The organism is Streptomyces bluensis, from assembly GCF_014650715.1.
GTDB lineage: Bacteria > Actinomycetota > Actinomycetes > Streptomycetales > Streptomycetaceae > Streptomyces > Streptomyces bluensis.
In genome coordinates this window covers 229,019-344,361 of sequence record NZ_BMVM01000007.1, presented here as the reverse complement: position 1 = coordinate 344,361, position 115,343 = coordinate 229,019, and the positions used below count along the sequence as shown (strand labels likewise).

Annotated in this window: 88 protein-coding genes and 1 pseudogene (2 of these 89 running past the window's edge); 42 read left to right on the top strand and 47 right to left on the bottom strand. The window is 70.0% G+C overall.

Annotated features, from left to right (window positions below):
• From IE262_RS20135 to IE262_RS20115, 5 genes are all read left to right on the top strand, one after another.
• Positions 1 to 439: the 3' portion of a hypothetical protein gene (locus IE262_RS20135; RefSeq protein WP_189875316.1), read on the top strand. 200 nt of this gene lie to the left of the window's left edge; only the last 439 of its 639 coding nucleotides appear in the window; the start codon falls outside the window, past its left edge; it ends in the stop codon at positions 437 to 439.
• On the top strand, positions 439 to 1,059 hold the full coding sequence (locus IE262_RS20130) for a hypothetical protein (protein WP_189875314.1): 621 nt from the start codon (positions 439 to 441) through the stop codon (positions 1,057 to 1,059). Before IE262_RS20135 ends, IE262_RS20130 begins: the two co-directional genes overlap by 1 nt.
• A 33-nt stretch (positions 1,060 to 1,092) precedes the next feature.
• On the top strand, positions 1,093 to 1,257 hold the full coding sequence (locus tag IE262_RS20125; protein ID WP_189875312.1) for a hypothetical protein: 165 nt from the start codon (positions 1,093 to 1,095) through the stop codon (positions 1,255 to 1,257).
• A gap of 88 nt (positions 1,258 to 1,345) precedes the next feature.
• Positions 1,346 to 2,518: a YcaO-like family protein gene (locus tag IE262_RS20120; RefSeq protein ID WP_189875310.1), complete on the top strand. Its 1,173-nt coding sequence runs from the start codon at positions 1,346 to 1,348 to the stop codon at positions 2,516 to 2,518.
• Complete coding sequence (locus IE262_RS20115; protein WP_189875308.1) at positions 2,515 to 3,906, top strand: TfuA-like protein; 1,392 nt, start codon at positions 2,515 to 2,517, stop codon at positions 3,904 to 3,906. The genes IE262_RS20120 and IE262_RS20115 overlap by 4 nt, the downstream gene beginning before the upstream one ends.
• Here IE262_RS20115 and IE262_RS20110 read toward each other — a convergent pair.
• Entirely contained in the window at positions 3,813 to 5,063 is a 1,251-nt protein-coding gene (locus IE262_RS20110; protein ID WP_229877346.1) for an MFS transporter, read from the bottom strand. The two genes, IE262_RS20115 and IE262_RS20110, sit on opposite strands and share 94 nt — an antisense overlap.
• A 1,538-nt stretch (positions 5,064 to 6,601) precedes the next feature.
• Between IE262_RS20110 and IE262_RS20105 the strand changes: the two genes are divergently transcribed.
• The 3 genes from IE262_RS20105 to IE262_RS20095 all read left to right on the top strand — a co-directional run bounded on the left by IE262_RS20105 (position 6,602) and on the right by IE262_RS20095 (position 9,941).
• Entirely contained in the window at positions 6,602 to 7,333 is a 732-nt protein-coding gene (locus IE262_RS20105) for a pYEATS domain-containing protein (RefSeq protein ID WP_189875304.1), read from the top strand.
• Positions 7,334 to 7,726: 393 nt separating this feature from the next.
• Positions 7,727 to 8,503, top strand: coding sequence for a hypothetical protein (locus IE262_RS20100; RefSeq protein WP_189875302.1), 777 nt, complete (start codon positions 7,727 to 7,729; stop codon positions 8,501 to 8,503).
• Between the two features lie 730 nt (positions 8,504 to 9,233).
• Positions 9,234 to 9,941 (top strand): hypothetical protein, encoded by a 708-nt coding sequence (locus IE262_RS20095; RefSeq protein WP_189875300.1) that lies wholly within the window; start codon positions 9,234 to 9,236, stop codon positions 9,939 to 9,941.
• Positions 9,942 to 10,177: 236 nt separating this feature from the next.
• Here IE262_RS20095 and IE262_RS20090 read toward each other — a convergent pair whose 3' ends face one another.
• The 5 genes from IE262_RS20090 to IE262_RS20070 all read right to left on the bottom strand — a co-directional run bounded on the left by IE262_RS20090 (position 10,178) and on the right by IE262_RS20070 (position 29,044).
• Positions 10,178 to 12,469, bottom strand: a complete 2,292-nt coding sequence (locus IE262_RS20090) for a UvrD-helicase domain-containing protein (RefSeq protein ID WP_189875297.1) — start codon at positions 12,467 to 12,469, stop codon at positions 10,178 to 10,180.
• Positions 12,466 to 19,188, bottom strand: a complete 6,723-nt coding sequence (locus IE262_RS20085; RefSeq protein ID WP_189875295.1) for a DEAD/DEAH box helicase — start codon at positions 19,186 to 19,188, stop codon at positions 12,466 to 12,468. Before IE262_RS20085 ends, IE262_RS20090 begins: the two co-directional genes overlap by 4 nt.
• Positions 19,185 to 24,599 (bottom strand): hypothetical protein, encoded by a 5,415-nt coding sequence (locus IE262_RS20080; RefSeq protein WP_229877345.1) that lies wholly within the window; start codon positions 24,597 to 24,599, stop codon positions 19,185 to 19,187. Before IE262_RS20080 ends, IE262_RS20085 begins: the two co-directional genes overlap by 4 nt.
• 107 nt (positions 24,600 to 24,706) lie before the next feature.
• Complete coding sequence (locus tag IE262_RS20075) at positions 24,707 to 27,763, bottom strand: SNF2-related protein (RefSeq protein WP_229877344.1); 3,057 nt, start codon at positions 27,761 to 27,763, stop codon at positions 24,707 to 24,709.
• 129 nt (positions 27,764 to 27,892) lie between these two features.
• Positions 27,893 to 29,044, bottom strand: coding sequence for a serine/threonine-protein kinase (locus IE262_RS20070; RefSeq protein ID WP_189875291.1), 1,152 nt, complete (start codon positions 29,042 to 29,044; stop codon positions 27,893 to 27,895).
• A 1,279-nt stretch (positions 29,045 to 30,323) separates the two neighbouring features.
• On the opposite strand from IE262_RS20070, the gene IE262_RS20065 reads away from it, so the two are divergent.
• The 4 genes from IE262_RS20065 (at position 30,324) to IE262_RS20050 (ending at position 34,568) form a co-directional block, all read left to right on the top strand.
• The gene (locus IE262_RS20065; RefSeq protein ID WP_308432771.1) at positions 30,324 to 31,565 is read left to right on the top strand and encodes a site-specific integrase; all 1,242 of its coding nucleotides are present in this window, start codon (positions 30,324 to 30,326) and stop codon (positions 31,563 to 31,565) included.
• Positions 31,566 to 31,748: 183 nt separating this feature from the next.
• Positions 31,749 to 33,047 carry a bifunctional 3-oxoadipate enol-lactonase/4-carboxymuconolactone decarboxylase PcaDC gene (pcaDC, locus tag IE262_RS20060; RefSeq protein WP_189875289.1) on the top strand — a complete coding sequence of 433 codons (1,299 nt, stop codon included), beginning with the start codon at positions 31,749 to 31,751 and terminating at the stop codon, positions 33,045 to 33,047.
• A gap of 54 nt (positions 33,048 to 33,101) precedes the next feature.
• Positions 33,102 to 33,737: an MBL fold metallo-hydrolase gene (locus IE262_RS20055; protein ID WP_134028199.1), complete on the top strand. Its 636-nt coding sequence runs from the start codon at positions 33,102 to 33,104 to the stop codon at positions 33,735 to 33,737.
• Positions 33,738 to 33,788: 51 nt separating this feature from the next.
• Positions 33,789 to 34,568, top strand: coding sequence for an exodeoxyribonuclease III (locus IE262_RS20050; protein WP_189875287.1), 780 nt, complete (start codon positions 33,789 to 33,791; stop codon positions 34,566 to 34,568).
• Positions 34,569 to 34,584: 16 nt separating this feature from the next.
• Here IE262_RS20050 and IE262_RS20045 read toward each other — a convergent pair whose 3' ends face one another.
• A complete protein-coding gene (locus IE262_RS20045; protein WP_189875285.1) occupies positions 34,585 to 36,357 on the bottom strand; it encodes an SGNH/GDSL hydrolase family protein in 1,773 nt (590 codons plus the stop codon).
• A 166-nt stretch (positions 36,358 to 36,523) separates the two neighbouring features.
• On the opposite strand from IE262_RS20045, the gene IE262_RS20040 reads away from it, so the two are divergent.
• On the top strand, positions 36,524 to 36,964 hold the full coding sequence (locus tag IE262_RS20040) for a DUF6278 family protein (RefSeq protein ID WP_134028193.1): 441 nt from the start codon (positions 36,524 to 36,526) through the stop codon (positions 36,962 to 36,964).
• An 829-nt stretch (positions 36,965 to 37,793) separates the two neighbouring features.
• Here IE262_RS20040 and IE262_RS20030 read toward each other — a convergent pair.
• Together IE262_RS20030 and IE262_RS20025 are read right to left on the bottom strand one after the other, a co-directional pair.
• Positions 37,794 to 38,024: pseudogene (locus IE262_RS20030) on the bottom strand (acyl esterase); the annotation flags it as partial.
• Between the two features lie 42 nt (positions 38,025 to 38,066).
• The gene (locus IE262_RS20025; protein ID WP_189875283.1) at positions 38,067 to 38,825 is read right to left on the bottom strand and encodes a hypothetical protein; all 759 of its coding nucleotides are present in this window, start codon (positions 38,823 to 38,825) and stop codon (positions 38,067 to 38,069) included.
• 106 nt (positions 38,826 to 38,931) lie between these two features.
• Between IE262_RS20025 and ggt the strand changes: the two genes are divergently transcribed.
• Positions 38,932 to 40,731, top strand: coding sequence for a gamma-glutamyltransferase (gene ggt, locus IE262_RS20020; protein WP_189875281.1), 1,800 nt, complete (start codon positions 38,932 to 38,934; stop codon positions 40,729 to 40,731).
• Between the two features lie 50 nt (positions 40,732 to 40,781).
• Here ggt and IE262_RS20015 read toward each other — a convergent pair whose 3' ends face one another.
• Positions 40,782 to 43,358, bottom strand: coding sequence for an ATP-dependent Clp protease ATP-binding subunit (locus tag IE262_RS20015; protein ID WP_189875404.1), 2,577 nt, complete (start codon positions 43,356 to 43,358; stop codon positions 40,782 to 40,784).
• A 496-nt stretch (positions 43,359 to 43,854) separates the two neighbouring features.
• On the opposite strand from IE262_RS20015, the gene IE262_RS20010 reads away from it, so the two are divergent.
• The 7 genes from IE262_RS20010 (at position 43,855) to IE262_RS19980 (ending at position 52,807) form a co-directional block, all read left to right on the top strand.
• Positions 43,855 to 44,106 (top strand): helix-turn-helix domain-containing protein, encoded by a 252-nt coding sequence (locus IE262_RS20010; protein ID WP_134028189.1) that lies wholly within the window; start codon positions 43,855 to 43,857, stop codon positions 44,104 to 44,106.
• 376 nt (positions 44,107 to 44,482) lie between these two features.
• A complete protein-coding gene (locus tag IE262_RS20005; protein ID WP_189875279.1) occupies positions 44,483 to 46,123 on the top strand; it encodes a hypothetical protein in 1,641 nt (546 codons plus the stop codon).
• Between the two features lie 164 nt (positions 46,124 to 46,287).
• Positions 46,288 to 47,130 (top strand): nitrilase-related carbon-nitrogen hydrolase, encoded by an 843-nt coding sequence (locus tag IE262_RS20000; protein WP_189875277.1) that lies wholly within the window; start codon positions 46,288 to 46,290, stop codon positions 47,128 to 47,130.
• Positions 47,127 to 48,416, top strand: coding sequence for an aspartate aminotransferase family protein (locus IE262_RS19995; protein ID WP_134028183.1), 1,290 nt, complete (start codon positions 47,127 to 47,129; stop codon positions 48,414 to 48,416). The genes IE262_RS20000 and IE262_RS19995 overlap by 4 nt, the downstream gene beginning before the upstream one ends.
• 196 nt (positions 48,417 to 48,612) lie before the next feature.
• On the top strand, positions 48,613 to 50,016 hold the full coding sequence (gene hydA, locus IE262_RS19990) for a dihydropyrimidinase (RefSeq protein ID WP_189875275.1): 1,404 nt from the start codon (positions 48,613 to 48,615) through the stop codon (positions 50,014 to 50,016).
• Between the two features lie 141 nt (positions 50,017 to 50,157).
• Entirely contained in the window at positions 50,158 to 51,177 is a 1,020-nt protein-coding gene (locus IE262_RS19985; protein ID WP_134028179.1) for a TIGR03842 family LLM class F420-dependent oxidoreductase, read from the top strand.
• 112 nt (positions 51,178 to 51,289) lie between these two features.
• Complete coding sequence (locus IE262_RS19980; RefSeq protein WP_134028177.1) at positions 51,290 to 52,807, top strand: NCS1 family nucleobase:cation symporter-1; 1,518 nt, start codon at positions 51,290 to 51,292, stop codon at positions 52,805 to 52,807.
• 171 nt (positions 52,808 to 52,978) lie between these two features.
• Here the strand turns inward: IE262_RS19980 and IE262_RS19975 are convergent, their stop codons facing one another.
• From IE262_RS19975 to IE262_RS19965, 3 genes are read right to left on the bottom strand one after another with little or no spacing between them, the layout of a single operon-like run.
• A complete protein-coding gene (locus IE262_RS19975; RefSeq protein WP_189875273.1) occupies positions 52,979 to 53,827 on the bottom strand; it encodes a lipocalin-like domain-containing protein in 849 nt (282 codons plus the stop codon).
• Positions 53,824 to 54,207 carry a nuclear transport factor 2 family protein gene (locus IE262_RS19970; RefSeq protein ID WP_189875271.1) on the bottom strand — a complete coding sequence of 128 codons (384 nt, stop codon included), beginning with the start codon at positions 54,205 to 54,207 and terminating at the stop codon, positions 53,824 to 53,826. The genes IE262_RS19975 and IE262_RS19970 overlap by 4 nt, the downstream gene beginning before the upstream one ends.
• Before the next feature lie 25 nt (positions 54,208 to 54,232).
• Positions 54,233 to 55,405: an FAD-dependent monooxygenase gene (locus IE262_RS19965; protein ID WP_189875269.1), complete on the bottom strand. Its 1,173-nt coding sequence runs from the start codon at positions 55,403 to 55,405 to the stop codon at positions 54,233 to 54,235.
• 82 nt (positions 55,406 to 55,487) lie between these two features.
• On the opposite strand from IE262_RS19965, the gene IE262_RS19960 reads away from it, so the two are divergent.
• Positions 55,488 to 56,192, top strand: a complete 705-nt coding sequence (locus IE262_RS19960; RefSeq protein ID WP_189875267.1) for a TetR/AcrR family transcriptional regulator — start codon at positions 55,488 to 55,490, stop codon at positions 56,190 to 56,192.
• A gap of 287 nt (positions 56,193 to 56,479) precedes the next feature.
• Here IE262_RS19960 and IE262_RS19955 read toward each other — a convergent pair whose 3' ends face one another.
• Together IE262_RS19955 and IE262_RS19950 are read right to left on the bottom strand one after the other, a co-directional pair.
• Positions 56,480 to 57,283: an SDR family NAD(P)-dependent oxidoreductase gene (locus IE262_RS19955; protein ID WP_134028165.1), complete on the bottom strand. Its 804-nt coding sequence runs from the start codon at positions 57,281 to 57,283 to the stop codon at positions 56,480 to 56,482.
• Positions 57,284 to 57,476: 193 nt separating this feature from the next.
• Entirely contained in the window at positions 57,477 to 58,331 is an 855-nt protein-coding gene (locus tag IE262_RS19950; protein WP_189875265.1) for an oxidoreductase, read from the bottom strand.
• Between the two features lie 284 nt (positions 58,332 to 58,615).
• On the opposite strand from IE262_RS19950, the gene IE262_RS19945 reads away from it, so the two are divergent.
• On the top strand, positions 58,616 to 59,533 hold the full coding sequence (locus IE262_RS19945) for a helix-turn-helix transcriptional regulator (protein ID WP_134028161.1): 918 nt from the start codon (positions 58,616 to 58,618) through the stop codon (positions 59,531 to 59,533).
• A gap of 258 nt (positions 59,534 to 59,791) precedes the next feature.
• Here the strand turns inward: IE262_RS19945 and IE262_RS19940 are convergent, their stop codons facing one another.
• Entirely contained in the window at positions 59,792 to 60,463 is a 672-nt protein-coding gene (locus IE262_RS19940) for a hypothetical protein (RefSeq protein WP_189875263.1), read from the bottom strand.
• A gap of 171 nt (positions 60,464 to 60,634) precedes the next feature.
• Between IE262_RS19940 and IE262_RS19935 the strand changes: the two genes are divergently transcribed.
• From IE262_RS19935 to IE262_RS19905, 7 genes are all read left to right on the top strand, one after another.
• The gene (locus IE262_RS19935; RefSeq protein ID WP_189875261.1) at positions 60,635 to 61,270 is read left to right on the top strand and encodes a DUF4232 domain-containing protein; all 636 of its coding nucleotides are present in this window, start codon (positions 60,635 to 60,637) and stop codon (positions 61,268 to 61,270) included.
• Positions 61,271 to 61,399: 129 nt separating this feature from the next.
• Complete coding sequence (locus IE262_RS19930; protein WP_134028155.1) at positions 61,400 to 62,233, top strand: class I SAM-dependent methyltransferase; 834 nt, start codon at positions 61,400 to 61,402, stop codon at positions 62,231 to 62,233.
• A gap of 142 nt (positions 62,234 to 62,375) precedes the next feature.
• On the top strand, positions 62,376 to 64,202 hold the full coding sequence (locus tag IE262_RS19925; protein ID WP_189875259.1) for a gamma-glutamyltransferase family protein: 1,827 nt from the start codon (positions 62,376 to 62,378) through the stop codon (positions 64,200 to 64,202).
• 104 nt (positions 64,203 to 64,306) lie between these two features.
• Positions 64,307 to 65,152 carry an inositol monophosphatase family protein gene (locus IE262_RS19920; RefSeq protein ID WP_189875257.1) on the top strand — a complete coding sequence of 282 codons (846 nt, stop codon included), beginning with the start codon at positions 64,307 to 64,309 and terminating at the stop codon, positions 65,150 to 65,152.
• 130 nt (positions 65,153 to 65,282) lie between these two features.
• The gene (locus IE262_RS19915; protein WP_189875254.1) at positions 65,283 to 66,698 is read left to right on the top strand and encodes a phytoene desaturase family protein; all 1,416 of its coding nucleotides are present in this window, start codon (positions 65,283 to 65,285) and stop codon (positions 66,696 to 66,698) included.
• A 77-nt stretch (positions 66,699 to 66,775) separates the two neighbouring features.
• Entirely contained in the window at positions 66,776 to 67,687 is a 912-nt protein-coding gene (locus IE262_RS19910; protein ID WP_189875253.1) for a sugar phosphate isomerase/epimerase family protein, read from the top strand.
• Positions 67,684 to 68,199, top strand: a complete 516-nt coding sequence (locus tag IE262_RS19905; protein WP_134028145.1) for an O-acetyl-ADP-ribose deacetylase — start codon at positions 67,684 to 67,686, stop codon at positions 68,197 to 68,199. Before IE262_RS19910 ends, IE262_RS19905 begins: the two co-directional genes overlap by 4 nt.
• A 63-nt stretch (positions 68,200 to 68,262) precedes the next feature.
• On the opposite strand, the gene katG is transcribed toward IE262_RS19905, so the two are convergent.
• The 4 genes from katG to IE262_RS19885 all read right to left on the bottom strand — a co-directional run bounded on the left by katG (position 68,263) and on the right by IE262_RS19885 (position 72,647).
• Positions 68,263 to 70,479: a catalase/peroxidase HPI gene (gene katG / locus IE262_RS19900; protein ID WP_189875251.1), complete on the bottom strand. Its 2,217-nt coding sequence runs from the start codon at positions 70,477 to 70,479 to the stop codon at positions 68,263 to 68,265.
• Positions 70,480 to 70,511: 32 nt separating this feature from the next.
• Positions 70,512 to 70,949: a Fur family transcriptional regulator gene (locus tag IE262_RS19895; RefSeq protein WP_134028141.1), complete on the bottom strand. Its 438-nt coding sequence runs from the start codon at positions 70,947 to 70,949 to the stop codon at positions 70,512 to 70,514.
• A 173-nt stretch (positions 70,950 to 71,122) separates the two neighbouring features.
• Positions 71,123 to 72,217 (bottom strand): winged helix DNA-binding domain-containing protein, encoded by a 1,095-nt coding sequence (locus tag IE262_RS19890; RefSeq protein WP_189875249.1) that lies wholly within the window; start codon positions 72,215 to 72,217, stop codon positions 71,123 to 71,125.
• Between the two features lie 7 nt (positions 72,218 to 72,224).
• Positions 72,225 to 72,647 (bottom strand): VOC family protein, encoded by a 423-nt coding sequence (locus tag IE262_RS19885; RefSeq protein WP_134028137.1) that lies wholly within the window; start codon positions 72,645 to 72,647, stop codon positions 72,225 to 72,227.
• A 160-nt stretch (positions 72,648 to 72,807) separates the two neighbouring features.
• Between IE262_RS19885 and IE262_RS19880 the strand changes: the two genes are divergently transcribed.
• Positions 72,808 to 73,824, top strand: coding sequence for a helix-turn-helix transcriptional regulator (locus tag IE262_RS19880; RefSeq protein ID WP_189875247.1), 1,017 nt, complete (start codon positions 72,808 to 72,810; stop codon positions 73,822 to 73,824).
• Here IE262_RS19880 and IE262_RS19875 read toward each other — a convergent pair.
• Together IE262_RS19875 and IE262_RS19870 are read right to left on the bottom strand one after the other, a co-directional pair.
• Positions 73,802 to 74,149 (bottom strand): VOC family protein, encoded by a 348-nt coding sequence (locus tag IE262_RS19875; RefSeq protein WP_189875245.1) that lies wholly within the window; start codon positions 74,147 to 74,149, stop codon positions 73,802 to 73,804. The genes IE262_RS19880 and IE262_RS19875 overlap by 23 nt on opposite strands.
• 110 nt (positions 74,150 to 74,259) lie before the next feature.
• A complete protein-coding gene (locus IE262_RS19870) occupies positions 74,260 to 74,628 on the bottom strand; it encodes an ArsR/SmtB family transcription factor (RefSeq protein ID WP_189875243.1) in 369 nt (122 codons plus the stop codon).
• A gap of 68 nt (positions 74,629 to 74,696) precedes the next feature.
• Here IE262_RS19870 and IE262_RS19865 point away from each other — a divergent pair, with 68 nt between their 5' ends.
• The 3 genes from IE262_RS19865 (at position 74,697) to IE262_RS19855 (ending at position 78,777) form a co-directional block, all read left to right on the top strand.
• The gene (locus IE262_RS19865; RefSeq protein ID WP_189875241.1) at positions 74,697 to 76,637 is read left to right on the top strand and encodes a heavy metal translocating P-type ATPase; all 1,941 of its coding nucleotides are present in this window, start codon (positions 74,697 to 74,699) and stop codon (positions 76,635 to 76,637) included.
• A 149-nt stretch (positions 76,638 to 76,786) separates the two neighbouring features.
• Complete coding sequence (locus IE262_RS19860; protein WP_189875402.1) at positions 76,787 to 78,283, top strand: DNA-3-methyladenine glycosylase 2 family protein; 1,497 nt, start codon at positions 76,787 to 76,789, stop codon at positions 78,281 to 78,283.
• Positions 78,284 to 78,294: 11 nt separating this feature from the next.
• The gene (locus IE262_RS19855) at positions 78,295 to 78,777 is read left to right on the top strand and encodes a methylated-DNA--[protein]-cysteine S-methyltransferase (RefSeq protein ID WP_189875239.1); all 483 of its coding nucleotides are present in this window, start codon (positions 78,295 to 78,297) and stop codon (positions 78,775 to 78,777) included.
• A 45-nt stretch (positions 78,778 to 78,822) separates the two neighbouring features.
• Here IE262_RS19855 and IE262_RS19850 read toward each other — a convergent pair whose 3' ends face one another.
• The 3 genes from IE262_RS19850 to IE262_RS19840 all read right to left on the bottom strand — a co-directional run bounded on the left by IE262_RS19850 (position 78,823) and on the right by IE262_RS19840 (position 81,297).
• The gene (locus tag IE262_RS19850; protein WP_134028123.1) at positions 78,823 to 79,557 is read right to left on the bottom strand and encodes an SIR2 family NAD-dependent protein deacylase; all 735 of its coding nucleotides are present in this window, start codon (positions 79,555 to 79,557) and stop codon (positions 78,823 to 78,825) included.
• A 76-nt stretch (positions 79,558 to 79,633) separates the two neighbouring features.
• On the bottom strand, positions 79,634 to 80,125 hold the full coding sequence (locus IE262_RS19845) for an NUDIX domain-containing protein (protein WP_134028121.1): 492 nt from the start codon (positions 80,123 to 80,125) through the stop codon (positions 79,634 to 79,636).
• Positions 80,126 to 80,202: 77 nt separating this feature from the next.
• Entirely contained in the window at positions 80,203 to 81,297 is a 1,095-nt protein-coding gene (locus IE262_RS19840; RefSeq protein WP_189875238.1) for an ADP-ribosylglycohydrolase family protein, read from the bottom strand.
• Positions 81,298 to 81,492: 195 nt separating this feature from the next.
• On the opposite strand from IE262_RS19840, the gene IE262_RS19835 reads away from it, so the two are divergent.
• Together IE262_RS19835 and IE262_RS19830 are read left to right on the top strand one after the other, a co-directional pair.
• Positions 81,493 to 81,723, top strand: coding sequence for a hypothetical protein (locus tag IE262_RS19835; RefSeq protein WP_134028117.1), 231 nt, complete (start codon positions 81,493 to 81,495; stop codon positions 81,721 to 81,723).
• A gap of 171 nt (positions 81,724 to 81,894) precedes the next feature.
• Positions 81,895 to 83,013, top strand: coding sequence for a glycerate kinase (locus IE262_RS19830; protein ID WP_166681525.1), 1,119 nt, complete (start codon positions 81,895 to 81,897; stop codon positions 83,011 to 83,013).
• Positions 83,014 to 83,337: 324 nt separating this feature from the next.
• Here IE262_RS19830 and pssA read toward each other — a convergent pair whose 3' ends face one another.
• The 9 genes from pssA to IE262_RS19780 all read right to left on the bottom strand — a co-directional run bounded on the left by pssA (position 83,338) and on the right by IE262_RS19780 (position 94,399).
• Positions 83,338 to 84,120, bottom strand: coding sequence for a CDP-diacylglycerol--serine O-phosphatidyltransferase (gene pssA, locus IE262_RS19825; RefSeq protein ID WP_373305089.1), 783 nt, complete (start codon positions 84,118 to 84,120; stop codon positions 83,338 to 83,340).
• A 58-nt stretch (positions 84,121 to 84,178) separates the two neighbouring features.
• Positions 84,179 to 84,835, bottom strand: coding sequence for a phosphatidylserine decarboxylase (locus IE262_RS19820; RefSeq protein WP_134028113.1), 657 nt, complete (start codon positions 84,833 to 84,835; stop codon positions 84,179 to 84,181).
• A gap of 169 nt (positions 84,836 to 85,004) precedes the next feature.
• Complete coding sequence (locus tag IE262_RS19815) at positions 85,005 to 86,219, bottom strand: acyl-CoA dehydrogenase family protein (RefSeq protein ID WP_134028111.1); 1,215 nt, start codon at positions 86,217 to 86,219, stop codon at positions 85,005 to 85,007.
• A 2-nt stretch (positions 86,220 to 86,221) separates the two neighbouring features.
• Positions 86,222 to 86,737, bottom strand: a complete 516-nt coding sequence (locus tag IE262_RS19810) for a MaoC family dehydratase (protein ID WP_134028109.1) — start codon at positions 86,735 to 86,737, stop codon at positions 86,222 to 86,224.
• A gap of 3 nt (positions 86,738 to 86,740) precedes the next feature.
• Positions 86,741 to 87,706, bottom strand: a complete 966-nt coding sequence (locus tag IE262_RS19805; RefSeq protein WP_134028107.1) for an HpcH/HpaI aldolase/citrate lyase family protein — start codon at positions 87,704 to 87,706, stop codon at positions 86,741 to 86,743.
• Complete coding sequence (locus tag IE262_RS19800) at positions 87,703 to 89,757, bottom strand: ethylmalonyl-CoA mutase (protein ID WP_189875236.1); 2,055 nt, start codon at positions 89,755 to 89,757, stop codon at positions 87,703 to 87,705. Before IE262_RS19800 ends, IE262_RS19805 begins: the two co-directional genes overlap by 4 nt.
• 9 nt (positions 89,758 to 89,766) lie before the next feature.
• The gene (ccrA, locus tag IE262_RS19795; protein WP_373305086.1) at positions 89,767 to 91,128 is read right to left on the bottom strand and encodes a crotonyl-CoA carboxylase/reductase; all 1,362 of its coding nucleotides are present in this window, start codon (positions 91,126 to 91,128) and stop codon (positions 89,767 to 89,769) included.
• A 554-nt stretch (positions 91,129 to 91,682) separates the two neighbouring features.
• Positions 91,683 to 92,501 (bottom strand): TetR family transcriptional regulator, encoded by an 819-nt coding sequence (locus IE262_RS19785; protein ID WP_229877342.1) that lies wholly within the window; start codon positions 92,499 to 92,501, stop codon positions 91,683 to 91,685.
• A gap of 92 nt (positions 92,502 to 92,593) precedes the next feature.
• On the bottom strand, positions 92,594 to 94,399 hold the full coding sequence (locus tag IE262_RS19780; RefSeq protein WP_189875232.1) for a 3-hydroxyacyl-CoA dehydrogenase family protein: 1,806 nt from the start codon (positions 94,397 to 94,399) through the stop codon (positions 92,594 to 92,596).
• Positions 94,400 to 94,792: 393 nt separating this feature from the next.
• On the opposite strand from IE262_RS19780, the gene IE262_RS19775 reads away from it, so the two are divergent.
• Entirely contained in the window at positions 94,793 to 95,365 is a 573-nt protein-coding gene (locus IE262_RS19775) for an adenylosuccinate lyase (protein WP_189875230.1), read from the top strand.
• A 4-nt stretch (positions 95,366 to 95,369) separates the two neighbouring features.
• Here IE262_RS19775 and IE262_RS19770 read toward each other — a convergent pair whose 3' ends face one another.
• The 3 genes from IE262_RS19770 to IE262_RS19760 all read right to left on the bottom strand — a co-directional run bounded on the left by IE262_RS19770 (position 95,370) and on the right by IE262_RS19760 (position 98,760).
• Complete coding sequence (locus IE262_RS19770; RefSeq protein ID WP_189875228.1) at positions 95,370 to 95,918, bottom strand: GNAT family N-acetyltransferase; 549 nt, start codon at positions 95,916 to 95,918, stop codon at positions 95,370 to 95,372.
• A 33-nt stretch (positions 95,919 to 95,951) separates the two neighbouring features.
• Positions 95,952 to 97,547, bottom strand: a complete 1,596-nt coding sequence (locus tag IE262_RS19765) for an alpha/beta hydrolase (RefSeq protein ID WP_189875226.1) — start codon at positions 97,545 to 97,547, stop codon at positions 95,952 to 95,954.
• A gap of 169 nt (positions 97,548 to 97,716) precedes the next feature.
• Positions 97,717 to 98,760, bottom strand: coding sequence for an Rv2578c family radical SAM protein (locus IE262_RS19760; RefSeq protein WP_189875224.1), 1,044 nt, complete (start codon positions 98,758 to 98,760; stop codon positions 97,717 to 97,719).
• Positions 98,761 to 98,978: 218 nt separating this feature from the next.
• On the opposite strand from IE262_RS19760, the gene IE262_RS19755 reads away from it, so the two are divergent.
• The 5 genes from IE262_RS19755 to IE262_RS19735 all read left to right on the top strand — a co-directional run bounded on the left by IE262_RS19755 (position 98,979) and on the right by IE262_RS19735 (position 106,093).
• Positions 98,979 to 99,422 (top strand): SRPBCC family protein, encoded by a 444-nt coding sequence (locus IE262_RS19755; protein ID WP_134028091.1) that lies wholly within the window; start codon positions 98,979 to 98,981, stop codon positions 99,420 to 99,422.
• Positions 99,423 to 99,627: 205 nt separating this feature from the next.
• Positions 99,628 to 101,982, top strand: coding sequence for an MFS transporter (locus IE262_RS19750; protein WP_189875223.1), 2,355 nt, complete (start codon positions 99,628 to 99,630; stop codon positions 101,980 to 101,982).
• 151 nt (positions 101,983 to 102,133) lie between these two features.
• Positions 102,134 to 104,617 (top strand): ATP-binding SpoIIE family protein phosphatase, encoded by a 2,484-nt coding sequence (locus IE262_RS19745; RefSeq protein ID WP_189875221.1) that lies wholly within the window; start codon positions 102,134 to 102,136, stop codon positions 104,615 to 104,617.
• A gap of 150 nt (positions 104,618 to 104,767) precedes the next feature.
• The gene (locus IE262_RS19740; protein WP_189875219.1) at positions 104,768 to 105,493 is read left to right on the top strand and encodes a class I SAM-dependent methyltransferase; all 726 of its coding nucleotides are present in this window, start codon (positions 104,768 to 104,770) and stop codon (positions 105,491 to 105,493) included.
• A gap of 369 nt (positions 105,494 to 105,862) precedes the next feature.
• Complete coding sequence (locus tag IE262_RS19735) at positions 105,863 to 106,093, top strand: hypothetical protein (protein ID WP_134028083.1); 231 nt, start codon at positions 105,863 to 105,865, stop codon at positions 106,091 to 106,093.
• A gap of 186 nt (positions 106,094 to 106,279) precedes the next feature.
• On the opposite strand, the gene IE262_RS19730 is transcribed toward IE262_RS19735, so the two are convergent.
• The 10 genes from IE262_RS19730 to IE262_RS19685 all read right to left on the bottom strand — a co-directional run.
• Positions 106,280 to 106,627 carry a hypothetical protein gene (locus tag IE262_RS19730; RefSeq protein WP_189875217.1) on the bottom strand — a complete coding sequence of 116 codons (348 nt, stop codon included), beginning with the start codon at positions 106,625 to 106,627 and terminating at the stop codon, positions 106,280 to 106,282.
• 118 nt (positions 106,628 to 106,745) lie between these two features.
• The gene (locus tag IE262_RS19725) at positions 106,746 to 107,708 is read right to left on the bottom strand and encodes a terpene synthase family protein (RefSeq protein WP_189875215.1); all 963 of its coding nucleotides are present in this window, start codon (positions 107,706 to 107,708) and stop codon (positions 106,746 to 106,748) included.
• On the bottom strand, positions 107,705 to 109,066 hold the full coding sequence (locus IE262_RS19720; RefSeq protein ID WP_166681486.1) for a cytochrome P450: 1,362 nt from the start codon (positions 109,064 to 109,066) through the stop codon (positions 107,705 to 107,707). The genes IE262_RS19725 and IE262_RS19720 overlap by 4 nt, the downstream gene beginning before the upstream one ends.
• Positions 109,063 to 110,679 carry a prenyltransferase/squalene oxidase repeat-containing protein gene (locus IE262_RS19715; RefSeq protein WP_189875213.1) on the bottom strand — a complete coding sequence of 539 codons (1,617 nt, stop codon included), beginning with the start codon at positions 110,677 to 110,679 and terminating at the stop codon, positions 109,063 to 109,065. Before IE262_RS19715 ends, IE262_RS19720 begins: the two co-directional genes overlap by 4 nt.
• A gap of 46 nt (positions 110,680 to 110,725) precedes the next feature.
• A complete protein-coding gene (locus tag IE262_RS19710) occupies positions 110,726 to 111,808 on the bottom strand; it encodes a polyprenyl synthetase family protein (protein ID WP_189875211.1) in 1,083 nt (360 codons plus the stop codon).
• 161 nt (positions 111,809 to 111,969) lie between these two features.
• Positions 111,970 to 113,244 (bottom strand): cytochrome P450 family protein, encoded by a 1,275-nt coding sequence (locus IE262_RS19705; RefSeq protein WP_189875210.1) that lies wholly within the window; start codon positions 113,242 to 113,244, stop codon positions 111,970 to 111,972.
• A gap of 17 nt (positions 113,245 to 113,261) precedes the next feature.
• Positions 113,262 to 113,888: a GTP-binding protein gene (locus IE262_RS19700; RefSeq protein ID WP_373305084.1), complete on the bottom strand. Its 627-nt coding sequence runs from the start codon at positions 113,886 to 113,888 to the stop codon at positions 113,262 to 113,264.
• Complete coding sequence (locus IE262_RS19695) at positions 113,860 to 114,240, bottom strand: DUF742 domain-containing protein (protein WP_134028069.1); 381 nt, start codon at positions 114,238 to 114,240, stop codon at positions 113,860 to 113,862. Before IE262_RS19695 ends, IE262_RS19700 begins: the two co-directional genes overlap by 29 nt.
• Positions 114,237 to 114,650, bottom strand: a complete 414-nt coding sequence (locus tag IE262_RS19690) for a roadblock/LC7 domain-containing protein (protein ID WP_134028067.1) — start codon at positions 114,648 to 114,650, stop codon at positions 114,237 to 114,239. Before IE262_RS19690 ends, IE262_RS19695 begins: the two co-directional genes overlap by 4 nt.
• Before the next feature lie 2 nt (positions 114,651 to 114,652).
• Positions 114,653 to 115,343, bottom strand: the final stretch of a protein-coding gene (locus IE262_RS19685) for an ATP-binding protein (RefSeq protein ID WP_134028065.1). Its footprint extends 719 nt past the window's final position; only the last 691 of its 1,410 coding nucleotides appear in the window; its start codon lies beyond the right edge, outside the window — the gene reads right to left on this strand; the stop codon is at positions 114,653 to 114,655.

The following is a 115,343-nucleotide window of genomic DNA, read 5'->3' as shown; positions in this document are numbered from 1 at the left end:
TCACTGCGGTTTCATCCCGCCGGGCCCCGTGCTCGAACAGCTCGCGTACGACAAGGAGCTGTTGAAGGCACTGCGGGAGGCAACCGGGATTCCGCGGTTGATCCCGCGCGGAGGGGCCGTCGTGCTCTACCGGCAGGGCGACTTTCAGGGGCTCCACACCGACTCGTCGAAGAGCACGGTCACGGTCGGTATCGCGCTGACACCGGACCTGCCGCCGATGGGGTGGGCGCCGCACCTGCGCCACCCGGACGGCCGCCAACTTGCGGACGTCGTCGCCGAGTTCGGCATCTTCCCTGAGGGGGAGCCGTTCACGACGCTGGAGCACCCCTACAACGACGGCAGCGTGCGGGCGTTCGCCGGATATCACTTCGCGCACTGGCGGCCCCGGCTCACGGTGGCGGCCGGTCTGCTGGTGACGATGTCGTTCATGGACCTGTGATGAGCGCCGGGACGCTGCGTCAGACGTGGCTTGCGGAGGGCCGCGCGGACGTGCCGGCCGATGCGGTCGAGGCGGGCCTGTGGGAGGAGCTCGCCGAGGAGGCCGAGCGGCTGGAGCCGTTCGCGGTCGTGCGGCACAACCAGCGGCCCGGACTACTGGCGATGCGGGACGGGTCGATCACGTCCCCGCAGCGCTGCACAGTCCATCCCGGCGGCGCCGCACTGCGTGCCCTGGCCCAGTCCAAGGCCCTGGCGGACGTGGCGGCCGAGGCGACTGGCGCCCCGACCATGACGGCGATCCGCTTCGGCTTCAAGTACTACCAGCCCACCGACTACATGCACGTTCACCGTGACGACGGGAAGTTCGAGATCACGTTCAGCGCCGCCCTGACGTCCGGCCTGGGCGCGATGGGGTGGCTGCCGAACCTGCGATGGCTGACGACTGCGGAAGTCGTCGGCCGGCTCGCAGAGACGCCGTACCCGGACGGCGACGCCTTCCCCATCCAGTACCGGGCCCTGACCGGGTTCGACGGGTCCCGGATTCCCCATTGGCGTGCCCCGCTCGACAGTGAGTCGCGCGAGGTACTGGTAACCGTCTGCTTCACCGATCTGTCGGTGTAGCAGCAACCCGCTACGAGTTCCGAGGAGGAACCCATGCGCGAGATCGTCACGACCGCCGCCGTAGAGGCGGTGGACCCGGCCGAGTTCATCTCCGATCTGCACGCCGGCGGCGAGATGCCGCAGAACTCCGGCGGCGACCCGGCCGTGCCCGACTCAGCGTTCCCCGACACCCACACCTACCCCCTGCCGACCGTCTGACCGGTAGCCGGTAGCTGACCGGCCCGGCCGTCGGGCACCTCCCCGTGTCCGGCGGCCGGGCCTCGTCGTCCCCGAAAGGAGAGGCGTCATGCGAAAAGCGTTCTTCGACGGCACCCACCGCACCCGCCACCCCGGCGAGACGTGGGCCGCGATCCGGCCGGTGCTGAGCACGTACGGCGTCACCCGCGTTGCCGACGTGACCGGGCTGGACGACATCGGTATCCCCGTCACGATGGCCGTACGGCCCCTGGCTCGCACACTCAGCGCCGCGCAGGGCAAGGGCGCGACGCTGGACGCCGCCCGCGTGTCCGGTGCGCTGGAGGCCGTCGAGGCGTGGCACGGCGAGCGGGCCGTACCCGCGACCATCGAGCGGGCCCCGGCCGAGGCCCTGCGCCTGCCGTATCCGGTGACCGCGCTGGAAGCACACCCCGGCTCGATGCTGACCTCCCGCACGGTGCTGGACTGGATCACCGCCCGCTCGGCGGTCGACGGTACCCCCGTGCCGGTGCCGTCCGCGTGTGTGCGGCTCGGCCGGGAGGTTCACGGCCGGTGGCGGCTGCACCTGCCGAGCGCGTCGACGAACGGACTCGCCTCGGGCAACACGACGGCCGAGGCCGTCACTCACGCCCTGTACGAGGTGATCGAGCGGGACGCGGTCAGCGACCTGACCAGCCCCGCACCCGAGGGCCGCCCCGTGCGTATCGACCCGGGCACCGTGACCGATCCGCACTGCGCCGCCCTGATCGAGCGCGTCCACGCCGCCCGCGCGTGGCTGGAGTTGTGGCACCTGCCGAGCCGCTTCGGGGTTCCGGTGATGGCCGCGTATCTGTGGCGCGAGGACCAGCCCGCCCTGTTGGTCTCCGGGGCCGGCGCCCACCTCGATGCGCACGTTGCCCTGTCGCGGGCGATCACCGAGGCCGCACAGTCCCGGCTCACCGCGATGACCGGCAGCCGCGAGGACATCCACCCGGCCACCTACCAGGAGGCAGGGCACCGCGGCCCCGGCACGGCGGGCGACCCGGGCGCCGACTGGGCACGGCTCACCGCCGGGTACACCCTCGGCTTCACCACCGACGAGCGCGAGGCCGGGCACCTGGCCGCCCGTATCGCGGGCGTGACCGGCGCCGCCCCCCTGGTCGTCGACCTGACACACGGCCCGAACGAGACCGGGGTGTTCTCGGTGGTCAAGGTGGTTGCCCCGCATCTGCGGTACGACTCCCGGCACGTCATCCCCCGCCCGCGTCAGGAGGCCGCCGCGTGAACGCTCGTACCGTGCACGTCTTTTCCGGCCCGACCGTCCCGGCATCCCGCGTCCGCGAGCTTCTGCCCGGTGCCGTGTGCCATCCGCCGGTCAGGCACGGTGACCTGGTACGGCTCGACGCCGCGCCCGGTGACGCCGTCGTGATCATTGACGGGCTGTGGCACCAGAGCGCACCCGTCCGGCACAAAGAGATCCTGTCGTTGCTGGCTGACGGCGTGCGGGTGGTCGGCGCGGCCAGCATGGGCGCACTGCGGGCCGCCGAGCTCGCGCCGTACGGCATGACCGGCGTCGGCGCCATCTTCGAGGACCTGGCGGCCGGAGTGCTGGACGCTGACGACGAGGTCACCGTTCTGCACACCCCCGAGGGACAGCCACTGTCCGAGGCCCTGGTGAACATCCGGGCCGCCCTGGTCCGGTGCGCCGAGGCCGGGCAGATCAGCACAGCCGACGCCGACACGCTCGACGGTCTCGCCCGCGCGCTGCCCTACACCCGCCGCACGTGGGCCGCGCTCGCCCGCCGGGCCCGCGAGGAGGGTGTGGCGGGCGCCTTCGCCGAAGTCGACGCCTGGCGCCGCCGGAACCCGTACGACGTGAAGGCCGAGGACGCGGAACGCGCGCTCGTCCTGGTCGCCGAGGGCGGCCCGCCGGCACGCGAGGCCGGGGCGTGGGAGGGGGAGCCGTGGCGGACGTCGTTCGTGCGGTACTGGGCAGCGGCTCACCGGCCCGGCCCCGGAGGCGTGCCGTTCCTCGCGGTGCTGCAACACCAGCAGCTCTACGACGACCAGTTCCCTGCCCGGTGGCGGGCCCGCGTCCTGTCCGCCATCGCGGGAGGGGGCACCGGTCCGGACGGCGCCGAGGCCGCCGCACTGTGTACCGCCGCGGCCGAGGGGGTCGACGTGGCCGCCATGTCCCGGCAGCAACTCGCGTACTGGCTCGCCCCGGCCGAGCTGCGGGCCCTCCCCCCGGGCGAGGCACTGCTCAGGATCATGGTCCGCTCGGCCCGGCTGGATGGTGCATGGTCGGTATGGCCGTCCAGCCTCGCCGAGGCCGGAGACCTGGTCGACGCCCCCCGGCGGACGGCCGAGACCGTCGCCGCCGCGTACGCCGTGAATGCGGCCGTCGAGGCGGCCGACCACCGCCACACCACCGCCCGACTGTCCCCCGACCGCATCGGCCGGCATCTCATCACCCGGTGGAACCTCCCGGTGTGCGCGGGGCGGCCGACGCTGGACGCGGCAGCCCGCGACCGCGCATTCCGCGACTTCGCCGGGGCCGTCGAGGTGGCCCGAGCGTTCTACCTTGGCGCCCGCGCCGTGGCCCCGGCCGTATCCGTCGGCACCGGCCCGTGTGCGGGCTGCCCCGCCGCCATGGCCAGGGCCCGGACCTGACGGACCAACAGCGGCAGCACCGCGGCGAGCACGATCACCAGGGCACCGGCCGCGAGGGTGGCGCGGACTCCGACGGCGCGGGAGACCGGGCCCGCGATCAGGTACGCGACCGGCACGGGAGCGAGCTGTCCGAGCGTCGAGTACGACAGGGCGCGGCTCAGCCGGTCCGCGGGGATGCGCTCCTGCACCAGGCCAGACCACACGGTCATGCTCACCGCGAGCCCCGTTCCGGCCGCCGCCGTCGCCGCGAGGAGTACGAGCAGCGGAGCGGCGCAGGCCATCGCGGCGAGCGGCAGGGCCAGGGACCCGGTTCCCGCGCACACCACCCGGCCGACCAGCCGGGGCCGCCACATCAGCGCCACGGCGGCCCCGGCCACCAGCCCGCCCGTGAAGGCGGACACGACCAGCCCCCACAGCCCAGCGCCGCCGAGATACCGCGCGCCGTAGACCGGCCCGAGAAGCTGGTACCCGACCAGCCACACCGGCACGACGAGAGCGCCTTGCACGACCATCACCCACAGCCAGCGGCGGGACCGGAAGTCGGCCCAACCCTCCCGCAGCTCGGCCAGGAACCCCGTCTTCACCTTCACCGGCCCCGGCTTGAGATCGATCCGGGCAAACAGCACGGCGGCGACCGCGAACGTGACCGCGTCCCATCCGATGGCCCAGGCCGACCCGAACGCGGCGACGAGGACACCGCCGAGGGCCGGACCACCGACCTTCACGAGGTTCTGCCCGATCTTCAGGAGCGCGTTCGCCGCGTGCCGCAGCTCGGCCGGAACGACGTCCTTCACGATGCCGCCCGCGGCCGGCGTGAAGAACGCCCCCGCCGCCCCGCAGATCCCGGACATGAGCACCAGGTGCCACACCCGGGCGTCACCGGACCGCAGCAGCATCACGGCCAGGGCCTCGGCGACGGCACACACGATGTTGGACCGCACCATCACCCGGGCCCGCGACAGCCGGTCAGCTACGACACCTCCCACCAGGAGCAGCAAGACCTGAGGAACAACGCTCGCCGCCAGGACCAGGCCGAGCGCGCCCGTACCCCCGCCGATGTCCAGCACGGCGAACGCCAAGGCGATCGGAGAGACGGCCGAGCCGGTCCACGACAGCAGACGGGCAGTGAAGTGCAGCCGATACGCGCGGATCGCCAACGGCGCACCTGCTTCCCGGACGCGAGCCGCCCACCCAATCCGGGGGGCAGCCCCCAGAGCCTCACGGTTCAGCAGCCGCGCTTTCGGCAAGATCCAACTCCGCCCATAGAACACGAAATCCCGGCAGCGAGACGCCACCGGGAAACTCGCCCCGACTCTAGGACAACCGAAAGATCATCTGCCGCAGACGCAACAACCCGCACCCACAGAACCTCAGTTCAGTACTCAGGTGGGAGGCGTCACGGCCATACCGCGCTTGCCCAGCCCGACCGTCTCCGCTGGACTGGTCGAAGGTTCGCAGCGACTTGGCCGAGCCACCCGCAACCCTTCGTGAGGCCACCAGTACGCACGGGTCACCACAGATGTGGAGCCGTCGAGGTCCACCGCCACCTGATACGCAGTCCGGCCATCCGGCCAGTCCCGACGCGCCCGCACCTGCGTCCACCGCCAAGTGCCGCAGGACCATACCCACAGCGCGGGCCGGTCAGCTCGGGGCCAGGTCCACACGACCGGCTCCGGGCCGTCGACCGGCCGCCAGGGACGCGCCTCGATAGGCTCTGCACGATCCTCGATCACGTGTTTGATTTTAGGGTTTGGTGTGACGGTGTGTACTTGTGACTGAGCTGTCCTCTGCCATCGAACTTTGATCGTTGCCACCGCACCTTGATGGTCCGCGGGTCCGTGCCACCGATGTTTGATCAGTGCCGGAGTTGGCGTGCTTCCTCCAGTCGCTGAGCAGGCATGACGGGCGCAGTACTTGGGTGCCCGGCCAGCTCAGGGACCCGCTTCGGCATGCTGAAGACTGCGACGTCTCCCCGGTGCGTCTTCGTGTGGTCGCCGCGGTCTAGGGCCTCCATCGCTACCCGGCAGCGCTCCTCAAAGGCGGCCACTACCTGCCGGGCGTCGACGTTGTGCGCGCTGCGGAGAATCTCGGCTGCCATAAGGAGGTTGGTGCTCTCAGTCTGATGGCCCGCGTGCGCTTCCACTGTCGCGTACAGGTACCGGATGAGGGGTCCACGGGCCTCCGAGCGCACCCAGGTCAGGCGGGCCGCCTTCTCCACCAGATCTGTACTGAACAAGCCGGCACCGTCGTATAGATCATGCGCTTCTGGACAGAGGAGTAGCACGTTGTCCAAGCAATGAAAGCGCCGCTCGGCTATGAGCTGCGGGAACGAGCGACTCAGCTCCTTGATGGCTGGCCAGCTACGCACATGCGCGATCTGGAGTCGCCCTTCAGCCAGTCGGTCGAACCCTTCCGCATGGTCAGTCCTGTGCTTGCTGCGATGCCAGGAGAGAGCCGCAGCTTCAGGATCGTTAACGGGGCGGCCCTCGGTCAGCCCCGGGTCTTGCAGAGCACATCCTGTGCCTCGCATGGCATGGAGCAGTTCCCGTAACGGCCGAGACATGGGTGGACGGTTGCTAGGCATGAGGCATCTGTATCAGCGAGCACTGACAGCGCTGACTTACGTCTGCTTGAGGTGGTCAACCTTGGATGGCAATCGCTCAAGGTTCGCTGTCACGAGACAGCGCGCGTCGGCATGCAGGACTATCAGCCATGGCGTGAAATGACCCCAGGAGGTCGGGGCATGGATGCGTATGTACCGCTGTTGCAGACCCTCGCCTGGGTTCTGCTCATCGCCTGTGTCGTCGTCGCGTTTCGCAAACCGCTCAAAGAGCTCGCGGACGTGATCGTCAAACGAGTGAAGGCAGGTGCTGGCGTCGAAGCTGGCGTCAGCCCCACCGGGCCATACTTCAAGCTGAATGAGTTGCGCGAGAAGCTCCCCCGCTACGAACCGGAGGCGGCCACTGAAGCCGCCGTCGCCCCCGCCGGGGTAGTCGCCCCCGCCGGAGCGGAACCTCTGGCCGGCGATGACCTTCCGGAACCTGTCTCGCCCTCGGCCCGCGAGGTGTGGGAGCGGTACCGCGACCAGCTGAAAGAGAGGTCGCACCGGATCCACCTCGTGCACGTCATCAGTCCGTCGACTAGGCCCGGCCAGCGGTTCGACCTGTTCATCTATCTCAAGGCCGCTATGAAGGGCGACCTGGCCGACGTGAAACAAGCGCAGTTCTTCCTCGGCAGGCACTGGGGGAACAAGGTCTTCGCCTCCTCGAACCAGGATGGGCTGATCGGCTTCTCCACGTCCGCGTGGGGGTCCACGCTGTGCGTGTGCCGGATCGTCTTCAAGGACGGCAGCCATGCCGTCCTGAGTAGGTACCTCGACTTCGAGATGGCACCCGTCTTTGACACGGGCACCCTCGCCGCCCCCTGAGAACCGCCTCCGATGGGCAGTGGCATGCCTGGGTCGACGGCGGCGGATCGATTGCGGTCGCGCGTGTGATCAAACTTCAGTGGCACGCGCTAAACCTTCGATGGCACAGAACATGAGCACGCGAGTTGTGTTCCGTCGCAGCGAACCTTGAGTGTTCTCACCGAAGTGTGGTCGCTGCGCTTCTCTCGCATCGAAGGTTGAGTGGGCTGGTCAGAGCAAGACCGCAGAGCAGGTACAGCGGTCAGCCAGTGCAGCGGGCCCCGGAATCTCATCTCGGCCGAAGGCCAAGATCGCTGCCGGGTCCTTGCGGCATGCCTCCATGTGATTGATTGCGTGCAGGCAGATGGCCCGGAGACTGGCCCCGCAGGTAGGAGGCTGATAGGAACCATTGGCATGGTCAGTCCCAGAGGGCCGAGGAGGCTGCGGCCGCCCGGCGGAGGCGAAGCGATCCCGATTACGTGGGAAGCGGACGTGGCGCCGTCACAGCGAGCCGGTGACCTTGCACGTTACTTCGATGACCTCGACGCTGCAATTGATACCGGCGAAGCATGGGGAATCAAGTTCGCCCGCGCGGCAGCCCAGCAAGACCTCATGGCTGATATCCGGCAACGAGGTTTGGAAGCGGTGGAGGGCGAAGCCCTCGAACTCGGATATGACCGCCGAGACCTTAGGTATCTGGACGACTGGATCCATGGACCATGGGAGCGAATGTGGCCAATGACAGTTGTCGGCCCCGGCAGCTTACTTGAAACTCTCGCCGACGCCCGGGTCCCCAAACTGCTCGGGACGCCCGCGCGGATCAGGCACGTTGAGTACGGCAGTCCCCTTCTGGTCGAGCTCGTAAGCTCCGGTTTCTCCCTCTTCGGAATTGTCAAGATCGCGGAACTTGTCCGTGACTGGAGTAATAAGCGAGCTGCCGACGCCGCGAGTGTCCGTCAAGCCAATGCTGTAGCAAGACAAGAGGAGGCGCGGGCAAGGCAAATAGAAACGCATGCTGACTTGGCTCAATGGGCAGTTGACGAGACCCGGGCCAAACGCTGGCCCACGGCGGCCGGCGATCTCTATTCCGACGTAACCCCTGAACAGCTCCAGGCTCTGACGCGGCTAGCTGAGAGGCTTACGCGCCTGGAGCTACCGCCAGGGAGCGGTCAATCCGCGGACGATCAGTAATGGGCGCTGTGGCTCGACTTCGTGGCCGCTGCTAACCCTCACCTCTAATTCGCTCCAGCTACCGGCCGGTTAGGTGTCCCTTAGTGTCCGACCTGGACTCCGGGGTCCAGCACGAGTTCGTCGCCGACCCCTGCTGTTCCCCGTCTCGCATGGATCAGCGCTCAACCTTCGGTGAGAACGCGCAACCTTGGATGCGACGGGTCAAGTTGGCCCGTCTGGCCAACTGATTCACTCATACCAGCAGCAGTTGCAGGGACGCTCCAGGGGGCAACCGTAAGGGTCTGCGGACCGCCGGTGGATCCGCGGCGCAGAGGCGCAGCCACCAGGGCAGAGGGCCTGTCCATGCCGAGCAGTTCCCCGGCGCCGAAGCCGGCCACTGAGACGCCTGCCTTTCCTTCGGGCTGCACTTTACAGCCGCTGAAGCAACTTGTTGTGGTCCTGACCGGGAGGACGTTTGACCGGCTACGAACTTCGGATCATATTTCTGCGGGCCACTTCAGTAGCCAAATAGGGTGTAATAGGGCGCGAGCCTCAAGGTGGGCGTAAATCAAATTCGATACCATCTGATTGCAGGCGCGCTGACAACAGGAGGGTAGTGTACTCGCCACGTTCAGGATGGGAGGCTTCGGTGGTAATCGGCCTTGGGCTGGCCATCATCTATAATGCTGTTCTCATTCGAGTCCTTAGGACTAGGCAAGGTCGGTCACGCCAGGATATTGCTGGAATTCTTATGGGTGGCAGCTCTCCGCATCGGCAGTCCAGCGAGAAGCTTGCCGGCATGGGATGCCTGGTATCACTGGGTGTTAACTTCAGTACCGCTGTCATTATGTCGGTCTTCGGAGCTGTTTTCTGTCTATTGTTCGCCATCCTCAATCCCGCAGTACAGCTTCATGAGATCAACGAGCCGGAGATCGCGAGACAGTGGCGAGATGGTTCCATTGCGCTGCGTCTGAGTACGCTTATTTTCGCAGCAAGTCTGATCGGCACGCAATTTAAGTATCTGCGGCGGGTGGCTAAGGTCAAGCCTGCTCGACCAGATGAACTTGCCTTGCAGATTCCGGCTCAACTGAGTGATGAAGAGCGACTGTGTCGTGATATTTTTCAGTCAGCCGTATTCGCGCTCGTGTTGACCATTCTATGGGTGCTTAGAGCGCAGGGAGTGACGACACCTGCGACCGTCGTTCTCTCCTGGGCCTTCTTGTGCTTCAGTGACGACTGGAGCATCATTTCGAGTTATTCACGTGCCCTAAAGGGGCGTATTCTGGTTTCTCATCAACGCCGAATGTACGTTGCCAATTTACTCTTGGTGGGTCCTCTGCTCGTGGTCGTCTGGCAAGAGTGGGGAACTTTGGCGGTTTTCGTTCTGGGCGGGATTGCACTTTCGTATATGTGGTATCTCCGCCAGTTCGCCACGAGGGTGGCTTTCCCGGTTGGGTAGATCCAGGTGGCGTCGCCCGGTCAGGTCCACCGCCATGCGCCGGTGCCAGAGCAGAGCTGCCGCCGACGGGCACAGCCGACAGTCGTGACCTCGCGCACCACAGGTTCTGCGGGTGGCACTGCCTGCACGCTCAACGAGCGTGCGGCCCCCGGCCTGGTTGCCTCAGGCACCTCACTGGGAGAAGAGCAGCACTGGTCGCTTCCAGAGGGCAGGTGGCAAGGCCGGGTCCTGTGTTGTCAGACCGGCAGGTACGGGCTGGGTTTGCCGTGCCAGCTGATGTTCAGGGCATCGCGGGCGCGGGTCGTGGCGACGAAGAGCAGGGAGCGCGCCTTGCGCTGCTCGCGCTCGTAGCGCGGCGGGTCGTCCGTGCGGTAACGCTCGATGACGTTGGTGCGCGGGATGATGCCGTCGCTGGCGCCGACGATGGCGAGCTTTTGGTATTCGAGGCCCTTGAAGCGGTGCATGGTGCCGACGTGGACCTCGCCCTCGCCTTTGGGCCCGTCCTTGGTGAGTTCGGCGCAGGTGATGTTCGCCTTGGTGACCAGGTAGTACATGGTCTGGCTGACCATGTCGCGGTCGGCGACGCACACGGCGATTCGGCCGCTGGGGTCACGGTAGGCGCCGTTGCCGCCGGTGGACAGTTCCTCGCGCCAGGTACGCAGTGTGGAGGCGAGTCCGGCGAGTTCGTCGTCCCAGGAGCGGTAGGGGGTGAACGTGGGGGCGGGGCCGTGGAGGACGGAACGGTAGCCGGCGAGGTTGTCGGTGCCGTCGTCGAGGTCGTCGTACGTGACGCGTTTGTCTTCGACGACTCGCAGGGCTTTGGCGAGGATCTCCTTGGTGGTGCGGTAGCTCAGCGTCAGGCGTGAGGCGCGACCGCGGATGTTGATGCCGAGGGCGCCGAGGGCGACCTGGTGGTCGTAGATGCGCTGGTGGGTGTCGCCAGCGATGAACATGTCGTTGGGCAGGTCGGGGTCGGCCATGGCGCGGAGCATTTTCCAGTGCGCCGGGCGCAGGTCCTGGGCCTCGTCGACGACGATGTGCTGGTATCGGTAGTTGAGGTAGCGCATGCCGGAGCTGTCGTCGCGGTGGATGAGGTCCTTGCCGCCGACTTCGGCCTTGTACGCGCGGCGGGCCTGGATCTTCGCGGCGCGTTCGATCTCGTAGCGGGCGGCCCGTTCGGCGGCCTGTCCCCAGGTTTCGACGCCGAGCTTGTCGAGTCGGGCGGTGAACTGTTCGATGAGTTTCCAGATGTGATTGCGTTCGGGGCGGGTGAGGGCGCGGCCCCGGCCGGCGCGGCGGGCCTGGAAATAGGCGGAGCGGTTCGGCACCGACTGGCCGAGGATGACCTGTTCCCATTCTTCGAGCAGGAAATCGGGTTCCCAGCGGCGGTCGTCGAGCTCGGCGAGCAGCTGGCGCATCTCGTTGAGTGCCACGTTGTCGTAGACGCGCTGTTTGCCGCGGCCTGGCGCGGTGGTCTCGCCCAGGACGCGTGAGGCGAGCTGGTCGATGTGGGCGATGTCGACGCGGGCCAGGAGTTCGGGCTCGACGAGGGAGGCTAGGCGTAGCCGCAAGTCGGTGGTGAGGTTCTTGGTGAAGGTGGTCAGCAGGATCGGCTTGTTGTGCCCGGGGGGCAGCTGTTCGGCGAGGTGTTTGACCCGGTGCAGGGCGACGATGGTCTTGCCGGTGCCGGGACCGCCGGAGACGCGGGCGGGTCCGTTGTAGCGGCGGTGGACGATGCGTTCCTGCGTGGGGTGGAGGAAGACCTTCCAGGCGCGGAAGTCGCCTTCCTCGATGACGGCCTGTACTGCGTCGTCGACCGTGGTGACTTTGGTGCGGGTGAGGGCGGCTGCGAAGTCGTCGGGGTCGGGCTCCTGGCGGAGTTCGACCGGCGCGGTGATTTCCTTGCGGACCTCGTCGATGCCCATGCCAGCGGCGAGGCCGTACAGGATGTCCTTGGACAGCAGGGGGGCGCCCTCGACCAGTTGATCGAGCTCCTGGCTGTCGGTGACGGTGAGTGCCAGGTCGATGAGCTGGTCGGCAACGCCCAGCCCGCGCAGGTCGTCGGCGCTGTACCTGGCGAGCAGCGCGCGCGCTGCCTTGGGCTGTGCCGGTTCGACGGGGGGCTTGGGCGTGTGGTCCGGTTCGGCGGGGGTTAGGGTGATGCCGGCGCGGCGCAGGGCGCTGTCCCCGACGACCGCAAGGTCGACGAACTCGATCTCGCCGGTGACACGGTTGACGGCGACCTGGAGCTCTTCGTAGACGTCTCTGCGGTGTCGGACGGCGATGATCAGCCAGTCCTCGGTGCCGTCGGCGTCGATGCCGGTGCGGGTCAGAAGCGCCCGGTAGTGCTGGTTGATCTCGGCGCGGTAGATCCGGGAATCACCCTTGAGCTTCCGCTTGACCAGCCCTGGCTGGTCGGGGTTTTCCCGGAAGGCGTGGCAGAAGTCGTAGAAGTCGGTCTTGATCGAGAGATCGAGCTTGTGGAGCTCCTGTTCGGCCTTGCGGTACAGGCTGAGCCGGGCGGTCATCGGGTGGTGCCTTCCGTGCCGGGGAGCTGGGGGAGCAGTTCGTCGAGGTGGTCGAGCCATTCGGCGGCGGTGCGCGCCGTCCAGCCGGCCTCGGCGTACGCGGCGTCGCGTCGCTGCGCCTCGGGGTCGTCCGTGCCGTGGTGGGCCGTCACCACGGCGATCTTGATGCCGGGGGTGTCCCAGGCGAACTCGGCTTGCCAGCCGCTGTTGCCCAGTTCGTAGCCGAAGACCGGTGCGCGTTTGCCGTGGTCGGCAAGGACTTCGGCGAGGCGCAGGAGTTCGGGTGCCTCGCCGGGATCCTCGCGCAGGATCTCCAGGATGTCCTCGTCCCAGGCCGCATCCCGCAGAGCCGCGGTAGGGCCAGCTGGGGTCTCCGCGGCAGGTTCCGGTTCCAGGACGGCGGGTTGGGCAGTGGCGGGAGCGGTGACGCCGTGGAGCGACTCGAGTTCACCGACCCCGCCGCACACGGCGAGGACTTCGACCTCGAAGGCGGCGGCGTCGCTGGTGGCCAGCTGGACGCCGTCGCCGCCGGCCAGGGACAGGAACTGCGTGAGGTTGGTCCAGTACAGCCAAGACCGCCAGCGCAGCTTGTGTTCTTCCGTCTCCAGGACGGCGTCCGTGTTGTCCAGGACCGTGAGCGCGGACCAGCGGGGGTTCTCGGGGTCGGCGGCGTCCAGGGTGAACAGGATCGGCAGACCGCTGCTGTCCTGGGTGCGGAAGACGTGGACGGGGCCGATCCCCGCAGCGTCCGGCGCGAGGGGAGCATCGTTGCGTTGGCCGTCGGTGAATGTGGCGAGCTGTGTGCGCAGGGCGGTCACCAGTTCGCTGCGCCGCCCGGTCGCCGCGACCTGGGTGGTGCCGGCGGTGGCGACGAGCCCCGTGACCAGGGCCCGGGCACGGCGGGCCCAGCGCGCGGGATCGGGGTCGCGCAGGTAGGCGATCAGCGTGTCGATCGGGTTGGCGAAGACCGCTTCGGCGAAGTGGGCGCGCTGTCCGCCGTACTGCTCGTAGGCGGCCTTGGCCTGTTCCTGTGCGGTGCCCGGGTAGGGCGGCCAGACCGGTGTGGACTTGGTGGGGCGCTGCTCGAACAGGTCGATGTCGGCCCAGGTGACCTGGAAGACCACTTCGCCGCCGGCGCGCAGCCTGGTGCGCTGGGCCGCGTCGGTGGCGATCCGGTTGTGCTCACGGCTGGCGTGGAAACGGAATCCTTCGAGATAGACCTTGACGCTCTGGGCCGGGCCGTCGACACGGGTGAAGGTGAAGTCGGTCCGGGTCCCTTCGAGCTGCTGCTGCGCGGTTAGCCGCCAGTGCATGACGTCCGAGCCGCTGGTGAAGCGCAGGTGCCCACTGGCGTGACCGTCTTCGTCCAGGGCGGCATCGTCGGTTACCTTCACCCAGCCGCGCAGCGCGGCCAGGAACCGGGCCTCCAGGTCGGATTCGACCTGCTTGTCCAGGCCGACCAGTCCGGTGTGCCGGACCTCGGTGGTCTCCCAGCCGTCCTCTCCCTCGCCTGTGAACAGCAGCGACTCCAGCATGACCAGGGCCGCGTTGCGCGAGACGACGTCCTGGAACTGCTCGGGGGCGTAGCGGTGCAGGCAGCGGTGGCAGGCCCGGCGCTGCTCCTCTTGGCATGGGCACTGCTTGAGCAGGTCGTACGCCTTGGCGAGGGTCTCGCGGAAGGCCTCCGGCTTGGTGAGCCGGTCCAGGTAGCCGGTGCCGCCGGGCAGGGAGTCGAACAGGACCAGGAACCAGCGGCGTTCACCGCTATCGGCGTCCGGCATGGACGACACGGTGGTGTCCAGGTGCTGGGGGTCACCACCGAAGTGCAGATCGACCCCGAGTCGTAGCGCGGCCCGGAAGGACTGCACCTTGGCGTCGATGTCCGCGGTGGCGGCCGGGATCAGCACCCGCAGGGCTTCGGTCTTCAACTGGTGAGCGAGCAGTACCGGTTCCTGGGTGACCCCGCCCGGCTTGCCGCGCCGCAGCGGGCACCACGGACGGTGGTGCTTGAGCTGCGGGGTGCGCGCGGCCGAGGAGCTCAGTGCATCGGTGTCATAGTCGAAGACGGGTTTGCCGTCCGCGCTCGCCGCGCCGCACGCCGTACACACATGGAACGGGTTCAGCCGCACATAGTGGCCGGCGAAGTCGTCACGCGCCGGGGCGTCGTAACGGACAGGTCCGACGTTGATCCGTCGGATCATGGCGGTGCGGCAGTAGTCGACGCCGAAGGTCTGCTTCGCATGACGCCACGAGCCCGGTTCGATGTCCTCGATAGGGATGTCGACCGCGTCCACCACCGTGTAGAAACGGCGGTCGCGGTCGTCCTTGTCATCGCGGATCCGGGCGTCGTCCCGCTTGCCCCTGGACGTCACGGTGGTCGGCTCGACGATCTGGAAAAGGCACGAGCCGTCGTCCGCGATATGGCTGGTGGCGCAGCGCGGGCAGGGCGAGCGGTCGGTGGCGGCGTCCTCGGTGCGCACGTATCCGCAGCCCGGGCACACGCGCCAGGTGCGCCACGCCTGCCCGCCGCCTGTGGAGATCTCCAGCCCGGTGATCTCGTGCCGGTAACCGTTGACGTAGAAGGTATTGCCGGGGGCCAGCTCCTGGAGGGCGTAGCGGCGCGGTCGCTCGTAGGCCGTGGTCGTGGAGGTGAACACCACCTTCCCCGTCCTGGGGTCGATTCCCTCTTCCCCGTACAGGGTCGCGGACAAGGTGGTGGTCGAGTCGATCAGCGCATAGTTGGGCAGCAGGCCCAGGTCGCACAGCGCGCTCTGCGCCGGCGTCTCGCCCAGGTCCAGGAGCCGCTTGCCCACGCCGCGTCGCTCGGCGTCCAGCTCGGCTTTCTGCCGGGCCTGTTCGGGATCGGTGTCGTGTAGCTCGCCGTGAGCGTCATCGATCTCTCGAAGGCGCGCTCGCAGTGCCTCTTGGCCGCGGCGCCACTCGCGTTCGGCTTCCTCCACCCTCCCGCGCAAGCCTTGTGTCGCATACGCCTTGAGGTCGGCCTTGGCCTGGTCGCTGATGCCGGTGGGGAACATCTTCAGGAACCTGTCGACGAGGACCTCGCCCTGGGCGATGGCCAGTTCCACCAGGTCGATCAGGTAGCCCGAGGGGCCGAACAGGGCGGGTGCCTTGTTCGGGATCGCGCGCAGCACGATGCCGTCCGCCCGCACGAGCTGTCCCGCTGCGGCGAGGTCCAGCAGGTGCGCCAGGTACTGGCGGCGCAGGATCTCCACCGCGGACAGATAACAGCCTGGCGGCACGATCGTGCCCGCGATCAGGTCCTTGGGACGTTCCAGGAAGTAAAGGTCGCGACGGCGCCGGTCGGGGATGGTCAGCAAGAACGCATTGCCGGTCCGGCGCCCGGCCCGGCCGACCTGCTGGGCGTAGTTGGCCGGCCGGCGCGGGAGCGCGGCCAGCACCACCGCGGACAGGTCGCCGATGTCGATGCCCATCTCCAGCGTGGGGGTGCAGGAGAGCACGTTGGGGTCTTTGAAGCCCCCGCCGCGCTTGAACGCCTCCTCTACTTTCTCCCGCTGCGCCCGGGTAAGCATCCCCGTGTGCTCGGCGACGACCACCTGATATGGCCCCGCCTTCCGGTACAGGCGCCGGTAGTAGTCCCGGGTGTAGTCCCGGTCGCGGTGATGAACCCCGAGGGCCTCAGGCCGGTCACCGGCCACCAACCGGCCCCGACGGCATCGGTAGGAGGGGCACGGCTGGTCATGCCACTGATCCAGCAGCGACGGGTGGACCGTCTGCTCCCAGAAGCACACCGGGCAGCGGACATAGGAGTGCCGCACCTGCTCGTCGTCCAGCAGCAGCGCCTCGATGTTGCCCGGCTTGAGCCCGTAGACGCGCAGTGAGCTGTCGTTCGGGGTGCGCACCGACAACAGCCCGGCCCCGGCCAGCTCCGGCAGCAGACGGCTCCAGAACTCCGGTGCCACCTCTCGCGGCACATCCAGGCAGCGCCCGGCCCACCGCTCGTACCAGGACAGTCGGCCGGTGGCGAAGTCGAACTCGCTGCGGTCTTTGGGCTGGCCCAGCAGGAACACCGGTGCCGCCACACCTCTGGGGAAGGCCCGCATGCCCGGCGGACGATTGCCCCAGATGAAATAGCGGGTGGTGCCCGCCTCATCCACGTACTTGTCCAGCCACTTGTGGGACACCGCACCCCGGGTACGCAGCCGCTCCAGGAAAACCCGCAGGAACGCCAGATACCGGTCGTCGCTCTGCTCCACCAAGGTCAGGTCGGTGCGGTTGCACTCCTCGTGGACGCGCTTGACCAGGGCCACCGCCGCGGCCGGATCCTCGATCCGTACCTGGGCCGCAGCGGTCCGGGTCAATTCCAGCGTGCGGCCGTTGCGAGAGCGGAATCCGAACTCCATCAGCGCTTCGAAGGCCAGCCGCTGGCCGATCAGCCGCCACGTCTTCAGGTCGCCGCCGCGGCCCTGCCCGGACAGCAGACGGTCCACCCCCTTGAAACCGTGCAGATCCGGGGGCACCACGGCGGACAGCGTGTCCTTGTCGGTGGTTGCCTGCACCACGTTTGCGATCAAGTCGTTCAGTGCCGTGGGGGTGTCGTGGCGCAGGTGCCGGGCCAGCAGGGCGCGCAGCGAGAAGGTGTACGAACGGTTGGCGACGAACCCGGCCCGGTGCGCAGCATCCTGCACCGAGTCGTTGAACATCAGCGTCTTGTCCTCGCGCAGCTTCTTGTCGAGCTCCCCGCCCGTGAACAGCCGCGTGATCGACGCCGCCGCCATGGCCGCCGCGCCCGTACCCAGGTAGCGAATCGCGTTGCGCTCACCGCATGCTGGGCACCAGTCTTCCCTGGCCGCGGTATTCGCGGTCGCCCCGAAGTGGACCAGAACGAACGCCGAGTCCCGGGCCGTGAGGCGGGGTTCCTTGGTGTCCTTGTCGTAGTCGTTGAGCGGATCGGGCAGCCGCAGCCGCTTGCGTGCCCCGTCCAGCACCATGAGCATCCCGCCGGCCCCCTGCAGCGCAGGAGAGGCGCCCCTGGCGCTTCGGCCACTGGCCGGCATCGGCGCCGCCCCGGACCCCTCGCGGGCCTCCTGCTCGGAGGCCGCGATCAGATTCCGCACCCGGATCTTGTCCTGCCCGGTCGAAGCGCGACGGATCTTGTAGGTGTCGAACTGGACGTCGTGGTCGTCACTCTCCGGCGAGAACACCGCCCATCCGGACCTCCCGCAGTCCCGGCAGTAGATCGCTGGCAGGAACAGATTCGCGCTTTGCCCGGACGTCGCCGTGGTCACCGGCGCCATGCGGTGACTGTCCGCCGCACCGGCATCCGCCGCCCCCGCCATGTCCCAGCGGAATTCCGCCTTCGGCCACGGCAGCACGCCGCGCAGCAGGCGGGTCACCGAGCGGGCCCACTGATGCACCTCGAGATGCACAAACGGACGCGGCTCCCCGGGCGCGGACTCGGGATCACGGGCGTAGGAGAGCAGGGCCACGAAACGGGCCAGTGCCTCGGCGGCCTGCTCCGGCCTGCTGGCCACCGCCTCGGACCAGCCGGCCGCCCCGGCGCGCCACATGACATCCAGCACCTCGGCGCTGGTCCTGACCTCACCGCCCAGCCCGTGCATGATCGCTCGGGTGAACAGATGACGCTTCAGGTTGTCGCCCAGCACGAACGAGTCCAGATCACGCACCCCGGTCACGGCCTCGATAAGGTCCAACAGGGCCTCATCACCCGTGGTGGGATCGGGCAGCGCCAGCAGCTCGTCCGGCGTCGGCTGCGGCTGCATCTTGATCTCCGTCAGGGGGATGAACTCCTCCACCGACAGCCGGTCTTCCCCGACGATGGATTCGGCGGTGAACTCCGTGCCGAACACCTGCGTCGCGACCTCCAGCAGGCTTGCCATCCCCGCACGGTCGGTCCCCGACGCGAGCGTCGCCGACGTCGCCACCGGGCAGATACGACCAAGAGGCTGGTCGTCCTCAGCCGCGCCTACCGCGGCGGCGAGCCGGCGCAGCAGCATCGCCACATCGGTGCCCTGCGCGCCGTCGTAGGTGTGGAACTCATCCACCACCACATAGCGGATGTCTGCATCCCGCCACAGCGGAGCATCATCCGAACGCTGCAGCAGCAGATCCAGCATCTTGTAATTTGTGATCAGGATGTCCGGCGGCGAGAGCTGCATGTCCGAGCGCCGCGTGTAGACCTTCTCGTACCGAGTCGCCGCCCGGTCCCCGATGTACAGACCCGCCGACAGCTTGCCGAGCTCCGTCTCGTTCCCGGTGAGCAGTTCGTTGATGCGCTGTGCCTGGTCGGTGGCAAGCGCGTTCATCGGATACAGGAAGACCGCCTTGATGCCGGTCTTGCCCGCGGCCTGCTCCCGGCGGCAGTGATCCAGCACCGGGTACAGGAACGATTCCGTCTTGCCCGAGCCCGTGCCCGTGGTCACCAGTGTCGGCTGCGGCGTGTGCCCGTTCGCCGACGTCAACCGCGCGAAGGCCGCAGCCTGGTGGGCGTACGGCGTCCAGCCCTCCCGCTGCCATTCCAGGTGCGAGCGCCACTCCTCACCGGCGACCGTGAAGGGTGTACGGATCCTCAGGAACGGGCCTCGGAACATCCCTGACGTCTCGTCCCCGAGGAACCGGTGCAGCGCCTCACGCGCCCCTTCGTCCGTCAGCGCGTACGTCGTCGACAGGTACTGCAGCAGGCTCTCCTTGAGCCCCCGCGCCTCCAGCGTCGGCCTCACGGCTTCGGTACCTCCTGCTTCTCCGGGTCCCACTCACCGCGGGCGACCGCGGCATCCAGCCGCGCCTGGAACACTGCGTGCGCTTCCCGCATCTCCGACTCGCGATCCGCCTTGTAGAAGGGAGCGGTGTAGCCGTCAGGTACGGGAGCGGTCTTGGGGTCGGCCTTGTCGGCCAGGTAGGTCTGGAGCTGCGTGAAGTGATCCTTCTCCTGGCCATGGCCGTAGGTGTAGCGGTCACCAGCGATCTTGCGCTCGTTGGCATCGAACCAGGTGACCAGGTCGAAGCCCTGCATGATGTCGAAACGGGCCCGATACATGGTGATCAAAGTGTCGGCGTCAATGCCGAGCCAGACAGCGACCAGAGCATCGATCTCCACTAGCGCGGCCCGACGGGCGTATTCCGTACGAAGGGGGGTGTCACGCTGCCAGGTACGGGTTACGGCGTGGAGCTCCGTGTTCATGCCAGCCCAGGTGCGGGCCCATGGCTCATCGGTATTCCAGGTGGAGTCGTAGAGCTCCTCCCAGAGGCTGGCGTAGGCAGTGGTGAGGCAGTTGAGTCGAAGCGTACGGAGGAGCAGCGCGGGGGCGAGAGGGTGGTCGGCGGTTGGAGCCGGGAGACGACGGGCTTGCGCCACGTCGAGGTGCCCCACCCCTGTTGTCTGGAGCAAGTAGTCCGTGGGCAATGCGGCCCAGAGACCAGCCATCAGAGTTGAGCTGCGAACATCACCCAGGGCCGCGGAGCGGACGGAATGGACGTGCGTTGCCCCTGGGGGAATCAACGCAACGTATAGACCACGTTCCGTATCGGCCGCGATCCGCTCGCGCCAGGCCAGCCGATAGAACTCGGCGTACGGCCTAGTCGCCTTCGCGATCAGTCGGCGGTCCACCTCCGCGTCCGACACCTGGCCCGGAGAACGGCCACAGGAGAGCGCGATCTCCGAACGCGCCAGGAACAGCGCTACGGCATCCGTGCGCATTCGAGCGAGCAGTTCGTGATCAAGCCACTTGGCCTGCTCTCCCACGTACGTCGCGTCGTCCGCCACCTGTCGGTACTCCGACTCCGGTACCGCGTCCGACGGGATCTGCAGGTGGTTCAGCCCGCGGACTTCGCCGCCGCCCTGGCTGGGCTGTTTGAAGAGTGGATTGGCGACGCCCAGCTGGGGCCCCTTGAGGATGACCTCGTCCCAGGAGTCGGTCTGGTAATCCTCTCGACCTTCCTGGTTCTTGTTGTAGTCGATGAGCGGCTTGTCCTTACCAGGCCCGTACAAGGACTTCTTGGCTCCACTCTCATGGAAACCGCTGCTGATCTGGGGCTGGGGCTGGAGCGCCCCCAGGCGCAGCGGGTACGCCGCCAGCGCGTCGATTGCCGGGTCCTCCGCCGTACTCACTGGCGTAAGTAGCTGCGTCTGCTCAACGGGCACCTTCCGCTCTCCGGACAGCTTCTGCCACCGTGCAAGGGTGTGGGGCGTCACACGGACGACGCGCTGCCGATGCGGGCGTTCGTCCCAGTCGCCGCCGTACTTCACCCCGGGAGCGTCGCCGCTACCGTCGTGCGTGCTCGACAGGCGTAGTGCATCGACGGAGAACAGCCAGGACAGGTGGTCGAAGTCGATTTCACCGTGCTCGCCATAGATGTGCACGCCGAAGTGGCTGGACCGGCCCACCGGGGGTGGGAAGAAACGGTTGCCAGCGTTCACGAAGTCTCCGTGTACCCGCAGCCGCCGGTAGGCCGCCTCGCGGAGGGCCGCTTCCTTGTCACCGCTGAAGTGGGTGTCCGGATGAACGAGTCCGACGGTTCCGCCCGCAGAGGTGTGGTCCCAGGTCTGGCACATGAAGGCGCGATAGAGGTCGGGTTGGCTTCCCGCGATGAGTGGATACACCTGTGGTGATGCCAGGTAGTCGGCGGTGGTGGCCGTGGCGGTCAACTCGCCGAGAAGGTAGTTGCGTACCTCGGGCTTGACCAGTTCGGCTGAGCGTCGCCGGTTCTTCTCTGCCGTTGAAGGCTTCTCCGTGAGCATGAACCACGGCTCATACTCAGCAAGGACAGAGTTCTCCTTCCACTCCGGCCGCACCCACGGTGGGTTCCCCACCTGGAGGTCGAAGCCGCCGCTCTGGGCGAAGACGAGCGCGAACTCCAGCTCCCAGTGCAGGAACCCCTGGCTCGCGGCGATCTCTCGTACCGTGTGCAGCCACGGGAAGCGCTGTTCGGGGTTGAGGGTGTCCATGCCCATGAAGTCAGGGAGCGTTCGCTCGTACTCCTTGAGCTCGTCGAGCGTTTCGAACTGGTCGATGAGGGTGCCTTCGGGGACTTCCGCCGTGCCCAGCATCGCTTCCAGAAAGTCCAGCCAGTCGTCGAGGTCCTTGAGGGGGATCACCGGCCGACGTGCGGGCTGCTTCAGCTGCCCCAGCTTCTGGGTCTTGGGCGTGATCTCCTTGGTCTCGACGACGACTTCAGTACCGGTTGTGAGTTCAAGGTGCTCCAGGGTCGTCTGCCCCTTTTCCACCTCGAAGAAGCCGATATTCTCCACCACGCGGGGTGTGGCCTGCGGTTCGGGCGCGGGGATGGTCTTGGGGGACTGATCGCGTGGCTGTCCATCGAGCATCGGCACGCCCCCGAGTAGCGTCGCGAGACTGTCGATGGTGCTGACAGCCGCGGGCCTGGTGTAGGTGCTGTCGGTGCCGTCCAGCAGGCTTGCCTTATCTGCCGGCCAGAACCACAGGGCGCACCAGGCGTCCATGACCGTCTTCAGCCGCCAGTACGGGGTGTCGACGGTGTTGAAGAGGTCCTTGAAGACCTTCTCCTTCGGCACCGCCTGGTCGGGGTGCTTCATGAAAGCGAACTCGGGGTCGGACGGATCGGCCTTCCAGACGTCAATCCTGCGCGAGATCTCTTGCTCGGAGATCTGCATGCGCTTGATGACGAGCGACCACAGGAATTCAGTTCGCCGGGCCGCATCGCGCAGGCGCGTGAACTGCGACGACGCTTCGGCCTTCGGCTGCTTGGTCTTCGGGTCGCGCTTGGGGCTGCCGTCCTTGTTGAGGTGCGCGGTGCTGCGCTTGGGGCGCTGGAGGATGCCTTTCTTCCAGGCAGCCAGCTGCTCGATGCTTTCTTTGGCGAGTTCCTTGGCTTCCTTGGAGCCGGTGACCGCAGCCCATCCCGGGCTCGGCAGCAGGAAGTGATGCACCGCATCTTGGGGGAGCGGCTGTGGCTCGCCCTCCTTGAGGAACGGCAACGGAGTCGGTGGCAGGGCGCCCTTGGCCTTAAGCCACGCCTTGTCCGGTGAGGCCACGTCGTCCCCCGCGTACACCGCCCGTCGGCTGCCGATGAGCGAGTTGCCGCGGCGGAGGTGCAGGCCGAACCAGGGGGCTTGCATGCCGGGATGCATGGTGTTGAGCCACAGGGAGACTTCGGCCAGTTCGACGCCGGTGGCGTTGAGGTCCACTCCGTAGGCGTTGTGCAGGGCGATGTACGCCTTGGCCTTCTGCTTCTCCGTGAGGGCATCGGCCGTGGGGATGGTTGTACCCAGCTCGTCTTGGCGGCGGCGCAGATACTCGTCGGCGACTTGGTTGATGGCTTCGTTCAAGAACGCGCCCGAGCCGAGAGCTGGCTCGCAGATTTTGAACTTGAGGAGTTCGGAGGCCCGGGTCTTGATGATGTTCCCGTCAGCGTCGCGCTCCTGGTCAAGGCGGTTCTTGAGGGCAAGTTCGACGGTGACCTCGGTCAGCGATTCCGGGGTGTAGTACGACGCCGACGTCTCGCGGGCGCGGCCGGCGAGCCGGTAGACGAACTCGCCCTTCGCATATTTCTTCACTCCACGCAGGCCCTTGCGGGCGTCGTCCTCGTTGTAGTGGACGAGGGTCTTGTCGGGGTACTGGTCCTGGCGGTGTGAGGGGATGAGCCAGGAGCCCTTCTCCGGGTCGCCGCCCTTGGCGACCTCGCACAGTTCCTCGTCGGAGATGATGCCGGTGTAGGACATCAGGCCCTCGTATACGGCGCCGAGCTGGTTGATGCCGAGGTTGCGGTAGGAGATGAAGCCGCCTCGCTCGCCGCGTTTGCCTTTCTTCATGGTCAGCAGGCGCAGCACTTCGTGGAGCGCGGAGTTGCGCAGGCGCAGATCGAGCCAGCGCGGGCCACTGTCCTCATCGCGGTTTGGGTCGCGGACGCCGCGGCCGATGAGGCGGATGGCGGTGGGTTCGAAGAGCTCGCTGCGCAGGGGCTCGAAGCGCAGGCCGAAACGGTCTTCGCTGCGGCGGTCGGCCTTGGCCTTGCGGGTCGCTTCGTCGTCGCCGGGCTGGTCGTCGTCGGCTTCGGTGCCGTACGGGCGGTGGCCGAAGTTGACCTTGTTGAACAGGACGTCAAGGGACTGGAAGAGGTGGAAGCCGTTCTTGGCTTCCTGGTCGATGAGTTCCTCGTCGGTGGCCACGAGTTCGCGCAGTCGGGCCATGGAGTAGCCGGCCTCGTAGGTGTCGGCGTCGGCGGGGAGGATGCCGAGTTCGGGGCGGGCTTCGGCGTACAGGAGGAAGAGGATGCGGTAGAGGTAGCGCAGGGCTTCGCGAGTGAGTTCCCGGGGGAACGGGATTTTGGGGCTTTCGATGTCGGCCGGGGTGACGTTGTTTTGCGGCTCGGCCATTCGCCGTAGGACTTCGTTGGCGATGATCTCGACCGAGCGCTGCAGGCCATAGCGCAGTTCGCCGGAGACACCGGCGGCGTTGGCGCTGGAGGACTTGAGGAGCACGTCGATGGGGCGGGTCTGGTCGTTCTCGCCGGGCCGGAGCATTTCCAGGCTGAACAGGGCGGCGATGGTGGCGAGCTCGCCTTGCTGACTGCGGTCGTTGCGCTCCAGAGCGGCGTCGAGGTTGACGGCCAGGTAGCGGCCTTCGTTCCAGGCGCTGCGGTCGGCGAGCAGGAGCACCCCACCGTGGAGGAGCAGGACGAACCGCGGGTGCGGACCTCCGGGTTTACCGATCTCGCTCTGGAACAGCCAGGAGGCCAAGGCCGCCCCGGTCTCGTAGGTTTCACTGCTGCTCACGCGTTGAGGCGACAACAGACGTCCAGGCCCGTCGGGGTCGAGGGCGGCGTCGTTGTCGGCGGCCCATCCGCAGTCGATCGCGACGATGCGGTGGCCGTGGTAGGCAACGGGCAGAGTGTGTTCGCGGCCGGCGCGGTGGACGGTGAGTTCGCCGGGGGCGGGCTCGTAGCCTAGGGCCTTGAGGACGTCCTGGTGCCAGGAGGCCAGCCGCTTGGTCCACTCAGGGTTGTCGTAGGTGCGCAGCCGGGATTCGTCGTTCGCGTCGCTCTGGGTGGTTTCGGCGAAGTAGCCGCGGACTTCCGGGGTGTGGTATGCGCTCCGCAGGGTGCGCAGCTGTTCGCGGGGGGTCTTGCGTGGGTCGTTGTCGTCGCCCTCGCGCATGGTCCAGGTGGCGAACAGGCCCTTCTTGAGGTCGGTGCCGAGTTGCTCGGCGAAGTAGTGCGCGGACAGGTACTCGCCGCGGTTGGTGAAGGAGTCGAAGTCGGTGCTCATCGTGCGGTGTCCCCTGCGGTGGCGGCGTGCGGTTCCAGGACGGCCAGCAGGCGCAGCATCGGTTTGCCTGCTGTTTCAAGGGACTTGACCAGGCTCAGGCGGCGGCTGGCGGCCAGGTCGACATCCTGCTTGTCGCGGCGTGTGCCAGCGAAGAGGGCTTCCTGTTTCCAGTGGGTGACGCGCTTGCGGTAAGGAGCGAGCGTCTTATCGATCTGGAGCTTGTAGTCCTCTTCCCTGCTCTTGAGGAAGCGCTCGGCCTCGTCGATGGCGGCAGGCACGAGTTCGGTGAGCCTCGGCAGGTCACGCGGAGTGGCGCGGCCCGGCATATTCGGGCCGACGCCATAGTCCTCCAGCAGCTGCGCGGTGAGCGGCTTGGTATCTGGGGTGTCGGGGAGACCGGTGACGGCCATCCACTCGATGACGGTGGGGCGGCCCACCGCGTTGGAGTAGATGCCCTGGACCAGGAAGACCGGGCGGTCCACGGCGGCTGCGAGCACCGGCGCCTGGTGACGGCCGACCTGCACGAGCACCTTGTCGGTGAGCCAGTCCAGCACCGGGTGTACATCGGTCACGTAGGACACGTTGGGCCACTGCGACTTGGAGGAATCCCGCGCAGCCTTCAGCCGCGCACTGGCGAGCGTCTTGGAGAAGGTGATGCGCATCCGGCCCTTCTCGTTCTTGCGCGGCAGGATCCGCTGCTCGTCCAGGTACGACTTGGGCAGCGACTTCAGCCGGTACAGCAGGTCGCGCGGGGGCTCGAACGCGATCGTGCCGTCCTCGTAGCGCAGCAACGACAACTGATCCTCGGGATTGGGGTGACAGATCTGCCGAAGCGCTTCGTCGAAGTAGTCGGCCGTGGACCGGAAGAGCTTGGGGACCACCGCGCGGGGCACCTCGGGGTGCTCGGAGACGGCACCGACCTGACCGAGGAGGCCCGTCAGGAAGGCAGCACCACTTTGCTGGGACTGCTTGATCGAATCCTCGACGGTTCGGCCGGCGATCAAGTCCTGAGTGAGGCGGTTCTCCTCCTCCTGTGCCCGGTACAGGGAAGTGACGGCCTCAGCCGACCCCTCGATCTTGTGTGCTTGCTCCTCGCGCTTCAGGAGCTTCTCGCCGACCAGACGGTCATCCAGCGTGCGCGGCTGGCCGGTGGCTTCGTCGGTGCGCCACGGGACGTCGCTGGTGAGGATCAGCGCCCGGAACTGGGGCTGGTGTTCCTGTCCGTAGCGGTCGATGCGGCCGTTGCGCTGCTCGATGCGGATCAGGGACCACGGAAGGTCGTAGTGGATCAGCAGGTGGCACTGCTGGTGCAGGTTGACGCCTTCCGAGGCGACGTCACCGGTGAACAGGATGCGCACCGGGTCATCTCGCAGCCCGAACTTCTCGACGATGTCGGTCTGTTCCTCGTCGGTGGTGGCATCGCCGTGCATGACCTGCACCGCTCCGCCGAAGCCCAGCCAGGACTTGCTCTCGTCCGTACTGGCGCTGCGGGGAAAGCCCAGAGCCGTCGGCACCGTCTCAGCCAGCCACTTCAGGGTTGGGATGCGTTCGGAGAACACCACGACCCGGGTGTCGGAACCGGGTCCGACACCCATCGCGCGCAGCTCCTTCAGCAGCGCGGCGAGTTTCGCCGAGTCCTCGTCCTGGATCTGCTCGGCAAGAGCCTGCAGTTCGACCAGAGCGGCTCGCTCCGCCTTGCGGGCCGCTTCTCGGACGGCGGGGTCGACCGGACGCGTCTTGCGCTTGGCGTTGGTGGCCGACTTCTCGGCCGACGGCTTGTCCAGGTTCTTCAGGCGAGTCTTGATGGTTTCCAGCAGGGCCCGGTGCGAGGACAGGAACGACTTCAGCAGCTGGTAGGGGACGAGCGGATAGGTGCTCGCGGGCGGCGCCGCAGGGTCGGCGGGGATCCAGCGCGAGGCCAGCTCCTTGAAGACGGCGAGCTCTTTTTCCCCGGCCGGCACGTGCAGGGGCTGCGAGGGGCCACGGTCCGCCCACGCGCCCTTAAGCCCTTCGCGCACCTCAGGGGTCGTCTTCGTCCGCCGGATGTAAAGGTGCTCGAGGTCCTTCACCTCGTACTTGGACGGATCGGCGATCGCTGCCTCGTCCAGCATCTTGATCAGCTCGGCGAACGAGGCAGCGTCGCCGTTGTGTGGTGTGGCTGAGGCGAGGACGAGGGCGTCGGTCTTCTGCGCCAGCAGCCGGGCCAGCGCATTGTTCTTTGTGCCCCGGTTGACGAGGTTGTGCGATTCGTCGATGACGACCGCATCCCAGTCGGTGTGTTCCAGATGATGGGCGTAGACATCACTCTTCAGCGTGTCCACGGAGATGATCGCGCGCTTGAAATAGGCGAACGGATTGCGTCCCGCCGGGATCTCCTGCTGTACGCGTTGGATGCCGGTCGAATCCAGTCGCACGAGCGGGATCGCGAACCGGGTCCACAGCTCACGTTGGAACTGCTCCAGCACATGCTGCGGGGTGACCACCAGGATCCGCTCACCGCGCCCGCGCCGGATGAGCTCGGCCAGCAGCACGCCGATCTCCAGGGTCTTACCGAGGCCCACCACGTCCGCGATCAGGATCCGTGGTTGCGGGTTCTTCATGGACAGCGCCAGCTCCGCCGGCCGCAACTGGTGGACCTGCTGGTCCATCAGAAAGCCGTCGCAGAGGGCCAGGCCGTGTTCGGTTTGCGGCAGATACGTCTTGCGCATCACCGCTTCGAGGAACAACCGGGCCCGCCGGTGGTTGGGGGAGTCGTCGGCCACGAGCTGTGTCTCGCGGGGATCGAGTACCTGGATGTCGTCCAGCCGGTCGTAGAACACGGCGTCGGTGCCGCGGACGAATGAGGAGACGCCGGTGACTTCGACCATCCACCCGTCATGCCGGGTGTTGGTGACCTTGCGTACCAGCCACAGTTCGTCGCGGATAAGTACCTGAGCCCCTGGTGCGTAGCCGGCCGACGACCGGCCATGTCCGCCCGCTGGTAGCTCGTCGGGCTTCCAGGCGTCCCACACTGCATCGCCCTGGCCGCCCGCGGCCCCAGTCTCGACGCTCAACGTCCGCTCCGTTCCATCACCGGCAGCACCGGCTGCCGCTCATCGTTCAGCAGATACATACGGCGCCGGGCCCGGCGCCGTACACACCTGTCGCATCAGCTTCCCACCGGGCACCGACAGCGCCCGTCGTCAGAGTTCCGTCCCCGCTGCGTAGGCCGCCCGTAGCTCCCCGGCCACCCGCTCGGACGCAGGTGGCCGCCGGGGGCGAGACGGAGGCGCAGGCTCCTTGTGTGCACTCGCGGGCGGTTCGGCCGACGAGCCCTGCTGGTCCTCGTGTTCACCTGCCTCGGCGGCTTCGCCTGCTCCCGGTGGGGCATCGAGCGGGCTGGCTGGCGTCTCGAAAAGCGCAGCCTGCTCGGCGATCACCTTCTCGACCGCCGGGGACAAGGGCTCGACGGACGACCCTGATGCCTGCCCCGTCGTGGAGCGCGCGATCAGGGCGAGCCGCGCGTCCGCCGGCGCCATCCCCGAAGCCGCCATGATCCCGGCGCACGCGTCCGCGACGTGATCGAGTGTCGGTCGGTCCTCCGGCGCGTAGGCGAGCATCGACTTCAGCAGCGGCACCAGTTCAGAGGGAACGCAACTGAGATCCGGAGCGATGCCGACGTTGGCGATCTGAGCAACGATGGCTTCCCACCGCGACCCGTCATACGGGTAGTGCCGGGCAGCCGCGTACAGCAGAACCGTCCCGAGGGCGTACACGTCAGCGGCCGGCGTCACGTGCGGATGGCCGCTCGCCTGCTCCGGTGGCATGCAGCGCACTGTGCCGATGATCATGCCGCTGTGCGACAGGGACTCCTGGGCGGCATCAGCGAAGGCGCTCAGCCCGAAGTCGATGATCATGGGGCCTTCGCTTCCCATGATGACGTTCTTCGGTGTCAGGTCCCGGTGCAGCAACTCGGCGCGGTGCACGGCATCCAGGCCCTCTGCCAGCAAGGCACCAAGGCTGGCCACCAGCGGAAGCGGAAGGGTGCCGTCGCTGTCCACGCAGGCCAGCAGCGTTCGTCCGGCCACGTACTCCATGGCCAGCCAGGGCCGGTCTGCGTACGGGTCGGCTTCAAGGAACCGCGCCACCCGGTTGGTGCCCACCACTGTCCGGGCGATCAGTGCTTCCTTCTCGAAGCGCGCCCGCGTCACCGGGTCCAGCTTGTCGCTGCGGATCACCTTCACCGCTACCGGGGACCCCGCAGGAGAGTACGCAAGGTAGACCTCACCCATGCCGCCCGAGCCGAGCTCCCTTGCCACCGTGTAGCGGCCGATCAGAGTGGGGCTCTTGGTCATGAGCTCAGTCCACGCCCTTCCTCGCACGCACTGCCCGATTCACGTCGCCCTCAGTTTGCCTGTTATCTGAACACCCCTGACAACCAGCCCCGCTCCCGAAGGCAGCCCAGGACATGACCATGATCTGCGGGCCGAAGCGCTGGGACGGACCGAAGGCCGACATTGGCTTGAAAATGGTGATTGAGTGGCGCGGATCACCGGGCATGCGATTTTCGACGCGCAGCACGGTGCCACCTCCTGACCGGCTCCACCACGTGGCCATGGCCGGCGAGTGCCTCCCCGCCGCCGGCCCGTCCGTTTCCCCGGTTGCCCCACCCTGGACAAGAGCGCACCCGTCCCGTCCTGGTGGTTCGAGGCCGTCCGCGCCTGGCTGACCATTCGACAGCCGACCAGCCGCTGACCGTCCTGAGCCCCGAGTCCTGGCAAGGCGAGCGCGCCGACCGCTGGAGGACCAGGTTGGCTGGGGAGACCGCCGCCCGTGCCGCTGTGAACGCGATTCTCTTCTGCCCCCGGTGGCCTGCGCACCTGCTGGCACAAGGGCGCGGGAGCGGACCGCTGGTCTGGTCTGTGTTCGCTGTCAATTGCCCTCGAATGGATGGCAAGGGACATCGGATTCGCCCACGGCAGACGCGAAAGAGCCCCGAAGGACTGGAACCACTCCTGGCAGGCATGCCAACGTACAACCTCCCCGGAAAACACCTAGTCAGAGACGCTTCTAGCGGTACGGAAGCTGTCTCGCGCCATGGTCCCTACCAAGGAGGCCCACCTGCCGAAATCCGCACTTCGCTCTCTCTGTTTCCCCCGCTCCGCTCCTCTTCGCGCTCGGCGCGATGAATGCGTGGACCGCTCAGACGAAGGCGGACTACGCCGCGCTACTCCACGGCCCTGTGCCTCAGCGCCTGCGTTGCCAGACCTTTCGGTGAGGACCTGGTGCACCCGGATATCGCCAAGACCTGATGGTGCTTGCATCGCGGCCCACCCAGGTACTGACACTCGTGGCACCGCCCAAGCCGTCGGTGCCTCCGGGCGCGTTATGACCCGCAACCTCAGCCGATTCACCGAGGCCGGGCTCGTGGCCGTGCTCGAAGACGACGTGCACTCCGCGCTCAGGTCCTACCGACTGGCCTCGTAGCTATCGGATGCCGGGCGGAATATAGGCCACGATCCCCGGTTACCGAAACCGGGGATCGCGCGGACTATTGAGGCTGTTCGTTCTTGGCTGTGCTTGGCGGTGGAGCCATAGCGGATAGTGCCGCCAGTTACCCAACCCTGATCGGTAGTGGCGGCGTTTCAAAGACATGCCCCCTGTTCGAGGAGAGTGATTCTTCTGCCGGATCCCATCAAGAGACTTCCGCCGAACTCGAAGGGGAAGGTTCGATACCAATTTGTTGTGGACGTAGGGATCGACCTCGAAACTGGTAAGCGTAAGCAGTTGAGGCGCACCTTCGACTCGTTGAAGGAAGCCAAGGCTGAGTATGCGAACATAACTAATCGACGGCATGAGGGGTCTCTTGTGCCGCCCAACAAGATCACCGTGAATGAGTGGCTCGACCGATGGCTGGCCATGAAGGCGGAGGACCTGGAAGAAACCACCATCTACAACTACAGGATTACCCTGGACCGAGTTCGGGGGAGGCTCGGCAATATCCGCCTCCAGGACCTAACTGAAGAGCACGTGGAGGAGTGGAGGGACTGGGCGCTGACGCATGGCCGTGTGCGCGGAAAAGGGGCCGGGACGCCACTCAGTGTCACAACTGTGGATATGAGCCTTGCCCGGTTGAAGGAAGCGCTGGGGAGAGCTGTTACCCGGCGACTGGTGTACGTGAATGTCGCAGCGCACGTATCCATTCCTCGAAGGGCGCGCAAGGAAGAGCGGAAGACTAAGGAGGAGGTCCTGCCCTGGAATGTCCAAGAGGTTCAGAAGTTCATCCATGGGATCAGAGGCGATCGCCTATACGCTGCGCTCCTTCTTTCGCTGATGGGGCTTCGTCCGGCCGAGGTCTGCGGCCTCCGGTGGGAGGACGTCGACTTTGAGAACGCCACGATCGTTATTGCCAACACGCGCACGATGATGGGAAATCGGCACGTGGTGGAGAAGGACACCAAGTCCCTTGCGGGTGAGCGGGAGCTGCCGTTGCCGGGTCTCGTGCTGGGTGCCCTCAAAGCGTTCCGGGCTCTCCAAGCTGAGGAGAGGCTAGCGCTGGGGGAGGCGTACACAGTTTCTGGCTACGTGCTGGTGCACGAGGCGGGCGATGCCTTCACGATCAAGCAACTCCGCCGGCGCGCGTACCGGCTCATGGAGCTTCTCGGGCTCCGTCGCGTCAGGCTCTACGATGCGCGCTCGTCGTGCCTCACCTTCCTGGCCAACAACGGTGTCCCGGATCACATCCTCGCGCGATGGGCCGGGCATACAAATATCCAGACGACCAAGCGGTGGTACGTCAAGCCGGACGTAGAGGATCTTCGCGGAGCCGCCACGACTTGGGATGACATGCACGGGTTTGGTGGAGAGGGGTCGTGACGAAGGGGGGAAGACTTGATCGTAGTGACTGAGGGAGGGGTAGGCGCCGCGAGGACCCACTGGCGCCGCGGAGATTATGTACCTTGACTTTCGTCGGCAGGCCCGGCAGCGCCGGAGCGGGACAAGGCCCGCTAACCCACCCCGGCGATGTGACATCTCGTGACAGATGAGAGGCTCAGGCGGGTGAGTGAGACACCATCGAACACCCTGCAATACCGCTTTGACGGGCCAGAAGACGCTCCGGTCCTGATCTTGGGTCCCTCACTGGGTACCACATGGCACATGTGGGACCGCCAGGTGCCGGAGTTGTCCAAGCAATGGCGGATCTTCCGCTTCGACCTGCCGGGGCACGGTGGCGCGCCCGCCTACCCGGCCGGATCCGTCGCCGACCTGTCAGGCCGCCTGCTCGCCACGCTCGACGAACTCGGTGTGCAGCGCTTCGGCTACGCGGGTTGCGCGCTCGGCGGCGCCGTCGGGATCGAGCTCGCGTTGCGCCACCCCGAGCGCATCGCCTCCCTCGCGCTGATCGCGGCCTCGCCCCGCTTCGGCACGGCCGACGAGTTCCGGCAGCGCGGAGTGATAGTCCGTACGAACGGCCTCGACCCCATCGCCCGTACGGCACCCGAGCGCTGGTTCACCGGAGGCTTCGCGGCCGCGCAGCCCGCGATCACCGAGTGGGCCGTGCAGATGGTGCGCACCACCGACCCCGGCTGCTACATCGCGGCCTGCGAGGCGCTCGCCGCGTTCGACGTGCGGGCCGAACTCGGCCGCGTCGGCGTTCCCACGCTCGTCCTCGTCGGCTCCGACGACCAGGTCACCGGGCCCGCCGAGGCCCGCACACTGGTCGCTGGGATCCCGGACGCCCGCCTCGCCGTCGTCCCCGGCGCCTCCCACCTCGTCCCCGTCGAGCAGCCCGCCGCGGTCACGGACCTGCTGGTGCGGCACTTCTCGTCCGCCTGGCAGCCCGCGTACGACTCGACCACCGGCCAGGTCGCGATCCCGGCCGCCCTGGTCAAGCCGGCCCTGGCCGTGCCGCCGCAGTCCGGGCCCGTCGCCGAGATCGCCCCGGCCGCCGCGGCCCAGCCGGAGGCGGCGGGCAGACCCGACCCGTACGACGCGGGCCTCAAGGTCCGCCGCGAGGTGCTCGGTGACGCGCACGTCGACCGGGCGCTGGCCTCGTCGGACGAGTTCTCCGGGGACTTCCAGGAGTTCATCACCCGGTACGCGTGGGGCGAGGTCTGGAACCGGCCGGGCCTCGACCGCCGCTCCCGCAGCTGCGTCACCCTGACCGCCCTTGTCGCGGGCGGCCACCTCGAAGAGCTCGCCTTCCACACCCGCGCGGCCCTGCGCAACGGCCTCACTCCGGTCGAGATCAAGGAGGTCCTCCTCCAGGCGGCGGTGTACTGCGGCGTACCGGCCGCGAACAGCGCGTTCAAGGTGGCCCAGCAGGTCATCCGTGAGGAGACGACGCCCCAGGAGTGAGCCTGGAGCGGGCCGGGAGCAGACCGACCGCCCCCGCCGGGGCAGGATGGGCCCATGAAGCTCACGAAGAAGTCGCACGCTTGCGTCCGTCTGGAGAAGGACGGACGCACGCTCGTCATCGACCCGGGCGGTTTCAGCGAGGAGGACGCCGCGGTCGGTGCGGAAGCGATCCTGGTCACACACGAGCACCCCGACCACTTCGACGAGGCACGGCTCCGGGCGGGCCTGGAGAGCGACCCCGCCACCCGGATCTGGACCCTCAGGTCCGTCGCCGAGAGGATCTCCGCCGCGTTCCCGGGCCGGGTGCACACCGTCGGCCACGGCGACACGTTCACCGCCGCGGGCTTCGACATCCAGGTCCACGGCGAACTCCACGCCGTCATCCACCCCGACATCCCGCGGATCACCAACGTCGGCTACCTCGTCGACGGCGGCCGAGTCTTCCACCCCGGCGACGCCCTCACCGTCCCCGACCAGCAGGTCGAGACGCTGATGCTCCCGGTCATGGCCCCCTGGAACAAGATCTCCGAGGTCATCGACTACGTCAGGGAGGTCAGGCCGCGGCGCGCGTACGACATCCACGACGCCCTGCTCACCGACCTGGCCCGCCCGATCTACGACAACCAGATCGGCGCCCTGGGCGGCGCGGAGCACCTGCGGCTGGCACCCGGAGCGTCGGCGGAACTGTGAGGCCACCGGCCGCGGACCGTGTTGTCGGACCCGCCGGGTAGGTTGTGGAACATGCGCATCGCGACCTGGAACGTGAACTCGATCACCGCCCGCCTGCCCAGGCTCCTGGCCTGGCTGGAGAGCAGCGGCACGGACGTGCTGTGCCTCCAGGAGGCAAAGATCGCCGAGTCGGGCTTCCCGTTCGAGCAACTGCGCGAGCTGGGCTACGAGGCGGCGGTCCACGCGACCGGCCGGTGGAACGGAGTGGCGGTGATCTCCCGCGTCGGCCTCGACGACATCGTCAAGGGCCTGCCCGGAGACCCCGGTTACGAGGGTGTCGAGGAACCCCGCGCCATCTCCGCGACCTGCGGTCCGGTCCGCGTCTGGTCGGTCTACGTGCCGAACGGCCGCGAGGTGGACCACGCCCACTACGCGTACAAGCTCCAGTGGTTCGAGGCCCTCAAGGCGGCCGTCGCGGGCGACGCGGCGGGCAGCCGCCCCTTCGCGGTCCTGGGCGACTACAACGTGGCGCCGACGGACGACGACGTCTACGACGTGGCCGCCTTCGAGGGCTCCACCCACGTCACTCCCGCCGAGCGCGCGGCCCTGGCCTCCCTGCGGGAGTCCGGCCTCTCCGACGTGGTCCCGCGCCCCCTCAAGTACGACCACCCGTTCACGTACTGGGACTACCGCCAGCTGTGCTTCCCCAAGAACCGCGGCATGCGCATCGACCTGGTGTACGCCAACGAGCCGTTCACCAAGGCCGTGAAGGACGCGTACGTGGACCGCGAGGAGCGCAAGGGCAAGGGTGCCTCGGACCACGCGCCGGTGGTCGTGGACCTGGCGGTGTGACCCGGAGGAGCAGCCGCTACAGCAGCTTCAGATCCACCGAGTCCGCCAGGGCCGCCAGCCCCGCGTCGCCGGGGTGCAGATGGTCCCCGCTGTCGTAGGCGGGCAGCATCCGTGAGGGGCGCTCCGGGTCGCGCAGCACCGCGTCGAAGTCGAGCACGCCGTCGAACTCGTCCGCGCCCCGGATCCACGCGTTCACCGCGGAACGCTCCGTGTCCACGGCCGCCGTGCAGCGCGCCTCGCCCTCGCACGGCGCGATCGTCGCGGCCAGCACACGCAGCCCTCGCGCATGCCCACGGGCCGCGATCTCGCGCAGCCCGGCGATGACCTGGTCCGCGGTGGTGCCCCAGCGGACGTCGTTGACGCCCTGGAAGACGACGACGGTACGGGCGGAGGTCTGGGCGAGGACATCGCGGTCGAGGCGGTGCAGGGCGCTGACCCCGCCCGTGTCGGTCGAGACCCCGTCGCCCGGGTAGCGGTCGGTGACCACACGGTTCGCCGAGATGCCGTGGTTGAGGACCCCGTAAGCGGGCACGGCGTTGTGCCGCGGGCCCTGCCGCAGCAGTCGCTGCGCCAGCACGTCGGGCCAGCGGCGGTTGGCGTCGGGCGTGGACTTGTCGCCGTCGGTGATCGAGTCGCCGAGCAGCACCACGGACCCCGGCCCACCGCCCACGTCCACACCGGTGAGCAGCGGCCATGTGGTGATCGTCGAGGTGTAGGCCGCCGCCGAGCCGTCGCTCGCGTGGTCGCCCGGTTCACTGACGTACGAGGTCTGCATGGCCATCCGGTGCACGGGTGCCGCCGTGACCGTCCCCGGCAGGTGGAAGCTGACGAGCAGATTGGCGTTGGCGGGCACCTCGAAGCCGAGCGGATCGCTGAACGCCTGTGCCCCCGCCGGGATCTCGGTCCCCGCGGCGCCCCGGAACGACAGCGGTACGGGCGCGCTCCTCGCGGCAGCCCCCTCGGCCTGCACGGCCACGGTCGCGCTCCCGATCCGCACCGGCGCCGCCGCGAAGGTGTTGTCGAGCCGGATGCGGACCCGGGGTCCGCCCGCGGAGGTGTGCACCACGAGCCGCAGCGTCCGGTCCGTCCACGGCCCGACGGCCGTGTAGCCGGAGGAAGAGGCGGCCCAACTCCCGGTCCAGCCGGAAGCCATGGGCCGCACCGCCAGGGAGAAGACATGGAGGGCGGGGTTACGGGGCAGCGACACCGACGAGACCTCACGCCCGCGCACGATCGGCACCGTCACCACGTACAGCCGTGCCTTCTCGGCGAGCCGGCCGCCCGGCGTGTTGATGTGCGGCAGCGCCACCGCCTTCGTGGCGAGCGGCCCGGTGCGCCAGTCGGAGGCGGTCAGACGGTACGCGGAACGCGTACCGTCCGCGTACCGCACCGCCCCCGTACCAGCCGTCGTGGTGCCGCTCGTGCCCGCGACGAGGAACGCGAGCGCGTCGCCGCGCCCCCGCACCCGTACGGACTGCCCGTCGGCGCGTACGTTGTCCGGCTCGCCCGCCGTTCGGCGCGGCCAGGTCAGGCGGGCGCCCTGCACCGTCAGCGAGCGGCCGGGCGTCCAGCCGGCGGCGGCCAGATCCTGGGCCGACAGCGAGGCACCGGAGCCGTCGAAGTCCGCCTCGCCCGGCCTTGCGTCGTCGCTGACCGCGCTGTTGTCGAAGTGCCGCTCCAGCGGAAGCGGGCCGCCGCCGGCGGTGCCGGCGGCCCGGGCGGACGCGACCGGCGCGAGGGCCGCCAGCAGACCGAGCACGACAGCCGTACCCCACACGCGTCGACGCACTCGCGACCCCTCTCCCTGACCACCGTGGTGACAGTTGCGCCCTGAAGCTAAAGAGGTGTCAGAGACCCGTCAATGAGGCGTGCACGAACTGGGGGCGAACTCCACGGGAACGGACGGCTCCGCGCGCCTGTGGTGCGCCGGGGGGCGTGAATGCGACGCTGGTGATATGAACATCCCTTTCCTGGGCAACTGGCGCAAGAAGCACGGTCCCGCCTTCGGCGTCGCGGTGCTCTCCGGCGGTGACGGTGATCATGAGGGGATCGCGGAGCTCCTCGCCGAGTGCGAGCTGCTGCGCTCACAGGCGGACGATGCGGGGGTCGAACTCGACGACACCGCCGCCGCGCTGGAGGCACTCGACCAGCTCGTGCCTCGCTGGCGCGACGACGAGGAGATGCTGCCGTGGCTGGGGAACGACGCGGGGCTCTACCTCGGCACCGTCATCGTGCGCACGGTCCCCGGAGCGGGCTGGACGTTCCTGCCGAGCGGCCGGCCCGTGGTGCGGCTGGCCACCGGCCGGGAGATCGACGTGGTCGCCACCGGCCACGCATGGGCGGCCCACGGGGCGCCGGAGCTCTCGCAGCTGTATGCCGAGGTGGCAGAGGGATAGCCCCAACCTCCGGACCTGCGGCTCCCGGCCCTTCGGGCCTGGGTCTGCGGCCCCGGCCTTCGGGCCTTCGGGCCTTCGGGCCTCCCGGCCCCGGGCCTCCCGGCCCCGGGCCTCCCGGCCCCGGGCCTCCCGGCCCCGGGCCTCCCGGCCCCGGGCCTCCCGGCCCCGGGCCTCCCGGCCCCGGGCCTCCCGGCCCCGGGTCTGCGGCCCGGCTTTCGAGTCTGCGGCCTCCGGGCCTCCGGGCCTTCGGGCCTCCGGGCCTTCGGGCCTCCCGCCTCCGGGTCTCCGGCCTCCGGGCCTCCCGCCTCCGGGTCTCCGGCCCCCGGGCCTCCCGCCTCCGGGCCTCCGGCCCCCGGGCCTACGGGCCCGGGTCTGCGGCCCGGCTTTCGAGTCTGCGGCCCCCGGGCCTCCGGGCCTTCGGGCCTCCCGGCCTCCGGGCCTCCCGGCCTCCAGGGCCCGGCCTCGGGCCTCCCGGCCCCCGGGCCTGCGCCCCCAGCCCCCCAGCCCCCAAGCCATCCCACCGTGAAAATACGGCTAACTCGTGATCGATGCGTGTCGCATATCAAGTCCGTTCCTGTCCGGATAGTTTGCGGGTTCGGCGACACAAGCGAGGGTGGGCAGGGTGGGACATGCCACTGAGCGGGGGAGCGGACTTCATGACAGGACGCCCGACGACCGATGGCGGTGAGGGCCCCGGTACGGGCGAACACCCCGCCTTCGTCTGTCAGTCGGTCGACTACGATGTGCCGTTCACCCCCGTTCGGGACCCGGGACCGTAGGGGGAGGGCAGCAGCTCACAAGGCCAGACCCGCCCGGTGGCAGCCGGAGATCACTGCTCGCGCAGCGGCACCGACACATAGGAGGAACCGCGCCGCGGTGAGGAGAAGGTCAGCTGCGCGCCGGACGGGTTGTGCTCGATGCGGAGCGGGTCGACCGTGTTGACGACGAGGGCAAGACGGTGACCTGACGGAACGTCGTGGCTGACCAGCCTGACGAGGCCGAGCGGCCCCACGTCGTAGAGGTGTGCGACGAGGGTGCCGCTCTCCTCGGTTCCGGTGACCTTGTCGGGGGAGCCCCCGCCCGTTGTCAGCCCCCTGGACATCTATGAAGCGCGGTGTGAGGGGCGCGGAACCACCGCCGGTATCGGGGTCTGTGCCGCCTTCGTCACATCGGCCACCAGCTCGACCACGTCGGGGCCGTACGCCTGCGAGTTCACCACCTTCAGCAGCAGGACGAAGGTGTTGTTGCCGTGTTTGCGGGCCAGCCGCTCGTGGTTGCGGGACAGATAGCGGGTCGCCGCCTGGGTGGTGACCGCGCGCTGGCCGCAGAACAGGAAGACCGGGCGGGCCGTGTGGCCCTGGTCCGCGGTGAGCCGGGCCAGGAGGACGTACTCGCTGCGGCCGGCCTCCAGCCGGTACTGCTCCTTGCCGATCAGGAAGGCGCCCCGGTCCGGACCGGGTTCGGGGTCGGAGTTCACCTGGACGCCCGGCAGCAGGGACGCCAGATGGGCCGCCATACGGCGGTTCGGGGCCGGGTGGCCCACGCAGAACTCCGTTCGCTCCCCGAAACCCTGCTGGGTCGCGTCGTGCGCGACGATCTGCGCGTGCGCACCGCAGTCCTTGATGAGCGCGGCGAGTTCGAGCAGCGCGGACACATCGTGACGCGTCACTGTCAGATCCGGGCCGCCGGTGGCCTCGCGGTTCACCACCAGCAGTGACTCGGCGTTGTCGGGCAAACCGAAGAAGGCCTGCTTGCGGTTGAGCTTCCGCTTCCACAGATAGGTCCGGGCGGTCCAGCCCAGCGCGGCGGCGACGCCCGCCACGATCACGGTCAGGACGAGGTCGGTCACTTCGGCATTCATGGGCGCGCATGCTAGCGGGCGCTCCCCAACCCTGTCCGGGGTCGCCCTGACGCGCCCATGGCAAGCGAGTTACGCTGCGCGGACGGTCGTCAACTGGAGGTAGCGGATGACTCGCCCTGTCGCACGGAGACTGGCGCTTCTGGCGGTTTCGGCCGCGGTGATGTCGGTGGGGGCCGCGGCGCCGCCCTCCGCCGGACAGGACGGTGCCCGGAAGGAGCCCGTCGCCGTCGGCTACGGCGGCGCCGTGTCGAGCGTCGACCCGGATGCCTCAGCCGCCGGTATCGAGGTGCTGCGCGGCGGCGGCAACGCCGTCGACGCGGCGGTCGCCACGGCCGCCGCCCTGGGCGTCACCGAGCCGTACTCGGCGGGCATCGGCGGAGGCGGCTACTTCGTCTACTACGACGCCGCCTCCCGCACGGTGCACACCGTCGACGGCCGCGAGACCGCGCCCCTGACCGCCGACCAGAACCTGTTCGTGGAGGACGGGAAGGCCGTCCCCTTCGCCGACGCGGTCAGCAGCGGTCTGAGCGTCGGTACGCCCGGCACCCCCGCCACCTGGCAGACAGCGCTGGACAGCTGGGGCAGCAAACGGCTCGGCACCCTGCTGAAGCCCGCGGTACGGCTCGCCCGCGACGGATTCACCGTCGACGAGACCTTCCGCTCGCAGACCGCGTCCAACGAGACCCGGTTCCGGTACTTCCCGGACACGGCCGAGCTCTTCCTGCCGGGCGGCGAACTGCCGGTCGTCGGCTCCACCTTCAAGAACCCCGATCTGGCCCGTACGTACGAGGAACTGGGCCGCAAGGGCGCCGGCGCCCTCTACCGCGGCACACTGGCCCGCGACATCGTCGACACCGTCAACGAGCCGCCGGTGGACCCGGAATCCGGCTACACCGCCCGCCCCGGCGACCTGTCGCTGAAGGACCTGTCCGCGTACCGCACGAAGCTCCAGGCACCCACGAAGACCTCGTACCGCGGCCTCGACGTCTACGCGATGGCGCCCTCCTCGTCGGGCGGCACGACCGTCGGCGAGGCGCTCAACATCCTTGAGCGGACGGACCTGTCGAAGGCCAGTGACGCCCAGTACCTGCACCGCTACATCGAGGCCAGCCGGATCGCGTTCGCCGACCGCGGGCGCTGGGTGGGCGACCCCGCCTTCGAGGACGTACCGACGAAGGAACTGGTGTCGCAGAAATACGCCGACGCGCGGGAGTGCCTGATCAAGGACGACGCGGTGCTCACCAGCCCGGTGGCGCCCGGCGACCCGCGCAACCCGGCGAAGTGCGACACGAGCGGTACGGCGGCCCCGACGACGTACGAGGGCGACAGCACCACCCACCTCACCGTGGCCGACAAGTGGGGGAACGTCGTCTCGTACACGCTCACCATCGAGCAGACCGGTGGCAGCGCCATCACCGTCCCGGACCGCGGTTTCCTCCTCAACAACGAGCTGACGGACTTCTCCTTCACCCCGGCCAGCCCGGCCGTCCACGACCCGAACCTGCCGGGTCCGGGCAAGCGGCCCCGCTCGTCGATGTCGCCGACGATCGTGCTGGACCAGCACGGCAAGCCCGTGGTGGCGCTCGGTTCGCCGGGTGGCGCGACCATCATCACGACGGTCCTGCAGACGCTGACCGGTTTCCTCGACCGCGGTCAGCCGCTGGTCGACGCGATCGCCGCGCCGCGCGCCAGCCAGCGCAACCAGACCACCACCGAACTCGAACCCGGCCTGTGGAGCAGCCCCCTGAAGGCCGAACTGGAAGCCATCGGCCACGGCTTCCGGCAGAACCCGGAGATCGGCGCCGCGACCGGCGTCCAGCGCCTGCCGAACGGCAAGTGGCTGGCCGCCGCCGAGACCGTACGACGCGGCGGCGGCTCGGCGATGGTGGTACGGCCGACGCCGTAGCACCGTAGCCGGGGCCGGGTGCTAAGGCGCCGGGGCAGCCCGTCCCCGGCTCAGCTCCCGGTATCCGGGCCGGAGACCGGGGCGGGCGGCGGCGTGTCGAACGTCAGCCGCCCGTCCTCGGCGCCCACCACCACCCGGCCGCCCGCCGAGAGGCGCCCTTCGAGGAGCAGCCGCGACAGATGGTTGTCGACCTCCCGCTGGATGGTGCGGCGCAGCGGGCGGGCGCCGTACTCCGGCTCGTGGCCGTGGCGGGCCAGCCAGTCCACGGCCCTCTCGGTGAACTCGATCGTGACGCCCTGCGCGTGCAGGCGGCGCCGGGTCTGCTCCAGCAACAGGTCGGTGATGCGCCGCAACTGCTGGTCGGTGAGCTGGTGGAAGACGACGATCTCGTCGACGCGGTTGAGGAACTCCGGGCGGAAGTGCTCGCGCAGCGGACGCAGGATCCGCTCGCGCCGCGCTTCCTCGTCGGCCTCGGCGCCGCCCGCGGCGAAACCCAGACCGGAACCGCGCCGGGCGATCGCCTCGGAGCCCAGGTTGCTGGTCATCACGATGACGGTGTGGGCGAAGTCCACGGTCCGGCCCTGGGCGTCGGTGAGCCGTCCGTCGTCGAGGACCTGAAGCAGGATGTTGAAGACGTCCGGGTGGGCCTTCTCCACCTCGTCCAGCAACAGCAGCGAGTACGGGTGGCGGCGCACGGTCTCGGTGAGCTGGCCGGCCTCCTCGTGACCGACGTAACCGGGCGGCGCGCCGACCAGGCGGCTCACGGTGTGCTGCTCCTGGTACTCGCTCATGTCGAGGCGCACCATCCGCTCCTCGCTGCCGAACAGCACCTCCGCGAGCGCACGGGCCAGCTCCGTCTTGCCGACGCCGGTCGGACCGAGGAAGAGGAAGCTGCCGATCGGCCGGTCGGGGCTGGCCAGACCGGCCCGCGAGCGCAGGATCGCGTCGGACACCGCGCTCACCGCCTCGTCCTGCCCGATGACCCGCTGGTGCAGGTGCTCCTCCAGGCCGAGCAGACGTTCCTTCTCCTCCTGGGTGAGGCTGCTGACGGGGATGCCGGTCTGGCGGGAGACCACCTCGGCGACATCCTCGGCGGTCACCTCCAGGTGCTGCCCGTCGTCGGTCGACCGCACCTCGGTGCCGGCGTCGCCGACCTTCTGCTTCAGCTCGCCGATACGGTCACGCAACTGGGTGGCCTGCTCGTACTGTTCGTTCGCGACCGCCTGGTCCTTGTCCCGGGTCAGCTGCTCGATCTCGCGCTCCAGGGACCGGACGTCGGTGCCCTTCGTGCCGGCGCGCAGCCGTACGCGGGCGCCCGCCTGGTCCATCAGGTCGATGGCCTTGTCCGGGAGCTGCCGGTCGGCGAGGTAGCGGTCGGACAGCTCCACGGCCGCCACCAGCGCCTCGTCGGTGTAGCGGACCTGGTGGTGGGCCTCGTAGCGGTCGCTGAGACCTCGCAGGATCTCCAGGGCGTCCGCGACGGTCGGCTCGGGCACCAGGATCGGCTGGAAGCGGCGGGCGAGGGCCGCGTCCTTCTCGATCCGGCGGAACTCCTCCAGCGTCGTGGCGCCCACGATGTGCAGCTCGCCGCGCGCCAGGGCCGGCTTGAGGATGTTGCCCGCGTCCATCGCGCTGCTCTCCCCGGCGCCGGTGCCGACCACGGTGTGCAGCTCGTCGATGAACACGATCAGCTGCCCCGAGTGCGTCCGGATCTCGTCGACGATGTTCGTCAGCCGCTCCTCGAAGTCACCGCGGAACCGGGTCCCGGCGACCACACCCGCCAGATCCAGGGCGACCACGCGGCGGCCCCCCAGGACGTCGGGCACGTCCCCGTCGGCGATGCGCTGGGCGAGCCCCTCCACGATCGCGGTCTTGCCCACGCCCGCCTCACCGATCAGCACCGGGTTGTTCTTGCCGCGCCGGGACAGCACCTCCACCGTCTGCTCGATCTCCTCGTCCCGGCCGATCACGGGATCGATACGGCCCTGCCGGGCGAGCTCGGTCAGATCGCGGCCGTACTTGTCGAGCGTCGGAGTGGGGCCGCGCTGCTGGCGGTCGGGGCGCGTCTGGACGCCCGCCGGGTAGCCCGCCGCCGACGACTCCGGTGCCTCGGACGGCAGCGAGGGGGGCGTGAGCCGGCGGGCGTTCAGGATGTGCCCGGCCGCCGAGTCCGGGTTGGCGGCCAGGGCGGTGAGGACGTGCTCGGGGCCGATGTAGCCGGTGCCCTTGACCCGGGCCAGCTCGTGGGCGTCCAGGAGGGCCCGTTTGACCGCGGGGGTCAGGGAGAGCGACGAGGGCGACGGACCGTTGCCGGTTTGCTGTCCGCCCGGACCGATCCGCTGGTCGATCTCGGTGGCCAGTGAGTCGGGATCGGCGCCGGCGCCCGCCAGCAGACTTCGGGTGGGTTCGATGGCGACCGCTGCGCGCAGCAGGTGCTGGGTGTCGAGGTCGCTGCTGCCGTGGTCGGCCGCGTATGTGGCCGCGTCGGCGATCAGCTGCCGGGCCTGCCTGCTCATCAGCCGTCCGATGTCGACGCGCTGGGGGTGCGGCCCGCCGAAGAAGCGTGCCAGGAACTCTCCGAAGGGGTCCGGGCCGTAGCCCTGCGGACCGGGGAAGCCGCTGGTCATGGCCATCCGTTCCGGGGCCCGCTGCCGGTCCAGAGCGACCCGGGGAAGCGCAGCCACGTCCCCACGCCGCCCGGCACGCTCCCCCACTGCCTTAAGGGCGTGGGAGGTACCCCCACTCGCCGCACCGGCCGAAGACCCACGTAGCTCCGCTACGAGGGGCCTTCATCCGGCACGCCGAGAGCACGCACCGAACGACGCGGGAACGCCCCCGCGCTTCCCCGGACCCGCTTGGCGTCCCGGCCCCGGGCACCCTCGCCGATCGAGGTGTTCGTTCGGCACGCGAGTGCCCGATCACCCCGGGGTTACACCTGAACGCGCCCGGCCTTGCCACCCCACCGATGAGCTTGGGCCCGATGGCCGGCGAGCCGATGGCATGCGCGATGTCGCCGATGCGGTCGCACCGCGGCGCCGATGTCGGCCGCCGGCGCGCGCTCGGCCGTGCGGGTCTCACTGCCGTAGCAGGTCGGCCGACGGGGGTCGGTATTAAAATGGGGGCATGGTTCGCAACCCCCTGACCCCCGAAGAGCGAGAGCGCGGGGAGCGGCTCGGGCGGTTGCTGCGCGAGGCCCGTGGTGACCGGAGCATGGCCGAGATCGCCGCCGCCGCCGGGATCTCCGCCGAGACCCTCCGCAAGATCGAGACCGGCCGCGCCCCGACCCCGGCCTTCTTCACGGTGGCGGCGCTGGCCCACGTGCTGGGCCTGTCGATGGACACCCTCGCCGGCCAGTGCGTACCCGCCCCCGTCTAGGGCCTGTTGCGAAAGTCCCGTCGTCCGCCCGAAGGGCGGGCCCGGCGGCGTCCGGTGCGTGCTCTCGGCGTGCCGGGCGCAGGCCCTCGTACTGGATGTACTTGGGCCTGTGCCCGGTGCGGCGAGAGGGCGTGCCGGGTGTCGCCGGGCAGGCGGGACTTTCGCAACAGGCCCTAGGCCCTGTCGTCCGGGTCCCGTCGTCGTAGTACTCCCCTCGTTCGCCTTCTGTTGTCCGCCCGCGAAAAGGTCACGCACAGGTATCACCTGACGCCGCAGAGCACACCGCGCTCGTTCGGAAAACTCTTCGTAGCATCCCCGTAACACGACTGGTGTTGTCTACGGCACCGAAGCACTCCAGTCTGGCGGGAGTCGAGCGATGGCTGTGGACCAACTCCCAGGGCAGGTAAGGGAGTTCGCGATCTACCTGAACAAGCTGCTGACCCGGCTCGATCCGGGCGGCGGCTGGTGCGCGGTGTTCTGGCAACGGGACCCCGAGGGCATGCGCGCCTGCCTCGACGGCTGGGAGGTCCCGCCCTGGGACGTGGTCGAGGCGCTCCTTCAGGACCTCGCCACCGCCTACGGTCCCGCGGCCGCCGCCCAGGAGGCCGACCGGGCCCGCGTCCTGCACAGCGCCTCGCTCGCCGCCCACGACGCCCGTCCCGGCGCCCGTGACGCCCTGGCCGACCGCCTCGATGTCATGATCCGCGAACAGCGCTACGCCGCCGAGCGCACCGCCGAGCTGTCCGAGCGGCTCCAGACGGCCGCCACCCCCGAAGAGGCCGAGGCCCTCCGACTCGACCTGGCCTGGGCCCAGGACGACCACGAGCGCGCCACGGCCCGCTGCGCCGAGATCCGGGCCCGCCTCACGAACCTCGCCCGCCGCGCCCCGCACACACCCACGCGGGGCGCGCCGCACTTTCAGGAGGCTGACGCCGGGGCCGTCTTCCGGGTACCGGACCGCGGCCGCACCCACGACCGGTGGGAGGACGGGGACCAGGGCCGGACACACGACGCACGGGCCCCCCACGGCCGTACCGGCGAGGCGCCGGACCACCGCGACCACCCGGGGCGGGCCGAAGCACCGGCCGGCGCCGTACGCGCGGACGAGTCCCGCTCCCGGCCAGGAGTCGGTCCCCGCGCCCCAGGGCCCCTCGACACGGAGGACCGCTTCCGCTTCGACGCGCCGGGCCCGGCCGCCCCCGCCGACCCCGGGGGCACCGCTCCCGCGTCCGAGCCGCGGAGCGAGCCCCCCGCCGCCCCGGCCCCCAAGCAGCGCACCAAGTCCAAACGCCGCCCCCGGGGGAGCGCCCGCTTCGCCGGGATGATGGACGCCGAGGAGACGCCCCCCGCCGCCGTCGTCCCCACGACGGCGGAACCCGCCCCGGCCGCCCCCGCGACCCGTACCCCCCGAGGCGCCCGTTTCGCGGGCGTGGCCGACACGGCCGCGGCCGCCCAGCCCCAGCCGCAGCGCCGGCAGCCGCTCGACGACGAGGCCCGCCGGGAGATCATCGTGACCGTCCAGACGCTGCTCACCCTGCGGCGCGACCAGCGCAGCGGTGAGGCACACGTCCTGCTCGCCGAGGCCGCCCACTGGCCCGCCGCCCGCTACCCGCTGCTCGCCGCCGAACTGCACCGCGTCGGCCTCGGCGCCGACTGGGCCACCCTCCTGTGGGAGGCCGCCTCGCTCCCCGCCGACAAGCTCGTGGCCGCCGCGGACGCGCTGGCCGAGGCGGGGCGCACGGTCGACGGGGAGCAACTGCTGCGGCAGGGCGTGGCCCGCCCGGCCGCCGAGATCGGCGCCTCCGTCCTCGCTCTCGCCGATGAGGGGTGCGAGCGGGAGGTGCGCGCGCTCCTGGACGCGTACGTGCGTATCCGTACGCCCGAAGAAGCCGTCCGCAGCGTGGCCGCCGACCCGCAGCGCCTCGGACCGCTGCTCCTCCAGGCCGCGCGGCGTGTGTCGGAGGAACGCCACTGGGACCTCGTCCACGCCCTCCGGGTCGCCGGTTTCACCGCCTGACCCGGCACGGGCGGTCACCCGGAGGGGTGCGAAACATGATCGACTCGTCCGGTTAACGGCGATGGTCTTGCCCAGGTGGGCGGGGAGGCTTACGTTCGACCATCTACCGCCTGTGTCTACGGGCGTAGAGGCTCTCTGGCGTCCCCGTCGAAGGAGCAGCTGAAATGGCCAACGTCGTACGCGCCGCCCTGGTCCAGGCGACCTGGACCGGCGACACCGGGTCCATGGTCGACAAGCACATCGAGCACGCCCGCGAGGCGGCCCGGCAGGGCGCCAGGGTCATCGGTTTCCAGGAAGTCTTCAACGCACCCTACTTCTGCCAGGTCCAGGAGCCCGAGCACTACTCCTGGGCCGAACCCGTGCCGGACGGACCGACCGTCACCCGTATGCGGGAGCTGGCCCGCGAGACCGGCATGGTGATCGTCGTCCCCGTCTTCGAGGTCGAGCAGTCCGGCTTCTACTACAACACCGCGGCCGTGATCGACGCCGACGGCACCTTCCTCGGCAAGTACCGCAAGCACCACATCCCGCAGGTCAAGGGCTTCTGGGAGAAGTACTACTTCAAACCGGGGAACCTGGGCTGGCCCGTCTTCGACACGGCCGTCGGCAAGGTCGGCGTCTACATCTGCTACGACCGCCACTTCCCGGAGGGCTGGCGGCAGCTCGGCCTGAACGGCGCCCAGCTCGTGTACAACCCGTCCGCCACCTCCCGCGGCCTGTCCGCCCACCTGTGGCAGCTGGAGCAGCCCGCCGCCGCCGTCGCCAACGAGTACTTCGTCGCCGCGATCAACCGTGTGGGCCAGGAGGAGTACGGGGACAACGACTTCTACGGGACGAGCTACTTCGTCGACCCGCGCGGACAGTTCGTGGGCGGGACCGCGAGCGACAAGACCGAGGAACTCGTCGTACGGGACCTCGACTTCGACCTGATCGAGGACGTACGACAGCAGTGGGCCTTCTACCGTGACCGCCGCCCCGACGCCTACGAAGGACTGGTGCAGCCGTGACCAACGAACTGCTCGGGCGGCACAGGGCCGTCATGCCCGACTGGCTCGCCCTCTACTACGCGAACCCCATCGAGATCACCCACGGCGAAGGCCGCCACGTCTGGGACGCCGAGGGCAACAGGTACCTCGACTTCTTCGGCGGCATCCTCACCACGATGACCGCGCACGCGCTGCCCGAGGTCACCAAGGCGGTCAGTGAGCAGGCCGGGCGGATCATCCACTCGTCCACGCTGTACCTCAACCGGCCGATGGTCGAACTCGCCGAGCGTGTCGCGCAGTTGTCCGGCATCCCGGACGCGCGGGTCTTCTTCACCACCTCCGGCACCGAGGCCAACGACACGGCGCTGCTGCTGGCGACCGCGTACCGCCGCAGCAACCAGATCCTGGCGATGCGCAACAGCTACCACGGGCGTTCCTTCAGCGCGGTCGGCATCACCGGCAACAAGGGCTGGTCCCCGACCTCGCTGTCGCCGCTCCAGACGCTGTACGTCCACGGCGGCGTCCGAACCCGCGGCCCGTTCGCCGACCTCAGCGACGCCGACTTCATCGCGGCCTGCGTCGAGGACCTGAAGGACCTCCTCGGTCACACCCGTCCACCCGCCGCCCTCATCGCCGAGCCCATCCAGGGCGTCGGCGGCTTCACCGCGCCGCCCGACGGCCTGTACGCGGCCTTCCGAGAGGTGCTCCACGAGCAGGGCATCCTGTGGATCTCCGACGAGGTGCAGACCGGCTGGGGCCGTACCGGTGACCACTTCTGGGGCTGGCAGGCCCACGGCCACAGCGGGCCGCCGGACATCCTCACCTTCGCCAAGGGCATCGGCAACGGCATGTCCATCGGCGGCGTCGTCGCCCGCGCCGAGATCATGAACTGCCTGGACAGCAACTCGATCTCGACCTTCGGCGGCACCCAGATCACGATGGCCGCGGGCCTGGCGAACCTCACCTACCTGCTGGAGCACGACCTCCAGGGCAACGCCCGGCGCGTCGGCGGGCTGCTCATCGAGCGGCTGCGGGCCGTCGCCGCGCAGGTTCCGGCCGTACGGGAGGTACGCGGCCGGGGGCTCATGATCGGCATCGAGCTGGCGAAGCCCGGCACGGACGAGGCCGACCCGGACGCGGCGTCCGCCGTGCTGGAGGCAGCCCGCGAGCGGGGACTGCTCCTCGGCAAGGGCGGCGGCCACAACACCAGCGCCCTGCGCATCGCCCCGCCGCTGTCGCTGACCGTCGCCGAGGCGGAGGAGGGCGCCGAGATCCTGGAGAGCGCCCTGAGGAGCGTCCAGCCGTGAGGCGTCTGCGGTAAGAGGGCGTGCCCGAGGACCGGCACGCGGACGAGGACGGGCGCCCCGTCAGGGGCGCGGGGCTGTGCCCCTGTACGGCTCCGCCGCGATGGGGGTCCCCCGCGCGAGCGAAGCCGAGAGTGGGGGAGCGACAAGCCACCGACAACCCGCACCTTCCGACCACAACCCAGCGGAGCGTCAACGTATGAGCAGCCGTACCGTCATCCGCGGTGGTCTCGTCATCACCGCGTCCGACGAGATCCACGCCGACGTCCTGATCGAGGACGGCCGTATCGCCGCCCTCGCCGCGAGCGACACCCCGGCCGCCGAGGCCTGGACGGCCGAACGCACCATCGACGCCACCGGGAAGTACGTCATCCCGGGCGGTGTCGACGCGCACACGCACATGGAGCTGCCGTTCGGCGGCACCTCCGCCTCCGACACCTTCGAGACCGGAACCCGAGCCGCCGCCTGGGGCGGCACCACCACCATCATCGACTTCGCCGTGCAGAGCGTCGGCCACTCGCTGCGGGAGGGTCTGGACGCCTGGATGGCGAAGGCCGACGCCCAGTGCGCCATCGACTACGGCTTCCACATGATCGTCTCCGATGTGAACCAGGAGACGCTCAAGGAGATGGACTTGCTGGTGGAGGAGGGCGTCACCTCCTTCAAACAGTTCATGGCGTACCCCGGCGTCTTCTACAGCGACGACGGTCAGATCCTGCGCGCCATGCAGCGCTCCGCCGAGAACGGCGGCCTGATCATGATGCACGCCGAGAACGGCATCGCGATCGACGTGCTCGTCGAGCAGGCGCTGGCCCGCGGCGAAACCGATCCGCGCTACCACGGCGAGGTCCGCAAGGCACTCCTTGAGGCCGAGGCCACCCACCGCGCCATCAAGCTGGCCCAGGTGGCCGGTGCGCCTCTGTACGTCGTGCACGTCTCGGCTACGGAGGCGGTCGCCGAGCTGGCCAGGGCGCGCGACGAGGGGCTCCATGTCTTCGGTGAGACCTGCCCGCAGTACCTGTTCCTGTCCACGGACAACCTGGCGGAGCCGGACTTCGAGGGCGCGAAGTACGTGTGCAGCACGCCACTGCGGCCCAAGGAGCACCAGGCCCAGCTGTGGAAGGGGCTGCGGACGAACGACCTCCAGGTCGTCTCCACCGACCACTGCCCCTTCTGCTTCACCGGCCAGAAGGAGCTCGGCCGCGGCGACTTCTCCAAGATCCCCAACGGTCTCCCGGGTGTCGAGAACCGTATGGACCTGCTCCACCAGGCCGTCGTCGACGGGCACATCTCCCGCCGTCGCTGGATCGAGATCGCCTGCGCGGCCCCGGCCCGCATGTTCGGCCTGTACCCGAAGAAGGGCACCATCGCCCCGGGAGCCGACGCCGACGTCGTCATCTACGACCCGCACGCCGAGCAGGTCATGTCCGCCGAGACCCACCACATGAACGTCGACTACTCGGCGTACGAGGGCAGGCGCACCACCGGCCGGGTCGAGACGGTCCTGTCGCGCGGCGAACTGGTCATCACGGAGAGGGAGTTCACCGGCCGTGCCGGGCACGGGACGTACACGCCGCGGGGGACGTGCCAGTACCTGGACTAGCCGACCGGCCATGGGCGTGGAGTCGGCGGCACGGTTGCTCGCGCCGTCAGCGTGGCGAGGCTCGGTGTGTGTGGACCGTTCAGCGGTTCGCGGGGGACGTGCGGATCGCGTGTTGGGCACTTGAACAGCAAGGGGAACATCATGGACTTCGGACTTGTGCTGCAGACCGACCCGCCGGCCTCCGGGGTCGTGGACCTGATGAAGCGGGCGGAAGCGGCAGGCTTCACGCACGGGTGGACGTTCGACTCGTGCGTGCTGTGGCAGGAGCCGTTCGTCATCTACAGCCGTATCCTCGCGGAGACCGAGCGCCTGATCGTCGGCCCGATGGTGACCAACCCGGGCACCCGGACCTGGGAGGTCACCGCCTCCACCTTCGCGACGCTGAACGACATGTACGGCAACCGGACCGTGTGCGGCATCGGCCGCGGCGACTCGGCGATGCGGGTCGCGGGCCGTACCCCGAACACCCTCGCCCGGGTCAGTGGCGCGATGAAGGTGATCAGGGCCCTGGGGCGGGGCGAGGAAGCCGACCTCGGCGGCACCGTCGTCCGGTTCCCGTGGGTGCGCCCCGGGGCCGAAGTCCCGGTGTGGATGGCCGCGTACGGGCCCAAGGCACTGAAGATGACCGGCGAGGAGGCCGACGGCTTCATCCTTCAGCTCGCCGACCCCTTCCTCACGGAGTGGATGGTCAGGGCGGTACGGGACGCGGCGGTGGCGGCGGGCCGTTCGGCGGACGAGGTGAAGATCTGTGTCGCCGCGCCCGCGTACGTGACCGACGACGACTCGCCCGAGGCCCTCGCCCACGCGCGCGAGCAGTGCCGCTGGTTCGGTGGCATGGTCGGCAACCATGTCGCCGACCTGGTCGCCAGGTACGGCGCCCACTCGGGGATGGTGCCGGACGAGCTGACCGAGTACATCAAGGCGCGTGAGGGCTACGACTACGCGCACCACGGCCGCTCGGGAAACCCGGACACGGCGTTCGTGCCGGACGAGATCGTCAACCGCTTCTGTCTGATCGGCCCGGCCTCCGCGCATGTCGAAAAGCTGCGTGCGCTGCGGGAACTGGGCGTCGACCAGTTCGCCGTGTACGCGATGCACGACGCGAAGGAGAAGGTGATCGAACAGTACGGCCGGGAGGTGATCCCGGCGGTGAACGCATGACCCACGGCTCAGGGTTCTTGCCCCGACAGCGACTCACCACCACAGCACGGCAGTTCACGGCACCCGCACAGTAGCCGTCCCTCGTTCCCCTCCCCAGAACGGACTGCTGCCCATGACCGACACCGCCCCACCCCGCATACCCGACCCGGCCATCGAGCTGGCCGGCGACGCCTACCCGGCCGGCAGCCGCTACGCCAACGACGACCTGCGCCCCGTCCCCCTCGCCGAACGCCGCTGGACCACCTACAACTTCGTGGCCCTGTGGATCGGCATGGCCCACTGCATCCCGTCCTGGACGCTCGCTTCGGGACTGGTGGCCCTGGGCATGGACTGGAAACAGGCCGTCCTCACGATCGCGCTCGCCAACGTGATCGTGCTGCTCCCGATGCTGCTCACCGGCCACGCGGGACCCAAGTACGGCATCCCCTTCCCGGTCCTGGCCCGCGCCTCCTTCGGCATGCGCGGCGCGAACCTGCCCGCGATGGTGCGGGCGGCGGTGGCCTGCTGCTGGTTCGGCATCCAGACGTGGATCGGCGGCCAGGGCATCTTCATCCTCCTGGGCAAGATCTTCGGCGGCTGGACGGACGCCGCGAGGATCGGCGGCTACCCGTGGACCCTGTGGCTCTGCTTCGTGATCTTCTGGGTGCTCGAACTGGCCATCATCTACCGGGGGATGGACACCCTGCGCCGGTTCGAGAACTGGGCGGCGCCGTTCGTCCTCGTCGGCGCGGTGGTGCTCCTGGTCTGGATCGCGAACAAGGCGGGCGGTTTTGGTCCGCTGCTGCACGAGCCGTCGAAGGTCGGCTGGGGCGCGGACTTCTGGAAGGTCTTCTTCCCGGGCCTGATGGGCATGATCGGCTTCTGGTCCACCCTCAGTCTCAACATCCCGGACTTCACCCGTTTCGGAAAGGGCCAGCGGGCACAGGTCTGGGGCCAGACCCTCGGGCTGCCGACCACCATGACCCTCTTCGCGCTGATGTCGGTCCTGGTGACGGCCGGTTCGGAGAAGGTCTACGGGGTGGCGATCTGGGACCCGGTCGAGCTGGCCGGCAGGACCGACAACGTCTTCGGCCTGCTCTTCGCGCTCATCACGGTCCTCGTGGCGACGATCAGCGTGAACATCGCGGCGAACGTGGTCTCACCCGCGTACGATCTCGCGAACCTCGCCCCGAAGGTCATCAACTTCCGTACGGGCGCGGTCATCACGGGCATCGTGGGCGTCCTGGTGATGCCGTGGAAGCTGACCTCCACGCCCGAGCTGTACATCTTCACGTGGCTGGGTGTGGTGGGCGGACTGCTCGGCACGGTGGCGGGCATTCTCATCGCGGACTACTGGATCATCCGGCGGACCGTGCTGCACCTCGCCGACCTGTATCTGGAAGGCGGGCGGTACTGGTACTCGGGCGGCTGGAACTGGCGGGCCGTCGTCGCCTTCGCGGTCGGCGGTGTGCTGGCGGTCGGTGGCTCGTACTCCACGCTGGACGAGAAGGGGAACAAGGCAGGACCGTTCCCGGCCGACGGCATCATCCCCTTCCTCAAGCCGCTCGCCGACTACGGGTGGGCCGTGGGGCTGGGAGCCTCGCTCGCCGTCTACGTCCTCCTGATGGCCGGAGAGCGAAAGCGGACCTGAGGGGCATCTGCTGCGGGGCGACCGGGTTCGCCCCGAAGCAGGCCTTACAGGCGCCGGTGCCGGAGCAGTTCATGACGGCTGCATCGGCCGCCGCACCACAGCCGGCGTCAGGACCGATCATCGGCCGCGCCGAGAGGTCATCACGGTCAGAGCACGCGCCGCTGCACAACCTCAGTGTCCGACGACATCGGCGTAGCCGTGCCCGGTGATCTCGTGGCCGTCGACGGTCCCGGTCACCGAACACACGTGGGAGTTGGCGCCTTGAGTGCCGTCCAGTCTGCGCGGCCTGATCTCCAGTCGTGCGTCGAGTCCGGGGATCGTCAGGATCCAGCGACCGTCGCGCTCGGTTCGCCGAGCGTGGGTGACCAAGTGCGAGCCGTCCTCCTGCAACGCGGTGAGCCAGGACGTGCCGTCTCCCCCGGTGTCCCAGACGCTGAGGTAGCGGCCCGCTCCGAGATCGAGTCCGAGCCATAGGAAGCGAAGCGGTTCGCTGGTCTCGGAAAGCCACTGGCGGTCGCACCATGTGCGTCCGGTGAGCCGATGTGTGACCCCCTCGACGGTGATGGTTCCTGAGGCGATCAGACCGGGCAGTGCGAACTGCCCGGTCGTTCCGCCGAAGAAGGGGAACAACCCGCTGCCACCACTGAAGAGCACCGGTTCTTCCCGCCGAAGCGCCAGCCGGATCGACGCGGTGTCCGTCGTGCCCGAGATCTTGAGTTCGTCCAGGTCGCCGCTCAGGTTCAGGACCGATGTCTGCACGTCGAGGCGGTCCGTCGGCAGCTTCACGTCGTGCAGGGGCTCGACGGTGTGCTTGTTGCTGGTGTGGCCGTCCGCTTCCCGCAGCAGCGCGACCGTGGCGTGACACGCTCCCTCCGCCTCCATCGCGTGGATCTTCGCCCAGAAGACGTTTCCGTCCCCGTCGTGGAGCCTGGAGGCGAACCACCAGGAGTCGTTCTTGCCGGGGGCGGTCGCGGCGAGGTCGTCGGCGGCACTGATCAGTGTGGGGTGGGACGTGGTCATCGTGCTTCCTCCGTCTCGGGACCGAGGACCAGCAGCTCCGTGATCAGCCCGTTCGCGTCCACGGTCACGCGCTCGGTGCCGCCCTGGGACGCGAGTTGGCCGTCGAGGCTACGCCACGCCGCGATGAAACGGACCTTGAGTGTTCCGTCGCCGAGCACCGTGGTGGTCCACACGTGCTTGCTGTCGGCCATGTCGGAGTAGAAGCGCCGGTAGAACTCCGTGATGTCGGCCAGGCCGGTCACCGGTGGGAGGTCGCCGAACCGCACGGTGGCCTCCGGCGCGAACACCGATCCAAGCTCCGCCAGTGCCTGCGGCTCGTGCACCGCACGGTCCACGAGTGTGATGTAGCGGTCGACCACCGTCTCGGTCGTCTGAGTCATCGCGTTTCCTCGTTCTCGTGTGGTGTCAGCCCATCAGGGCTTTGCCGAGCCTGGCGCCGACCGGGGTGGAGGCGGCGCGGATCAGGGTGCTGCGGGCGATGCGGCCGAAGCGGTTGGCGGGCATGAAGAAGTGCTGCATGAGCAGCGCTTCCTTCTGGTAGCGGGTGACGAACGGGCGCAGTTGCTGTTCCCAGCAGCCCAGAGCGGCGGGAAGGTCGCCGTGTTCGGTGAGCAGACGGGCCAGCAGTTCGGCGCCCGCGATGCCCATGCCGGAACCCTGGCCGGAGTGGAGGGTCATGCACCAGGCGGAGTCGCCGAGCAGGACCACCCGGCCCTGGCTCCAGCGGCTGAGGTGAATCTGGCTGACCTGGTCGAACAGGACGGACTCGGAGCGGTCCATCGCCTCCAGCATGGCGGGCACGATGTCCCCGCCGAAGCCGGCGAAGGCCTGGCGCAGGGCGACCGAGGGCTTCTTGCGGATCTCGGCGGCGGGCCAGTCGGTGCGGTAGAGCAGGAAGGCGACCGGGAGGTGGTCGCGATAGCTGTTGATCCAGGCGGAGCGCCCGGGTGCGGTGGCGACCGCGCTGTCGCCGTCGCGCAAGCCGGGCAGCGGGCGGTCCATGACGCAGGCGGCCACGACGTGGTCGAAGTCCTTGCGGTAGAGGTCCTCGGGGCCAAAGGCCAGGGAGCGCACCGTGGAGTGGATGCCGTCGGCCCCGATGAGCAGGTCCGCGCTCTCCACGGACCCGTCGGTGAGGGTCACGGTCACCCGGTCGCGGTCCTGGGCGATGGTCGCGGGGCCGGTGTCGTAGCGGATCTCCACCAGATCCTGGACCGCCTCGTACAGGACGCGCTCCAGGTCGCTGCGCAGCAGCATCCGCAGCGGGGTGTCGTTGACCTGATCGGGAAAGGTCAGGCCAGGTGTGAGGCGACCGCGGGAATCGACTTCGAACATGCGCCCTTGGGGGTCGCGGCGGTCCGGGAGCGACTCCAGGATGCCCAGACGTTCGGCGGCGGTGTAGCCGGGGCCGTTGAAGCGGACGAAGTAGCCGCCGGTGCGGCGTTCGGGCGCCCGCTCGATGATCAGGGGCCGCCAGCCGGCCCGGTGCAGGCTCAGAGCCGCAGCCAGACCGGAGATGCCGGATCCGACGATGAGAGCACGGCGGGCGCCCTGTGGGGGGAGCGTCGAAGAGGTCATGCCTCGACCATACCCTTGAACGATACTGGATGACCAATTTCGAAATTTGGTCATCCAGTGCAGGGGGTGGGATGCTGTGCTCATGACCCTGGACCGCCTGGCCGCTTCCCCACAGGCCGACCGCGAACGCGCCGAGCGCATCCTGGCCGCCGCGCGCGAACTGCTGACGGCCTGGGGCTACAAGCGGGTCACCGTCGACGAGATCGCCCGCCGCGCCCGCATCGGGAAAGGCACCGTCTACCTTCACTGGAAGACGAAGCAGGCGCTGTTCGCCGAACTGCTGCGGCGGGACCTCCACAAGGCGCTCGGTGACGTCGCCGCCGACGTCGGGCAGGACCCGTCTGCCGCCCTGCCCGGCAGGCTGGTCCGGGAGGTGTTCCTGCGGCAGGCCGGTGACCCCGTCATCCGGGCCGTCCACGCCGGTGACAGCGAAATCCTCGGTGCGCTGGCCGTCAGCCCGAACGGCGTTCCGGTCATCCAGGAACTCGGCTTCCACGCCCTCCTCGCCCGCCTTGTCGAGGTGTGGCGGGCGCACGGGCTGGTGGCCGTCACGGCACCGGCGGCCGACCAGATCTACACGATCGACGCGGTCCTGACCGGGTTCATCACGGGGGGCATCGCCGTACCGGGTGAGGGCCTCCGCCCGGACCATCGGGCGGACCTGCTCAGCCACACGATCAAAGCGGCCCTCGAAACCTCCGCCGAGCCGGACGAGGCCTCCCTTCGCGCGGCCGCCCGCGACGTTCTCGCCGCCCTGATCGCCGCTCGGGACGCCCTCGTGGCCTGACAAGTTTTTCGGGACACGGAGAACGTCTTCCGGAGCATTTTCGCCATCGCCCCCGCCGTCCCCGCGGACACCTGACGGCGGCCACCATGGCAACCACACCGACCGACGTCGCCCCGCCGCCTCCGAAGCTGGTCGCGACCGACCTGGACGGGACGCTCCTACGCAGCGACGGCACCTCCCCCCCCCCGCACTCGCGTCTGCGTCATGGCCGCCAACGAGGCTGCCGTATACGCCTTGGCGCTCCGAGCTGCGAACTCCCCTGGTAAACACAGGGCGAGCGTCGGTGCTCAATCCTGAGGGCGGGGTTTGGCCCTGGTGGCGTGGCGCGCGGCCTTGTAGGTCTCGGGCAGGAAGCGATGTTCGACGGCGGTGCGCTTGGTGGCGGCATCGCCGCCGACGATCTCGGCGCGGCCTTTCATCATGGCAATGAAGCCCTGGCGGGCGACCTCCTTGCGGCTGTTCTTCTTCATGCCGGGGCCGAAGGCGGTGTTGTTCATGCCGGCGCGGGCGTGGAAGTCGCTGTCGGTGGCGCCGGGCAGGAGCGTGGTGACGGTGACGCCGTGTTCCTTGAGTTCCTCGCGCAGACCGAGGGCGAACATGCGGGTGAAGGCGCGGGAGGGCCCGTACACCGTCTCGTAGGGGGTGGGCAGGGTCGCGGACAGCGACGAGGTGATGAGGATCTTTCCCGCGTGGTGGGCGGCCATGTGCCGGGCGACGTGCTTGGCGAGGTGGACGACCGAGGTGACGTTCAGGGAGATCAGGGAGAGTTCATCGTCGAGGTCGGTGTCGAGGAAGGCGCCGCCGATGCTGCGTCCGGCGTTGAGGACCGCGGCGTCCAGCGGGCGGCCGGTGGCCTCCACGGCCGTCCACACCCTCTCGACTCCGTTCGCCTCGGCGAGGTCGGCCCTGACGGGGGTGACGTGGGCGCCGTCGCGGGTGAACTGCTCGGCTGCCTCGTCGATCCTCTCGCTGCGGCCGGTGGCGACGAGGTCGAAGCCGTTGGCGGCGCACAGGCGGGCGATCTCGTAGCCGATGCCGCTGGAGGCCCCGGTGACCAGAGCCAGGGGGCGGGTGGAGGGGGTGCTGCTCATGAGAGGTGCTCCGTTTCCGTGTGGGGGCGGTCGTTTCGGTGCTGCCGGTGGCCGACCGCTGCGGGCGGGCAGCTCGGGTCAGGCTGTGCGGCAGTCCGGCGCCGGGCGTGCGGCGTCGGAGCTGCCGGGGCGCCACCGGCCGGTGACAGGCCGTGGTACGGCGTCGTCACCGGCCGACGGGCCTGACGCACCATCAGGCGGTGGAAGCGTCGAAGTCGGCCGACAGGGTCAGCGCCTCGTTTGCGCGGACTTCGGCGAGCATCGACTCCAGCTGCTCGATCGCCATGTCGTACGCCGGGGCGCCCAGCAGCAGGCGCTGGGGGTGGGTGTCGGCGGAGAGCGCGGTGATGATCGCCCGGGCGGCGGCCTGGGGGTCACCGGGCTCCTTGCCGGTGTCCGCGCGGAACGCGGCACGCTGCGCGCCGACCGTGTCGGCGTAGTCGGCGATCTCGCGCTCGGGCAGCGTCTCGTTGGCGGACCGGCCGGCCCAGTCGGTGCGGAAGGGGCCGGGCTCGACGAGCAGCGTGGTGATCCCCAGCGGGGCGACCTCCTGGCGCAGGGCGTCGGTCAGGCCCTCGACGGCGAACTTGGTGGCGGCGTAGTAGCCGACGGCCGGGAAGGCGCGCAGTCCTCCGATGGAGGAGAAGTTCACGATCGTTCCCGAGCGGCGCGCGCGCATGCCCGGCAGGACGGCGCGGATGACGTCGGACAGACCGAAGACGTTGATGTCGAAGATCCGGCGGATCTCGTCGTCGGTGCTCTCCTCCACGGCGGCGAAGTAGCCAATGCCGGCGTTGTTGACCAGCACATCGAGGCCGCCGAAGTGCTTCTCGGCGGCCTCGACGGCCTCCCTGACCTGTGTGGCGTCGGTGACGTCGAGGGGCAGGGCGAGCGCCTGGTCGTTGCCCTCGACGAGATCCTGGACCTGAGCGACGTTGCGGGCGGTGACCACCGCCTTGTGGCCGGCGGCGAGGACCTCCTGGGCCAGAGCGCGGCCGAAGCCGGTCGAGCAGCCGGTGATGAACCAGACCTTCTGCTGAACAGTCACGATGCGGATCTTCCTCGGGATGGGCGCACCCTCCCACAGCGATCACAACGGGTGACGGCGACGGGGTGCGGTGTACGGGGTGAAGCGGCGCCCGCCCCGGCCGGTGCCACGCACCCGGCAGGCGGACTGCGGACCCTTTGCGGGGCACCGCGATGGCCGCCCCACCATTCATGCACGCCGAGAAGCCGCAGGCCAAGCCACTGGCGGGGGCCACTGCTGCCGGGGAAAAACCTTCCCCCCCACGCCAGTGGATCCCCTCCGCAAGCCAGGGAACACTGGAGGCCATGGCGAACAATGCCGAGGAGATCAAGAAGTTCCTGCGCACCCGGCGTGACGCGGTCCGCCCCTCCCAGGTCGGCCTGGCGAACTACCCGGGCCGACGGGTGCCCGGCCTGCGCCGCGAAGAGGTCGCGCAGCTCGCCGGGGTCAGCGTGGACTACTACACCCGCCTGGAGCAGGGACGGCTCACCAGCGCCTCCGAAGGCGTCATCCTCTCCATCGCCGAGGCCCTGCGGCTCACCCAGGCCGAAACCCAGTACCTGCGCGACCTGCTGCGCCCCCAGCCCCGCCGCAGCCCGCAGCAGGCGCCGACCCAACAGGTGCGGCCCGACCTGCTGCGCATGCTGAACGGCCTGCAGGACCAACCCGCCTTCGTCCTCGGCCGCCGCAACGAGGTCCTGGCCTCCAACGACCTCCTCGACGCGCTGTTCACGCCGTTCAACCACCGCCCGGCCGACGAACGCAACCTGCTGCGCTGGATGCTCCTCGACCCCGCCGCCCGCTCCCTGTACCTCGACTGGGCGCAGGTCACCTCCGAGGTCGTCGGCGTGTTGCGCGCCGAGGCCGGCCGCCACCCCCACGACCCGCGGATCGCCGAATTCGTAGCCGAACTGCGCTCGATATCACCCGAGTTCCGCACCTGGTGGGCCGAGCGGACGGTCGTCGAACGCACCTGGGGCACCAAACGGTTCAACCACCCCGTCGTCGGCCGTCTCGACATCACCTACGAAGCCCTCTCCCTGCCCGGCGACCCCGACCAGATCCTCTTCGTCTACGTCGGCAGGACCGACGACGACCTCGAAAAACTGCGCATCCTCGCCAGCTGGTACGCCCAGTCCACCCCTCACCCTGCCACCGCCGGCAAGGACACTGCCCAGCCGCAACGGGACGGGGCGGGCGAACAAGATCCCCGCCACGCGTAGGCCCGCCGCCGCGTCCCGCCCGGCCCGTCGGCCCCGCCGCCGACCTCCCCCAGCTCAGACCTTCGCGGTCGCGCTGCCACAGGCCCATGTCCATTGCGTCCAGGACGAGTTGGGTCTCCTTCGACATCACGCTGGGCCCGGGCACGGCTCGACCAGTGTCTCGTCGGCCATCGTGCGATTCAATCGGTGGCCGCCCGGCTTGGCCGCGGCGCTTTCGACGCCCTCGACGACGCACCAGGCCGTGCTGGAACGATTCCTCTACGGGGCGTCGTCCAGCGCGGCCACCGCCTCCTTCGCGGCCCTGATGGCACCCTTGTTGATCTCGTCCGTGGCCGGCGCCTTCTTGGTCTCGAAGTCGCTGCCGTTGTACGTGACCACGACCAGGGCGTTGGAGGCGCGGGCGATCACCATGCCCTCGCGTGTCTGCTGCTTGTCCTCGGTGGTGAGGTTCACGACGGAGTAGGCCGTGTCACCGAGACCCGGTACCGTCCCTCCGCCGCTCTTCTCCTTCACACGCTGTTCGTAGGCGGTCCGGGCCTTGTCGTCGGAGGCCTTGATCTCGTACGAGACGTCGAGCCAGCGGTAGTCGAACCCCTTGAGCGCGTTCCAGGAGCAGGTGCGGCGCACGGCCTTGTCGGTGGACGTTATCTCCTTCCCTGCCGTCTTGGCGTCCGGGACAAGGGACTTGACGGTCTTCTCCGAGATGCCGGAGCAGGGCGCGGGCGCCTGGGAGTAGGTCTTGGAAGCCGCGGACGCCGAAGGAGCGGACTCGTCGGACCCGGACGCGGCAGCGTCCTTCCGGGCCGGGGCCTGCTCGCCGGCCTCGGTCGCGGCGAACGGACCGGACGACAACGCCCAGCCGGCCGAGGCGAGTACGGCGACCGGCAGCAGCCGAGCGGTGAGAGCGAGCGGCAGTGGAAGTTCACGCACGGTGTGGTCTCGGGGGAGTCGGTGCGGCGTTCCGCACAGGGTGGGGGACGCCAGTGTCACATGCATGGCTGTGGGGCGAAAGTGCCAACTCGCTCCGTGGCTGCTCGATCACTGAGGCTTCACGGGAACCCACGACCCGGGAGATCGTCGAGCGCGTGCGAGGATCGGCGTGTGATCGCGATACGCCGCACCTCGTCCCGGTACGCGCTCCTCGTCGGCGTGCTGGCGTTGTGCGTGAGTGGATGCGGGCTTTCCACCGAGTTGGAGCGTGAGTTCGACCCCGATCCCGAACGGCCGCCGGCCACGACCCGGCCGCCCGCGCCTCCGCCCGCCCCGCCGCCCGCGTCCGTGACTCCCGATGCCTCGCCGTCGGTACCGGTCCAGCCGCGGCAGGGCTGTCCGCCGTCCGGTGTGCGCTTCGGTACCGGTCCGGTCAGCGCCGCCATGGGGCTGCGCGCCATGACCCTCACCGTGACCAACTGCTCTGCCGAGCCGTACGAGTTGAACGGCTACCCTGCCGTCAGCGTGCTCGACGAGGCGGGCGCGCCCCTGGAGGGAGTACGCACCGCCGAGGGCACGGACGAGGTGTCCATGGCCCCGGAGGACCCCGGCCCCGAGCCGCTGACCCTGGCTCCGGGCGAGACCGCCGGCGCCGGCCTGTACTGGCGGATGGCCGCCGGGAAGGGCATCTATCTGCGGGTCGCAGCCCGGAAGGGAGACGGCGCCACGACCGTACGTGCCGAGGACTACCTGGACATCGGCCCGGAGAACGTCCTGGGGACGACGGCGTGGAAGAGGACTCCCTGACAGCGGGTTGCACGGGCCGTACGACCGGGAGCAACGGGTTGCGGCCGCCTCCCTGCACCAACCGGTTGCGGCACGCCGCCCTGCATTAACCGGTTGCGGGGCGCTCTCCGGGATCAGCAGCCTTGACGCATGACTCAGCCACAGCCCGCCACTGAGCCCCCACCGCCCTCCCTGCGCGACGAGATCCTCGCCTACTACGAGCGAGGGGAGGAGGACGCCCGCCTCAAACGGGGCGCCGGACGGCTGGAGTTCTGGCGCACTCAGGAGGTGCTGCGCCGACTCCTGCCGGAGGCGCCCGCGCGCGTGCTCGACGTCGGCGGCGGCAGCGGTGTGCACGCGGAGTGGCTGGCTCGCGACGGGTACGAGGTGGAACTCGTGGACCCCGTGCCCCTGCACCTGGAACAGGCCGCGCGACTGCCGGGCGTCCGTGTCCGTCCCGGAGACGCCCGCGCACTGCCCGCCGAGGACGCGGCGTACGACGTCGTGCTCCTGCTCGGGCCCCTCTACCACCTGCCGGAGCGCGCCGACCGGGTGCGTGCGCTCGCCGAGGCGCATCGCGCCGTCCGTCCGGGCGGGCTGGTCGTCGCGGCCACGATCAACCGCTTCGCGGGGCTCCACGACGGCCTTCAGCTGGGGTACTACTTCACACCGGAGCACCGCGCGCGGACCGACGCCGCCCTGGGCGACGGCCACCACACGCACGCACCCGAGGACCCGCTCTTCACCACCGCCTACTTCGCCGACCCCACCGAAGTCCCCGGCGAGTTCACCGAGGCGGGGCTGGCTCACGAGGGCCAGTACGGCGTGGAGGGCGTCGCCTGGCTGATGGGCGGTGTCGAGGAGTGGCTGGACGACCCGGAGCGACGGGAGGCCGTCCTCGCGGCGACCCGGCGCATCGAGTCCGAACCGTCGCTGCTGGGCGTGAGCGGGCATCTGCTGACGGCGGGCAGGCGCCGTCCGTAGCCCGTGCCGGCCGTGCTGGAGACGGGCCGGGTGACCGTGTGACGAGGCGGGGGAGCCGGGGACGCATGCGCGCTGCTCACGTGGGCAGGTCCTGAGCGATGATCGGAGCGACCGACGCGCGTGACCAACGAGGTGAGAGTGCATGTTCACCACCCGGCCCACCCTTTCGGGCACCTTCGGCATGGTGTCCTCCACCCACTGGCTCGCCTCACAGTCGGCGATGGCGGTCCTGGAGGACGGCGGCAACGCGTACGACGCGGCCGTGGCCGCGGGTTTCGTGCTGCACGTCGTCGAACCCCACCTCAACGGCCCGGCGGGCGAGGTCCCGATCATCCTCGCCCCGGCGGGCGGCGAGGTCAGGGTGCTGTGCGGCCAGGGCGTCGCGCCCGCCGGGGCCACGATCGAGCACTACAAGGGACTCGGTTTGGATCTCGTACCCGGTACGGGCCCGCTCGCGGAGGCCGTCCCCGGTGCGTTCGACGCCTGGATGCTGCTCCTGCGCGACCACGGGACGAAGCCCCTGGCCGACGTCCTGAAGTACGCCATCGGGTACGCACAGGACGGGCACCCGCCCGTGGAGCGCCTCGGCGAGACCGTCGAGACAGTGCGTGCCCTCTTCGAGGAGGAGTGGGTCTCGTCGGCGGAGGTGTACCTGCCCGGTGGGAAGCCCCCGCGCGCGGGCGAGCTGTTCCGCAACCCGGCCCTGGCCGCCACCTGGAAACGGCTGCTCGCCGAGGTGTCCGGCGCGGGGGACCGCGTGGCCGAGATCGAGGCGGCACGTCAGGTGTGGCGGTCCGGCTTCATCGCCGAGGCGCTGCTGCGGCAGTCCGCGCGGCCCACCATGGACACCAGCGGCGAGCGCCACACCGGCACGCTCACGGCGGCCGACCTGGCGTCCTGGTCCGCGTCCTACGAGCCGCCGGTGACATACGACTGGAACGGCTGGACCCTGTGCAAGGCGGGCCCCTGGAGCCAGGGCCCGGTGCTGTTGCAGCAACTCGCGCTCCTCCCGCCGGAACTGCCGCGTTACGGGTCCGCCGAGTACGTGCACCTCCTCGTCGAGGGCTGCAAGCTCGCCATGGCGGACCGGGAGGCCTGGTACGGGGACGCGGCCGACGTGCCGCTCGGCGATCTTCTGTCGGAGGAGTACAACGCCGCACGGCGCGCGCTCGTCGGCGACACGGCGTCGTACGAGCTGCGACCCGGCAGCCCCGGAGGGCGCGTTCCGCGGCTGAGTGCCCACGCGCGCGTGGTGGCCACCGACGAGCCCGGGTTCGACGTGCTGGGAGTCGGCGAGCCGACGGTCGCGAAGAGCCCGCTGTCGCCGGTCCCGGGTGAGCCGGACGTCGCGGCCCACGGGGGCACCCGCGGCGACACCTGCCACCTGGACGTCGTCGACCGCTGGGGCAACATGGTCGCGGCCACACCCAGCGGCGGCTGGCTCCAGTCCAACCCGGTCGTGCCCGAGCTCGGCTTCCCGCTCGGCACCCGGCTGCAGATGACGTGGCTGGACGAGGGCCTGCCGAACTCCCTCACCCCCGGCCGCCGGCCCCGCACCACGCTCACGCCGTCGCTCGCCCTGCGCGACGGCGTGCCGGTCATGGCGTTCGGCACGCCCGGCGGCGACCAGCAGGACCAGTGGCAGCTGCACTTCTTCCTCGCGGTCGCCCTGCGCCCCCACGTCCGTGGCGGTCTCGACCTCCAGGGCGCGATCGACGCGCCGAACTGGCACAACGACGGCTTCCCCGGCTCCTTCTACCCCCGCGGTATGCGCCCCGGCAGCGTCACGGTCGAGTCCCGCATGCCGTCCGGGGTCGTGGCGGAACTACGACGGCGCGGACACGACGTGACGGTCGGCGACGCCTGGAGCGAGGGCCGGCTGTGCGCGGTCGCCCGCGATCCGGAGACCGGCCTGCTGTCCGCGGCGGCGAACCCACGGGGGATGCAGGGGTACGCGGTCGGCCGCTGACGGCCGCTCGGGGAGACACCCCGGGCATGGGTGTTCACGGCGATTCCACCCGGAGTGCACCGGCCGGGCAGGGATTGTCAGAGGCGCGTGCTCTCATGGGGGGCATGATCGAAGACAACGAAACCATCGACGAGTTTCTCGCCCGGCACGTCACCGACGTCGAGGAGGCGGTCCGCAAGGCGGCCGCCGCCGAGATCATGCCGCGCTTCCGCCAACTGGCGGCGCACGAGGTCGACCAGAAGAGCGGCCCGCACGATCTGGTGACGGACGCCGACCGCAAGGCCGAGCTGTATCTGACGGAGGCGCTCGCCACGCTGCTGCCCGGTTCCGTCGTGGTCGGTGAGGAGGCGGTGCACGCCAACCCGGCCACGTACGAGGCGCTTCAGGGCGAGGCGCCGGTGTGGATCGTCGACCCGGTCGACGGCACCCGCCAGTTCGTCCACGGCGACCCCGGCTTCTGCACCCTGGTCGCGCTCGCCCAGTGCGGCGTCCTGCGCGCCTCGTGGACGTATGCTCCCGCCCTCGACCTCATCGCCGTCGCCGTGCGGGGCAGGGGCGCCACCCTCGACGGCGCGCCCCTGCGGGCCGGCTCGCCCGTGCCGGGGGAGGACCTGAGGGTGGCCACGTCCCACCCGGACTACACGACCGACGAACAGAAGCGGGCCCTCCTCGGCCTGTACACCGACGGCGTCGCCGCGCGCCCCTGCGGCTCGGCCGGCCTGGAGTATCTGGCCGTCGCACGCGGCGCGTTGGACAGCACGGCCTTTTCCTGGGAGGCAGCGTGGGATCACGCCGCGGGCATCCTCCTGGTCGAGGAGGCCGGCGGCACGCATCTGACCCGCACGGGCGAGCCGTTCCGCATCACCGGCGGCAACGCCCTGCCGTTCACCACGGCCCGCGACGAGATCACGGCGCGCCGGGTGGTGGGCCTGCTGTCGGACGGGGCCTGAGCTGCGCGGCGGGCGTGTCGCCCGCCGCACTCCCGCCCATGCCCCACCCGTGCCCCGGCCCTGTCAGTGCCCCGTCATATCCTGATCCCGAGTGGCCATCGGCTGACGAAGGAGTCCGAAGGTGCCGTCGATGCTCGATGCGGTCGTGGTGGGTGCGGGGCCGAACGGACTGACGGCTGCCGTGGAGCTGGCACGCCGGGGCTTCTCCGTGGCCGTGTTCGAGGCGCGCGACACCGTCGGCGGGGGCGCCCGCACCGAAGAGCTCACCCTGCCCGGCTTCCGGCACGACCCGTGCTCCGCCGCGCACCCGCTGGGCATCAACTCGCCCGCGTTCAACGCGATGCCGCTGGAGCGGTACGGCCTTCAGTGGCTGCACGCCGAGCGGCCCATGGCGCACCCGTTCCCCGACGGGACGGCCGCGGTGCTGGCCCGGTCGGTGGCCGAGACGGCGGCCTCGTTCGGGCCGCGTGACGCCGGGGCGTACCGCAGGCTGGTCGAGCCGTTCCTGCCCAGATGGGACACCCTGCTCCGCGACTTCATGTCGCTGCCGTCGACCGCCCTGCCCCGCGACCCGGTCACCCTGGCACGCTTCGGCCTGGTCGGCCTGCCGCCCTCCACCTGGCTGACACGCCGCTTCCACGACGAGCGCGCCAAGACCCTGTTCGCCGGGCTGGTCGCCCATGTCATGGCCCCGCTCGGCGGCCTCGCCACCGGCGCCGTCGGCCTGGTCTTCGCACTGGCCGCGCACGCCCGCGGCTGGCCCGTGGCCCGCGGCGGCTCGGGGGCCATCTCGGACGCGCTCACCGCGTACCTGAAGGACCTCGGCGGCACCGTCCACACCGACTACGAGGTCAAGCGCCTCGACGACCTGCCGCCCGCCCGCGCGTACGTCTTCGACACCTCACCCGCCGCCCTGGCCCGGATCGCGGGCTTCGGCCGCTACTACGAGACGTACCGGTACGGGGCGAGCGTCTTCAAGATCGACTACGCGCTGGACGGTCCCGTGCCCTGGACCGCGCCGGAGGCGCGTGGCGCCGGCACCGTCCAGGTGGCGGCCGACGAGTCCGAGATCGGCGCCGCCCTGTACGCGGCCTCCCGCACGGAACGCGCCCCTGACCCGCCCTTCCTGATCACCGTGCAGCCCAGCGTCGCCGACCCGACCCGCGCCCCCGAGGGCAAGCACGTCTTCTGGGCGTACGGCCATGTGCCGAACGGCTGGACCGGGGACCTCACGGACGCCGTCGAGCGTCAACTGGAGCGTTTCGCACCGGGGTTCCGCGACCGCGTCCTGGCCCGTGCGACCGCCGGCCCGCCCGAACTGGCCGCGCGCAACGCCAACTACGTCGGCGGGGACATCGCCTGCGGCGCCGCCTCCGGCCTGCAACTCCTGTTCCGCCCCAAGCTGTCCCTGTTCCCCTACAGCACCCCGCATCCGGCGGTCTTCATCTGCTCGTCGGCGACCCCGCCGGGACCCGGCGTACACGGTATGTCGGGGCACAACGCGGCCAAGGCGGTGTGGCGGCGGCTGCGCGCCGAGCCCACCTGACGTACTGACGGCGTCCTCGCGCTCAAGCGCACGTGATCCTCATCTGCCCCCGACACCTCCGTGCGAGGACGGTTCGTATGCGACATCCCCCGACCCCCCTCAGATTCGGCTACGGCACCAACGGCTTCACGAACCACCGTCTGACCGACATCCTCGCCGTCCTCGCCGACCTCGGCTACGACGGCGTGGCCCTCACCCTCGACCACGCGCACCTCGACCCGTACGCCGACGATCTGAGCCGACGCGTGGCCGTGCTCGCCCGGCACCTGGAGCGGCACGGGCTGGACATCACGATCGAGACCGGTGCGCCCTACCTCCTGAACCCCTGGGGCAAGCACCTGCCCACGCTGATGTCGGACGGCTCCGAACTCAGGATCGACCTGCTGCGGCGCGCCCTGCGCGTCGCCGCCGACCTCGGCTCGCCCACCGTCCACCTGTGCAGCGGCCCCGCGCCGGACCGGCTGCACGAGGAGGACGCGTGGAAGCGCCTCGCGGCCGGCGTCGAGACGGTCCTTCAGACGGCGGAGCGGTACGGGGTGGCGCTCGCCTTCGAACCGGAGCCGTACATGTTCGTCGACACCGTGGAGCGCTGCCTGGACCTCGCCGAACGCGTCGGCGGGCACGAGCTGTTCGGGATCACCCTGGACGTCGGGCACGCGCACTGCGTGGAGGAGCGGTCCGTGCTCGACTGTGTGCGGCTGGCCGCCCCACGGCTGCGGAACACTCAGATCGAGGACATGCGCCGCGGCCTCCACCAGCACCTGGAGTTCGGCGCCGGCGAGATCGACTTCCCTCCGGTGCTGGCCGCTCTGCGCGATCTCGGACACCGTGGCCTCGTCTCGGTCGAGATCCAGGGCGGGACACTCGACGCCCCCGACGTCGCCCGCCGCTCGATCGAGTTCCTGCGCGCGGCGACGGGACAGGAGCCAGGCCCCGACGGAAAACCTCGGCCGCTACCGACGCCCCGGGCTGGTATAGAGGCCCCATGACCGCCATCACACTCATCCAGGGCGACATCACCCAGCAGTCCGCCGACGTCATCGTCAACGCGGCGAACTCCTCCCTCCTCGGTGGCGGAGGCGTCGACGGCGCCATCCATCGCCGGGGTGGTCCCGCCATCCTCGCCGAGTGCCGTGACCTGCGAGCATCCCGGTACGGCAGGGGCCTGCCCACCGGTCAGGCGGTCGCCACCACGGCGGGCGAGCTGGACGCGCGCTGGGTGATCCACACCGTGGGCCCGCGATTCGTCCCGGGCGAGGACCGGTCGCTTCTGCTGGCCTCCTGCTACCGGGAGTCGCTGCGGGTCGCGGACGAACTGGGTGCCCGTACGGTCGCGTTCCCGGCCGTCTCCGCCGGGATCTACGGGTGGCCCATCGCCGACGCCGCCCGGATCGCGGTGGAGACGGTGCGGGCGACGGAGACGGACGTCGAGGAGGTCAGGTTCGTGCTCTTCGACGCGCAGGTGTACGAGGTGTTCGCCGGGCAGGTGGCCCGCACATGAGAACGTCCGGGCCGGCCCGTGGGGGCCGACCCGGACGCCGTGATCACAGCGGACTCATCCGACTCAGACGAGGTCGAACCGGTCGAGGTCCATGACCTTGGCCCACGCCGCGACGAAGTCCTTCACGAACTTCTCCTTCGCGTCATCGCTCGCGTAGACCTCCGCGAGCGCGCGCAGTTCGGAGTTCGAGCCGAAGACAAGGTCGGCACGGGTGCCGGTCCACTTGACCTCGCCCGTGGCCGCGTCGCGGCCCTCGAACGTGTCCTGGGCCTCGGACGTCGACTTCCACTCCGTACCCAGGTCGAGCAGGTTGACGAAGAAGTCGTTGGTCAGCGTGCCCACGCTGTCGGTGAAGACGCCGTGCGCGGACTGGGCGTGGTTGGCGCCCAGGACACGCAGGCCACCGACGAGGACCGTCATCTCCGGGGCGCTCAGGGTGAGCAGGTTCGCCCGGTCGAGCAGCAGGTACTCGGCCGGCAGGCGGTTGCCCTTGCCGCGGTAGTTGCGGAAGCCGTCGGAGGTGGGCTCCAGCGCGGCGAACGACTCGGCGTCGGTGTGCTCGTCCTTCGCGTCCACACGGCCCGGGGTGAAGGGCACCTCGATGGCGTGGCCGGCGTCCTTGGCCGCCTTCTCCACGGCCGCCGAACCGCCGAGCACGATCAGGTCCGCCAGGGACACCTTCTTGGCACCGGAGTTGAACTCCTGCTGGATGCCCTCAAGGGTGCGCAGGACCAGCGCCAGCTGGTCGGGGTCGTTGGCCTCCCAGCTGCGCTGCGGCTCCAGGCGGATGCGGGCGCCGTTGGCGCCGCCGCGCTTGTCGCTGCCGCGGAACGTCGAGGCCGACGCCCAGGCCGTGCTGACCAGCTGCGAGACGGTCAGACCCGAGTCGAGGAGCTTGGCCTTGAGGGCAGCGATGTCGGCGGCGTCGATGGCCTCGCCCTCGGCCTCGGGCAGCGGGTCCTGCCACAGCAGGGTCTCCTCCGGGACCTCCGGGCCGAGGTACAGCGACTTCGGGCCCATGTCGCGGTGGGTCAGCTTGTACCAGGCGCGGGCGAAGGCGTCCGCGAACTCCTCCGGGTTCTCGTAGAACCGGCGGGAGATCGGCTCGTAGATCGGGTCGAAGCGCAGCGACAGGTCGGTGGTGAGCATCATCGGGCGGTGCTTCTTCGACGGGTCGTGCGCGTCCGGGACGATCTCCGGGGCGTCCTTGGCCACCCACTGGTGGGCGCCGGCCGGGCTCTTGGTGAGCTCGTACTCGTACTCGAAGAGGTTCTTGAAGAACCCGTTGCTCCACCGGGTCGGGGTGGTGGTCCAGGTGACCTCCAGGCCGGAGGTGATGGCGTCCGCGCCCTTGCCCGTGCCGAAGGTGCTCTTCCAGCCCAGGCCCTGCTCCTCCATGGAGGCGGCCTCGGGGTCGTTGCCGACGTGGTCGGCGGGGCCCGCGCCGTGGGTCTTGCCGAAGGTGTGGCCGCCGGCGATCAGGGCGACCGTCTCCTCGTCGTTCATCGCCATGCGACGGAACGTCTCACGGATGTCGCGGGCCGCGGCGATCGGGTCCGGGTTGCCGTTCGGGCCCTCCGGGTTGACGTAGATGAGGCCCATCTGGACCGCACCGAGCGGGTTCTCCAGCTCACGGTCGCCGCTGTAGCGCTGGTCGTCGAGCCAGGTGGTCTCGGGACCCCAGTAGACGTCCTCCTCGGCCTCCCACACGTCCGCGCGGCCGCCGCCGAAGCCGAAGGTCTCGAAGCCCATCTGCTCCAGCGCGACGTTGCCCGTGAGGACCATCAGGTCCGCCCAGGACAGGCTCTGGCCGTACTTCTTCTTTACCGGCCACAGCAGACGGCGGGCCTTGTCGAGGTTGCCGTTGTCCGGCCAGCTGTTGAGGGGAGCGAAGCGCTGCTGGCCGGCCCCGGCGCCGCCGCGGCCGTCGCTGATCCGGTAGGTGCCCGCGCTGTGCCAGGCCATGCGGATCATGAGCGGGCCGTAGTTGCCGAAGTCGGCGGGCCACCAGTCCTGGGAGGTCGTGAGGACCTCGGCGATGTCCCGCTTCACGGCCGCGAGGTCGAGGGACTTGAACGCCTCGGCGTAGTCGAACTCCTCACCGAGGGGGTTGGCCACCTCGGGGTTCTTGGCAAGGATCTTCAGGTTGAGGCGCTCCGGCCACCACTGACGGTTGCCGCCGCCCTGCGTCGGGTGCGCGGCGCGCCCGTGCGTGACCGGGCACCCACCCGCGCCCTCGGCCTTGGGGTCGGTGACGATTGCATCAGGGTTCTCAGCCATGGGAAACCTTCCGGACTAGTGGATCACTGTGCTCAGACAGCTTGAGGGGTTGAACAGTCGGGGCACACGCCCCAGTAGATGACCTCGGCCTCGTCGATCGAGAAGCCGCGGTCGTCGGCCGCGGTCAGACAGGGGGTGTGGCCGACCGCGCAGTCGACGTCGGCGACGACACCGCACGACCGGCACACGAGATGGTGGTGGTTGTCCCCGACACGCCCCTCGAACAGGGCCGGGCTCCCGGGGGGCTCGATGCGGCGTACGAGGCTCGCCGTGGTGAGAGCGTGGAGCGCCTCATAGACGGCTTGAAGGGAGATATGGCCCACGCGCTCGCGTACCCCGGCGGCGATCGCCTCGACGTCGAGGTGGTCACCGTCGCGGACGGTTTCGAGCAGCGCGACGCGGGCGGCCGTCACCCGCAGGCCGGCACCGCGCAGCTCCTCTGCGGTGGTCGGGGTCTGGGGTGCAGTCATGCTCCCAACCTACCGGCATAAACACGAATGATTCAAGGGAATGAATAACCCAAGCGTGGCGCGGTCGCTTGGGTGGTGACTTGCTCCAGTTTTGCCCCAGTATGGTACGGGCTGCCGATCCGATGGCGGTCTGGGAGCGCGGTGCGGGGGCCGGGAACTGGGCCCGTGATCCATCAGCTCTCGGTGTCGAGCCGGACGTGCTCGATGTCTTCGTCGAGGAAGGCGGTCAGGTCCTGGGCCTCGGCGCGGACGGCTTCTTGTTCCAGGGCGGTCAGGGGGCGGAGGGGGCTGATGCGGAGGTGGCGGTCGCGTACGGTCCAGGTGGCGGTGACGCGTCCGTCGACGAGGACCATGCGGTGGCCTGCGACGGACAGACCGAGGTGGGGGGCGTCGATGACGCGGCCACGGTCGTGGTAGCCGAGGATGGCGTTGTCGAAGGCCGGCAGGAACCGGACGGGGGCCGGGGTGTCGGGGTGGGGGCGAGGCGCGTCGGGCAGATCGAGCAGTTCGCGGCCGCGTTCGTCGCGGAAGACGACGAGTTCTTCTCGGGCGGCTTTGACAGCGGCGGGAAGTCCGGCGAGGCCGCACCAGGCGCGCAGGTCCGCGCTGGCGGCGGGCCCGTAGGCGGCGAGATAGCGGCGCAGCAGCTGCTGCCCGACGGGATCGCTGTCGCCGGCGGGCAGGGGGTCGATGTCCCGTTCCAGCCAGGTGGCCAACGGCAGGTTGCGTACGCCGGCGGTCTGCTGCCAGAGGCCGCGGGGCGGGAGCTGGGCCATGGGGATGAGGGCTGCGACGAGCAACTCGCCCAGGACCCGGCGCGGTGGGCCCGGCCAGCGGTCTTCGAGAGCCTGTACGAGCTCGCGCATGGTGCGGGGCTGCTGGTCGGCCAGGGCCGCGCGGCCGGCGGCGGCGACCTCGTCCAGGTCGAGGCCGGCCAGTTCGCGCCGGTAGGTGCCCAGCACTCGCTGGCGCAGCATGGTGTCGTGGCGGGCCCGCCAGGCGAGCGCGTCGTCGGAGGTGACGAGGTGGACGGTGCGGCGCATCAGGTGAGTGCGCACCACGGTGCGGCCGGTCAGCGCATCGTCCAGTTGCCCGGGCTTGAAGCCGGCCAGGCGGGACCACAGCCCGATGAACGGTTCCTGGGGCTCTTGCGCCTGCAGGCCGCACAGGTGGGCCACCGCCTCGGGCACGGATGTGCCGCTGCGGGTGAGCAGGTGCTGGCGGGCGAGGGTGGCGCGGTTGAGGGCCCGGTTGTCGAGGACGGTCATCGCTGGTTCAGCCGTTGTACGGGGCGGTGACGTCCAGGACCCAGGTGACGCCGAAGCGGTCGGTGAGCATGCCGTACAGCGGCGCCCACGGCGCGGGCTCCAGCGGACGCACGATGGTCGAGCCCTCGGCGAGCCTGCCCCACAGGGCGTTGACCTCCTCGGCGTCGTCACCGCGTACGGAGACGAAGAACGGGTTCTCGCCCTGGTTCCAGGGCACCTGCGAGGGCACGTCGTAGGCCATGACGTGGAAGCCGTTGTCGCCGGCCACCTCGCCCCACATCACCCAGTCCGCCTCGTTCTCGTTCTGCACGGCACCCGCGTCCCTGTAGGTGACCGCGACAGTACGTCCGCCGAAGACGGACCGGTAGAAGTCCAGCGCCTCACGTGCGGTGCCCCGGAAGTTCAGGTGAGTGGTGGTCGTGACGGACATGACCTGCTCCTTGCCTCGATAGGACGAATACGCCGCCGGCCGTCCAGGCCCAGATGGCGGCTGCCGTGACCCAGGAGCGATGGCTCCCGAACGGCTCGCATGTCACCCTGGCGGAGGTAGAGGACAGGGTGTGTCCTGTACTGCGGTGAGGATGGAACTCATGCGGAAAACATCCTCGCGGCTGCTCACGCTGCTCTCCCTGCTTCAGACGCACCGTGACTGGTCCGGCGAGGATCTCGCCGAGCGCCTCCACATCAGCTCGCGCACCGTGCGCCGTGACATCGACCGGCTGCGCGAACTCGGCTACCGCATCACCACCGTCAAAGGACCGGCCGGCGGCTACCGCCTGGAGGCCGGCACTCATATGCCACCCATGCTGTTCGACGACGACCAGGCCGTCGCCCTGGCGGTCGCGCTGCAGACCGCGGCCACCGGCACCATCGTCGCCGAAAACGCCACCCGGGCCCTGGCCACCCTCCGCCAGGTCATGCCACCCCGCCTGCGCCACCGCATCGACCTGCTGCGTATCACCGCCGTCCCACCGCCCGAAGCCCGCGACACCCCGCAGGTCGACACTCAGGTCCTGGTGGATCTCGGCCGCGCCATCCACGCCCGCGAGGAACTGCGCTTCGACCACACCCCGGGCGCGAGCACCTCGGCCGACAACCCCCGCCGCGTACAACCCCACCACCTGGTCACCTGGCGTCATCGCTGGTACCTCGTGGCCTGGGACCTCGACCGCGAGGACTGGCGCACCTTCCGCGTCGACCGCGTCCGCCCCCGCACACCCACCGGCCCCCGCTTCGCGCCGCGTGAACTCCCCGGCGGCAACGTCTCCACCTTCATCACCAGCCGGTTCCGCGGCAACGACGGCACCACCACCGACTGGGCCTGCCAAGGAGAAGTCGTCCTCCACCTCCCGGCTGCCGAAGTCGCACCCTTCGCCCAGGACGGAATCGTCGAGGAACTCAGCCCCCATCACTGCCGGCTGACCCTCGGCTCCTGGTCATGGACCGGACTCGCCACCACCATCGGCCGCTTCGACACCGACATCGAGGTCATCGGCCCACCCCAACTGGCCACGGCATTCGCAGACCTCGCCGCCCGCTACGCCCGCGCCGCAGGCACCACAGGACCAGGGCGGACAAGGCGTGTCAGCGGTGGCTCAGCACGTTGACCACGCGGCCGCTGGGATCGCGGACGAAGAACCGCCGCACTCCCCACTCCTCGTCCTGCAGCGGGTGAACGATCTCCGCGCCGCTGTCCCGCATGACCGCGTAAGCCGCGTCCACGTCGTCGACTTCGACGCTCATATCGGGGGTGACCGGTGCGGTTTTGTCGCTGGTCATCACGCTGACCTGCGCTGCGGGAGTGGACGGCGAGGCAAGCGTCATGATCCAGCCGAGATCCATGACTTCCTCAAAGCCCAGCAGGCCATAGAACTCCCGGCTCTCCTGCGCGGCCTCTGACTGGATGATGGGCATGACACGGCGAACGGCCATCGACGACTCCGGATGAGAACGGACACGGATCCAGGACTGTCCAGGGGTACTACGGCCCGTCCGCCGCCGCACGCACTTTCACAACACGTCCTAGGCGGCGCCGGGGTCGCTCAGTCCCCTTCAGATGCGTCGCTGATCCCCAGGCGCAGGTGCTCCACGTGGTACACCGCCTGGTCGAGCAGTTCGGCGACGTGGTGGTCGTGCAGCGCGTACACCACCGAACGGCCTTGCCGCTCACCGACCACCAGTCCGAGGTTGCGCAGCAGGCGCAACTGGTGCGAGCACGCGGACTGCTCCATGCCCACCTCGGCCGCCAACTCCGTCGCGGGCAGCGGCCCTTCGCGCAGCCGCGCGAGGATCAGCAGACGGGACGGGGTCGAGAGGGCCTGGAGGGTCGTGGCCACCTTCGCGGCGTTGGCCGCGTCGAGGCGTACGCGAGGGGTGGCGTCCTGCGCGGCGGTGACGGCTCCATGACCCATGGCGTACATCTTACCCATCGCCCTTGAAGGAATGAACGAGTCTTCATGTGTTCCTGTATGGTGGCCGGGTGTCCACGACTCTCGCCCCACCACCGGTCCGCCCGTCCGCGCCCTCGGCGCCCCGCCGCCGTACCCGCGTCCTCGCCCTGCCCGAGGCCCGCTGGGCCCTCGCCGCGACCCTCGCCTTCCTGCTCGCGTTCCCGCTGGACCTGACCGGCGCCCCCGCCTGGCTGTACGGGCCGCTCTACGTGATCGCGTACGCGGCCGGCGGCTGGGAACCCGCCCTCGAAGGGCTGCGCGCCCTGCGCGAGAAGACGCTCGACGTCGACCTGCTGATGATCGTCGCGGCACTCGGCGCTGCCGCGATCGGGCAGGTCCTGGACGGTGCGCTGCTGATCGTCATCTTCGCCACCTCCGGTGCGCTGGAGGCCCTGGCCACCGCCCGCACCGCCGACTCCGTACGAGGCCTGCTCGACCTGGCCCCCGCGACGGCCACCCGGCTGTCGGCGGACGGCGCCGTCGAGGAGACCGTCCCCACGGACCAACTGGCCGTGGGGGACGTCGTCCTGGTCCGCCCCGGCGAGCGCATCGGCGCCGACGGACGCGTACTGGACGGCGAGAGCGAGGCCGACCAGGCCACCATCACCGGCGAACCCCTGCCCGTACCCAAGGCCCCGGGCGACGAGGTCTTCGCGGGCACCCTCAACGGCACCGGCGCCCTGCGCGTCCGTGTGGAACGCGACCCGGCCGACTCCGTCATCGCCCGCATCGTGACCCTCGTCGAGGAGGCGTCGGAGACGAAGGCGCCGACCCAGCTCTTCATCGAGAAGGTCGAACAGCGCTATGCCGTCGGTGTGGTGGCCGCCACGCTCGCCGTCTTCGCCGTCCCGCTCGCCTTCGGCTCCGACCTCACCAGCGCCCTGCTCCGTGCGATGACCTTCATGATCGTCGCCTCGCCGTGCGCCGTCGTCCTGGCCACCATGCCGCCGCTGCTGTCGGCCATCGCCAACGCCGGACGGCACGGTGTGCTGGTCAAGTCGGCCGTGGCGATGGAACGGCTCGGCGAGGTCGACGCGTCGGCGATCGACAAGACCGGCACCCTGACCGAGGGCACGCCGGAGGTCACCGACGTACGGCCCCTGCCCGGCTCCGGGCTCGACGAGGACGCTCTCCTCGCGCTGGCCGCGGCCGCCGAACACCCCAGCGAACACCCGCTGGGCCGCGCCGTCGTGACGGCCGCCCGCGCCCGCGGCCTCAGCCTCGCCCCCGCGGAGGACTTCGCGGCCGTGCCCGGGCAGGGGGTGCGCGCCACGGTCGAGGGGCGCCAGGTGACCGTCGGGCGTGCGGGGGAGTACGCCGACGAGACCGGCGGGACCGGGACTGGAACCGGAACCGTGATCCTCGTCGAACGTGACGCGACCCCCGTCGGCACCCTCACCCTCACCGACCGGCTCCGTCACGACGCCCCCGCCGCCGTCGCCGCGCTCACCGCCGTCACCGGCACGTCCCCCGTCCTGCTCACCGGCGACAACCGGGCCACGGCCGCGCAGGTGGCCGCGGACACCGGTATCACCGACGTACGCGCGGGCCTCCTGCCGGAGGGCAAGGTGGATGCGGTACGAGCCTTCCAGGGTGAGGGGCGCAAGGTGCTGTTCGTCGGCGACGGCGTCAACGACGCGCCGGCTCTCGCTGCCGCGCACTCCGGTGTGGCGATGGGGCGGGCCGGATCCGACCTGGCGCTGGAGACCGCGGACGCGGTCGTGGTGCGTGACGAGCTGACCGCGATCCCGGCGGTCGTACGGCTGTCCCGGACCGCCCGTCGGCTGGTCGCCCAGAACCTGGTCATCGCCGGGACGTGCATCGCCGTGCTGGTCGTGTGGGACCTGGCCGGGAATCTGCCGCTGCCGCTCGGTGTGGCCGGGCACGAGGGGTCGACCGTGCTGGTGGGCCTGAACGGGCTGCGGCTGTTGCGGGAATCCGCCTGGCGGAGGGCGGCGTCGGGCGTCTGACGGGGGAGGGTCCCGCAGGGCGCCGGGAGGGCCGGCCGGCAGCACACGAGACAGGACCAGCTCGGTTCCCAGGTCGCCGCACCTTCATGTCGGATTCCTGCCAGCCACGCACCCTCTTCGTCCCCGATCCTGGATCCATGCGGAACGGAATGCACACCGACGTCGAGCGCTGCGTGCGTGCCGTGCAGTCGAAGGACGCGCGGTTCGACGGGTGGGTCTACACGGCCGTCCTGACCACACGGATCTACTGCCGGCCGAGCTGCCCGGTGGTGCCGCCCAAGCCGGAGAACATGACGTTCTACCCGAGCGCGGCGGCCTGCCAGCAGGCAGGGTTCCGGGCGTGCAAGCGGTGCCGCCCGGACACCAGCCCCGGCTCACCCGAGTGGAACCAGCGCGCCGACCTCGTGGCCCGCGCCATGCGGCTCGTCGCGGACGGGGTCGTGGACCGTGAGGGCGTGCCCGGGCTGGCCCGGCGGCTCGGGTACAGCACCCGCCAGATCGAGCGGCACCTCCTCGCCGAGCTGGGCGCCGGGCCGCTCGCCCTCGCCAGGGCCCAGCGGGCGCAGACGGCGCGGCTGCTCATCGAGACGACCGCGCTGCCGATGGCGGAGATCGCGTTCGCGGCCGGGTTCGCCTCGATCCGTACCTTCAACGACACCGTGCGGGAGGTCTACGCGCTGTCGCCGAGCGACCTGCGCGAGCGGGCGGCCAAGCGGTCGTGCGCCCCGCCGGTGACGGCCGCCGACTCCTCCGGCACCCCGGGGGTGCTGGCCCTCCGCCTCCCCTTCCGGGCCCCGCTCAACCCCGACAACCTCTTCGGCCACCTCGCCGCCACCGCCGTACCCGGCGTCGAGGAGTGGCGCGACGGGGCGTACCGCCGCACCCTGCGTCTCCCGTACGGCCACGGCATCGTCGGACTCACTCCCGCCCCCGACCACATCGCCTGCCGCCTCACCCTCAGTGACCTGCGGGACCTGCCCGTCGCCATCAGCCGCTGCCGTCGCATGCTCGACCTGGACGCGGATCCCGTGGCCGTGGACGACCAGTTGCGCACGGACCCGGTGCTGGCGCCGCTGATCGACAAGGCCCCCGGCCGCCGGGTGCCGCGTACCGTCGACGAGGCCGAGTTCGCCGTACGGGCCGTGCTCGGACAGCAGGTCTCCACGGCCGCCGCCCGCACCCACGCCGCCCGCCTGGTCACCGCGCACGGCGAGCCCGTGAACGACCCCGAGGGCGGCCTCACCCACATCTTCCCGTCCCCGGAGGCACTCGCGGACCTCGACCCCGAGTCCCTCGCGATGCCCCGGACCCGCCGCACGACGTTCACCACGCTCGTCCGCCACCTCGCGGACGGCACCCTCCACCTGGGCGTCGACAGTGACTGGGAGGAGACGCGCGCCCAGCTCCTCGCCCTGCCCGGCTTCGGCCCCTGGACGGTCGACGTCATCGGGATGCGTGCCCTCGGCGACCCCGACGCGTTCCTCCCCACCGACCTCGGCATCCGGCGTGCCGCACAGGAGTTGGAGCTGCCGTCGACTCCGGCCGCGCTCACCGCCCGCGCGGCGGCCTGGCGGCCCTGGCGGGCCTACGCGGTCCAGTACCTGTGGGCGACCGACAGCCACCCGATCAACTTCCTTCCTGTATAGGGATGTTCAGCATGAAGCAGCACACCGTGATCGACAGCCCCTACGGCCCTCTCACCCTCGTCGCGGACGAAGGCGCCCTGTGCGGCCTCTACATGACCCACCAGCGCCACCGCCCGCCGGAGGAGACCTTCGGCCCGCCTGACGACACCCTCTTCGGGGAGGCGGAGGACCAGCTGAAGGCCTATTTCGCCGGTGAGTTGAAGGAGTTCACTCTCGAACTGCGGCTGCACGGCACCCCGTTCCAGCGCAGCGTCTGGGAACAGCTCACACGGATCCCCTACGGCGAGACCCGCTCGTACGGAGACCTCGCCGATGCCCTCGGCAACCCCAGGGCGTCACGGGCGGTCGGCCTGGCCAACGGCAGGAACCCCGTCGGCATCATCGTCCCCTGCCACCGTGTGGTCGGCTCCGACGGCAGCCTCACCGGATACGGCGGCGGCCTGGAGCGCAAGCAGCGCCTGCTGGACTTCGAACGGGGAACGGCCCTCTTCTGAGGGACCGCGCGATCCGCATCCGCATCCGCAGCCGTGAAGGGCCGCTCACGCGCTCGCGGCGCCGAACCGGCGCAGCACCTCCGGCAGGGCGGTCCCGATCGGCTCCCGTACGACCTCGTCCGCGCGGTCGTCGTACGGCGTCGGCTCGGCGTTGACGATGATCAGCCGTGCCCCGTGGTCGGCGGCGACACCGGCGAGCCCGGCGGCGGGCTGCACCTGGAGGCTGGTGCCGACGGCGATGAACACCTCGCACGCCTTGGTGATCGCGACCGCCTCGCCCAGCACCACGGGATCCAGCCGCTCGCCGAACATCACCGTCGCCGTCTTCAGGATCCCCCCGCACTCCAGGCACGGGGGATCGGCCTCACCGGCCTCGACCCGAGCGAGCGCGTCCTGAGTGGGCACCCTGGTGTGACACTTCGTGCACACGACGGATCGTGCGGTGCCGTGCAGTTCGAGGACCTTGCGGGCGGGCATCCCGGCGAGCTGGTGCAGCCCGTCCACGTTCTGCGTGATCACCCGCACCGGCACCCCGGACCGCTCCAGCTCGGCCACGGCCCGGTGCGCGGCGTTCGGCTCGGCCCGCAGCACCTGGTTCTTCCGCCGCATCTGCCACGACCGCCGCCGGATCTCCGGATCGCCCATGTAGTACGCGTACGTCACCAGCTTCTCCGCCTCCGGATCCCGCCGCCACAGCCCACTGGGGCCGCGGTAGTCGGGGATCCCGGAGTCGGTGGAGATGCCTGCGCCACTGAGGAGGGCGACGAGGGGCTTCTTCATGCGCCCGAGGGTAGGGCGCCCGCCCACGCGGAGCGAACGGTTAACGCGGCTGAGGTGCCCGTTGGCCGCCCCGGCCTCAGCCCACCCGCTTCCCGTTCTCCAGCTCGGCCGTCCCCGAGTCCCGGGCCAGGACCTCCAGCGCGGCGAGCACACGGAGGCCCAGGGTTCCGGGGAGGTGGGTGGCCAGCTCGTCCGGCTCCACCAGGCGCCAGGACAGCAGCTCCTCCTCCTGCAACCGGATCGCCTTGAGGTCGTCCTCGCCGAGGACCCCGCCGTCGTACACGTACGCCACCAGCGGCGGCCGGGCCGTCCCCTGGACCCAGTCCACGGCGAGCAGGCGCCCCAGCTCCACGTCCAGCCCGATCTCCTCGGCGGTCTCGCGCCGGGCGCCCTGTCGTGGGGTCTCGCCGATGTCCGACTCGATCGTGCCCCCGGGAAGCGCCCACCCGTCCCGGTAGTTGGGCTCCACGAGCAGCACCCGTCCCTCGGTGTCCCGGAAGAGCGCGGCGGCCCCGGCGAGAACGCGGGGCAGGCCGGCGATGTACGCGGCGAAGTCTGGAGTCGTCATTCGGGAAGGGTAACGAGCACCGGCGACTCCACCGGGGCGCGAGAGGGGGGCGAAAGGAATCGTCCGGGGCGCGCGGCTCAGCGCGCCGTTTCCGCGAACGCTGCTCGGTCCGCCGTCCGAGCCAACCGCACCGTGCGCTCCGCCAGTTCACTGATCCGTACCCCGTCGAACCCGAACACCGCGCTGCGGACCGTGTCCTCCAGGGGGTCCTTCCACTGCGGGGGGATCGCCCCGGCGCCGCACAGGACGCCGGCCACCGAGCCCGCGGTGGCACCGTTCGAGTCGGTGTCGAGGCCGCCGCGGACGGTGAGGGCGATCGTCCGGGTGAAGTCGCCGTCGCCGTACAGGAGTCCCGCGGTGAGGACGGCGACGTTGGGGATCGTGTGGATCCAGCCGAGGCCGGAGGTCTCCTCGGACAGGGTGACCAGGGTGTCCTCCCAGCCCAGCCCCGTCTCGTGCAGTGAGAGGACCCGGCGCACCGTACGGGCCAGGCGGCTGCCCGCCGGGATCACCGTGAGCGCGGTGTCGAGCGCCGAGCGCACGGTCGGCGCGGTGAACGCGGCCGCGATGAGCGCCGCCGCCCACATCGCGCCGTACACGCCGTTGCCGGTGTGCGACAGGACCGCGTCACGCCGGGCCAGCGCGGCCGCCTGGCGGGGCAGACCGGGGCAGGTCCAGCCGTAGACATCGGCACGGATCAGAGCGCCGATCCACTCCTGGTAGGGGTTGTCGTACGTGGCGGTGAGCGGTGGTTCGAGGCCGTTCGCGAGATTGCGGTAGGCGGCCCGCTCGGCGGTGAACGTCTGCAGATACGGCAGCCGCAGCAGCCACAGTTCGCCGACCTGGCCGGTGGTGAAACCGAAGCCGTACGTCTCCAGCAGGTCGAGGCCGAGGATCGCGTAGTCCACGTCGTCGTCGCGGCAGCTGCCGTGGACGCGGCCGCGTACGCACTGGCGCCACTCCGGGCGCAGTGCGAGGCGGTCGCCGTCGTCGGCGGGCTCGGGGAGGTAGTCGGTCAGTGGCAGGGCTCCGGCCTGCCGCAGGTAGCGGTCGATACGGGCCCGCGTCCAGTGGTCGCCCTGCTCGACCGGCTTGCCGAGCATGTTGCCCGCGACCCGGCCGAGCCAGCCCCCGAGGACGCGGTCGGCGAGGTCGGTGCCCAGAGGGGTCATACGTCCGGTTTACCGAATCCGGCGCGGTTCCGCCCGGCCGGCCTCCCCGTTCGCCGCGTCAATCTCCGTACCGGACTCACGTCAACCTTCGTCCAGGGACACGGCGACACGGGATGTCCGCCTGGTTTACTTCCCGGCGTCCGTTTGGTTCCGGACGGCAATCGTCCGCCTTGCGCCAGGAGTGTCATGACCTTGATGAGCCGTACGATCACGCTCGCGGCCCTGTCCCTCGCCGCCCTGTTCGCCGCGGTCCCGGCCCACGCGGCGCCCGCGGAGCCCCTCGTCCAGTCCGGCGACATCCACGTCCTCACCGGGGACTACGACGTCCTGGAGGACGTGATGGAGCACATCAGCATGCCCAGCGGAGACGGCAACGCCATGATGCACCAGTTCTACGACCACAGCGGTGCCTCCGTCCCGGAGTGAGCGCCGCCAGGCAGACGGGAGTTTGATGACAGGACCCAGGGGGCCCCGAGACCCGGGCGTCCACCCTGGGCAGTGGCCTCTGTCACCGGTTAGGGTCCTTGCGGCGCGGCTGCCTTGACATGTGCAAGGCCCGAAGAGTGAGGGGAAAACCAGGTGACGGGAACTGCGCGGGTGCTGATCGCCGCGGACAAGTTCAAGGGCTCACTGACGGCCGTGCAGGTCGCGGATCGGGTGACGGCGGGTCTGCGGAGGGTCGTGCCGGAGGCCGAGGTCGAGGCGCTGCCCGTGGCCGACGGCGGCGACGGGACGGTGGACGCGGCGGTCGCGGCCGGGTTCGAACGCCGGGAGGTACGGGTCACCGGCCCTCTCGGCGAGCCCGTCACGGCGGCGTACGCGCTGCGCGGTGACACCGCCGTCGTCGAGATGGCCGAGGCCAGCGGGTTGCAGCGACTGCCCGCCGGGGTGTTCGCGCCGCTGACCGCCACGACGTACGGGTCAGGTGAACTGTTGGCGGCCGCGCTGGACGCGGGCGCGCGGACGATCGTGTTCGGTGTGGGCGGGAGCGCCACCACGGACGGCGGCTCGGGCATGCTGGCCGCGCTCGGGGCCCGCTTCCTCGACGCCGACGGAGAACCCGTCGGACCCGGGGGCGGAGCACTGAGCGCCCTGGCCACCGCCGACCTCTCGGGCCTCGACCCCCGGCTCACCGAGATCGAGTTCGTGCTGGCCAGCGACGTGGACAACCCGCTGACCGGACCCAAGGGCGCGCCCGCCGTGTACGGGCCGCAGAAGGGGGCGACCCCGGACGACGTGGCGGTGCTGGACGCGGCGCTGGGTCACTTCGCGAAGGTTCTGGAAGAGGCGATCGGCGCACGGGCGGCCGAGTACGCCACCTCGCCGGGTGCGGGTGCGGCGGGCGGCATCGGGTACGGCGCCCTCATCGTGGGCGCCGGTTTCCGTCCGGGCATCGAGGTCATGCTGGATGTCCTGGGCTTCGCGCCCGCGCTGGAGCGGGCCACGCTGGTGATCACCGGTGAGGGCTCCCTGGACGAACAGACACTCCACGGCAAGGCTCCCGCGGGTGTCGCCGCGGCCGCCCGCGCAGCGGGCAAGGAGGTCGTCGCGGTCTGCGGCCGGCTCGCACTGTCACCGGAGACCCTTGGCCGGGCGGGTATCGCCCGTGCCTACCCGCTGACCGAGGTGGAGCCCGACGTGCAGCGGTGCATCGCGGATGCGGGCCCGATCCTGGAGTCCGTGGCGGAACGGCTCGCGAGGGACTTCTTGACCTGACGACGGGGACCGCCAGGGGTGTTTCGCCCCCGCCGCCCCTACTCGTCCCATCCCAGGGGCGCTGCCCCCTCGACCCCGCCAAGGGGGGCTACGCCCCCTGGACCCCCGGGGCTTCGCTGAACGTCAGCCCGTCCGGCGTTTGAGGACGAGGCCGTTCAGGCCGACAAGCGGGGGTCTGGGGGCGGCAGCCCCCAGGGATGGGACGGGTAGGGGCGGCGGGGGCGAAATCCGCCTGCCGGTCGGACGCGCGGCGAGGCCCGACACGAAGGAGGGCCCGAACCGGAGTGGTTCGGGCCCTCGTCACACACAACGTCCACCGGACGCCTACGGCAGCTGCGCCGCCCGCGCCTCACGCCGGTTGCCGCGGAAGTTGTTCACCCGGCGGGCCGTGGCGAACAGCGGGATCACCGCACCCATGACCAGCTGCAGCGCACAGCCCGTCTGGAGCAGCAGCTGTCCGCTGGGGGCGTCGAAGGCCCATGCGGCCAGGAGCCCCATGCTCAGCACGATCCAGGAGAGCATCGCCACCGCGAGGCGCCCCCGCGGCTTCGGGTACTCGACCCGGCTCACCATCAGCCACGCCGTACCCAGGATCGCCAGCAGCGTCGCCACGAAGGGCAGCTCCAGCAGGATGATCGAGACGACCGTGAGCGCGCCGAACGGTGACGGCATGCCCTGGAACGTGCCGTCCTTCACCGTCACGCACGAGAAACGGGCGAGTCTCAGCACCACCGCGAGCAGCACCACGACGGCTCCCACCGTCGCCACCCGCTGGTAGGCGTCGTCGGCGACCATGCCGTAGACGAGGACGAAGTACGCCGGCGCCAGACCGAAGCTGATCAGGTCGGAGAGGTTGTCCAGCTCCGCGCCCATCGGCGAGGACCGCAGCTTGCGCGCCACGAGGCCGTCGAACAGGTCGAAGACCGCCGCGCACAGCATGAGGATGACCGCCGTGGCCGCGCTGTTGCGGGCCATGCCGGACTCCTGGCTGCCGGTGAGGTGCGGGATCAGGATGCCGGTGGTGGTGAAGTACACCGCCATGAAGCCGCACGTGGCGTTGCCGAGCGTCAGGGTGTCCGCTATCGACAGGCGCAGCGACAGCGGCATCTCCTCCTCGTCGTCGTCATCCACCGCGTCGGGCACCCAGCCGGCCTGTGTATCGGGATCAATCACGGTCAATGCGAGTCACCCCAGCCACGGTCTTCTGCCCGACCTCGACCGCGACCTCGACGCCTTCGGGGAGGTAGATGTCGACGCGCGAGCCGAAGCGGATCAGCCCGATGCGGTCACCCTGCTCGACCTTGGTGCCCTGCGGGATGTACGGGACGATACGGCGGGCGACCGCGCCGGCGATCTGGACCATCTCGATGTCACCGAGCTCGGTGTCGAAGTGCCAGACGACGCGCTCGTTGTTCTCGCTCTCCTTGTTGAACGCCGGAACGAACCCGCCCGGGATGTGCTCGACCGACGTGACCGTGCCGGAGAGCGGCGCGCGGTTCACGTGGACGTTGAGCGGGCTCATGAAGATCGCGACGCGGGTGCGGCCGTCCTTCCACGGCATGATGCTCTGCACCACACCGTCGGCGGGCGAGATGACTCGGCCCTGGGCGATCTCGCGCTCGGGGTCGCGGAAGAACCACAGCATGCCGGCCGCGAGAGCGGTGGCGGGTACGGCCACGGCCTTGGCGGCGCCGGAGCGGCGCGCGCGGACCAGGCTGAGGGCTGCGGTGGCGACGGTCGGGAGAAGCCACGGCGATGCTCCGCGCGCGAGGCGTACGCCGGCCAGGCTGTCGCGTGGTGCAGAGGTTTGGCTGTGGGGCATGGATGACCTTCGTAGCGGATGATGCCGCGCTGTGACTGGGGACGGCGGCTTTTCCGGGATCGTACCGGTCGCGGGCCACAACTGGGCAAGCCAGGAAGCCGAGTCGGCGGCTGAAGACCGTTGACAGGGTGTGATCTTCTTCTCGAAGAAAACACCCGTAAACGGACGTCTAGCCCTGGAATCGATATTCTTCGAGCAGTCTGCGCCCGATGATCATTTTCTGGATTTCGGCGGTACCTTCACCGATCAGCAGCATCGGTGCCTCACGGTAGAGGCGCTCGATCTCGTACTCCTTGGAGAAGCCGTAGCCGCCATGGATCCGGAAGGCGTCCTCCACGACTTCTTTGCAGTATTCGGAGGCGAGGTACTTCGCCATCCCCGCTTCGAGGTCGTTTCGTTCGCCCGAGTCCTTTTTGCGAGCCGCGTTGACCATCATGGCATGGGCGGCCTCGACCTTGGTAGCCATCTCCGCCAGCTTGAACTGAATCGCCTGGTGCTGGGCGATCTGCTTGCCGAAGGTGTGTCGCTGCTGGGCGTACCGGACACCCAGTTCGAAAGCACGCTGAGCGACGCCACAGCCACGCGCCGCCACATTCACCCGGCCTACCTCGACTCCGTCCATCATTTGGTAAAAACCTCGGCCGGTGACACCGCCGAGTACACGATTGGCCGGAATGCGCAGTCCGTCCATGATGAGCTCGGTCGTGTCGACGCCCTTGTAGCCCATCTTGTCGATCTTGCCGGGGATGGTGAGCCCCGGGCGGACCTCGCCGAAACCGGGCTCCTTCTCGACGAGGAAGGTCGTCATCGACCGGTGGGGCGCCGCGGCCGCCTCAGAGGGGGAGTGTCCTTCGTCACTCCGCACGAGGACGGCAACCAGGGTTGACGTTCCGCCGTTCGTGAGCCACATCTTCTGGCCGTTCAGGACGTACTCGTCACCCTCCTTCACGGCCTTCGAGGTGATGGCCGCCACATCCGAGCCCAGTCCCGGCTCCGACATCGAGAAGGCACCCCGGACCTCGCCCAGCGCCATCTTCGGCAGGAAGGTGTCCTTCTGCTCCTGTGTGCCGTGCTGCTTGAGCAGGTACGCCACGATGAAGTGCGTGTTGATGATGCCGGACACGGACATCCAGCCGCGGGCGATCTCCTCCACACAGAGGGCGTACGTGAGGAGGGACTCGCCCAGGCCGCCGTACTCCTCGGGAATCATCAGACCGAACAGACCCAGCTCCTTCAGGCCGTCGACGATCTGCTGCGGGTACTCGTCGCGGTGCTCCAGTTCGGTCGCGACCGGGATGATCTCCTTGTCGACGAAGTCCCGCACGGTGGAGACGATCTCCTGCTGAATGTCGGTCAGACCGTGGGTCTGGGCGAGTCGCGCCATGGCTACTTCTCCGTGTTCTCCGCGGGTGCGGGGCGGCCGGGCTGCTCGCCGCCGCGCTCCTTGATGTATGTCTCGGTGGGCACCATCACCTTGCGGCGGAACACGCACACGAGCGTGCCGTCCTGTTTGTAGCCCTTGGTCTCGACGTGGACGATGCCGCGGTCGCCCTTCGACTTGGACGGCCACTTGTCGAGCACGGTCGTCTCGCCGTAGACCGTGTCGCCGTGGAAGGTCGGCGCCACGTGCCGGAGCGACTCGATCTCCAGGTTGGCGATCGCCTTGCCGGAGACGTCGGGCACCGACATGCCGAGCAGCAGCGAGTAGATGTAGTTCCCCACGACGACGTTCTTCCCGAAGTCCGTCGTCTTCTCCGCGTAGTTGCTGTCCAGGTGGAGCGGGTGGTGGTTCATGGTGAGCAGGCAGAAGAGGTGGTCGTCGTACTCCGTGACCGTCTTCCCCGGCCAGTGCTTGTAGACGGCACCGACCTCGAACTCCTCGTAGGTGCGCCCGAACTGCATGCCCTACGCCTCCGGAATCTCGAACGTGCTGGTGCGCCGCATACCGGCGGCGCGGCCCTTGCCCGCGATGACCAGCGCCATCTTGCGGCTGGCCTCGTCGATCATCTCGTCGCCGAGCATCGCCGAGCCCTTCTTGCCGCCCGCCTCGGACGTGCAGTACTCGTACGCGTCCAGGATCAGCTCGGCGTGGTCGTAGTCCTCCTGGGAGGGCGAGAAGATCTCGTTGGACGCCTCGACCTGGCCCGGGTGGAGCACCCACTTGCCGTCGAAGCCGAGCGCCGCGGCGCGCCGGGCGACCTCGCGGTAGCCGTCGATGTTGCGGATCTGGAGGTAGGGGCCGTCGATCGCCTGGAGGTTGTTGGCGCGGGCGGCCATGAGGATCTTCATCAGGATGTAGTGGTAGGCGTCCGCCGGATAGCCGGGCGGCTGCTCGCCGACGACCAGCGACTTCATGTTGATCGACGCCATGAAGTCGGCCGGGCCGAAGATGATCGTCTCGACGCGCGGCGAGGCCTGGGCGATCTCGTTGACGTTGTTGAGGCCCTGGGCGTTCTCGATCTGGGCCTCGATGCCGATCCGCCCGACCTCGAAGCCCATCGTCTTCTCGATCTGGGTGAGCAGCAGGTCCAGGGCGACGACCTGCTGGGCGTCCTGCACCTTCGGCAGCATGATGCAGTCCAGGTTCACCCCCGCGCCCTCGACGACGGTGACGACGTCGCGGTACGTCCACTCGGTCGTCCAGTCGTTCACGCGTACGACCCTGGTCTTGCCGGTCCAGTCGCCCTCGTTGAGGAACTTCACGATCGTGTGCCGCGCCTCGGGTTTGGCGAGCGGGGCGCACGCGTCCTCCAGGTCGAGGAAGACCTGGTCGGCGGGGAGGCCCTGGGCCTTCTCCAGGAAGCGGGGGTTGCTTCCCGGCACCGCGAGGCAGGAGCGCCGCGGACGAAGACGGTTGACGGGCGTTGTCATGCGGGGACCTCCAAGGGGTCGAGCTTGTTGGCCTTGCGGATCTCCTCGACGATACGGCCGATGATCTCGGTGATGTCGAAGTCCTTCGGGGTGAACACGGCCGCCACTCCAGCGGCCCTGAGCTGCTCGGCGTCGCCGTTCGGGATGATCCCCCCGGCGATCACCGGGATGTCGGGCGCACCGGCCTCACGCAACCGCTCCAGCACGTCCGGCACGAGCCGGGCGTGCGAGCCGGAGAGAACGGACAGGCCGACCGCGTGCACGTCCTCGGCGAGGGCCGCGTCCACGATCTGCTCGGGGGTGAGCCGGATGCCCTGGTACACCACCTCGAACCCGGCGTCCCGGGCCCGCACGGCGATCTGCTCGGCCCCGTTGGAGTGCCCGTCCAGGCCGGGCTTGCCGACGAGGAAGCGCAGCTTGCCCACGCCCAGGTCCCGTGCGGTGGCGTCCACCTTGCGGCGGACCTCCGCCAGCCCGGTGCCCTCCTCGGCCGTCACCGCGACCGGTGCCGAGGAGACGCCGGTCGGCGCCCGGAACTCCCCGAACACCTCCCGCAGCGCCCCGGCCCACTCACCGGTCGTGGCCCCGGCACGGGCACACTCCAGGGTGGCCTCCATGAGGTTGTCCTCGCCCTGGGCGGCCTCTTTGAGCCGCTCCAGCGCCGTGCGAAGGCGCTGGTCGTCGCGGGTGTCGCGCCACTCCCGGAGGGCTCGTACGACACGTTCCTCGACCGTGGGGTCGACCGTGTGGACCGCCGTGTCCAGGTCGGCCGTCAGCGGGTTCGGCTCGGTCGTCTCGAAGACGTTGACGCCGACGATCTTCTCCTCGCCGGACTCGATGCGCGCCCGGCGGGCGGCGTGCGAGGCGACGAGCCGCGACTTCAGATAGCCCGACTCGACGGCGGCCATGGCGCCGCCCATCTCCTGGATCCGCTCGATCTCGGCGAACGACTCCTCGACCAGCTGGGCGACCTTCGCCTCGATGACGTGCGAGCCCTCGAAGATGTCGTCGTACTCCAGCAGGTCGCTCTCGTGCGCGAGCACCTGCTGGATGCGCAGCGACCACTGCTGGTCCCAGGGCCGGGGCAGGCCCAGCGCCTCGTTCCAGGCGGGGAGCTGGACGGCACGCGCGCGGGCGTCCTTCGAGAGCGTCACCGCCAGCATTTCGAGCACGATCCGCTGGACGTTGTTCTCGGGCTGGGCTTCCGTCAGACCCAGCGAGTTGACCTGGACGCCGTACCGGAAGCGGCGCTGCCGGGGATCCTCGATGCCGTACCGCTCGCGCGTGATGCGGTCCCAGATGCGGCCGAACGCCCGCATCTTGCACATCTCCTCGACGAAGCGGACGCCCGCGTTCACGAAGAAGGAGATACGGGCGACGACCTCGCCCATGCGTTCCTGCGGCACCTGACCGGAGTCACGGACCGCGTCCAGCACCGCGAGGGCCGTCGACATCGCGTACGCGATCTCCTGGACCGGTGTGGCACCGGCCTCCTGGAGGTGGTACGAGCAGATGTTGATCGGGTTCCACTTCGGGATGCGGGAGACCGTGTACGCGATCATGTCCGTGGTAAGACGGAGGGAGGGGCCGGGCGGGAAGACATGCGTGCCCCGCGACAGGTACTCCTTCACGATGTCGTTCTGTGTCGTCCCCTGGAGCCGGGTGATGGCCTGCTCGTCGAGGCCCTGCTCCTCCGCGACGACCTGGTAGAGCGCCAGCAGCCACATGGCCGTGGCGTTGATGGTCATCGAGGTGTTCATCTGCTCCAGGGGGATGTCCTGGAACAGCCGGCGCATGTCACCCAGGTGCGAGACCGGCACCCCGACCCGGCCGACCTCGCCGCGGGCGAGAACGTGGTCGGGGTCGTACCCGGTCTGCGTCGGCAGGTCGAACGCCACCGAGAGCCCCGTCTGCCCCTTGGCGAGGTTGCGCCGGTACAACTCGTTGGACGCCTCGGCCGTGGAGTGACCCGCGTAGGTCCGCATCAGCCACGGACGGTCCCTCACCTTGTGCCCCTGCTGGCCGGGTTCCCTGGTCTTCGGCTCTTTCATGAAGGGACCTCAGACGTTCCGGAAGCGGTTGATGGCGTCGATGTGCCGGGCGCGCTTCTCCTCGTCGCGCACGCCCATGCCCTCGCGCGGGGCCAGCGTCAGCACACCGACCTTGCCCTGGTGGAGGTTGCGGTGCACGTCGTACGCGGCCTGGCCGGTCTCCTCCAGCGAGTAGACCTTCGACAGCGTCGGGTGGATCCTGCCCTTCGCGATCAGCCGGTTGGCCTCCCAGGCCTCACGGTAGTTGGCGAAGTGGGAACCGATGATCCGCTTCAGGGACATCCACAGGTAGCGGTTGTCGTACTCGTGGGTGTAGCCGGACGTGGAGGCGCAGGTGGCGATGGTGCCGCCCTTGCGCGTGACATAGACCGACGCGCCGAAGGTCTCGCGGCCGGGGTGCTCGAAGACGATGTCGACGTCCTCGCCGTCGGTGAGCTCGCGGATGCGTTTGCCGAAGCGCTTCCACTCCTTCGGGTCCTGGGTGTGGGCGTCCTTCCAGAACCGGTAGTCCTCGGCGTTGCGGTCGATGATCGCCTCGGCGCCCATGGCCCGGCAGATCTCCGCCTTCCGCGGGCTGCTCACCACGCAGATGGGGTACGCGCCGCCGGCCAGCGCGAACTGGGTGGCGTAACTGCCGAGCCCGCCGCTCGCGCCCCAGATCAGCACGTTGTCGCCCTGCTTCATACCGGCGCCGTTGCGGGAGACGAGCTGCCGGTACGCGGTGGAGTTGACCAGGCCCGGAGCTGCGGCCTCCTCCCAGGTGAGGTGGTCCGGCTTGGGCATCAGCTGGTTGGACTTCACGAGGGCGATCTCGGCGAGTCCGCCGAAGTTGGTCTCGAAGCCCCAGATCCGCTGCTCGGGGTCGAGCATCGTGTCGTTGTGGCCGTCGCTGGACTCCAGCTCCACCGACAGACAGTGCGCGACGACCTCGTCACCGGGCTTCCAGGCGTGGACGCCGGGGCCGGTGCGCAGGACGACGCCCGCGAGGTCGGAGCCGATGATGTGGTACGGCAGGTCGTGGCGCCTGGCGAGCTCGCTCAGCTTGCCGTAGCGCTCCAGGAAACCGAAGGTCGGCAGCGGCTCGAAGATCGAGGTCCACACCGAGTTGTAGTTGACCGACGAGGCCATGACCGCCACCAGGGCCTCGCCCGGACCCAGCTCCGGCACCGGCACGTCGTCCAGGTGGATCGACTTGCGCGGGTCCTTGTCGCGGGTGGCGAGCCCGGCGAACATCTCCGTCTCGTCCTTGTGCACGGTGATGGCGCGGTACGACTCGGGGAGCGGCAGAGCGGCGAAGTCGGCGGACGTGACCGCGGCGGAGCCGCCCGGGGTCACGGTCTGCGACTGGATCGCGTCCAGGATTTCCTTCACGGTGTTGCCTCCGGCGACGAGCGTCCTGAGGGAGGACGCTGCTGAGGGTTACGTCGGGTGCTGAGCGTGTGCCGTCGGTTCGGCGAAGGGTGGTGTTCCGGCAGCGCTGGTGGCGCGGAGGGTGCCTGTGACGCAGGCGTCCGGGCGCGCTTGCCGGATGGCTCGCGGGGACAGCCGGCGTACCAAGGAGCTCTGCACGCCGATCGCCCGGACAACACCACGGTATGGCACCCCGTGTCACCCCGCAAGGCACTCGGTGCCAGAACTTGCTCTCAGGTGAAATCTTCGCGCGACAAATGAGCGATGATCGATCGATGGCCATGCCACGGATGCCGGCGTGACGCAGCACGAGCACGAGCACGAGCACGAGCACGAGCACGAGAGCGAGCACGGGCACGACGCGAACGGCTCCGCGCCGCTCGCGGTCGCCGGCGGGGCCCGGCCTTCGGCGACCTCGTGGCCTGCCGCCTCCAGGGCGAGAACGGCCCTCTTCCCGGCCCCGGGCGGGCCGATGGCGCGACGCCGCGGCTGGTCCAGCGCGACGTCGCGGCTGGTCAGCGGTTCTTCAGGGCCTCTTCGATGGTCTTCATGACCTCGTGCAGTGGCGCGTCGGTCCGGGCCACCGCCACCAGGACCTCACCCTGCGAGGAGACCGACGCCGGGACCGGGGAGGTGTGCGGCGCGGGCTCGTACCGGCCGACCCCGATCCCCGTGCCGAACGTCCTGCGGACGATGGCGAAGGCGTGGTCCAGCTGAGCCTCCACGTCCCCCTGCCCGCCCGCCCGCAGCCAGCGGCGCAGCACGTGGTTGTGCGCGGTGACGACCGCCGACGCGGCGACCTCGGCCAGCAACGGGTCGTCGTTGGCGTCGTCGTCGTGGGCGTGCTCGTCGAAGTGGCCCAGCAGGTACCGGGTGAACAGCCGTTCGTAGCGGGCGACCGACGCGATCTCCGCCTCGCGCAGGGTGGGGACCTCCCGGGTGAGCTTGTAGCGCTGCACGGAGATCTCCGGCCGGGCCGCGTACATCTTCATGACTTCCTTGATGCCGCGGCACACGGTGTCGAGCGGGTGCTCGTGGGCGGGCGCCGCGTTCAGCACGGCCTCCGCCCGGACCAGCGTGTCGTCGTGGTCGGGGAAGATCGCCTCTTCCTTGGAGCGGAAGTGGCGGAAGAAGGTGCGGCGGGCGACTCCGGCGGCCGCCGCGATCTCGTCGACGGTGGTCGCCTCGTACCCCTTCGTCGCGAACAGTTCCATCGCCGCGGCCGCCAGTTCCCGGCGCATCTTGAGCCGTTGGGCGGCGGCGCGACCGCCCGCGGCGCTTTCCGGAGCGTCGGGCGTAGCTGGTGTACGTGAGGACCTGGCGGGGTGGGACATGACCCGAACGTACTGCATCCGCGCAGCATGATGCGCGGATCCGTGGATCCCCCCGCCCCAGCCGGGGCGGGGGGATCCACGGGGCGGGCCGCTCAGCGCCCCGCGTACTCGCGGAACCCGCGGCCCGTCTTGCGGCCGAGGCAGCCCGCGGCCACCAAGTGCTCCAGGAGCGGCGCCGGGGCGAGGCCCGGGTCGCGGAACTCGCGGTGCAGGACCCGCTCGATGGCCAGCGAGACATCGAGGCCGACCACGTCGAGCAGTTCGAACGGGCCCATCGGGTAACCGCCGCCCAGCTTCATGGCCGCGTCGATGTCGTCCAGCGACGCGTAGTGCTCCTGGACCATCTTGACCGCGTTGTTCAGGTACGGGAACAGCAGGGCGTTCACGATGAACCCGGCGCGGTCGCCGCAGTCCACCGGATGCTTGCGGACGGCCAAGCACAACGCGCGGACCGTGGCGTGCACGTCGTCCCCGGTCAGGACCGTGCGGACCACCTCGACCAGCTTCATCGCGGGCGCCGGGTTGAAGAAGTGCATGCCGATCACGTCCTCCGGCCGCGAGGTGGCGCGGGCGCAGGCCACCACCGGCAGCGAGGAGGTCGTGGTGGCGAGGATCGCGCCCGGCTTGCAGACCTTGTCGAGGGCCGTGAACAGCTGCCGCTTGACCTCCAGATCCTCCGCGACGGCCTCCAGCGCGAGGTCGACGTCCGCGAACGCGTCGTACGAGCCGGCCGGGGTGATCCGGTCCAGCGTTTCGGCCGCCGCCTCGACGGTCAAGCGCCCCTTGTCGACAGAGCGCGAAAGCGACGTGCCGATACGGGCCTTGGCGGTCCGCGCCTTCTCCTCGCCGCGCGCGGCGAGCACGACGTGGTACCCCGCCTTCGCGAACACCTCGGCGATCCCGCACGCCATGGTCCCGGAGCCCGCGACGCCGACGGCACGGATGCCGCGGCCGGGGACCGCGGGCCCGCCGGACAGCGGCGTCAGCGCGTCCCGCACGACGGTGGCGCTGCCCGGCGCCTCGTACGTGTAGAAGCCGCGCCCCGACTTGCGGCCGGTCAGGCCCGCCTCGCTGAGCTGCTTGAGGATGGGCGCGGGCGCGTGCAGCCGGTCGCGCGACGCGCTGTACATGGCCTCCAGGACCGTACGGGCCGTGTCCACGCCGATCAGGTCGAGCAGCGCCAGCGGGCCCATCGGCAGCCCGCAGCCGAGCCGCATCGCCGCGTCGATGTCCTCGCGGGTGGCGTACTTGGCCTCGTACATCGCGGCGGCCTGGTTGAGGTAGCCGAACAGCAGCCCGTCGGCGACGAACCCCGGCCGGTCGCCGACCGCCACGGGCTCCTTGCCCAGCTCGATGGCCAGATCCGTGACCGAGGCGACGGCCTGGGGCGCGGTGAGCACGGAGGAGACGATCTCCACGAGCTTCATCGCGGGCGCCGGGTTGAAGAAGTGCAGCCCGAGCACGCGCTCGGGGCGGGCCGAGTCGGCGGCCAGGCGCGTGACCGACAGGGCGTTGGTGCCGGTCGCGAGGACGGTATCCGGGCGGACGACGGCGTCCAGCTCGCGGAAGACCTGCTGCTTGATCTCGTACGACTCCGGGGTCACCTCGATGACCAGGTCGGCGTCGGCCGCGGCCTGGACGCCGGTGAACGTGCGGAAGCGGGCGAGGACCTCGCCGCGCTCCCGCTCGGTGATCCGGCCGCGCGCCACGGCGCGGGCGGTCGAGGTCTCCAGGGCGGCGACGGCCTTCGTGGCCTGCGCCTCGCTGATGTCGATCCCGATGACCTCGCGGCCGGCCCGGGCCAGGACCTCGGCGATACCGGTGCCCATGGTGCCGAGACCGACGACGGCAATGGTCCTGAGGGGGGACGGAGAGGTGTCGGACAGGGGAGTGGCCATCGGGGACTCCAGGAGTGAGGGTGACGACTGGGAGTGCGCCCGGCCGCGCCGAAGAACGCACCGGGTGCCGAAAGGGAGCGCGGTGTGCGGGTGTTGCCGGGCTACTGAGCGGCGCCGCTCAGCGCACACGCCCGGTTCCGTCGCCAGCGGCGTGCACACGCCCGGCGAACGGTGATGACCGACCGGCCCTGTCCCAAGCCGAGTCGCACTGAGGTACCCGAGGTACCGAACCGACAACGCTCGCGGCGGCTGCGTCACCAGGCCACCACGAGGAGGTACACGAGCGAGTGGCTCGCTCGTCTGAGCTTAACCCGCGAGTAACGAGCGCGCCAGTCCCCGTGTTTGTGTGATGTACCTCCCCGACGCGGCCGTGGCGACCGTAGGCTCGGTGCCATGGACGAAGCGTCGCGAGCACTCACGGAACGCTTACGGCAGGAGTCGGGAGCCTCGGTCGCCTACCAGCGGCTCCTGGCGACCCGTGACCTCGACGAACTGGCCGGTGTGCTCTCCGCCCCCGCGCGGCCGCTGTGGGCACGGGAGCTGGCCGCCTTCCGGCTCGGCCTCGCCGGGGACCGGCGGGCCTTCGAGCCCCTCGTCCTGCTGCTCAACCACCGCGATCCGCCGCGCTGCGCCTCCGCCGCGCACGCCCTGGCCCGGCTGGGCGATCCGCGCACCGCCCGCGCTGCCGCCGCGCTCGCCACCAACGAACTCCGCGTCGCCTACGCCCTGCACCCCGTACGCCTCCTGGTGGCGCTGCGTGCTCCCGAGGCCGTGCCCGCTCTGATCACCACGCTGGCGCGGCGGCTGCGGCCGCACGATCCGTACCGCCTGGTCGCCCTCGCCTGTGTGGAGGGGCTGGGCGCGCTCGGCGACGAACGGGCCCGCCCCCTGCTCAACGAGGCGCTCGCCCACCCGGCCCTCGCGGAGGCGGCGGCCGCGGCGCTGAAGCGACTGCCCAAGCAGTGAGGCGTCAGGCGGAAGCCATGTCCCCGAGGGCACGCACGTAACGCACCTCGGGCACTGCCACCCCGTCCACCTCGAAGGGCTCCTCGGCGCCGTCCGGGGTGAAGCCGTGACTCTCGTAGAAGCGGCGCGCGCGGACGTTGTCCTTCAGCACCCACAGCAGCATCCGCTCGTGCCCGGCGATCGCGCACCGCTGGGCCGACTCCCGGAGCAGCGCCCGGCCCACGCCTGTCGAGAAGTGACCCGGCCGCACGTAGACGGCGTACAACTCGGCGTCGTCCGTGCGGACTTCACCCTCCCGGTACGGCCCGTGGCAGGCCCAGCCGACGACCTCGCCGTGCCGCTCCGCGACCAGGTTCACGACCTCCGCGTTGCCCTTCTCCAGGTGACCGCACCGCCGTTCGGCGTCCGCGTCCACGTCGAGCCGGTCGAGGTACGCCTGCGGGATCATCCCCGCGTACGCGGTTCGCCAGCCGCCGATCCGTATCTCGGCGACGGCACGGCAGTCGGCCAGGGTCATCTCACGGATGCGGAGTCGGGCCAGTCGGTCTTCCATGGCGGCACCCTAACGGGGCACCCGTGTGCGGTCTCAGCCGCGGAAGCCGAGCAGCCCGTGCAGTGCCGCACCCCGTGTGGAGGAGCGTGCCGACTTCGCGGTCAGCGGTTTCGGGTCGGGCAGCCGCTTGCACACCGCGTCGGCCTCCCCGCCCGCGCCCCGCGGCATCGTGCCGTCGGTCAGATACGCCGCCAGGTGCTTGTCGAGGCAGGCATTCCCGCTGAGCGTGATGCCGTGGTTGCCGCCGCCCTGCTCCACCACCAGGCTGGAGCCGCGCAGCAGACGGTGGACCGCGACACCGCCCTCGTACGGGGTGGCCGCGTCGTTCGTCGCCTGGAAGAGCAGCATCGGCGGCGCCGCGTCGTTGGAGACGTCGACCGGCTGCTGCGCGCTCGTCGGCCAGAACGCGCACGGGGCGTTGTACCAGGCGTTGCTCCACGTCATGAACGGTGCCTTCGCGTACGTGTCCCAGTTGTCCCTGCGCCACTGCCCCCAGTCGCGCGGCCAGGCCACGTCGGCGCACTGCACGGCGGAGTAGACGCTGTAGCCGTTGTCGCCCGCCGCGTCGACGGCGCCGAAGTTCTCGTAGGCCTCGACCAGCGGGTCGTCGTCCCTGCGGTTCGCATAGGCCGCGAACGCCTCGGCGAGGTAGGGCCAGTAGCCGTTGTAGTAGCCGCCCGGGACGAAGGTGTCCTCCAGCTCGGAGGCGCCCACCTTGCCGTCCGCGGGCTTCTTGGCGAGGGCCCTGCGCATGGCGTACCACTTGGCTTCCACCTTCGCCGGGTCGGTGCCCAGCTTGTACGTCGCGTCGTGCTTCGCGACCCACGCCGTGAACGCGAGGTGGCGGTCGTTGAACGCGTGGTCCTGCCGGATGTTGTCGGCGTACCACACGCCAGTGGGGTCGACGACCGAGTCCAGGACCGCGCGGCGGACGCGGTCCGGGTAGAGCTTCGCGTAGACGGCGCCCAGGTAGGTGCCGTACGAGTACCCGAAGTAGTTGATCTTCTCGGCCCCGAGCGCCTGCCGGATCGCGTCCATGTCCCTGACCGCGCTGACCGTGCCGATGTACGGCAGCAGATCCCCGTGTTTCGTCGCGCACGCCTTGGCGAAGGCGGCGGCACGGTCGAGGTTGGCCTTCTCGACGGCCGGAGTGACCGGCAGGGAGTCGGGGCGCACCGGCGAGAAATACCCCGGCCGGCAGTTCAGGGCGGGCCTGCTGGCGCCGACGCCGCGCGGATCGAAGCCGATGACGTCGTACTGCGCCGCCACCGTCCGCGGCAGTGAGGACGCGACGAACCCGGCCAGTGTGAGACCGCTGCCGCCGGGCCCGCCGGGGTTGACCAGCAGCGGACCCTGGTACTTCTTCGCCGTGTGCGGCACGCGCGAAAGGGCGAGCGTGATCTGCCTGCCGCGCGGGTTCGCGTGGTCGAGCGGCACCTTCAGGGACGCGCACTGGAGCCTCGGGTAGTCCTTCGTCCCGCACTTCTTCCAGGCCGGCTTCGCCGTCGGAGCGTTGAGCGTGGTGCGCGGTGCGGACGCCGTGTCGGCGTTCGCGTCGGCCGGAGCCCCGGTGACCATTCCGGCCACCACGACGGCGGCACCGCACAGAGCAGCTGCGCGTTTCTTCATTGGCGGGCTCCCAGGACGCGGTACGTGAGCCGTGCGCTCCACGGCCCTCGTCGCATCGTCCCGAAGCGGACGCCCGGAAGAACGCGTTCTGCCCACACGTGACCCGAACGGGCCGGGAGAAGCACTCGGACGCGCTTCCCGACCCCGTCCGCCCGCGGTCCGGTCGCGGTCAGAGCAGCGTCAGCTGGGTCACCGTCGGTTCCGCCCGGTGTTCGGGTGCCTCGGGCCCGGGCGCCGGGACCCTGCGCGGCAGACCCGCGTGTGTGGGCCCCATGCCGTACTCCTGGGCCAGTGCGTGGACCTGACCGGTGATCCGGCGCTGGTACCACTTCGGGGCGTACGCGCCTTCCGCGTACAGCCGCTCGTAACGCCGTACGAGGTGGGGGTGGTTGCGCTCCAGCCAGGCCATGAACCACTCCCGGGCGCCGGGCCGCAGATGCAGCACCAGCGGTGTCACGGAGGTGGCCCCGGAGGCCGCGATCGCCCGTACGGTGGCCCGCAGTTGGGCCGGGTTGTCGCTCAGGAACGGGATCACCGGGGCCATCAGGACACCGCAGCCGATGCCGTGGCCGGTGAGGGTGCGCACCACGTCCAGGCGGCGCTCCGGGGCGGGCGTGCCCGGTTCGACGGTGCGCCACAGCTCGTGGTCGGTGAAGCCGACGGAGACGGAGATGCCGACCTCGGTGACCTCGGACGCCCGCCTCAGCAGGTCGAGGTCACGCAGGATCAGCGTGCCCTTGGTGAGGATCGAGAACGGGTTCGCGTGGTCGTGCAGGGCGGAGATGATGCCCGGCATCAGCCGGTAGCGGCCCTCCGCACGCTGGTAGCAGTCGACGTTGGTGCCCATCGCTATGTGCTCGCCGCGCCAGCGGGGTGAGGCGAGGTGGCGGCGCAGCAGTTCGGGGGCGTTGACCTTCACGACGATCTGCGAGTCGAAGCCGAGACCGGTGTCGAGGTCCAGATAGCTGTGGGTCTTGCGCGCGAAACAGTAGACACACGCGTGTGTGCAACCCCGGTACGGGTTCACCGTCCATTCGAAGGGCATACGGGAGGCCCCCGGCACCCGGTTCACGATCGACTTCGCCCGGATCTCGTGGAACGTCACGCCACGGAACTCCGGGGTGTCGAAGGTGCGGGTGGTCACCGCGTCCGCGTCGAACAGCGCGGCGTCCCGGGCCCGGGCGGAGTTCTCGGCCAGTTGGTCCCAGCGCATGGGCACCTCCTCGGTAGCACTGGCCATAGAATAGAACACATGTTCCCTTGATCGTGCGAACCTGTTTTCGAATGCCGTGTGCGGGCTCGTCCGGCCCAGTCCGGCCCCGTCCGCGGGCGTCGTTCGAGACCTCTTGGCGGACCCCGATTTGGGCGGCTCGGCCGCCTGATGGTTGGCTTTCCTCAACCCGAGCAACACCAAGTGCTGGAGGAAGTGCAATGGCGCAGGTCGAGGCCACCACGGAGCGAGTCGTCGCGGCGGACGCGGAGACGGTGTTCGACACCATCGCCGACTACAGCGACACCCGCGCGAAGCTGCTGCCCGAGCACTTCAGCGAGTACGAGGTGCGTGAGGGCGGCGACGGCGAGGGCACCCTCGTCCACTGGAAGCTCCAGGCCACCAGCAAGCGCGTCCGCGACTGCCTCCTGGAGGTCACCGAGCCCACCGACGGCGAGCTCGTCGAGAAGGACCGCAACTCCTCCATGGTCACGACCTGGCGGGTCACGCCGGCGGGAGAGGGCAGGTCCCGGGTCGTGGTCACCACCGTCTGGAACGGTGCCGGGGGGATCGGCGGCTTCTTCGAGAGGACCTTCGCACCCAAGGGTCTGGCTCGCATCTACGACCTGGTGCTGGCGAAGCTGGCGGCCGAGGTCGAGAAGTAGGGGTTCCCACCGGGGGTTCGGCGGGTGCGTTCTCGTCTGCGGGGTTCTTGTCCACCACGCACCCGCAGGCGCTCGCCTCGCGCTCCCTCACCGGTTCGAGTGGATCACCCTCAGCACCCCATGGTTCGCCGTAACTCGTCGTGCCTGCTCGCAGTTGTCGCGTAACGCGGGAATCGCGCAGCAGGTGCGACGAGGGGAGCGGCACGTGGGCGGGATCACTCTGACGCAGGCCGACGAGGCCGAACCAGCCGCCACACCCCCGTGGACAACACCCCCACCGGAGATTCCTTCCGGCCAACTCGCGCCGCGCCGCGTCCGGTTGGTGTTCTTCGGGCTCGTGCTCGCGCTGCTGCTCGCCGCGCTGGAGCAGATGACGGTGGCCACCGCGCTCCCGGAGATCGCGGCCGAACTGCACGGCCTGGACCGGACGTCCTGGGTGATCACCGCGTACCTCCTCACCGCCACCGTCGCCCTGCCCGTGTACGGCAAGTGCGGCGACCTGTACGGGCGCAAGGGCGCCTTCCAGTTCGCGGTCGTCGTCTTCGTCGTCGGCTCGGCGCTCACCGGCCGGTCGCGCACCATGGATCAGCTCATCGCCTTCCGCGCGCTCCAGGGCATCGGCGCGGGCGGCCTCCTGATCGGTGTCCAGGCGATCATGGCGGACATCGTGCCCGCCCGTGCCCGCGGTCGCTTCGTGGGTCTCGCCGGCGCGGCGTTCGGCCTGGCCTCCGTCGCCGGTCCCCTCCTGGGCGGCTATGTCACGGACCACCTCTCCTGGAGGTGGTGCTTCTACGGCAACGTCCCCTTCGGACTCGTGGCCCTGACGGTCGTCACCCTCGCACTGAAGCTGCCGAAGTCCAGGGCGAAGGCCCGCTTCGACGTCCTCGGGGCGCTGCTGCTCGCTGTCGCGTCCGCCTGCCTCGTGCTGCTGGCCGCCTGGGGCGGCACCGAGTACCCCTGGGGATCGGACACCGTCCGGGGTCTGGGTGCGGCAGCCGTCGGCGCGGCCGTCCTCTTCCTCGTCGTCGAGCGCCACGCCCCCGAACCCCTGGTCCCCCTGCGGCTGTTCAAGGACTCCGCGTTCAACGTCACCGGGATCGTGGGCCTGTTCATCGGGGCCGCGCTGTTCGCGGCGGGCAGCTGGCTGCCGACCTTCCTGCAACTGGTCGACGGCGCCTCGGCCACCGAGTCCGGGCTGCTCATGCTGCCGATGACGGCCGGCATCGTGGGCGCGTCGGTCGTCGTCGGCCAACTCGTCAGCCACACCGGGCACTACCGGGCCTACCCGGTCCTCGGCACCGCTCTCGCCGCCGTCGGCATGTGGCTCCTCTCCCGCCTCGACGCCGACACGCCCCGGCTGCACTACGGCATCTGGACGGCCGTCCTCGGCGCCGGCATCGGCATGGTGATGCCCGTCCTGGTCCACGCCCTGCAGAACTCCGTGCGCCCCACCGACGTCCAGTCCGCGACCAGCGCGAACAACTACCTCCGGCACCTCGGCGGAGGCGTCGGCGTGGCCGTCTGCGGCGCGCTCCTCACGACCGGGGCCGCCGACCTGCCGCACGACCACGGCGGGGCGTACGCCGACACTTTGCCGCGGATGTTCCTGTACCTCGTGCCGGTGCTCGTCCTCGGCATGCTCCTCGCCTTCTTCCTCAAGGGGAGACCACGGGTGCGCCACGACGCCCCCGCCGACCCCGCACATCCCGACCCCGCACATCCCCACACCACACCTCCCGTTCCCGCACCTCCCACCCCCCTCCAGCCCCTCTCCCTTCCACACGCCCGGTCCCCGCACCCCACCGGCGTCCCCGTCCGCGGCATCGTCCGCGACCACGAGGGCACCGTCGTGCCACGCGCCGCGCTCACCCTCATCGACGTGCTCGGACAGCAGATCGGGCGCGGTGCCAGCGGCGAGGACGGCCGGTACGCGCTGGCCACGCCCGGCGCCGGTTCGTACATGCTCATCGCGTCGGCCGGCGGTCACCAGCCGCTCGCCGTGACCGTGACACTGGGCGAGCGGCCCGTGGAGCTCGACGTGGTACTCGGCGGCGCGGGACGGCTCGCGGGGCGTGTGATCACCGCGGACGGGCGCCCCCTGCGGGACGCGACCGTCACGCTCACCGACGTCCACGGACAGGTCGTCGCCACCACCCGCAGCGGGAGCGAAGGGGGGTACCTCATCACGGAGGTGGCGGCCGGCGCGTACACCCTCGCCGCCGGCGCACACACCTTCCGCCCGGCCGCCCTCCCCGTGACCGTCCAGGCCGCCCACGAGACCCGTCAGGACATCGAACTCGCGGGCGGCGCCGTCCTGTGCGGCACGGTCCGCGCCGCAGGCGGACGCCCCGTCGAGGACGCCCGCGTCACCCTCCTCGACGCCACCGGCACGGTCGTCGGCACGCTCACCACCGGCACCGACGGAGCGTTCCGCTTCGACGGCCTCGCCGCCGGCGAGTACACGGTCATCGCGTCCGGCTACCCACCAGCCGCCACGGCCCTGGAGATCGCCGGTGACGGCAGAACGGAACGGGACCTGCAACTGAGGCACGAGGACTGAAGGCGCGACCGGAGCCGTGCGCCGGTGTGCGCGCGCCGGAGGCGACCCCGAGGCCAATTCACGTATTGCCACACATCGCGACCGGACGTGGCCGTACGGTAGTGACGGCGGCACAGATCTTGCGGAGCCGTGGGGAGAGAGGGCCTGGGTCATGGACCGTGGCGGAGAGCGCGGCACACCTCCCAGCCGCGGGGCTTCAGGCGGCGAGACGGCGGGGCACGTCACCGTCGGCCGCATCCCGCTGGCTGTGGTCGTGGTCGACCGCGAGGGGCTCGTCTCCCACTGGAGCACCGGCGCGCGGCGGCTGTTCGGCGCCGCCAAGGAGGACGCGGTGGGCCGCCCCGCCGTGGACCTGCTCCCCGTGTCCGGTGCGCTGCCCGAGACCGACGAGATCGACGAGTCCGCCGTGTACGGGTCGTACACCGCGTACGACGGACTCGGCCACGACCTGGAGTCGTCCCTCGACGGACGGCTCTCCTACCCCGCCGCCGGGCGCGCCCGGCTCACGGTTCCGGAGCGGGACCGGGGCCGCGTCGACGTCCTGTGGTGGGCCTACCCGCTGGTCGGACCCGGGCGGGAACGGCTGCTCGTGCTCGCGGCCGACGCGGACGGGACGCGGCTCGAAGGCGAGGACGGTGAAGTCCCCGTCGAGCGGATCGCCCCCGGCTTCGCCCTGCACACCGACTTCCCCGGCGCCGAGGAACTCGCCCGCAGGCTCCCCGAGATCCTGCCCAGCGTGAGCGTCGGCGAAAGCGCCCGCATCGTCGCCCAGATCCTGGAACTCGGCTATCCCGTCCTGGAGTTCAGCCAGAACGACCGGGTGCCGGTCACCCCCGACTGGGGCGTCCCGCGCCGCGCCGAGCGCAAGGCGCGCCGCGAGCGGGCCGCACGGGCCGTGGCCGCCGGCATGCCCGTACCGGAAGACCTCCAGGACGAGGGCGAGGACCTTGAGTACGCCGCCGTGCGCGAGCGCCTGGAGTTCCTCAACGAGGTCAGCTCACGCATCGGCACCTCCCTCGACCTCTCCCGGACCATCATCGAGGTCAGCAGGGCCGTCGTACCGCGCTTCACCGACGTCGCGGGCACCTATCTGCGCGAACAGGTCGTGGCCGGTGAGGGTTTCCCCGACGGCGTGCCCGACACGACCACCATGTGGCACCGCGTGGCCGTGGAGCACACCGACGAGCCGGGACGCTGGGACGACGTCGTCCCGGTCGGCGAGGCCATGCCCTTCCCCGCGCACACGCCGTTCTTCCAGTGCATGACCACCGGCGAGCCCGTCCTCGTGCCGCGCATCAGCGAGCAGATGGGGCACGCGATCGCCGCGCAGTTCGAAAAGCGCGACATCCGGCCGCTGATCACCGGCCGCTCCATGCTGGTCGTGCCCCTGAAAGCACGCAACGTGGTGCTCGGCTTCATGATCCTGCTGCGCCACCCGGAGCGGCCCGTCTTCAACGACATGGACCGCGTCACCGGCGCCGAACTCGCCGCCCGCGCGGGCCTCGTCCTCGACAACGCGCGCATGTACACGTACCAGGAGAACGTCGCCGAGACACTCCAGGACAGCATGCTGCCGCAGATCGCGGCCCGCATGCCGGGCTGCGACATCGCCACCCGCTATCTGCCGGGTACGTTGCTGGGGCGCGTCGGCGGTGACTGGTTCGACTCGGTGAAGCTGCCCGGCGCCCGCACCGCGCTGGTCGTGGGCGACGTCATGGGACACGGCCTCAACTCTGCGGCGATGATGGGCCAGTTGCGCACGGCCGTCCAGACGATGGCCGGACTCGACCTGCCGCCCGCACAGCTCCTGCGCAACCTCGACGACCTCGCCCAGCGCCTCGGCGAGCACTACCTCGCGACCTGCCTGTACGCCGTCTACGACCCGATCGCGAGCGAACTGCACCTCGCCAACGCGGGCCACATCCCACCCGTGCTGGTCCGCGCCGAGGACGGCAGCAGCGAACTGCTCGACCTGCCCACGGGTGCGCCCATCGGCGTCGGCGGGGTGCCCTTCGAGGCCATACGCGTGCGCGTGGAACCCGGAGACCGCCTCGTGATGTGCACCGACGGCCTGGTCGAGATGCGCGGCGAGGACATCGGCGTCGGCCTCGCCACGCTCTGCGAGTCCGCCGCCCACCCGGCCGCCTCCATGGACGACGCCTGCGACACCATCATCCGTGCCCTCAACACCCGCGGCGGCCGCAAGGACGACGTGGCCCTGCTGATGGCCAGGCTCAACGGCATCGAACCCGAGGACGTCGCCGAGTGGCGGCTCGCCCGTGACCCGGCCGAGGCCGGCAGGGCCCGTGCCGCCGTCCGTGAACAGCTCCACGTCTGGGGCCTGAACACACTCGTGGACACCGCCGAGACGCTGGTCAGCGAGCTGGTCACCAACGCCGTACGGCACGCCGACGGCCGCCGGATCGCACTGCGCCTGGTCCGCGGCGACACGCTGCTGTGCGAGGTCGATGACGACGACCCCACCCTGCCGACGCTGCTCAGCGCGGGCCGCACCGACGAGTTCGGGCGCGGGATGCGCGTGGTCAGCACACTGGCCCGGGAGTGGGGCACCAGCCGGACCAGCACCGGCAAGACGGTGTGGTTCGAGCTGACGCCGCCGCGCCGCTCCCGCTGACACCCGGCGTCGCTGCCGCCGAACCCGCGCGGGGCGCGCCGGGAGTGATCCCACAAACGCGCCGGCGCGCTTGTGGGATCACTCCCGGCGCGATACACCCGATCTGGCCCGCCACCTCGGGTGGGTCACGGCCGTATCCGGGGAGTGGGCATGAGCGTGACGAGTCGGTACAGGGAAGCCTGGGAGGGCTTCTGGGGCGAGGCCCCCGAGGAACAGGGCGCCGTCTTCTGGGACGCGGAGCCCGCGCTGACCGCGGGCGTTCATCTCTCCCTCTTCGAGCCGCACCTGGTGGACCCCGGACTGCCCATGGTGGACCTCGGCTGCGGTAACGGCACCCAGACACGGTTCCTGGCCTCCCGCTTCCGGCACGTCGTCGGCGCCGACATATCGGCCGCCGCGCTCGACCACGCACGGCGCGCCGATCCCGCGGGACAGGCCGGGTACCGGCAGCTCGACGCGGTGGAGAAGGCGGAGACCCAGGCGCTGCACACGGAACTCGGCGACGCCAACGTCTACATGCGGGGTGTCCTGCACCAGTGCGAGCCCGACGACCGCCAGCCGCTCGCCGACGGCCTCGCGACCCTCGTGGGCGAGCGCGGCCGGGTCCTCCTCGTCGAACTCTCCGAAACCGCCCGCCCGTTGCTGCTGGGCCTGGCCCGGGGCACCGAAGGACCGCCGTCCAAGCTGGCGCCCGTCCTCAAGCACGGCATCGCCCCGGGTGAGGTGGCCGACGAGGCGGTCCCCGAGTACCTCCACGCGGCCGGACTCACCCTCCTCGCCGGCGGGGAGCTGTCCCTGCTCACCACCGAGCAGGCACCCGACGGCAGCCGTGTCGAGCTGCCGTCGAAGTGGGTGGTGGCCGGGCGCGCGGTGTGACGGAACGGGGAAACGGCAACATCCGGTAAACCTGCACACCGTTCACCGGCACGTCGTAAGGAAACCGGACAGTCATCACCACTGGGCCGCCGCGCGGGGGTTCTCCCGCGACGGTGACCGTCGCGGGAGCCCGTGGCAACAGTCGTGCGTGCAGCGGGACGGCAGGCCGTGTGAAGGTGCCGGTACCTTCGGTCACCGCGCTGCCACACCCGTGACGTCTGCTTTCGCGATGCGCCCTGATCAGGCTCCGAGCGGCTGGCCGCGCCTACGCCGACGTGCTTTGATCCTGCGCATGACGAGGTCCGCCCGGCGGGGAAACCGGGCGGACCTCGCCATTCCGAATTGCTGATGCGAAGGGAACCGCGCGTTATGAACCTCACCTCCCAGGTTGCCACTGCCGAGATGTCCGACGCCGACCTGGACAACGTCTCCGGCGGCCTCGCGGCAGGCGCCTCCGGCGGCCTGTTCCTCGACACGCCGCTCGCCGGTGTCGGTGCCGGCCTCATGGCCGCCGCCTCGGCCGAGGGCGTTGGCGCGGGCGTCGGCGCGAGCGTCCACGCCGCGGGCCTCGGCGCGGGCGTCCACGCCACCGCCGGCTGACCACCTCGTATGCTCACCCGCGGGCCCCGGATCACCGATCCGGGGCCCGCGGCCGTGGTACCGCGCCGGCCCCTGACACCGGGCCGCCGCGCCGGTTTCCGTCCTGGCACGGACGCTCTCGACGCCGCCCTCGCGGTACTCGGCATCCTCGCGATCGTCCCTGCCCTGGTCGTCGCGTCTGGTGGATCAGCGGTAGTGCGGCTCCGCCGCCCGGCGGCCCCGGGGCGGGAGTGTGGCCAGGAGGCCGCCGAGAAGTATGGCCGTGGGGGTGGCCGCCGCCAGGGCCCAGCCGAGGCGGCTGCCGCGTCGGCGTTCGCAATCCAGCAGGGCGGTGCGGACGGCCTCCTTGGCGTCCGCCTCGTCGACCCCGTCCACGAGCGTGGTGATGGGCTGATCACCGTCCGGACCCCCCATCACCGACGCGCACAGGGCGCCGCCGTACGCGTTGCCCCCACTGTCGTTGGGTATCGCCAGTAGCCCCAGCACCGCGGCCGCGCCCACGGCGATGCCCAGCCATCCCCACCTGCGTCCCATGCCCGCCCCTTCCGCACAACGGCATCGCCGGGAACGGTACCGGCCTGTCCGGACCTACGCGCTTCCGGCGCCCCGATGTACCCCGGGCCGGGCAGCCACGTGACGTGAGGCCTGAGGCTCACATCTGGTAGCGGGAGTGATGGATGTGCCAGGCGTACGAGGACGCGATGGACTTGGCGGCCCGCGCGTGATCGGCGAGCGGCCCTTCACGCGCAGTCAGTTCGGCGATTCGGGCACTGGCCACCGTGGCTCGCTGTTCGCACATGCGAGAGGCCCGCCGGAACGCTTCGTCGAGGTCACACGTGTGCTCTCGCATCAGCAGCGTGGGAAGGCCGAGCTGGCCCGGCCCTTCATGAGCTGTCTCCTTCGCGTACGAGGCGAGGTCGTTGATCCAGCCGGCGAGGTCCGCGACGGCCGTCTCCAGTTCCCGCACCGAGGCCAAGGACCTCTCCTGCTCGGTGAGTTCGTACCCGAGCATGAGGTCCGCGGTCGCCATGAGGGTTCGCACGAAGACCGTATGAGGGCGCATCGCACGGTAATCGGCCAAGGTGACGTGGCCGGGTCGGGCGAGGTGATGCGCCTCCCACAGGATGCCGAAGAGGTTGTCCCGCAGGTGTGCGGTGATCCGCAGATACTGCGTGGGCGTGGCCCGTTGCCGGAGCCGGGCCAGGAGATCGTGCAGCGCGGCACCGAAGACGCCGGGCCCGGCCGGCGGCTCCTCGTGGCCTGCCAGGAGGTGGACGCTCTCACTGATCTGCCGGACCAGACGGGCCGGGTCGCGGGCTCCTGTGGCCTCACCGTGCGCGTCGTCGAACGCGGTGAGCCACAGGAACAGGTCGGCGCAGAGCAGAAGGTCGTCCAGGTCGGCCGTCGGGAAGGTGCGGGCCATGCCCTGGCCCGTGATGTTGGACAGGGCGCTCCGTGCGCGTGGTGAGGTGACGAGTGGGAAGGTGTGCAGCCACCGGGCGGCGTGCTGCTCGATGTCGTCGGCGTAGGGGCTGGCCGGGAAGGGCCCGGGGAAGGAGTCCCGCAGGTCGGGCATGGGCAGGACGCGGGGGATCGTGCGGGTCGTGTCGGTCATCGGGCCTTCCCCGTGAGGGCGTGCTGCCTGGCCTCGGGGACCATGCGGAGGGACGAGGGGTGCGTGGTGATCGCGCCGACCGGCCGTACGGTGGAGCCGGGGACCGGCCGCAGCCGCCAGCGGGACGCGACCATCGCGGTGATGAGGGTCGCCTCGGTCCAGGCGAACGCGTCCCCCATGCACATCCGTTTGCCGGAACCGAAGGGGATGAAGGCCCCCTTGGGCGGCTGGGGACGCTCGGGCAGCCAGCGGTCGGGGTCGAAGCGCAGCGGATCGGGATAGAGACCGGGGTCCCGGTGCAGTGCGTACGCGCTCCAGATCACGTCTTCCCCGGCGGGCAGGGTGAACTCGCCGAGTGTCACGGGCGCGATGGTCCGCCGGGTCACGAGCCACGCGGGGCTGTAGAGGCGCAGTGTCTCGCTGACGAGCCGGCGGGTGAAGGGCAGGCGGGGAATCTTGTCGACGGTGAGCGGGCCTTCGGCGAGCACCGGGTCGACTTCCTCGTGCAGTTGGCGCTCCAGGTCCGGGTTGCGGCCCAGTTCGTGGAACAGCCAGGCGAGGACGACCGCGGTCGTCTCGGAGCCCGCGGCGAGCAGTCCGGTGACCTCGGACAGGATCTCGTCGTCGGGCAGTGGCGCTCCGGTTTCGTCCCGGGCGGTCAGGAGCAGCGACACGATGTCGTCGTACGCGCCGGGATGCGTGCGGTGTTCGGCGATGATGTCGGCGACCGCGCTGCGCAGCGCGGTGCCGGCGGCCTTGGCCCTTCGGTTGCGCCGGAGGGGGAGCCGTTCCAGCGCCGAGACGGGCATCAGGGCACGCTGAATGGCGGTCCTGAAGACGGTGTCGACGCTGTCGAGGATCGTGTGGGCGGGTTCGCGCTCGGGGGACGAGGAGAACAGGGCGGCCATGACGACGCCCTGGGTCATCAGCTGCATCTCGGTCTTCAGATCCAGCGGGGTTCCGTCGTGCCAACTCGTGATGTACGGCTCGACGGTGTCGCGCATGGTGGTGACGTAGCCGGCGATCTGCTCGCGGTGGAAGGCCGGCTGCATCATGCGGCGCCGGCGCAGGTGCGGTTTGCCTTCCGCGACCGGCAGGGCGTCCTTGCCGAAGAGCTTGAGCTTTTCGAAGAGCAGCCCTTTGGTGAACTGGTCGGCCTGGCTGGTGAGCATCCGGTGCATCAGCTCGGGCGAGTTGACCACGGTCAGGGTCTTCGGGCCGACGGTGACGCGGACGATGGGGCCGTAGGTGCGCAGGCGTTGGATGAACGCCAGACGGTCCCTGATCAGGGGCACGGCGTGCCCGATGAGCGGCAGCTTCCCGGGGGCGATCGGCGGAACGTTCATGCTGGCCGTCACGCTTCGGTCCTTTCCGCGGCTGTCTGTGTGGTCCCTGCCCGGTCGACGCCGTGGCGTGTCCGCAGTGCCTCCCGTACCGCGAGCACTTCCGCTTCGATCATCGCGTCGGGTGCGTACAGGGTTTTGTCGTGCCACAGGGCCGGGTGGCGGTGGCCCCGGCCCGCTGCGGCGTTCAAGTAGGCCTCGGCACGCTCCAGTGCGCGAGCGTGCTGTGGCTGCCGCGTGGGGGCGGCGGTGGACAGCAGGATCTGTGCGGCATACGCGGTCTCTTCGACGGTGCCGCCCCATATGCCCCATGAACCGTCGTCGTGCTGGGTTTCCACCGTCCAGGCGGCGGCCGCTCGGACGGCCGTGGACGCGTGGTCTTCGCCGTACCGCGCGAGCGCGGTCACGCACCGCATGGTGGCGTAATAGGGGGAGGCATGCCATTTGTCGGGCCATGGCCCTTCGGGCTGCTGCCGGCTGATGAGCCAGTCGCGCAGTTTCTCCGTGCGAGGGCCGTAGGTGTGCTGTGCTTCGGGGTGACGGCTCAGATAGCTGCCCAGCGCTTGGAGAGCGTGGGCGTTCGCGGTGATCGATCCGGTGTCCTCGCCGATGTAACAGTCGTAGTGGCTGCCGTTGTGGAACAGGTCGAGCGGCTCAGGGGTGTACGGCAGGCCGACGAGCGAGGCCACCAGCACGGCCATGGCGGTGTCGTCGGCGTCTGCCATGAGGCCGGGCGCGCCGCGTACTCCCTGAGGGTCGTAGATGTCGGTGGTCCACCGCCGGACGGTGGGCAGGGCAGCGGCCGGCAGGTGGACGCGCGCCAGCGCGGCGGCGACCCACAGCCGCTCGAAGACGAGAATCGGGGCCGCCTCGGGGAACAGACCCGAGTAGCGCCGCGCCACGGGTTCGAGGGCCGCCACGGCTCCCGCCGTGAGGGCCGGCGATGCCCATGCGGCTCGCGCGGCGGTGGCGGCCGGAGAACTGCCCAGCAGGTCCTGCCCGTCGGGTATGAGCGACTGAGGCAGGTACCCGGCCACGCCTTCGAACGTGTGGTGAAGCTTGACGGGGAGGCTGCCCGCCGAGGCGCACCGCTTCGCCACGTACGCGGGTGCGGCCCGGTCATAGCCTCGGGGGACCGTGGGGCCGGGCCCCGGGCGCCATCCTTCGAGGCCCGGTATGTCGTCCTCGGCGGTGAGGGCCACCTGCTCGTGGATCCTCGCGATGAGGCTGGGGACAAGGATTTCGGCCGCGGCGGTGTCGGGCCACGGTCCTGCCGAGGGCAACGCGCGTAGCGCGGCCAGGCCCCTGTCCACCGCGGTCGCGAGCCGTCGGGTGATCTCCGCGGACGTGGAGCCTCGCCGCAGGACCGCGAGCGCCGCTTCCACCGCGCTGAGCGTCGGCAGAAGCCGGTAGGGTTCAGGTCCTTCGCCCCAACTGCCGTCGGGCGCCTGCTCCTGCAGCAGATATGCGACACGGCGCGGCTCCCCGGGCAGCCAGGGGGCCGTCGATATGACCCGGGCGGTCTCGTACAGGGAGGGGCGGACGCTGCCCCACGGGTCCTGATCGGTCTTGGCCACCAGGCGTGCGGCCTGGTCGGCGTAGGTTGTGCTCACGGCCGTTCCGCTCATGTGCTCTCCACCTCACGGGTCCGGTGACGGGTGTACGGGCGGGCGGTCACGCCTGCCGCTCCGTGGCGGTCAGGGCGATCTCGCGCAGTCGGGCGGTGGCTGCTTCGGCGAAGGGAGCCTCGTCCAGAGCGGTGAGGGCGGCGTCCCGGCGTGTGGTGATCATTTCTTCCACTGTCTGCCTGGCGCCGGTCGCGTCCAGGATCTCGCGGACGTGGGAGGCCTGGTCCTCGGTCAGGTCGCTTCGGCCGACGAGCCTGCGCAAGGTGCTGAGTTCGGTGGGGGACGCGCGTTGGACCGCCAGAGCCATCAGCACGGTGGCCTTGCCCTCGCGAAGGTCGTCCAGAACCGACTTGCCGGTCCGGGCGGGATCGCCGAACACGCCGAGCAGGTCGTCGCGCAGCTGAAACGCTTCTCCTAGTGGGATACCGAAGGCGGTGCACGCGTCGAGCACGGGCGGGGCGGCTCCGGCCAGGGCCGCCCCGATGTGAAGGGGGCGTTCAACGGTGTACTTGGCGGTCTTGTACCGGATGACGCGCAGTGCTGTTTCGACGTCACCGGTCAGTCGGCCGGTGGTCTGGAGGTCCAGGAGCTGGCCGTACATGATTTCGCTGCGCATCTCGGCCACCAGGGGGAGCACCGTGGCGAGCCGGCTGGGGGTGGGGCTCGCGGTGTGGAGGAGTTCGTCGGACCACACCAGTGCCAGGTCCCCGAGCAGCACAGCCGCACCCATACCGTGTGCCTCGGCGCGGCCGTGCGGACCGCCGCTGTCGGTGTACGCGGCGGCGAGCGCGCGGTGGGCGGACGGCCGGCCGCGGCGGACATCGCTGTCGTCCATCACGTCGTCGTGCACCAGGGCGAACGCCTGGAAGAGTTCGAGGCTGGCCGCCGCGCGTATGGCGGGCGTTATCTCTCCGGTGGCTCCGGCGGCCTGCCATCCGTACACGCACAACACGGCTCGAAGCCGTTTCCCGCTGGAGAGAAGCCCGCGCAAGGTCGTGGTCAGGTAACGGAGTTCGGTTCCCGGCGCGGCTTGGTCCTTGGCATCCAGGAATCCAGTGAGAGCCGCGCCCACCTTGTGTCGTACGGAGGAGAGGCCCGGCAGGTCGGTGCCGGGAAGTGTGTCCGTCATCGGTGGTGATCCCCTTTCGGTCAAGAACCGTTGGTGCGATTCCGTTCGGGCAGAGGGATGGGGCCGGAGGCAGCGCTTTATCCCGCGAGTGTCGCGGTGGTGCCGTCGTACCGCCGGGTGGCACCACCGCGACGCGGTGAGGAGAGCAGGTTAGGAAGAGGTCACCGACTCGCGGTTGCCTGCTGTTGAGGAGGCCCCGTGTCCGTCTTGGGGTCGGCGGAGTTCCGGCTCCAGGGGGTGGCGCCGTTGGCGTCGGGGGTCAGCGGAGTGAACCGGGCGGGCAGTGAGGTGAGTGTCCGGTGGATGGCTCCGTCGCGGTAGGTCAGCTGATCCGGGGAGACGGCGAGTTCGATGTCCGGCAGGTAGCTGGCGAGTCTCTCGATCGCGGCGGTCGCGATCAGCAGGGCGAGGTCGCGGGCCGGACAGGTGTGGGGGCCGGCGGCGAAGGCCAGGTGCGCCTTGGTTCCCGAGCGGTAGCCGTCGGACGGCACCCCGGCGTGCGGGCAGGTGTTGGCGGCGGCGTACGAGACCATGACCGGGGAGCCGGCGGGAATGCGTTTGCCGTGAAAGGTGATGTCCTCCTTGGGGAAGTGGAAGCTGTAGTTGGCCAGCGGCGAGTCGTTCCACAGAGCGTCGTCGATGGCGTGCTGGATGGGCAGACTTCCGGTGGTGAGCGTGCCGTAGTACCGGTCGTCGCTCAGCATCCGGACGCAGGTGTTCGCGATGAGGTTGGCCGTCGGCTCGTTCCCCGCGCCCAGGGTGATGAGGATCTGGTTGATCGCCTCTTCCTGGCTCAGCCCGTTGGGGTGGTCGATGAACCAGGAGGTCAGGTCGTGGCCGCGCTGTGCGGCCTTGGTCTGATACAGGGTCTGCAGGTACGCGCCGAACGACTGGGCGCCTTCTGCCTTCTTCTCCGGATCGGTGTCCATCATCGCGGAGAGAGCCCGCACCAGCTGGGGACCGTATTCGTCCCCCATGCCGAACAGTGCGTTGAACACCATCAGGGGCAGCTGCTGTGCGTACTGGCTGACGAGGTCGACCGTTCCGTCGGCGGCGAAATCCTGGAGAAGACGGTCGGCATGACGGAACGTCAGAACGCGGACATCGTACGGATCGAGCAGGCCGAAGCTGTCAGTGATCACCTTGCGCAGATGCGCGTGCTCTTCACCGTCCGCGAAGAAGAGGCTCGGCCGCCACTCCACCAACGGTCTGATCGGGCTGTTCTCGGGAACCTGCGGCAGCCAGCTCCGGGTGTCCTTGGTCCAGGTGTCGGTGTCCTGCAGGAGGTCGAGCGCCGCCCGGTAGTCGGTCACCAGATGGACAACGACACCAGGTGCGACCTCCGCGAGGCCGACCGGTCCCTGAAGCCGCAGCAGTTCGTAGCTTCGCTGGGGGTTGGCCGCGTGCTCGGGCCCGTGCAGGGGCACAGCGGTCACGGCTGGTGGTGTGATGCTCACGAGGCTCCGACTCCGACGCCGACAGAAGATATGGAATGGGCGGTCAGTTCGATGAGCGCGTTGAGACTGCTGTTCATCTCTCGGGCATCACAGGTGACCAGCGGGGTGTCCGGGTGCAGGTCCAGCTTCGAGCGAACGATCTCCAAGTCGTAGTCGGGCGAGTCAGGGAAGATATTGACCGCCACGGCGTACGGCAAACCGCGCTCTTCGATGAGATCCATCACCTCGAAGGACTCGTCCAGGCGCCGGGTGTCGGCCAGGACGAGCGCACCGAGAGCCCCGAAAGCGATCCCCTCCCACAGGGGAAGGAACCGCCGCTGCCCCGGAGTTCCGTGCAGATACAGGACGATCCGGTCGCCCGGGAGCGTCAGTCGGCCGAAGTCGATGCCGACCGTGGTGGTCTTCTTGTCCCGCAGGCCCGCGAGGCTGAGATCGTCGGTTCCGACCGCCGCGTCCGTCATGACTTCTTCGGTGTGCAGCGTGGGGATCTGTGACAGCGTCCTGATCGCGGTCGTCTTGCCCACGCCCATGGGACCGGCGACAAGGATCTTGACCCTCTGGTGTTCCCTCTCGGGCAGGTACGCGGGACGCAGGTCAGGCGACACGGAGGGCTTGGAGTCCACTCAGCACCTCTTCCATGAGTTGCCTCGACGGCCTGCCGGCGCGCGAGGGGGCGAGAGCATCAGGGGTGGGCACGCTGGCGTTTAACAGGCCGTCACCGACGAGTTGCTCGGCGAGCATCAGGCAGACACTGACGGGGAGGCCGAGGTAGCCGGCTATCTCGACCGCGGTGAGAGAACCGTCGGTCACCAGCTCGACGACGCGCCCGTGCACCGGTGTGTGGTACGACGCGAGCGGACGGCCGCTGGCACGCAGGGCCGTCAGCGTATCGAGAGTGCTGGGCAACGAAGCGGTACCGCTGCCGGTCGCCAGATACGCCGGGAGCAGTCGCCGCTGATGCTTGTCGCGGCTCATGACGCACCGTCGTTGACGCGCGCGGAGACGGACATGAACTGCTCCCCGAGCTTCATCGCCTGGCGGGCCATGGTGTGGGCGACCACCCCCATGGGCATCGAGTCGTCACCCGCGGCCGCGATCAAGGTGTTGGCGCCGGCCGGCATCACCATGTACGTGCCCGCCGCCATCTTCACCGTGACGGTCTCAATGGGGCTGTCCGCCGGGGCCTCCAGCGCCGGGATGGAAGCAGCGCGAGAAGCGGCGTGCAGGGAGGAGGTCATCGCGGCTATACCGTCCGCCGCGTCCTTAGGGAGGTCCTCGGACCTGGCCTGGACCATCCCGTCGAGGGTCATGATCAGGGCATGACGGACACCGGGGATCTCGGTGATGGGAGTCAAGTACCAGGTCTCGTTGTCACGGTCGGGCATGGTCACTGCGTTTCCTCCAAATCAGTACCGTTCTGGCCGCTTTCGAGGCCCTTCTGGAAGTCACTCCAGGCGTCGCGGGACCGCTCAGGATCCGGGGCACGGTGCGTGGGAGCGGCGACTTCGCCGGTCGGCGCGGCGTGCACCCGGCGGCGACGCTGCGGCAGTTCCGCCGCCGTGCCCGGCGCGGGAGTGCGCGGGCGCGAGGCACCCGCCGCGTCATCGGCGGCGTCGGCGTCCGGGGTGGGCCGCATCTCGGCCCTGGGCGCCATGGGGGGCTGGGGAGCCATCACAGAAGGCGGCGCGGCTTCTTCGTCGATCGAGGTCAGGAGGTTCGGGGGGATGGTCACCACAGCGCGCACCCCGCCATAGGGAGACGGGTTATCGATGGACACATGGAAGCCATGATCGGCGACGAGGCGGCCGATGGCGGCGAAACCCTGGGAGGGCGGGTCGCCGAGCTCGGTGAGCATCACTTCTTGCTGTTCGGCCGATATCAGGCGGGCACCCCGGGCGACTGCTTCCGGGGTCATGCCCTTGCCCGCGTCATCGATCGTGATGCAGACACTGCCGTTCCCGGTCTTGATCAGACTGACATCCACCGCGAGGTCGTCACGGGAGTGCTCCAGCGCGTTGGCCATGAGTTCCGTGCAGGCCACGGCGACGGGTTCGGCGGCCCGCCCGACGATCCCGATG

Excerpts from the sequence above, each read along its gene's own strand:
- IE262_RS19930 (WP_134028155.1), top strand. The coding sequence starts at position 61,400 with ATGACTCAGCCACAGCCCGCCACTGAGCCCCCACCGCCCTCCCTGCGC.
- IE262_RS20050 (WP_189875287.1), top strand. The coding sequence starts at position 33,789 with ATGCGCATCGCGACCTGGAACGTGAACTCGATCACCGCCCGCCTGCCC.
- IE262_RS19955 (WP_134028165.1), bottom strand. The coding sequence starts at position 57,283 with ATGAGCAGCACCCCCTCCACCCGCCCCCTGGCTCTGGTCACCGGGGCC.
- IE262_RS20090 (WP_189875297.1), bottom strand. The coding sequence starts at position 12,469 with ATGACCGCCCGGCTCAGCCTGTACCGCAAGGCCGAACAGGAGCTCCAC.
- IE262_RS19760 (WP_189875224.1), bottom strand. The coding sequence starts at position 98,760 with ATGCGCTGGGACCAACTGGCCGAGAACTCCGCCCGGGCCCGGGACGCC.
- IE262_RS19885 (WP_134028137.1), bottom strand. The coding sequence starts at position 72,647 with ATGTCCGTCACGACCACCACTCACCTGAACTTCCGGGGCACCGCACGT.
- IE262_RS19745 (WP_189875221.1), top strand. The coding sequence starts at position 102,134 with ATGGACCGTGGCGGAGAGCGCGGCACACCTCCCAGCCGCGGGGCTTCA.
- IE262_RS19920 (WP_189875257.1), top strand. The coding sequence starts at position 64,307 with ATGATCGAAGACAACGAAACCATCGACGAGTTTCTCGCCCGGCACGTC.
- IE262_RS19850 (WP_134028123.1), bottom strand. The coding sequence starts at position 79,557 with ATGAAGAAGCCCCTCGTCGCCCTCCTCAGTGGCGCAGGCATCTCCACC.
- IE262_RS19985 (WP_134028179.1), top strand. The coding sequence starts at position 50,158 with ATGGACTTCGGACTTGTGCTGCAGACCGACCCGCCGGCCTCCGGGGTC.
- IE262_RS20010 (WP_134028189.1), top strand. The coding sequence starts at position 43,855 with ATGGTTCGCAACCCCCTGACCCCCGAAGAGCGAGAGCGCGGGGAGCGG.
- IE262_RS20100 (WP_189875302.1), top strand. The coding sequence starts at position 7,727 with ATGGTCAGTCCCAGAGGGCCGAGGAGGCTGCGGCCGCCCGGCGGAGGC.
- IE262_RS19905 (WP_134028145.1), top strand. The coding sequence starts at position 67,684 with ATGACCGCCATCACACTCATCCAGGGCGACATCACCCAGCAGTCCGCC.
- IE262_RS20015 (WP_189875404.1), bottom strand. The coding sequence starts at position 43,358 with ATGACCAGCGGCTTCCCCGGTCCGCAGGGCTACGGCCCGGACCCCTTC.
- IE262_RS19690 (WP_134028067.1), bottom strand. The coding sequence starts at position 114,650 with ATGCCCGACCGTGACAACGAGACCTGGTACTTGACTCCCATCACCGAG.
- IE262_RS20055 (WP_134028199.1), top strand. The coding sequence starts at position 33,102 with ATGAAGCTCACGAAGAAGTCGCACGCTTGCGTCCGTCTGGAGAAGGAC.
- IE262_RS19925 (WP_189875259.1), top strand. The coding sequence starts at position 62,376 with ATGTTCACCACCCGGCCCACCCTTTCGGGCACCTTCGGCATGGTGTCC.
- IE262_RS20130 (WP_189875314.1), top strand. The coding sequence starts at position 439 with ATGAGCGCCGGGACGCTGCGTCAGACGTGGCTTGCGGAGGGCCGCGCG.
- IE262_RS20025 (WP_189875283.1), bottom strand. The coding sequence starts at position 38,825 with ATGAATGCCGAAGTGACCGACCTCGTCCTGACCGTGATCGTGGCGGGC.
- IE262_RS19860 (WP_189875402.1), top strand. The coding sequence starts at position 76,787 with ATGCACACCGACGTCGAGCGCTGCGTGCGTGCCGTGCAGTCGAAGGAC.
- IE262_RS20070 (WP_189875291.1), bottom strand. The coding sequence starts at position 29,044 with ATGACCAAGAGCCCCACTCTGATCGGCCGCTACACGGTGGCAAGGGAG.
- hydA (WP_189875275.1), top strand. The coding sequence starts at position 48,613 with ATGAGCAGCCGTACCGTCATCCGCGGTGGTCTCGTCATCACCGCGTCC.
- IE262_RS19915 (WP_189875254.1), top strand. The coding sequence starts at position 65,283 with ATGCTCGATGCGGTCGTGGTGGGTGCGGGGCCGAACGGACTGACGGCT.
- IE262_RS20095 (WP_189875300.1), top strand. The coding sequence starts at position 9,234 with ATGGGTGGCAGCTCTCCGCATCGGCAGTCCAGCGAGAAGCTTGCCGGC.
- IE262_RS19840 (WP_189875238.1), bottom strand. The coding sequence starts at position 81,297 with ATGACCCCTCTGGGCACCGACCTCGCCGACCGCGTCCTCGGGGGCTGG.
- IE262_RS19730 (WP_189875217.1), bottom strand. The coding sequence starts at position 106,627 with ATGGGACGCAGGTGGGGATGGCTGGGCATCGCCGTGGGCGCGGCCGCG.
- IE262_RS19960 (WP_189875267.1), top strand. The coding sequence starts at position 55,488 with ATGACCCTGGACCGCCTGGCCGCTTCCCCACAGGCCGACCGCGAACGC.
- katG (WP_189875251.1), bottom strand. The coding sequence starts at position 70,479 with ATGGCTGAGAACCCTGATGCAATCGTCACCGACCCCAAGGCCGAGGGC.
- IE262_RS19970 (WP_189875271.1), bottom strand. The coding sequence starts at position 54,207 with ATGACTCAGACGACCGAGACGGTGGTCGACCGCTACATCACACTCGTG.
- IE262_RS19800 (WP_189875236.1), bottom strand. The coding sequence starts at position 89,757 with ATGAAAGAGCCGAAGACCAGGGAACCCGGCCAGCAGGGGCACAAGGTG.
- IE262_RS19775 (WP_189875230.1), top strand. The coding sequence starts at position 94,793 with ATGGACGAAGCGTCGCGAGCACTCACGGAACGCTTACGGCAGGAGTCG.
- IE262_RS19710 (WP_189875211.1), bottom strand. The coding sequence starts at position 111,808 with ATGACGGACACACTTCCCGGCACCGACCTGCCGGGCCTCTCCTCCGTA.
- IE262_RS19725 (WP_189875215.1), bottom strand. The coding sequence starts at position 107,708 with ATGACCGACACGACCCGCACGATCCCCCGCGTCCTGCCCATGCCCGAC.
- IE262_RS19735 (WP_134028083.1), top strand. The coding sequence starts at position 105,863 with ATGAACCTCACCTCCCAGGTTGCCACTGCCGAGATGTCCGACGCCGAC.
- IE262_RS20000 (WP_189875277.1), top strand. The coding sequence starts at position 46,288 with ATGGCCAACGTCGTACGCGCCGCCCTGGTCCAGGCGACCTGGACCGGC.
- IE262_RS19980 (WP_134028177.1), top strand. The coding sequence starts at position 51,290 with ATGACCGACACCGCCCCACCCCGCATACCCGACCCGGCCATCGAGCTG.
- IE262_RS19765 (WP_189875226.1), bottom strand. The coding sequence starts at position 97,547 with ATGAAGAAACGCGCAGCTGCTCTGTGCGGTGCCGCCGTCGTGGTGGCC.
- IE262_RS19810 (WP_134028109.1), bottom strand. The coding sequence starts at position 86,737 with ATGCAGTTCGGGCGCACCTACGAGGAGTTCGAGGTCGGTGCCGTCTAC.
- IE262_RS19880 (WP_189875247.1), top strand. The coding sequence starts at position 72,808 with ATGCGGAAAACATCCTCGCGGCTGCTCACGCTGCTCTCCCTGCTTCAG.
- IE262_RS19870 (WP_189875243.1), bottom strand. The coding sequence starts at position 74,628 with ATGGGTCATGGAGCCGTCACCGCCGCGCAGGACGCCACCCCTCGCGTA.
- IE262_RS19815 (WP_134028111.1), bottom strand. The coding sequence starts at position 86,219 with ATGGCGCGACTCGCCCAGACCCACGGTCTGACCGACATTCAGCAGGAG.
- IE262_RS19975 (WP_189875273.1), bottom strand. The coding sequence starts at position 53,827 with ATGACCACGTCCCACCCCACACTGATCAGTGCCGCCGACGACCTCGCC.
- IE262_RS19695 (WP_134028069.1), bottom strand. The coding sequence starts at position 114,240 with ATGAGCCGCGACAAGCATCAGCGGCGACTGCTCCCGGCGTATCTGGCG.
- IE262_RS19820 (WP_134028113.1), bottom strand. The coding sequence starts at position 84,835 with ATGCCCCACAGCCAAACCTCTGCACCACGCGACAGCCTGGCCGGCGTA.
- pssA (WP_373305089.1), bottom strand. The coding sequence starts at position 84,120 with ATGCCGCTGTCGCTGCGCCTGTCGATAGCGGACACCCTGACGCTCGGC.
- IE262_RS19785 (WP_229877342.1), bottom strand. The coding sequence starts at position 92,501 with ATGTCCCACCCCGCCAGGTCCTCACGTACACCAGCTACGCCCGACGCT.
- IE262_RS19875 (WP_189875245.1), bottom strand. The coding sequence starts at position 74,149 with ATGGCCGTTCGCCGTGTCATGCCCATCATCCAGTCAGAGGCCGCGCAG.
- ggt (WP_189875281.1), top strand. The coding sequence starts at position 38,932 with ATGACTCGCCCTGTCGCACGGAGACTGGCGCTTCTGGCGGTTTCGGCC.
- IE262_RS20040 (WP_134028193.1), top strand. The coding sequence starts at position 36,524 with ATGAACATCCCTTTCCTGGGCAACTGGCGCAAGAAGCACGGTCCCGCC.
- IE262_RS19740 (WP_189875219.1), top strand. The coding sequence starts at position 104,768 with ATGAGCGTGACGAGTCGGTACAGGGAAGCCTGGGAGGGCTTCTGGGGC.
- IE262_RS19895 (WP_134028141.1), bottom strand. The coding sequence starts at position 70,949 with ATGACTGCACCCCAGACCCCGACCACCGCAGAGGAGCTGCGCGGTGCC.
- IE262_RS19755 (WP_134028091.1), top strand. The coding sequence starts at position 98,979 with ATGGCGCAGGTCGAGGCCACCACGGAGCGAGTCGTCGCGGCGGACGCG.
- IE262_RS19855 (WP_189875239.1), top strand. The coding sequence starts at position 78,295 with ATGAAGCAGCACACCGTGATCGACAGCCCCTACGGCCCTCTCACCCTC.
- IE262_RS20120 (WP_189875310.1), top strand. The coding sequence starts at position 1,346 with ATGCGAAAAGCGTTCTTCGACGGCACCCACCGCACCCGCCACCCCGGC.
- IE262_RS19945 (WP_134028161.1), top strand. The coding sequence starts at position 58,616 with ATGGCGAACAATGCCGAGGAGATCAAGAAGTTCCTGCGCACCCGGCGT.
- IE262_RS20125 (WP_189875312.1), top strand. The coding sequence starts at position 1,093 with ATGCGCGAGATCGTCACGACCGCCGCCGTAGAGGCGGTGGACCCGGCC.
- IE262_RS20105 (WP_189875304.1), top strand. The coding sequence starts at position 6,602 with ATGCAGGACTATCAGCCATGGCGTGAAATGACCCCAGGAGGTCGGGGC.
- IE262_RS20005 (WP_189875279.1), top strand. The coding sequence starts at position 44,483 with ATGGCTGTGGACCAACTCCCAGGGCAGGTAAGGGAGTTCGCGATCTAC.
- IE262_RS19845 (WP_134028121.1), bottom strand. The coding sequence starts at position 80,125 with ATGACGACTCCAGACTTCGCCGCGTACATCGCCGGCCTGCCCCGCGTT.
- IE262_RS19965 (WP_189875269.1), bottom strand. The coding sequence starts at position 55,405 with ATGACCTCTTCGACGCTCCCCCCACAGGGCGCCCGCCGTGCTCTCATC.
- IE262_RS19910 (WP_189875253.1), top strand. The coding sequence starts at position 66,776 with ATGCGACATCCCCCGACCCCCCTCAGATTCGGCTACGGCACCAACGGC.
- IE262_RS19835 (WP_134028117.1), top strand. The coding sequence starts at position 81,493 with ATGAGCCGTACGATCACGCTCGCGGCCCTGTCCCTCGCCGCCCTGTTC.
- IE262_RS19805 (WP_134028107.1), bottom strand. The coding sequence starts at position 87,706 with ATGACAACGCCCGTCAACCGTCTTCGTCCGCGGCGCTCCTGCCTCGCG.
- IE262_RS19770 (WP_189875228.1), bottom strand. The coding sequence starts at position 95,918 with ATGGAAGACCGACTGGCCCGACTCCGCATCCGTGAGATGACCCTGGCC.
- IE262_RS19715 (WP_189875213.1), bottom strand. The coding sequence starts at position 110,679 with ATGAGCGGAACGGCCGTGAGCACAACCTACGCCGACCAGGCCGCACGC.
- IE262_RS20080 (WP_229877345.1), bottom strand. The coding sequence starts at position 24,599 with ATGCGCGAGGGCGACGACAACGACCCACGCAAGACCCCCCGCGAACAG.
- IE262_RS19780 (WP_189875232.1), bottom strand. The coding sequence starts at position 94,399 with ATGGCCACTCCCCTGTCCGACACCTCTCCGTCCCCCCTCAGGACCATT.
- IE262_RS19890 (WP_189875249.1), bottom strand. The coding sequence starts at position 72,217 with ATGACCGTCCTCGACAACCGGGCCCTCAACCGCGCCACCCTCGCCCGC.